This is a genomic window from Cardinium endosymbiont of Sogatella furcifera (assembly GCF_003351905.1).
Classification (GTDB): Bacteria; Bacteroidota; Bacteroidia; order Cytophagales; family Amoebophilaceae; genus Cardinium.
Window position 1 is genome coordinate 865,073 of sequence record NZ_CP022339.1, and the last position, 115,343, is coordinate 980,415.

Sequence of the window (115,343 nt, forward strand, 5' to 3'; positions counted from 1 at the left end):
CCTCCTGTATGGTTTTGAAGTCTGGATATTGTAATTACATGGTTTGAATACTTATCATTTAAAGGATAGGCTGAATCTTCAATATGTTTAAGATGATATTCCATATCTTGATCTTTATATTGATCTATATACTTTTGAAGTAGTTTCTCTTTATCTTCATCTTCAGCATCTTCATACTCCTTTTTTATAGCTGTATATTTCTGATATTCTTCATATTCTTTATGTGCCTTCTTTATAAAGCGCCCCAGCGGATAGCAGCACCTGGCCATATACTGTTGGCTTAAGCCAACGACTATAGTTACAGGAACTAACCGCATAAGCAATTTTACGAATAAATAATTTTTTTTCCTACCTAACCGTCGTTTAGGTAGTGCTTGCCCTTACCATAACTTTTTACCCATTGGGGTGTCTATTTCGTAGATGCTGACAAGCCAATCCTGTGATATCTTTTTATATTTGTATGATTTAGTAGCTTTAGCCTGAATAGGCTTCAATTCATAATAGATTTATTTAAATGCGTACAAAAGGCCGTGTATTGGTAGCCATGAGTGGGGGTATAGATAGCTCTGTAGCCGCTGTGATGTTGCATGAGCAAGGGTATGAAGTAGTAGGCATTACCATGAAAACATGGAGTTATGCCGGGAGTGGTGGTAAGAAAAAAGAGACAGGTTGTTGCAGCTTAGATGCCATCAATGATGCAAGAAACATAGCCGTTGAGTTGGGTTTCCCCCATATTGTCGTGGATATAAGAGCGGCATTTGGGGGGCATGTCATTGACCATTTTAAAGCTGAATACCTAGCTGGTAGAACACCTAATCCATGTGTATTGTGCAATACCCATATTAAATGGGATGCCCTTTTGGAACGTGCGCATAAATTAGATTGTGACTATCTTGCAACCGGTCATTATGCAAAAGTACGCGCAGAGGGCGGGCGTTATATTATTTCTAAGGGCTTAGATCCTAAAAAAGACCAATCCTATGCCCTATGGGGCGTCTCTCAAGCGAGCCTGAGTAAGACCCTATTGCCGCTCGGTGGATTTACCAAATCGTTTATTCGTGCCTTTGCTGCTGAACGTGGATTTACAGATTTGGTGAATAAATCTGAATCCTACGAAATATGTTTTATTCCCGATAATGACTACCGTGGCTTTTTAAAAAGACAACTCCCTGGATTGGAAGAAGCCGTTAAAGGAGGGGAATTGGTATTAGAAGATGGTACCGTAGTGGGGCATCATGAAGGCTATCCTTTTTATACCGTTGGTCAACGGAAAGGCGTCCCCATTGCTTTAGGCTATCCAGTATATGTAACCGCTATAGAAAAAGAAACCAATCGAGTGGTATTGGGCACTTTTGATCAATTGCGCCGAGAAGGTATGGTGGTACACCAACTTAACTTATCCAAATATGTAGATCTCCAGGGGAAAAAGATAGATACCGTTACTAAGGTCAGGTATAATGACCCAGGTACCCCTGCTGTGATTGAGCAGGTAGGAGATCAAATGCATGTCTTTTTTGGCACGGGTGTCCATGCCATTACACCTGGCCAAGCAGCTGTGTTTTATGAAGGAGAAGATGTGATAGGAGGTGGGTGGATTGCCTCTGCTTTTCAAAAAAAAAGTAAATAATATAATATAGAATTATATACCATTACTTTAACCATATAAATCGTATCTATTCAAGTCACTGGTTTTTTGCGTCAAAAAAAACGCCCCTGTAAAAAGGCGCGGTGTAGAAAGTGGCATCCTACAGATGATTAGGAAAAACAGTTTCCTTTAAAGCCCCCTTTGGGGGCGGTTTCTGTTTTTTCATCTGTAAGATGACACTTTCAGCGGCTTTTTACCAAGGGCTTGATTTTTTGTTACTTTTTTATCAAGAAAAAAGTAAAAATGCCTTGTAGCGTGGTATTTACTTCGTTTCTTTAGCTTCCAGCATTTGTAACTGCTTATCGACCTTACCAGTGGCGCGGTACCAAGCAATAGTCATTATCACTAAAAAGATTAATAATACCCCTGAAAGCGGTTGAATGCTATTGGTGTGCAGCAATTCCAGTAAGGCAATTTGTACCCAAGAGGAGCCTGCCTTTCCCAAACGGGAACCCAATAGATCTACAGCCGCTTTCCCTTTAATTTTGCTTTCTAGGTCCAGTGGAATATAAGCGATTTGGGTAGTTTTATCAAAAAAAGCATACTTGATAGACTTAGCTGCTATATTGTGGATGCCGCCAAAGAGCACGATGTAGAGGAGCAGTTTCGTACCCACCCAATGCGTTAAACAAGGTGCATTATTTTTAGTATAACTCATTAAAAAGAAGAGGCTACCCATAATGCCAATGATTGTTGGTGCAATGCGTGCAGTAGCTTTCCACCCAAATTTTCTAAGCATACCGCCACTAAAGAAAAGAGAGATTACCAAGGCAATAACCCCTGTCCAAAAGTTAAGTTCTGATACAAAGCTTTGGTAATCTACTGCTTTAGGAAAGGCTTCTTTTACATAAGATTTCCAAGTCCCTTCTACAATATTTATAGAGAGCCCGCAGGCAACCACCATAATGGCGATATGTCTTAAATAGCGAGAAGTAGCCACATGTTTTAGGCTATCCCATAGCGAGAGCCGTAACGTTGGAGGGGGCGCATCACGGTGCACACGCACCCCATCGGGTTTGATGATATGATTGGTCAACCAGTAAGTAAAGAGAATAGCTAGACAGCAGCATGCCACATACCCTATTAAGGCTTGCACGGTATATACAAAATCGCTATGGCTATATTTTTTAGTATAGGCTAAGACCAGTGGTCCCGCAATAATCAGTGCTACATCCCCTGCAGCAATTAGAATAGCATAGAACCGCTTGGCCTCCTGAACCTTACAAACATTATTGACGAAACTCCAATAGAGCAACATCAGTGCCACCTGGCCCCAAAGCTCTGCCACTACAAAAAATAGTACATGAATCCAATGGCGGAATGCTGTAATCCAATGGATCCCTTTCCCCCCTGTATAGCTGCTTAACCAATCTGCCAGCGCATAAGGGCTTACTTGCTTGGCATTAGGATACAATACAAAACCATATAGCAGGATCAGCACTAAAAAAAAGAGGATGGCACTATAAAATAGTGTAGACTGCTTGAAACAATTGTGTAGCTTTGTATACAATAAGACCACCCCTATCGAAATAGGAAAGATAATAGACCCTTTTATAATCGGGATAACCTCAGCAGCAGAGTGGTTTGCAGTTACCAAAACCGTATCCTTGAGTGCGGCTAAAATGCAGTAAACAAAAGAAATCAGGAATTTTAAACAAAGGAGAAGAAAGATTTTTTGCTTTTCCCCTTTTTGGACGGGAAAAATAACTTGTAACCATTTTTTAAACCACGATAAAGATATATATTCGGACATAGTGGCTTTTATAGATCTGCATTTCATATGCAATTTAGTACAAAATTATAGATATTCCATATGTTTGTATGGTTAAATCAATAGCTCCATATGATTCGGTTTTTTACATAACTTTATTTGCATCAGTAGTTTATGCTACAAGTTATAGTTTAATATAAATTTAATTTTTCATGCGTATCACTACATCGTTGGCATTTACACTTTGTTTATCGGGGTCCCTAACCGCTAGGGCTTCCTCTTCCATGGCTACACAATTAGCTAATCACTATTTAAAATCATTTCCTGCTGAAGCAGCAAAACCTTCCTCAAAAGCTGATCAGGCTAAAAAAGAAAAAGCATCAGATACAGATATTACAGCTATCTACCTTGCTCCAAGAACAGAACGGAATGTCGTATTCAATGAGATTTTTGCCAAAAGTAGTTACTATGAGCATCAGTATAAACAAGGCAGCAATCTATTAAACCCATATGTTTGGAATGACTTGCATCTCTTTTGTGGCACAACTACTACACCCGCTTATCATCTTTTATCTCGTATGAACAAGGCCATTACCGTTTTAGGAGAGGGTGCGCTTGCTTCACTTATTGCTGCACCTACTGCTAATCTGGAAACCCTGATGAAGCGTCAGCGATTTATAGATTTTTTGTGTCAAAAAACCCAGCTTTATCTTGACTTAAAAAGTCAGCTGCAAAATTACAAAACATCTGAAAAGGCTATGCTCTCTTTTTGGACAGGAACAGAGCCGCTCTATGTCAAAGAGTATGATAAGTATTTGACAGGACTATTTTATACCAGTTCTGCTGCTTCAAATAAATTAGCTAGTGTGCTCCAACTTAAAAAAGTATGGCTACGAGATATTTGGAATATTTATTCTAATTTTGCTTGGTATCCCGCAATAATTGGACCTATCAGTATATGTATGTCTTATATGGGTGTGAAGGGTCCAGATGTCTCATTGAAAACCTTTTGGGGCCAATTTTATCCTATGTTCTTGCCTGGATGGAATATCTATCATGTTAGCCAGTTAAAAAATGTAGGCGGTCAGGGAGATGGTGGTACTACATTTTTGTACGGTATATCTGGTTTCATTACGCTCCATTCCTTTTACCAAGGCTATAGCGGCTACCGCAACTACAAGGAGTATGCAGGCGTATTGAAAAACCTTGCATTGCGTATGGCTGATATCCAGACTTTTTTGATTACGGTTAAAAAAGTCAATGCATTAATTGAACAATATCCTGATGTAGCAGCCCTCTATGCTGCCCAACTTGAACCCATACGGACCTTATTAGCCCGTTCGAACGAATCATCCGAGGTAGGTAGCTTATTGTCTTCTTTAGAAGAACTACCCCTTCGTTCTTGGTCTTATCTGTGGAATAATGCGGGTAAACTACTCGCTACTTATAAACTTTTTGTGGAACATAAAGCTGTTTTCCATGATGCCATGTATGCCTTAGGGGAGTTAGATGCCTTTCTATCTATAGCCACCCTGATGAAAGAAACCGCTGCAATCAATGGGCCACATGCTTATACCTTTACGAAATTCTTATCTCCTCAATCACATACAAAACCTCGCTTGACGCTTGTTGGGATGTGGAACGCTATGTTACCCCCTATGCAAGCAGTGGGGAATGATGTAGCCATGGGTCAAGAGACACAAAGTATTATTTTAACCGGGCCCAATGCAGGAGGTAAATCAACCTTCCTAACCGGTGTGGCTACCACCGTTTTATTAAGTCAAACCTTTGGTATCGCACCCGCTAAGTCCTGTGAAATGACGCCATTTGCTAAAATAAATACCTACATCGATATTACCGATGATATTGCAGCCGGGAAGTCACTTTTTATGGCAGAAGTGGATCGATTTCAGTCCCATTTAAGATTATTAGAGCATTTAAAACAAGGAAAATTCAGTTTCACTATTTTTGATGAACCCTTTAGCGGAACCAATCCAATAGAAGGTGCAGCAGCAGAATATTCCGTATTAAATTATATTGCAAAATATAGCAACGCGCTAAACATTGTGGCTACGCACTATCCAATTGTTATGCTTTTAGAACAACGTGAGCCTCAAAAAGCGTTTAAAAACTATAAAGTTTTTATTAAGCCTATGGGCAAAGATGGGAAAATTCAGTACACCTATAAGGTGGTGCCTGGCGCTTCGAATCAAACCATTGCTATAGATATATTGGCTGAACAGGGGTATGCAACTGAAATGTTGCAACAAGCTAGAGATATTATTGGCCATCCAGAAAAGTATAAGAAAAGCTTTGCAAAATAGCACCCCCTACTTTTACTCCAATATCTTGTTGCAGTTTATGCCATTTTGACATAAACTGCAGCAAGGTAATCCATTTGGCATAGACTTTGTAGTACCTCCAACTAAAGTTAAATAGGTATTTGTACGAATAAAAGGAGTGATCCAATACAAACAAAATAGAAATTAGATATGGGAAAAATAATTGGAATCGATTTAGGAACCACTAATTCCTGTGTTGCCGTTATGGAAGGCAATGAACCAGTAGTGATTCCTAACAATGAAGGTAAAAGAACGACACCATCTGTAGTTGCTTTTTTAAATGGTGGGAAAGGGGAACGCAAGGTAGGTGATCCTGCTAAGCGTCAGGCCATTATAAATCCTCATAATACCATAAGCTCTATTAAGCGTTTTATGGGTAAAGGGTATGACAGTGTGGCCAATGAGATCAATGAAGTGGCCTATAAGGTAGAAAATGGCGCGAACAATACCGTTCGTGTCCGGATTGGTGATCGGCTCTATACACCTCAAGAGATTTCCGCTATTATCTTGCAAAAGATGAAAAGTGCGGCGGAAGACTACTTAGGTACTACGGTTACAGATGCAGTGATTACCGTTCCTGCCTATTTTAATGATGCAGAGCGACAAGCGACTAAAGAGGCAGGAGAAATAGCTGGGCTAGCCGTAAAACGTATTATCAATGAACCAACTGCTGCTGCTTTAGCCTATGGTTTAGATAAAAAAAATAAAGACATCACCATCGCTGTATTTGACCTTGGAGGAGGTACCTTTGATATTTCTATTCTAGACTTAGGTGATGGCGTTTTTGAGGTAAAGTCTACCAATGGAGACATTCATTTAGGTGGAGATGATTTTGATCAAAAAATAACAGATTGGCTGGCCGATAACTTTCAAAAGGAGGAGGGTGTTGATTTAAGAAAAGATCCAACTGCCCTGCAGCGCCTAAGAGAGGCAGCTGAAAAAGCCAAAATTGAGCTTTCTAGTGCCTCTACTTCAGAGATTAATCTTCCCTACATTACCGCTATTGATGGCGTCCCTAAACATTTGGTTAAGCAGCTCTCTAGGGCTCAGTTTGAAAAATTGGTTGATGACTTGGTAAAGCGTACCCTAGCCCCCTGTAGGCAAGCTTTAACAGATGCCTTTGGCGATATATCTGATCCACAGAACAACATTCATGAGGTGATTTTAGTAGGTGGCTCTACCCGCATACCAAAGATTCAAGAAGAAGTAGAGCGTTTTTTTGGTAAAAAGCCTTCCAAGGGTGTTAATCCTGATGAAGTAGTAGCTGTAGGCGCTGCGATTCAAGGCGGTGTGTTAACTGGAGAAGTAAAAGATGTTTTATTGCTTGATGTTATTCCACTATCCTTAGGTATTGAAACATTAGGTGGTGTTTTTACCAAGTTAATTGAAGCCAATACTACGATTCCAACCAGAAAATCAGAAGTTTTTTCTACCGCTTCAGACAATCAATCTTCTGTTATGGTGCATGTATTGCAAGGCAATAGGCCGATGGCCAAGCACAACCGAACCATTGGCCAGTTTCACTTATCCGATATACCATCCGCTCCCAAGGGTGTTCCACAAATAGAGGTAGCTTTTGATGTAGATGCCAATGGTATATTGCATGTTTCTGCAAAAGATAGAGGTACAGGCAAGGAACAAAAAATTCGTATTGAGGCTTCGTCTGGTTTGACAGAAGATGAAATCAAGCGTATGAGAGAGGAGGCAGAAGTCAATGCAGCAGCAGATAAGGCAGAAAGGGAGCAAATGGATAAGGTTAATCAAGCGGATTCATTTATATTTGAAGTAGAAAAACAACTCAAAGAGTTGGGAGATAAAATTGACGCAGAAGATAGGAAAAAGATAGAGCCCGCTTTAGCAGATTTGAAGAAAGCACATGCAGAAAAAGAGGTGGTTGTTATTGATCAGGCATTAGAAACGCTAAACAAGATTTGGAGTGAGGTCATGGCTAAGGTCTACCAAAAATCGCAAGCTGCGGGCGCAACATCCGCTGCTAGTGGGGAACAGGAAAATGCTAAAGAAGGTGGCAGTAACGTGACAGATGCTGAATTTGAAGAAGTAAAATAATAGGCTTTGTTGCTGCTATGGAGAGCGACTTTCTAATTGGTTTTTAGAAAGTCGCTTTTTTATATTACGTCTGTAAGATAATAAACCATTTGTGTAACATGCTTATGCTGAAAACATAACACGAAAAACCGCTTAAAGCCAAATAATAGTTGATTATTCTCTTCAATTTTACTAAATTAAGTTAGCTTGGGTGTACATATTCCATAATTATATATTTTTATGCTGAGAACCAAATATTATTATAACCCTGCTACTTGTAGCTATGAGCGTGTACAGCGATCTATATCCACCTTTATTATACGTAGTTCTCTTTATATATTTTTTTCGGTCGTCTTAGCGGTAGCAATGGTTAGGTATTATCGAGGTCGTTTTGTTTCTTCTAGAGAGCTTGAGTTGCTACAAGATAATGAGCGGCTTAAGGCCTATTATCATATGGTGCAGAAAAAGATAGAAGGTAGCGTGGCCCTTTTGACTCGGTTGCAACAACAGGATGATGAACTATATAGGCTATTGTTGAATACGACTCCCCTTTCTCCTGCAGAGCGCAATGCGGGCATGGGAGGTGTAAATACATATGCCCATTTGGGGAAAGACACATTAATTGCCCAAACATTGTCTAAAGCAGAGCAACTCTATAGTAAATTAAAGGTTCAGCAGCAATCTTACAAGCAATTACGCGAGCTTGCCAAGCATAAGATGGCTAAGCTTGCTTCCACACCTACCTTTCCACCCGTTTCTAAAAAACATTTAAAAAGAATATCGGCCCCTTTTGGTATGCGTACCCATCCAATCCATCATATACGTAAGATGCATGAGGGGGTTGATTTTTCCGCTCCTATTCATACGCCGATTTATGCTGCTGCGGATGGGCATGTTAAGTGGGTTAAAAATGATAAAAAAGGATATGGGAACCATCTCCTTATTGAGCATGGCAATGGTTTTCAAACCCATTATGCCCATATGCATACTATAATCGTTCAAAAATCGAACCACATCATCAGAGGACAACAGATTGGTACAGTGGGCAACTCAGGGGATTCAACTGCTCCCCATCTCCACTATGAAGTCTACAGCAATAGACATCGTGTTGATCCGATTCAATATTTTGTAGGAGAGCTTACTGCTGCTGAATATGAAGCAGTTCGTAAGCAATCCACCCATCGTACACAAGCCCTTTGCTCCAATTTTTAGCAGGTTTTACACAGGGTATTTGTACTTATTTTGGAGTGGTATTAAAAAATAAGCTATCTTATAAGTTGATTTGCGTTTGTTTCATTTACGATATGGTGCACCTGACTGGTTTATCTAGCGCGCATATCCAGGATGTATACCTTTCCTCTGGGGGAGTCAGATAGATCTTTTTGCTATGGCTTACTGGAATCTTTATCTCTGTGTCTATCCGCCTCAAATGCATCTAGTATACTGGCTCTTGTTTGGTTCTTAAGCGTTACCAATAGCGGTTGAAAGAGGTCTTATGCAAAAGAAATATTTTACCATTCAGGAGGTAGCGCGCCATTTTGATGTGGCGCCTTCTTTGATACGTTTTTGGGAAAAAACCTTTAGTGGCATCCTACAGCCTCATAAGAATAGCAAGGGAGCCAGAAGGTATCAAACAAAAGATATCACTCAGTTGCGTTATATCTATACACTGGTGAAGGAAAAAGGCTATAGTTTAGCCGGTGCACGCAAAGTAATCCAGAAACATCGTCGTCCGTTTGCCATTACACCCGCAGATGTTGTGCAACGGCTACAGGCGTTACGTGCTTTCTTAGGTGCGTTAAAAAAAGAGATACATTAGCTACACATTTGCACTGTTTGGGCAATGGCATCAGCTTAAGGAAAAGTGTATGGTAGCACAGAGGTGCAAAAGCGGTTTATAGATGGTGAATATGCCATCCCATTTATAGCTGTTGATAAAGATTAAAGTTTTACTTCAAGTGCTAAAGTATCTGTTCAAGTCGCTGGTGTTTTCCATTACAAGAAGACCGCCCCTGTAAAAAGTCGCGGTGTAGCAAGTGTCATCTTACAGATGATTAGGAAAAACAGTTTCCTTTCAAGCCCCCAAAGGGGGCGCTTACTGTTTTTCCATCTGTCAGATGACACTTTCAGTGACTTTTTACCGAGGGCTTGATTTTTTGTCCACTTTTTTATTAAGAACAAAGTGGGATAAAGTTCATTGTTAACCAAATGGTGTGAATAGATACGCAATAAAATATATTCCTTAAGTTGACACCATTGTGTCGTACGTTTGTATTATAAGCTTATTTTACTTAAAGAGCTGGAATAAGGTCGCTTAAGTGCTGGTATTAGATGCCGTTTTACACGTTCCGCCCCCCGCTCTTTTCATCTTAAAAACTGAATAGTTCGTTGGCCCTTAGAGCCCGTGGTTGCGACGATAGTTTATAAGATGATTCAATTTAGTATAAACTTTCTAATAATATGAAATATATAGGCATTGATATATCAAAAAGCAGCTTTGTAGCTGCTTTTCCTAAAGGTGAAGGATTTACTACGTCTAAATATTCAAATGATGTAAATGGGCTTAACCTATTTTTGGCTCAACTTGATAGATCCTTGCATCACTGTGTTTTAGAAGCCACTGGCAATTATGGCGCTTTATTAGTAGAGATGCTTATAGCAGCTGAGCTAGCTGTTTCAGTTGTTAATCCAAGGCAAATCAAACACTTTGCTAAGGCAATGCATCATATAACTAAAACCGATAAGGTAGATGGCGTGCCACGAAGGCCTCCTTTCTAGTGGGTGCAAGTCCCACCCTGGCAATAGGCCTGTTGGCCAGGTAGCGAGGAGTGCATCTATAAAGAGTAATTTTTGTAGATGAAGCCACTCGACGACGGCTCTGTACAAGGAGCTACGCAAACTGCGGGCCGTACGCAAGGAACCTATATGTAGCGCCGTGAAGGTCTTACCAGAGAAATCTGGGAATTGGAGATGCTGAGCCTCTCGTCTGGTGGGCGAAAGCTGTAAAGTGACGGAAAGATAACAGGTCAATAACCGTCACTTATCTCCCGGCGTAGCAGGGGCGGCACGTAGGAAAGAAAGGAGGAGAAACGTGGGAGATCCTGCACGGTCTTTAAGTTCCAAGAGTAAGGAAGGATATAAGGCGCAAGTCGAAGTTCGTTCCGATGCTGTGCAGGAAGTCGGGAAGATAGTAGTAGTGAAGATGGCAAGGACAACAAAACCTTACCGGAGCGAAGGATCTTCAGTTTCGTCATGTTTTCAAAACAGGGAAAGATACCATGATTCCGCAAGGTAACCACATGGCACAAAGCGTCCGAGAACTGCAGCGAGAACTTTATCGATCTGCTAAGTCTAATCCTAAACGCAGCTTCTACACCCTTCATGACAAAATATATAGATTGGACGTACTGGTCTGTTCATGGAAACAGGTTTGTGCAAATCACGGGGCACCAGGCATAGATGGAATAACAATAGAACAAATCAAAGAACAAGGGGAAGAAGCGTTTCTTGGACAAGTTCAAAAAGAACTGGAATCAGGAAGCTACCGAAGCAATAAGACAAAGCGCGTGGAAATACCCAAACCGAAAGGAGGAATAAGAATCTTGGGAGTGCCCACGATTAAGGACCGCTTAGTACAAACTGCAACCCGTCTTGTTATAGAGCCAATTTTTGAAGCAGACTTCCAAGAATGCTCATTTGGGTTTCGACCTAAACGATCCGCAGTCCATGCAAGTCTATCAATATATAAATGGCTTAATTACGGGCTCACCCAAGTTTTAGATATTGATTTGAAGCGATACTTTGACTCAATCCCACACGATAAGCTTATGAAAGTCATTCAAAAGCGAATCAGTGATAGGTATGTTCTAAAGTTAATACAAGCCTGGCTTCGCTCAGGAGTCCTTAAAGGCGAAGAAGTTGCTACTCGACAAGGATCCCCTCAAGGGTCCCCCATTTCGCCCTTACTTTCTAATATATACCTGAATCTGCTAGACACAGTATGGGTCAAGCGGATGACCGAAAGGAATGGGTGGAATGCACAGATTGTCCGCTATGCGGACGATCTCGTGATAGTGTCGAATAAACCGGTAGAGAAGATTTTGGGTATTTTATGTGGGTATCTGCAACGCTTGGGCCTTTCGATCAATGAAGAAAAGAGTCGAATGACCACGGCCGAAGAAGGTTTCAATTTCTTAGGGTATGCCTTTAAAAGGGGATACTCGCCAAGATATCAGAAACCCGTTACCCATATGTATCCTACACCTGATGCAATCAAGCGGATTATTAAGAAAGTCACGCAATTGACCTATCGGAACCGGTTGCACGAAAGTGTTGAAACTATTGTTAAAGACTTAAACGCATCCTTACTGGGGTGGACGGAGTATTACCGTCACACGGCCAGTTCTAGGAGATTTAGGAAAGTACAAGGGCATGCAAACAGGCGTCTGAGAAGATTTATCATGAAAAAGAAAGGGAGTAGGAAGAACGGGTATAAGGAACTCCCCGACGAGAAGCTCCACAAAGTGTACAAATTAGTCAATGTAGGAGCTTATCGGGTGCGATACAGATGGACGTAATGCAGACGAAGAAGACGATCCGTGCGCCGTATGAGGGAAAACCTCACGTACGGTGCGACGGGGGGGTGCTGGAAACGGGAAAGAGAGATTGGGTTATTTAGGCACGAAATCGGAAACGATGGACACGGATAAACCTGGTCCTATACTTCACCGCGCCAGTGCTCTACTCTACCTTTTAAACTAGCTCGCTATGGACAGGAAAGGGGATTGAAAGCTAATTACAGCTATTATATTACAACAGATCGGCTTAAAAGGCAACAACAAAGAAGAGAAGAGCTGGTAGCTACATTAAGCAATGAAAAGAAACGGTTACACCATAGCCAGACTAATATAGATAAAGAAAGCATAGAAAGGCATATCGATTTTTTAGAAAAAGAAATAAAAATTATTGATAAAGCGTTAAATAAAACCATAACTACTGATAAGGATCTAGACGAAAAGGCTAATATACTAGAAACCATTCCAGGAATCGGGAAATGTTTAGCCACTAAATTAGTCAGTTTTTTACCTGAATTAGGTGATAGAAGCTACAGTAGTAATCAACTATCAGCTTTAGTAGGTATAGCACCATATGCGGCTGATAGTGGGAAAAAACAGGGAAAAAGATTTATTAGGGGAGGAAGGAAAATACCACGAGATGCACTGTATATGGCTGTATTAGCAGGGAAAAAGTGGTTCCTATATTTAAAAGAATGCTATGATAGATTAGTAGGTAAATATAAGCCTAAAAAAGTGGCTATCGTAGCATGTATGAGGAAGCTCCTAGAGCTGGCGCATAAGCTTATACAACAAAAAAGAAGCTTCGTCAAAAGTATCAAAAACGAGTACAAAATGACTAAAAAACTTGCATAGTAAGATAATAGCTTTTTTCTTGATAAAAAAGTGGACAAAAAATCAAGCCCTCGGTAAAAAGTCGCTGAAAGTGCCATCTTCCAGATGGAAAAACAGAAAGTACCCCTTTTGGGGGCTTCAAAGGAAACTGTTTTTCCTAATCATCTGTAAAATGCCATTTTCTAAACCGCGACTTTTTTCAGGGGCGTTGTTCTTTTAACGCAAAAACCACTGCGCTGAACACATACCGCTGAAAGTACCATCTTACAGGGGCGGGTTTTTTTGACGCAAAAAACCATGGCGCTGAACACATACTTTAGGCCATTATATATACAGATATTTAATATAATCGGTAAAAGAAGATTGCCTTTTTGCTTTTAAAAGCAGTATACTGCCTGCTTTTAACGGATACTAGGTCCCAGGGTAAAGTGATACTCAAAAGAACTTTTAGCGCTTCGGATATCTTTTACAGGATCTAATCTGTAGCCACAATCCAGGCCAAGCATAGGTATCATAGGTATGGGCAAGATAAGACGAACTCCACCCCCTATAGACTTTTTTAGATTAGATAGGTTGAAATGGCCATAACGTAACCAGCTATCTCCTATCTCTCCAAATCCTAATAGATAGCAGCAAATAGGTGCAAGCATAAGCGGATAACGCAACTCTAACGCAAACTTATTGAATAAACCCCCCCCTTTGTATTGGCTTATATAATCTTCTGGCGTAAGGCTATCGTCTGGATAACCACGTAGTGAAACAAAATTGGCGCCTAATAATCTAGTGGGTATACTAGATGTACCACCCAAATAAAACCGTTCAAAAGGCCCTATTTCATTTTTAGAGAGGCTGTGTAAAAATCCAGCATGCCCGCGTATATGTAAGACAAAGTTGCCTAGTAAACGTTTGAAATAATATAGATCCGTTATCAATTTACCAAATTCCTTCAAACGTGGGATAGCTGTTGGTGTAGAGGGCGCATACCCAAGCAAAGTGTAAGGAGGGGTAAGGGTTAAAAGGTTGGACCACATACAGCCACTAGTAGGATAAATTGGATGATTAACAGTAGAATACATGCATGAAAGATCTAACGTAAAATCATGTATGACTCCCGATTTTTTGTGATCTTGTAATAATACACAGTGTTGATACGCATGGTGATGGTAATCTATGCCTAAATGGGCTTCCCAATGTCTGGCCAATTTTTTGCCTAGGCGTATTTGGCCACCAGTGGAGTGAATTTTACTTTTTGTACTTTGTTTACCAATTGGAAATATATTTGAGTGCATCCAATGGTCTAGTATATGATTTCTGCTATTGGTTTCTGTTTGATGACCACTATTAAAGCTTATAGACAATATGTAACGATTTTCTTTTAACCAAAACCAAGGTTCTTGAAAAGAAAAACTGAAATTTTTGTAATTTTTACCATCCAGGTTAGCGGTTAAATGCAAATGCTGACCGCCCCCTATAGGCTTTTTTCCTGTAAAAAGATTTTTTAAAGAAACATTATTAGAGCCAATTTCAAGTCCGGCGCTAATACCATTTGTATAGGTCCCATTGAGCTTAAAATCGAACCGGGGTTGTTCTTCTACTGCATAGATTAGATCTACGGTACCCTTCGCTTCATCTCGCTGTATCTCTGGGATTGATTTTTCAGGTTTAAAGCATTCTAACATGGCCAAGTTGCGTAACGATTCTAGTACAAGGCCTCGGTTGAACTTTTCTCCAGGTAAGGTCAGCAATTCACGTCGAATAACGTAATCATGGGTTAATGTATTGCCTACAATATCTATTTGGCGGATCGTGACCTGTTTGCCCTCTTGCATTCTAATTTCTAGATCTACCTGATCGCCTTCTACACACGTTTCAACCACTTCTGCATGAAAAAAAAGATAGCCATTATTGGTATATAGGTCATAAATGGTTAAGCTTTCCGACCCAGGTGCGAATCGGCTTTTCATATAGATCGGATCATATATGCTTCCTTCCTTCAGGTTTAACAAACTATTTAGGGTTTGATCGCTGTATACATAATTGCCTACCCATTTGACACGACGAATGCTATATTGGTTGCCCTCATTGATTTTTAAATGAATATTCAGGTTGCCAGCAGTGGTAGGTTGCAGCCTTTCTGCTGTAATAGATACATCCCGAAACCCTTGTGATTGATAAAAAAGAATAAGATTTTCTTTGGCTTGTAAATATTTTTCTTCCGTAAAAATAGATGGAAACAAAGCAACATGCGTGAAAAAGTAACGCTTTACATCATCTATTTTTTTAGGTAGTTGTAGCAGTATACCTCCTTTACGAATGGGAGACAGGGTGATGCATTTTTTAAAAATATCTTGGAAAAGTGTACAATGTGGCGCTTCTTGTAGCGTCTTCATATGGTATATCAATAGCTGGGCATCTAAATGGTTATTCCCTTCAAAAAGGATCTGTTGCACTTTGCTTTTTTCCCCTTTATTTACCTTAATCTTTAAGGCAGCTTTGTGCGCTATGGCTTGATTTGGAATCAATGTTGTCGAAACCTTTACCGCTTTGAAACCCTGCTCTAAAAATATTTTTTTAATCTTAGCAGTTGTTTTTTGAAGAAAAAGCGGCGATAGCGCAACATGCTCTGCTATAGTAACTTTTTCAAGTAGTTCTTTTTCCTCTTTTTTAGTTAAACCTTCTAGCATACAGCTCGTTAACTGGGGATGTTCTTCTACATGAATCACACAGGTGGCTAAACCGTTTGTCTGATCAACCTCAGATAAGTGGATCGCAACCGATTTGATGCCATCCTGTTTGGCAATTTTTCGAATTGCATTACGTACTTGTTCATTGGTTGGTGCCACCCTGGTGCCTTCTTGTAAGCCAGAGCGTTCAATCAATAGGTCAGACGCTATCGAAATATTGCCCACTACTTGAATCTTGCGTATAACGTAACCGGTTGTGCCAAAGATGGGCTGCGTCGACCCTATACATAGGCAAAATAGGTATAACAAACGCTTAACTTTTTTGATATTTGTATCTATCATTATCATAATAAATAGCATAAATGTATAAATAGCTTAGCCTCTCCGTCTTGAAAACGTACAGTAATAAAGCCATATAGACCACGGTAGCTTTTCCCGAATATAGGAAAATATGAGCGGTATGGCATATGTTAGGCGCTATATAATCAACATAGAGTCACCATATAAGAAAAAACGATACCCTTCCTTTATTGCCTCGGCATAAGCATCTAACACCAACTCCTCTCCTCCAAAAGCAGCTACGCTTACCAAAGAGATAGAAGAGGGCAGGTGAAAGGTAGTCAACAATGCATTGCAAACCTTAAAGGTACAAGAAGGTAAAATAAATTTATTCGTCCAATCACTAGCTTCTTTTAGCTGGCAAGAAACCGAGACAGAAGATTCTATAGCCCTTAATACCGAAGTACCCACCGCACAAACCTTTTTTTGATGACTCAGGCTTTGGTTGACCACTTTTGTTGTTTCTTGCGTAATTATAAAACGCTCAGAGGAAGCCCTTACTTTTGTAAGATCTTCCATATCAATCGTACTGAGTTCACCTAAGCCAATATGCAATGTAACCGGTACAACAGCAATGTTCTGCAAGGCTAAATACTTTAACAAATAAGGAGTAAAATGCAAACCAGCAGCTGGTAATACGATACTACCTATATTTGCTCCAAATATGGTCTGGTAGTATTCCCTATCTTCTGGCTTAGAAGGACGTCCTATTTGATGGGGTAAAGGCATATGACCAATCTGGTTGATCAGCGCATAGAATTCTTCTTCTGGTCTGTCAAACAATAATTTAAGCGTTCGGCCTCGTGAAGTAGTATTATCTATAATTTCGGCCACCAATTCGCCATTGCCAAAATAAATTTTATTACCTATACGGATTTTACGTGCTGGCTCTACAATGGTATCCCATAACCCATGTTCGTCATTCAATTTGCGCAATAAGAGTACTTCTACTTGCGCATTTGTTTTTTCTTTGCAACCATAAAGTTTACAAGGTAAAACTTTAGAATCATTGACTACTAAAGTATCCCCTTCATTAAAATAAGTAGGCAGCTCTTTAAAGGTGGTATGCTCTATTTTTCCACTAGCTTTATGTACAACCATTAAACGTGCATTTTCCTTTGCCTCAATGGGATATTGTGCAATGCTATGCTCTGGCAGTGTAAACTTAAAATTTGATAATTTCATAGTAAAATATATTTCTTAAGAAAACGTTAGCTTTTTTGCAGGTTGTTTTGGTAACCTACAACCGATTTCCTTTATGGTTCGCTTTAAGCCATTTTATTTAGGTATATAAACGGCACGCATCCTATTAAAACAAACAACAGATATCAAGGCAAATAAAATTGTTGTGACAATAACAATCTATTGGACCGTTGTTTGGATCTTTTTTATACATTACACCAGGTAAGTCCCAACAATAGCTTATCCCTAAGGTCAGGCTATTGGTTGGACTAAAGTCATATTTTACGCCACCACCTAAAAGGATAAAACAGCCTAATGGCCGTTTGGTTAAAAAAGCTGGTCCATCTGAATGAGATGTAGCTCTAGCAGCTAGATGGATAGAGGGTATGACACCTAACTTACAATAGATACTGGTATCAATCATCACCTCGCTGGTATAAAATCTGCATAGAAAAGGTATCCAAATATACTTTAAAGAATAGGTCGCATGTATAGCAGGCGTTGATCCATCAGTGTCACGTGCCAGTGCAATATGGCCTAAAGCATAGGAGAGCCCTATACTCAGGCTACAGTGTTCCTGTAGTGCAAGATGATAGGCACCGCCAAAGTGCATCCTTATAGCCCCTCTTATAGCATAAGGGGGCGGTTGCATTTGGCTATACACCCTATTCGTAGCGTAGGCAGGCGCACATTCAGCACTAAACCGGCCAGGCCATGCCATGGCATGGCTATACCCGATGGAAAAATACAAAGCCAACCATAGAACCCTTTTCATAGGGGACTAAATTACAGCTATTTCATGGTAAAAATAAATTTATATTTATTTAATATGCTAAACGGTTATTGAATTTTTTACAAATTTTAAACTTGTCATAGCTATCAGTAAGCAGGGAATAAAATAGCTTACCCTGCTGAAGTGGTCTTAAAAAGGCTACTATCTTTATATATGGCTAGGTTTGTTTAGGCTTGAAAAATATTTCTTCCCACTGAGTCAGGGTTAGTTGGTTGAATGCATAGGTATCATCTGATAGAAAGTAATGGAAGTGTATATATCGATCGCAAGATCCTGGACAGGTTGATATATATTCAATCCCTTTCCTCCACGTAGCAATCATTTTTTCCGCAAGGCAGTCGGTGTGAACGCAATCACCGCAGGGCAATAGACCTACAGATCCTGCTGAGTGACATATAGCACATGATGCACCCTCTTCTTGCTTATTTTGCATATTTGGGAGCTTATCTCTATTTTCACGCGCAAATTGCATCAATGCTTCTACCCGACGTCTAATCTGCTGCCTTTTAGACTCTATAGAATAGCCATTGTATGACTCAACAATATCGCCTCTTTCTCGATTTTTTTTCTTTTGTTCAATTGGATCTGATAGGTTAACGTATCGGCTATTCAGCGCATTGGCCTCTTGACACATCTCCTTTACACCCTCAAATTCACTGATTAACCGTTGTTTTTCATGAGAATCTGCCACTTTTTTTAAAGTTTGGTTGAATATGTCTATACGCTGGTTTCTGGCTTTTACAAACTCGGCAATCATCTTATCCCTTTCATTCAGATCTTGTACTGGGTTTAATGCTTGACTAAATGTTTTGCGGCATGATTTTTCATGCTGTATCATCTTATCCAAATGATGTGTGATGGATGCTTGATCTGTTTTCTTTGAACTGGCGTTATGCATAGGCCACTGTGCTGATGAAGCGGGTGGCGCAGTATTCGAACGCTTATTTTGACCCTGTTTTAATGAAACGGGTGGCGTAGTATTCGAGCGCTTATTTTGAGCCACCTCTGGTGAAGGCGAAGTGGGTGGCGTAACATTTGGAGGATCTTGACCCTGCTTGGACAGAGATAAATTGTACGGTTTCGTCTTTTTTTTGCACGCTGTAGCCAAACTAAGCAAAATAACTAAATAGAAACTGTAGGGAAGATGGGTCTGTTTGATAGGTACAATTTGCATCGATTGATTAACTTTTATATAATTTTTCTTTTAAACGCAATTTTCTTACAATGGCCAATTATACGAAATAATTGGTATTGCATCAATTACGCAATGAGCTCGTGCAACTAAATAGGCTTTCATTGCATTATTTTTTATGTTCAGATCAGTTATTTGTCTATAATTATACCCCTTTTTGGCCCATGTCAACAAAACACATTGCGCAAGATTTTGGTCAATACGCAGAAAGGGTGGCAGCAGATTACTTAATAGAAAAAGGTTTTCGGGTAATGGCGCAAAACTTTCGTTACAAGCGCTTTGAAATAGATCTTATTGTGCAAAAAGGCAAGCTAATTGTCTTTGTTGAGGTAAAAGCACGTAAAAATAACTTGTTTGGCAACCCAGAAGATTTTGTTACCCAAAAGAAGATGCGTGCCCTGCGCTTAGCTGCTGCACACTACCTACGTATCCAAAATAGCCAGCAAGCCATACGTTTCGATATTATCGCCGTGCTAGGCAGTAAAGAAAAAATTACGCAGATTCTACACTTGGAAGATGGATTCTATTGAACTAGTTTCATGAAATTGAGTAGGCACAAACATGGTTTATTGATATTCCCAATCTACACCATTGGGATGGTCCTTTATTGCAATCCCCATTTTATGGAGTGCGGTACGTATTGCGTCAATTTGATGGTACCGTTTCTCTGCCTTAGCCTCTTGGTAAATGGGGAGTAATATTTCTAACGATTGGTCAGTAGTAGATGGATGTTCCTCTTTTAAACCCAATAGGTCGGTCACAAAGGTAGTATAGGTATGACGCAATTGGTTCCATGCAGTTGTTGAGATGGAGCCATCATCCAATGTGCCATGGTACCATCCATTTATTTTTTTCAGTAGGCTAAACAAACAAGCTAACACCTTTGCCGTATTGAAATCATCATTGATGGCGCTATAGCAAGCGGCGCAATCTGCATCAATCGCTCCATCCAACAGGCCATTTGTGGGGGTGGGTCTTACACCTTCATGGGGGCGCTTAGTCAGCAGATGCAAGCCATTCATTAATTTACGATAGCCCTGGTGGGCTGCCTTTAAGCCCTCTATAGTCATAGCAAGTGTGCTTCTGTAATGCGCTTGTAACATAAAAAATCGCAATGCCATAGGGCTGTAGGGCTGGTCTATAGCCGGGTGGTTGCCTGTAAAAAGCGCATCTAGCGTGATAAAGTTACCCAGTGATTTGCCCATTTTCACGCCATCAATCGTAACCAAGTTATTGTGGATCCAATAAGTAGCCAAATCGGTTTGTAATGCTGCTTGTGCTTGTGCGATTTCACATTCATGGTGTGGAAAAAGCAAATCCATCCCCCCCCCGTGAATGTCAAACTGGTTGCCTAAATATTTGGTAGACATAGCAGAGCATTCAATGTGCCATCCAGGGAAACCCTCTCCCCAAGGAGAGGGCCAACGCATCATATGCATAGGCGTTGCTTTTTTCCATAAAGCAAAATCTACCCGTTGTTTTTTATCAGTTTGTTTGACCAATGCACGCGTGCCTGAGCGGGTTGCCTCTATACCTCTTCCCGAAAGTTTTCCATATTGGTGCAGCTGGTTGTATTGCATTACATCAAAATAGACCGATCCATCTATTACGTAAGCTAAGCCCTGTGCAATAATCTTTTCAATCATAGCAATTTGTTCCAGGATATGTCCGCTTGCGCAGGGCTCAATGCTAGGAGGCAATACATTCAGTGCTTCCATATTTTTGCGGTAGGTATGGGTGTATCGTTGGGCTACCTCCATAGGACTTATCGCTTCTAATTGGGCTTGTTGTTGTATTTTGTCCTTTCCTTCATCCAAATCTCTTTCTAGATGGCCTACATCTGTGATGTTGCGTACATAACGTACCTTATAATTCAAATGTTGTAGGTAACGGAAGATGACATCAAAGGTAATCGCCGCACGTGCATGACCTAGATGTGCCTTGCCATAAACCGTGGGGCCACATAGATACATGCCCACAAAAGGCGGTTTGAGTGGCTGAAAGACCTCTTTTTGTCTGGTTAAGCTGTTGTAGATCCGTAATATTTGATGCATCCTTGTATAGGTGAAAAATATTTTAGATTTTTGCTAACGTACTTGTGCTTGTCTGTCTATTAAACAGCCAATAGCAGACGCACAACTTCCCTTTTAGGACGTAAAGAAAAAATGATTGTTAAAAATACAAAAATAAAATCGCTATGTACGAACAATTTGGTAAACAGAGTGTAGTTAAAAAGGTGTGTGGTGTGGTTGTTGTCGTTGCATGTGGCTTATCCTTATGGTTGGCCAGCCCTTATGCAGGAGAAAAAAGTTTAGTTCCTGTTACCTGTGTGCAGCCGGTTGCTGCCGTAGAACAGCATAAACCATTCGAACAAAGCCTGCCAGCGCCAGAAGTTAAGCCTTTGGTCACATCCCTGCCCGATTTCACTTATCCAGCTAAAGTGGCTACGCAAGCGGTAGTGCATATAAAGGCATCTCAAAATCCTAAGATGCTGAAACGAGAATCTTCCCATCCTTTAGAGCAGTTTTTTAAAGAATTTTTTGGACAAGGATTTTTGGTGCCTAAAGAGTATGAGCGGCCAGCCCAAGAAGCGTCTGGCTCTGGGGTGATCTACACCAGTAATGGCTATATTATTACCAATAACCATGTGGTTGAAGGAGCGGATCAAATAGAAGTTACCTTAAATGATAATCGCTCTTATAAAGCAAAATTGGTTGGTGCTGATCCTCTTACTGACTTGGCGCTGTTAAAAATTGATGCAACTAGTCTGCCTGTTTTGGTGCTCGGCAGTTCGGATAAGTTAGAGGTAGGAGAGTGGGTTTTAGCGGTTGGTAATCCTTTTAACTTGAATTCTACGGTTACCAAGGGTATTGTAAGTGCTAAATCTAGATCTTTAAGCACCGCTAGTAGTGGGAAATTAGGTATTCAATCTTTTATTCAAACTGATGCAGCCATCAATCCAGGTAATAGTGGTGGTGCGTTGGTTAATTTGCGTGGGGAGTTGGTAGGTATTAATACAGCTATTTATGCCTCACAATCGCCACAATCGCCTTCATTTATAGGATATGGTTTTGCTATACCCTCTTCTTTGGTAAAAAAGGTAGCGAATGATTTCATTCAGTATGGTGCGGTGCAGCGGGTATTATTGGGTGTAATCATTCGAGAGGTCAATGCTGAATTGGCTAAAAAGTTGGCTTTAAAAGTAGTCAGCGGCGTCTATATTGATGAGGTGCAAGCGCATAGTCCTTGTGCAAAGTTATTGCAAAAAGAAGATGTGATTACGCAGATCAATGGTCGTCCAATTAATAAAGGCTCAGAGTTACAGGAAATAATAGCTTGTGCTAAACCGGGTGATAAGGTTGTCCTAACATTATACCGTAAAGGTAAATTAAAAACGGTAGAGGTAGTATTGAAAAAACAGCCTGATGCAGTACAAGTCGTACAAAAAGGAGATACATTGGAAGTAGAAGGGGCGACATTCCAAGATCTAGATAAGCAAATAAAAGCCAAGTTGAAGCTTACGGGTGGTGTTTTGGTGCAGGAGGTTGCCAAAGGAAAGTTTCAAGCTGCTGGCCTTAAAAAAGGTTATATTTTACTTGCTTTTGATAAACAACCTGTTGCAAGTATATCGGACTTAGCTGAAATGGTTCGTCGTGTCACAGAACCTGTTCTGATACAAGTCATAGAACCTAATAAAGGTACCATTAGTTATTTGGCAGTTGAGTTGGGTGCGGCGCCCCATGCGTCGAAATAAGACTTGCTACATCTTATGCATCATTGATAGATAATGATTCCTGGATACAATGGTCAAAAAGAACAGTTTTTTTAAGTTTAGGTATAGCTATAGTAGCCTTATGGTCCTATGGTATGGGCTGTCAATAGGGTGTTTTGTACCAGCATATGCAGCGTTGGAAAAATCGGTTGCTATATTAGAAACTACTCAATTTCAGCTATTAGGTACAGAGCATGGCAGGTTAGCGTTAACCATTAAGGCAGATGAGATGTGCCAATATGAAAATGGCAATATAACCTTATCAGGCGGTATAGAAATTGTATTATTCAATCATAAAATGGATGGAGAGGAGGGGCCTATACATATTCAAGCGGGTACGCTTTCTTATAACAAAGAAAAGGAGTTATGTATGGTAGAAGGCCATGTGTTGGTGAGCAAGCCACAGCAACAATTTAGCATCACTACCGCACAGCTCTGGTATGATATGAAGGAAGAGATCCTGTTTACAGAATTACCCATTGTAATAGCAGATAAAGAAAATGTGTTAAAAGGTAGTGGATTACGTGCTACAAGGGATTTAACCAAATATACGATTACTGCTCCTAATGGAACAGTAGATATAAAGCAAGAAGTGGTTCTAGGGGGTTAATCCATTATAATATTTATGCGTGTTTTGATAGGTTGTGGTGGTACTGGGGGGCATATTTATCCTGCTATAGCTATTGCTGATGGCATTAAACAACAATTTCCTGATGCGGTCTTTTTGTTTGTAGGTACACAAGGGGGTAAAGAAATTGGGTTAGTAGTGGCTGCTGGTTATCCCATTATGCGGGTCAGTATCAAAGGGTTTCAAAGGCGTAAGGTCATTAAAAATATATTGTTGCCCTTTTTACTTTTAAAGAGTCTATACCAAGCAATGTCTATTATTAAATCGTTTAAGCCTGATATAGTGATTGGTACAGGGGGATATGCCTCTTTCCCCACACTGTTTGTAGCTGCTCTTCAAAAGCTTCCCACCCTTATTCAAGAACAAAATAGCATTGCTGGGCTAACCAATAGGTTGCTTTCTAGGCTGGTAGATAAGATTTGTACAGGCTATTCAGATGTTTTTTTCCCTTGTGAAAAGGAAAAAATAGTGTTTACAGGAAATCCTGTACGTTCATCACTCTGTACCTTTCAAGAGGACCGGATGGATGCACTTGAATATTTTAGTTTTTCTGCTTTTCAGAATAAAAAATGTCTGCTTGTAATGGGTGGGAGTGGTGGTGCCCATCTATTAAATACTACCATTCTAGAGTGGAGAGAACAATTGAGTTCCTTAGATCTACAAGTAATATGGGTCACTGGAGAGCGGTATTTTGCGGCCATGCAAAAAGCCATGAAAGATTATCGATATATAAAATGTTATGCATTTATAAGTAATATGGAAATGGCGTATGCAGCAGCGGATATTGTGATCTCTAGAGCCGGCGCCTTATCTATCGCAGAGCTCTGTGTCAGAAGAAAACCGACTATTTTGGTGCCTTCATCTAATGTAGTAGGAGACCACCAAACGAAGAATAGCCTACCATTGGCCTATCAAGGCGCCATGATACATATTACAGATCAGTCATCTCCCTTTTTACTCATCCCTAAGGTAATAGAGTTATTGAATGATGAGACGCAACAGTTAGAGCTCATCAAGCGCATGGAACCTTTTACAGTATTACATGCCAATGCACAAAATAAAATAGTTGAAGTAGTCGTTGATTTGGTTAAGCAGCGTGCTAATGGTGGTGCATCCGGGACTTAAAGAGGTTCTTCCCATTTGAGTGTGTAAATTATTTAAGGAAAGTGTAGAAAAAAAGCCGAAGGTTTATAGGCGTAAACCTTCGGCTTTTTCTTCAGTTTAAGAAGCCCTTTTTTCTACTGCTTAAGCAGATTGATGTTGGGGTTGATGTATGGAAAGTATAATAGATTTATGCTGCCCGTGCTACTTCCTTGCCTCTGTTACTATTTGGATCAATTTATCAGCATATTGTTTACCTATGTCACCTTTGAACCAGCCCACCCAGCTTGTACGCTCGTGACTCTTAATATCCTGTAAAATAAGATTCCAATCTTCTGGTTTTAGATCATTCTTTACAGCCTCTATGACATACTTGAATATTTTAATATTCTTATTAAACCATATAGGTTGTGTACCTTTGTTCTGGATGAATTCGGATAAATAGATCGAAGCCCATACAGTTTTCCCGTCTTTTGTTGTTGAAGAAAGTTGCTTGATCACTTCATCTACCCCTAATAGCTTAATCAATTTAGGCAGTAATTTTTTAAATAGCTCTAGATCATTTACACAAGCAAGGGTATGGAGGAACGTCTGACCATTGTTATTTTTATTAAATAATTCTTTCGGGTCAAGTTTATAAATCAATTCTTTTGCTATTTCTGTCCATTTATTTGCAACAATGAAATGCAATATATTCTTACCTGACTTTGGATCTGTGCACGTGAGATTTGTTTCAGGCTGCTCGATTAAGCTACTAGTTATGTATTTATTCGATGCACCTGGCTTGTGACATGCGATCAAAATCGGATTTATACCATCCTTGCCGGCTCTATTGAGATCAACGTATGGCTTATATTCTATAAAAATGTCATATATTTTTCTATAGCCTTCTTTTATAGCTTTCGTAAAAGGCGTGTCCCCAGATTTTGGGTCAGGCGCATTTATAAAGTCTTTATTTCTGTGCACAAATCCTAATTTTATATCTTCAACAAGGCGGTCTAAAACTATTTTTAGTTTTTCTTCTTCATTGTGGCTTGCCGCAGCGTATAAGGGGGTGCGACCCTTTTCATCTGGTAAACTAATATCTTTTTTGTTGCCTATGTCTTCACGATATTGATCAATACTCATCTTAGTTGCCATACATCCTGCTGTTCCACTTGTACTCCATGTCGGACACTTTTCAGCCTGCAACACAACCAACAGCAATAATACCTTTGTCCCTTTAGCCAATAAACCAGACTGTTTATGCATTCCCTTTATGCCTTTCATGTTTTTATTTTTTTTAATTAAATTCCAACAAATCATGCGCTTCTATTCACACGCAGAGCTTCGCTTTTCTTGTAAAATACGTAATCCATGTTAAAAAACCTAAGTTATAGCTATAGATGTTGCCATGCTAAGGTAGCCGATGGTGGTTAATTGGGTTGTAGGTTGCTTTTATTTCGGCCAAATGCGTTACTTTAAGGCTTTAACTAGTATCTTATATGACCATGTCCAAACCCGTTGAGCCAACACCGTTAATGCGGCAGTATTTCGCTATTAAAGAAAAATATCCTGGGGCCTTGCTGCTTTTCCGCGTGGGTGATTTTTATGAAACCTTTTTGGAAGATGCGGTTACAGCAAGTAAAGTGCTGGATATTGCGCTTACCAAACGGGCCAATGGATCGGCGGCTAGTGTGGAATTGGCTGGGTTTCCCCACCATTCTTTAGATCTATATCTGCCTAAATTGGTCAAAGCGGGCTACCGCGTAGCGATTTGTGATCAATTGGAAGATCCTAAACAGGCCAAGGGTATTGTACAAAGAGGGGTTACAGAACTGGTTACGCCTGGTCTTTCTTTTAATGAAGCGGTGTTGGATCAAAGCGCGAATAACTACCTAGCCTCTATTGTTTTTGATAAAAAACTGCTGGGTATGGCTTGCTTAGACCTTTCTACAGGGGAATTTTTTGTGACGCAAGGTGCTGCTGATTATATCCAAAAAATGTTGCATCATTTGGCGCCATCGGAAATTGTTTTGAACAAAAAACAGCAAGCCTTATGGGATGCGTTTGCGCAAGATGCTTTTCCTATCTATCCACTCGATGAGTGGGTATTTCAGTTTGACTATGCCTATGGTCTGCTGAATAACCATTTTGGCACCCACTCCTTAAAAGGATTTGGTATTGCAGATTGCCCTATGGGTATTACAGCAGCTGGTGTAGTTTTACATTACTTATCAGAAACAGAACATAAAAAAATCAAACATATTCGTTCTATTGCCCGCCTAGAGGCGCATCACTATGCTTGGCTTGACCCATTTACTGTTAAAGCCTTGGAGTTGATGGTTCCACAACAGGCAGGCGGAACGGCATTGATCGATCTATTAGATAGAACAGTGACCCCTATGGGAGCACGGCTGCTTAAAAAATGGCTGCTGTTTCCGCTTAAAGCGGTGCAACCTATTCAAGAACGGTTGGCTATAGTGGAATACCTGGTAGCAGATGGTACATTGACTGCATTATTGGTCAGCTATTTGAAGCAAATAGGTGATCTAGAACGACTGATCTCTAAAGTAGCGGCCAACAGGGTCCAGCCACGGGAGATGGTAGCGCTAAAAAGGGCATTGGAGCAGGTGCAAGCCATACAAACGGCTTTGCAAGGGGTTAGATGCCTAGAAAAACTACATGCACAACTCCATGGATGCCACGCTTTGGTGCATAGCATCCATCGTACCCTTCAGGAGGATCCGCCGCTATCCATCCATCAAGGCGGGCTGATTCGACCGCAGGTCCATGAGCGGTTGGATGCGTTGAATAAAATCATGTACGAGGGTAAAGATTATTTGATTCAACTGCAACAAACGGAAAGCAAGCGTACCCATATTCCTTCTTTAAAGGTCTCTTATAACCGTGTATTTGGCTATTACCTTGAAGTACCTAATGCCCATAAACATAAAGTACCCACCGATTGGATACGCAAACAGACCCTAGCGGGTGCAGAACGGTATGTTACCGAGGCGTTAAAACAGTATGAAGAACAGATCCTACACGCAGGTGAAGAAGCACAGCTGCTAGAACAACAACTCTATCAAGCGTTGGTAGAGGAAGCGGCAGCATTTATTCCACCTATTCAAGACAATGCTAAACAGGTTGCACAATTGGATTGCTATCTTTCTTTTGCCAAACAAGCCGTTGAGCACCATTATAGCAAGCCTGTGATGGATGATGGCCACCTGTTGCATCTGACAGGAAGCCGCCATCCAGTTATTGAGCAGCGCTTACCCATAGATAAAGCCTATACCCCTAATGATATCTCTTTAGACCCATCTGAACAACAAATCTTAGTCATTACAGGGCCTAATATGGCGGGTAAGTCCGCCCTATTGCGTCAGGTGGCACTAACCGTATTAATGGCGCAAATGGGTTCATTTGTACCGGCGGATTCGGCCCGAATTGGTGTGGTGGATAAAATCTTTACAAGGGTAGGGGCATCCGATAACTTGGCCCAAGGGGAGTCCACTTTTATGATGGAGATGACCGAAACAGCCAGTATTATGCATAACCTTAGTGACCGTAGTTTGGTATTGATGGATGAGATAGGACGTGGTACCAGTACCTATGATGGCATTTCTATTGCTTGGGCACTGGTGGAATATTTACACAATAACGCGGATTATAAGCCTAAAACGCTTTTTGCTACCCATTACCATGAGTTGAATGAGTTGGCCAAAACGCTCCCTAGAGTTAAAAACTTTCATGTAGCGGTGCAAGAGATAGATCGTAAGATTTTATTCCTACATAAACTGGTGGCTGGAGGTAGCCAGCATAGCTTTGGCATTCATGTAGCCCAAATGGCTGGTATGCCTGCTACGATTTTGGAAAGGGCTCGAGAGGTGTTGGCGCACCTATCCCAAGTAGGCAGGTATGTCCAGGTAGATAAATTGCCTCAGGTACAATATCAACTGAAACTTTTTGAGCCAGATAACGGCCTCAGTGCGCTTAAAGCCTACTTAGAAAGCATTGACATCAATACCCTTTCTCCGGTAGAAGCCTTAGTAAAACTCAATGACCTCAAAAATAGAGTTGAAAGATTTAAAAATTAGTTATAAAAGTGGATAACGATTTTGAAAAAATAGAATCTTTAAGTAAATTCGGTCTATTGTGTAGCGTATAAGCGAGAATAGCTCAGTTGGTAGAGCACGACCTTGCCAAGGTCGGGGTCGCGGGTTCGAGTCCCGTTTCTCGCTCGTCTGATCTGTGTATGTGTTTAGAGCCACTGGTTTTCTGCGTCCAAAGAACAACGCCCCTGTAAAAAGTCGTGGTGTAGAAAGTGGCATTTTACAGATGATTAGGAAAAATAGTTTCCTTTCAAGCCCCTATAGGGGGGCGGTTTCTGTTTTTCCATCTGTAAGATGACACTTTCAGCGACTTTTTACCGAGGGCTTGATTTTTTGTCCACTTTTTTATCAAGAAAAAAGTGGGATAAAGTTCATCATTAACGAGTAATGTGAACAGATACTCCCACGGGTATTCGGCTTTGCCAGGATGGTGGAATTGGTATACACGCAAGACTTAAAATCTTGTGGCCTTTGGCCATGCGGGTTCGACCCCCGCTCCTGGTACGCATTAAAGCATTGTTTCTGGTTGTATCGATGGGTTCTATTTCCTTTTTAGATGTAGTGGCATGTATTGGTTCATCTACAGCTGTGCTCTCCCTACTTCCGCAGATTATACAGTCCTATAGAACAAAATCTGTTCATGACGTTTCCATGTTGATGCTCTTGAACCTGACGGTTTCTTCCATTAGCTGGACCCTTTATGGCGCAATGACCGCTGATAAGCCATTATGCTTAACCAATGTATTGCTTACCATTGGTTCTTTGATTATGGTAGCGCTCAAACGCAAATACCGTGCAACGGAACGACCAAAACCCATACAGCCAGCTGACCACCGTAAAAAACGGAAAAAACGCCTATTGTAAAACATTGCGATGCATACCTTATCCTTCGCATCCCTTCAGTTGTATGGCCAGGCTACTCTAAAGTAGTATCTGTTCAACTCACTGGGGGGGGGGGATTAAAAGCAAACCGCCCCTGTAAAAAGTCGTGGTGCAGCAAGTGGCATTTTACAGATGATTAGGAAAAACAGTTTCCTTTAAAGCCCACGTAGTGGGCGCTTTCTGTTGTTCCATCTGCCAGATGGCACTTGCAACGACTTTTTACCGAGGGCTTGATTTTTTGCTTACTTTTTTATCAAGAAAAAAGTAAAAATAAAATTGCCTTTTATCTAGCTAGTTACCTGCACCTTATTGGCATCTGCAAGCTCTGCCTCATGTTTTTGTTCAGCTGCAGTTTTTAGCTTACCTAGCGTGCGAACAGCTATTAACCAAAATATAATCACAGCTATGATGATCAGTACGATGGGCGTACGAATACTAGCGATATCACCACCACCAAGCAACGTGGACATACCTGTAATCAATACAGAGGCTAAACTCTTTCCCAAACGAGAGCCTACACCATCTACAGCGGCTTTCCCACGTACCTTAGTTTCTTCATCTAGTGGAATATAGACCGCTTCTTTCGTTGGGTCAAACAGGACATATTTCACCGACTTAATCAAAACCACATTATAAAGGCCTACTTGAACAGAGAGATGCAAAGCAGTGAGATTAAAACCCTTTAAAAAATCATCCAAAGCATCACCAAATCGTAGAAAAGTGAAAAACAACACCGTCATCACTAATGCCGTAACCGGTGTAGCAGATGCGGCAAATCCCCATCCTCTTTTTCGTATAGGTGTGGCAAGGAAAAGGGTCACTAAAATAGAGATGATGCCTACTGCAATTTGTTGCTGTGAATAGATCCCTGCATAAATGGTATTGTCTCCAGTAATTTTTACATATTGCTGAATTTGTGCTTTTTGTACGGCTTCAAAAAGCGCAATCACTAATCCATAACCGATTACCAATATGGAAAGCAACATCAGATACCTAGAGCGTGCTAGGAACTTCATAGAATCCATAAAGGACATTTTTACCTTTACTTTTTTAGGCTTTTGTTCAATTTGATAGTAGGCTGGATTGGCTTTTATATCTGCTGTAAAGTAGTTGTATATGACCAGAATCAGCACAATAGCGGTAATCACAAACTTTAAACCTTGATCAAAATTGGTAGCTACACTCTCCAGCTTAAGAATAAATCCAGCTAGAATACTGCCTACGGCTGCAAACATACTTAAAAAGCTATAAAACCTTTTTGCTTGGTTTACAGCAGTAATCTCATTTACAAAGGTCCAAAATACCACACTTAATGCAAACGTGCCCCAAGCTTCAGCATGGATATAAAAGAGAGAAATAGGCCAATGGCAAATAGCTCCCCACAATCCTACAAGGCTTGGAAATTTTGCTTCCAGTAGTTTAGAGAGGCTAGTGAGTTGCAATAGCTCTTTTTGAGGCAGTAAAAAAACCAGTGACAGGGTAAAAAACGAAAGAAAGTAAATCATAACGGCATTGAATCTTCCATCCCTTCCTGTAGAACGACTCACTTTTCCATAAAGGATGGTAAAGAAAATCATGCTAGGTGTAATCGCTACTGCTTTTAACCAGTAAATAGCTGTAGTATTTATCTCCTTAAGGATATTCATATCTTTAAGAGAGCGTGTAAGCGCGTAACAGAAAGATATGAGAATAAATATAAAGGCCATTGGCAAAAATTTACGTAGCTCACTTTTATGAATGGGAAATAGCATCCCACGCAGATTACCAAACTCTTTTTTCGTGCTCATTGTATATTTTAATTTAGTTTAGAGTATAAAACATAAAATATTGATGGCTGCATCAGCTATTTTATGGTATGGTCAAATATTTTTATAGAATGTTCGTTATGTTTTTTTCATAGTTCTCTGTTTAGGGTTAGATAGTTGGATAGGCCCTCGGGGGTAGCTTGCATCGCCCTACTTCCTTTTGCCCAATTCGCCGGACAAACTTCTCCAAATTGAGTCACATGTTGCCACATATCAATTATACGCAGTATCTCACTGATATTTCTACCTAGTGGCAAGTCATTAATGGCCATATAGCGTACGATACCTTCCTTGTCAATGAAGAAAGTGCCACGATAAGCTACAGGAATTCCTGTGAAAATCAATTGGTTATGCTCATTATAGCTCCAGGTGCCTCCTAAAACACCATAGTTGGAAGCAATGGTCTTACTGGTATCAGCAACCAATGGATAGGTTACGCCAGCGATACCCCCTTTTGTTGTGGGTGTGTGTAGCCAAGCCATATGGGTTTCTTCTGTGTCAGTAGAGCAACCCACTAGTGCTACATTGCGTTCTATAAATTGAGGCAAATATTGTTGGAAGGATAATAATTCAGTAGGACAGACAAAAGTGAAATCTTTTGGGTAAAAGAAAAAGAGTACTTCTTTGTTTCCTAAAAATTGTTCGAGTGAAAAGTCAGTTGTGACCTTTTCACCATCTATGACAGCAGGCGCCTTAAAAACAGGGGCCTTTGTTCCTAGTAAATGCACGGTATATACTATCTAATTAAAATGGATAACAAGCCGTCTGCTGCTGCTAACCTATCTGGTAAGGCTAGATGCGCGGATGCTTACACTGCAAATTTATACTTTTTTTTAATAAATCATATAAAACATGTATAGGCTATTTTTTGCTTGATAAAAAAATAGTCAACCAATAAAGCCCTGTGCAAAAAGTTGTTGCAAAGCGCCTGGACCATACAGTATGGGCCTGCTGTTGAGACTTGAAGCAGGCGGTCTGTCTAGTCATCTGTAGGGCAACACTTGCGCACCACAACTTTTTACAAGGGGCCTTGTTTTTAGTGTTTCTAAAAGGCTTTTCAAGCAAAAAATAAGCCATATACCCGTTTAAAATGGCAAGTCATCTTCTATGTTAGATGGATTAGCTGCAGGCGATTCGTTTAATTTATTGCCTTTTTCTAGACGCCATGCTTGCAAAGCATTAAAGTATTTCACGACTCCTTCTGGATTGGTCCACTTTCTTCCCCGTAGATTGAAATGAACTGTTATTTCTTCTTTTTCCATGAACCCATCTAGTAGATCACATTTATCTTGAATCAACTCAAAGGAGATGTATTCGGGATATTGTGGATTTTCTACATATTCTACCACAAAATTTCTTTTTTTGAATGATTCAGACACTTGTTGTGGTGGACTAATTTCGAATAATCTTCCAGTTATATGCATAGTAAATATTGGTTTGATAAAATAAAAATGATACTAGACCGCTTTCAAAACGCAATGACTAATGGCCATTTTGAGGCTTATTTATGCGCTGCAAATCCTGCTGTGTAAGGCTGTCTACTCTGCTGCTTCTAAAAAAATTAGCCATCATGAATGGGTTTTGAAAAAAGTCTACACTCCTCAGGACTGGATGATCCAGATCACTTCTTTAGCCCTACTAGCTATAATCTTAATTATTTTTGGCGAACACAAAAGCAACTAAGCATAATAGCCCTGCTATGGTAACCATTGTAGCGGCCATAGAACTATTCAACCAGAAGCTGATATAGTATCCACTAATAGAGGTTATGATAGCAAAGAGCAAGTTATAAGCTAACAAACGTTTCAGACATTTTGTAACCAAATAGCTGCTTACGGCTGGCACAGTTAAAAGGGCCACTACTAAAATCGCGCCTGAGACTTCAAAGGCAGCAACAGTTGTCAATGAGGTAATACCCATTAAACCATAGTGCCAACGGGTGGTATGTACGCCAATGCTTTGGGCAAATTGTGGGTCAAAGGTGCTTACAAACAGTTGTTTATAGCCCATGACCAGAAAGCTTAGATTAATGACTAAAACCGTTAGTAAGATGTAAAATGCTTTAGGTCCTAGGTTGATGCCACTAGCTGTGCGCCATACATCTAATGGAACCGTTGCCAATTCACCATATAGACTACATTCTGGGTCTAAGTCTATTTTTCTACTAAAAAAAGAGATGAGAATAACCCCTAAAGCGAAGAGAAAGGTGAAATTGATCCCTATAGCTGCATCTGCCTGTATATTTATTTTTTTTTCTAAAAATGCAATTAAAAAGGTGACCAATACACCGGTTATGCCTGCTCCAGCGATGAGTATAGGCGAATTTTTGGATCCAGTGATCAGGAGCGCCAATACAATACCTGGTAGCGTAGAATGGGCAATGGCATCCCCCATCATGGCTATTTTCCTCAATACCAGGTAGGTGCCTACTAAAGCGCAGTTTATACTGGCCAATGCAGCGATAATAATGGTCCAAAGTGTATCCATGGCTAACATTTTGTGGCTAAGGCTGTTTTTAACAGGCCAAAGAGTTCGGCTGCACGATACCTATTTTGCACCCCTGTTTGCATATTCTTTAGCGTGTAGTGGTCCATAGCATATTCTGTTTCCCCTAGTATAACTACAAAAGGGATATTTTTTTTATGGGCATAGCTTAATTGTTTGTTGATTTTTACCCGTTGAGGATATATTTCTGCTTGAATGCCTGCTGTACGCAACTGATTCAATAGGTGAAGCAGTTGCATTTCTGCTTTTGCTTCAAGGTTGGTTAATAAGACTTCTGTGGTGTAGGTGGCAATAGATTGAAAGAGATTTTGCTCCTCCATAAGGTCGTAGAGTCTATCTATCCCAAAAGAAAATCCTACGCCAGACAAACCCGTTGCCCCAAATAGTGTGCCAAGGTTTGCATACCTGCCTCCTCCTCCCAGGCTACCTATTGGTGTAGCCGCTGCTGTTAGTTCCACAACTAGACCGGTGTAATAGGCCAACCCTCTTGCTAGGGTTGGGTCTATACAGTAGATGCCATCTGGTAGACCAAGGCCATGTGCTTGCGTCAGTATGCTGCTCAATGCCTCTATTGCTTTGGCGCCTTCTGCTACATCGCCGATAGCTGCTTGTAATTGGCCCAGCCGTTCAGTATGGTTCCCGTTACAATTTTGCAATTGCACCAATGATGCAATCGTTTGGCTACTAAAACCTGCTGCCTGTAAGGCAGCAATCACTTTTTCTAGACCAATTTTTTCTAGTTTATCTACAATCGTACAAAATACTTTTTCTTTTTCTGGATCAGCAATAGCCGATAGTATGCCTCTGTGGTTGATTTTGATACAAAAGTCTCGTATGCCTAGTTGGGTACATACGTCGTAGATTAGTTTTAAGATTTCTGCTTCACACAGTAAAGAGGTGCTGCCGATAATATCTGCGTCACACTGTAAAAACTCCCTATAACGACCTCTTTGGGGTCTGTCTGCTCGCCATACGGGTTGCATTTGGTAGCGCCTAAATGGGAAGCATATTTGATGTTGATGTGCTGCAATATGGCGCATTAAGGGAACCGTTAAATCATAGCGGAGTCCTTTGTCGCTGATCAGCGGTTTTAATTTTTTGTAGTCTGTAGCATTTTCCTCTATGCCTGCTAGGAAATTACCAGATTTTAGTACGTTAAACATCAGCTGCTCTCCTTCAGCGCCATATTTTCCTGTAAGGGTAGAACGGTGTTCCAACGCAGGGGTTTCCAGTGGTTCAAAGCCATAGCGTGTATAGATAGCCTGAATCGTGGCAAGCATATAATTGCGCCGGTAGACCTGGAGGCTGCTGTAGTCGCGCATGCCTTTTACAAGACTGGGTAATAGGGTCATCTACTTTTTCGAATGGGTGAAAGATAGATTATTATATCATAGGATTATAAACCAATGTAACTATGACAGCTGCTAATTTACAGGATCGTAAGATGATTCACAATAGTTGAGCAATGGTTAATGGTTGACCCATTCAAATGCCATGGGCCCTAGTATACTTTTTTTTTGAGCGATTCACCCATGTCAGTTGCTTGTTGCTCAACCGCTTAAGGCATACTATTGATGTATGAAGCGACAAGTTTAAAATCTATTTGTTAATATTAAAATCTATTTGTATATAGAGAAAACTATTCCCAATTTATAGTGCTTGAAGCAGCAAGTGGCCTTGCTAGCTGTGTAAGGTTCTCTTTCTTTATCCAAGGCAATAGGCAAGGCGTGCCAAAACGAACTAAAATATAAAGCAATGCACTATAGGCAACACAATACGTATTCAAGGCACCTAGTTTCTATTGTAATGTGCACTACCCTTATCATTTTGGGTAGTGCATCTTGTTTGCGAACCATACAAGCAGCCTGGCCTAGTAGTCATGCATCCTATAGAGGGTCTACAAATCCATTATATAGTAGTTCTATAGGGAAAGATAATAGCGTGCCTGAAGAGAAAGATAATAGCGTCTCTGAAGATGAGGCTGTCTGTCTTTATAAAGATGCATTGTTGTTTGCCTTGGATCATAGCGTAACGTTTGCCAAACAGTTAAAAGAACGTGTAGAGCAATGTATTATGCAGCTTACCCGTGATGTGGTAGTCGCATTGCAAGGTGCGCGCATTGGCCATACAGAATTTTAGAGGGCATATCTGCACAATTAATGATCGATGAAAGCAAGGGTAGTGGTTTAGAGGCCAGAGAGGATGCCCAAAATGGACCAAACGAGTGCGCTATCTGTTTGTCTGATCTGCAACGTAATTTTATCATTCTGCCCTGTCATGCTACGCATACCTTTCATAATGATTGCATCAAACAATGGGTGAATAGGCAAGGTCCTAACCTGAGTCGATGCTTGAGAAGATGTTATTACCGATGTAGAAAGCTGTGCTGCCCTATCTGTAGGACAAACTTTAGCCCAAATGATTTTGGCCTAATCAGTGATTACGGCTGGGTGCCTACCTTGGGATGAAATTTAAGATTTTACCTTGTTTAGAGAAACTTTATGTTCTGGGGGGGTAGGATATATGGGTATTGTTAGTTTTTTTAAGCCATTTTATTTGTTATTGTATTTATATTTTTTAATATGAATTTAATTTTAATTAGGCAAGTAGTTAAGGGAGCTAGGGTCCATTATACTACATTAGGGTTTTTGCCTTGTTAAAGTTAAGCAGATAGTGAAATAGGAATAGATGATTAGATATTTCGTGATCATGCTGCTTGGTAGTTAGCTAGTATACACTTAAACATGAATATTATGAATATATATACACATTATGGAATAGGCTTATTGATGTGGCTATTGAGCTTAAATATTTTGTCTTCTTGTGTCAACACAAAACAAACGTTAGGGGCGTATGTGATGGCATCCGATTTGAATAATAATGTAGCACATTCAGGGTATCAGCGTAGTGCTATGGATAATGAGTCCCATAATCTACCTCTGCGTTTTGGTCGGAGCGCTATGCTAGATGATCTACTAGATAATCTAAATAGTTACTATAGTGATTTTAAGACTGCGTTAACAAAGGGCGCAAAAGAATCGTGGGGAGGGCTAGTGTTGGCTAAACGAGAGGTACTTCCTATTGCTCGACGTTTCTCCTTTGGTCTTGGTAGATAAACGCATCAAGCATACAACATGGTTAATGCGATAGAAAAGGATTAAGTATCTGTTCCACCCGCTGGTTTTTTGTCCACTTTTTTCTTGATAAAAAAGTGGACAAAATTCATTATTAACCAGTAACGTAAATAGACACCTATTTTTATCGAATTTTTAAAGTCACTAGCGTAGCAATAGCCAATAAAATGCTCAGGATTAAAAACCGCGTTACAATCTTGGATTCATGCCATCCTAGTTTCTGGTAGTGGTGGTGGAGGGGAGCCATCTTGAAGATCCTTCTACCGGATCCATAGTGCCTTTTGGTAAATTTAAAATAACTGGTTTGTAGGATCACCGATAGATTTTCCATAAGGAATATGCCGCATAATATTGGAATCAGCAGTTCTTTTCGAATACAAATCGCTACTACCGCAATGATGGCGCCGATCGTTAAGCTGCCGGTGTCACCCATAAAGATTTGCGCAGGATAGGCATTATACCAAAGAAACCCCATACATGATCCCACAAATGCACAACAAAATATAGTAAGTTCTCCCAGGTTTGGGATATACATGATATTTAAATATTTAGCAAATATAATATGGCCAGATAAGTAAGCAAGCACAGCTAAAGTAGTACCAACAATTACAGAAGTACTGGCTGTTAATCCATCCAGCCCATCTGTTAAATTAGAGCCATTGGACACAGCAGCAATAATAAAAGCGACAACCGCCATATAAAGGATCCATGTATAATGTGTGTTCCCTAATAGGCTGGCTGTTATTTGCGCATAATCCAGTTCATTCCCTTTGAAAAAAGGGATGGTTGTTTTGGTAGATTTTATGTCATTATAGTCAGAGGCTATGGGATCCCCTAGCGGAGTAGGTATTGCCTGCGTGGGGAGCGATGCCTCACGGATGACTACGTCTTGATGTAGATATAGTGTAGTACTTACGATACAGCCTAAAGTCATTTGGCCTAATAGTTTAATCCATCCGTTTAACCCACTTTTTTGTTTTTTAAATACCTTGATATAGTCGTCCAAAAAGCCTACGAGCCCCATCCAAATGGTAGTAGTTAACAATAGGATGATATATATGTTGTGCAGTTTTGAGAAGAGCCAAGTGGGTACCACCGTTGCCAGGATAATGAGTATTCCCCCCATAGTAGGGGTGTTTAGCTTCTTATTGGTTTCGTTAAACCCTAGTGTGCGATTGGGCTCGGTAATTTGTCTTTTGCGCAACCCGTCTATAAAGCGCTGACCCAGTAGAAAAATAATCGTAAAAGAGCTAAGGGTAGCCATAGCTGCTCGAAAAGAAATATACTTAAATAAGCCTGTCCCAGGCCACTGCAAGGTAGTGTGTAGGTATTTGAATAAATAGTATAGCATAGAAAATCCTCTACCCTTTTAATAATCTCCTGAGCACTTTACCTATAGGTGATTTGGGTAAGCTATTACAAAATTCTACATATTTAGGTACCTTATAGAGGGTCATTTTTGCTTTGCAATAGGCTATAATTTCCTCAGCAGTAAGCGTTGCATCCTTTTTTACAATAAAAACCTTAATCGCTTCCTTTAGGGTGACATCTGTGATGCCAATTGCACCTACTTCTAATACTTTGGGGTGACCTATTAGCGTTTGCTCTATTTCATTCGGGTATACATTAAAACCAGAAATATTAATCATATCTTTTTTGCGGTCCACAATAGATACAAACCCATTAGCATCCATAGTGGCTATATCGCCTGTTTTAAACCATCCATTTATAAAGGCGCCTGCTGTTTCTGCCGGTTTTTGCCAATAGGCTTGGGTTAATTGAGGACCTTTGATCAGTAATTCACCAGGGGTTCCATAAGGCACCTCTTTACCTGTTTCGTCTGCTACGATGACAAATGTGCCAGGCAGTGGCATATGATGGATGCCGTTGATCATGTCAGTGGAAATTCCGGGTGAACATTCCGTTAGCCCATACCCTTCCATAAGCTTACTGCCAGTTAGGTTTTCCCATTGATTTTTAACATTTTCTTGCGTTTTCATGCCACCTGCTATCGTCAATTTTAAAGCGGTAAGCTTGAGTTTTTTAAAATTTTTATGCGCCAACAGCTTTTCAAATAAAGTATTAATGCCTATTAAACAAGTAGGCTTACGTTTTTTTAGTTCTTTTATAAACCTTGGAATGTCTCTAGGATTGGTAATTAATGAACATTTTGCACCCAGCTTGGCCATTGCAAATAGGCTTCCTAACCCTAAAATATGATAAAGCGGCAGAGGGATCATGGTCCGTTCTTCTTTTTCCTTTAAGAAAAGGCGCATCACAGGTTCTAATTGTTGGAAATTAGCTGTCAGGTTCCCATGGGATAGAATAGCGCCTTTGGATACACCTGTTGTTCCGCCTGTATATTGTAAAAAGGCCGTGTCAGAAGATTGTAAGCCAACAGGACGAAAGATAGCCTTTTTACCTTTTGCTAAAACCTCCTTAAAAGAGATGGTGTGTGGCAAGCTGTATGCAGGTACCAGTTTTTTGATATGTTTAATAGCAAAGTTCAGCACCTTTCCTTTTATGGAGCCAAGCATGTCACCCACTCTGGTAACAATAATGGTTTGAATAGATGTATCTGGTAAGATTTCAGCCAGTTTGTGGGCAAAGTTTTCTAAGATCACGATCGCACGCACGCCAGCATCTTTAAGCTGATAAGCCATTTCAGAAGGGGTGTATTGTGGATTCATGTTCACTACTACTAGCCCAGCACGTAGCATACCCAATACGGCAATGGGATATTGCAATAGATTCGGTAATTGAATTGCTACATGTGACCCTACCGGTAAATTGGTATATTGCTGAATATAAGCTGCAAAAGATTTAGACAACTTATCCATTGCATGAAAGGTCAGTACTTTCCCCATGTTTTCACACATCGGTAAATTTTGATATTGCGCAAAAATTTCTTCCATGAAATGGACCAATGAACGATACCTAGAAGTATCGATGGTGTCCGGTATAGAAGCGGGATAATGTTGCACCCAAGGTCTTTGTGTCATAGTATATAAACCTATTTTAATGTTTTTCAAACGCCACTGCAATATAGTATTATTTTATAGAATGTGATGCAACGCATCTACAATTTACTGATCTAGCTAGTGTTGCCATAAGCAATTGGCCCATAACTCGATACATCTAATTTGAACGACAGCTAAGAATAATGCTCTATTTTGGGCATATCTAGCGGTGATACCTTTCCATAGCTTGGGCTTAAGAAACATATTAGATGACGAAATCTATATAGCTCTTTGTTAGGTTCATGATTTGCTTTAAATACTACTGAATTAATACATAAGCTTTTTATTTAAAAAAATCTGCTTTTAATAATTAGCAATTTCGTTTTTAAAGGACTTAACTGCAAGGGCCTGAATATAAGAATACTTGTATATATTAAAAATAAAGTTTAAATTTTAGATTTTATTCTATATAATATAATCTAGATTGTTAGGAATCTATACACCTACAAGGTCTAATTGGATTGAACCTATATTTTTAATCATACTTTTGTTTTACATTATGACGTTTACTTCTATTTCTATAATTATTTTCTCTTTTCCTAGAAGGGTACTATAATTATTTCTATATGCAGGCTAAGTTAGTCCTATTTAGCTTGGTTTTGTCTTACATTACTTCCTGTAGTACTATAAATAAATATAGTATAGGGTTTAAGGACACTACATCTAACGAGACTAGCAAAAAAAGATCTGCTGATTCTTTTGATGATACCGAACCTTCCTGTAAGCTTTCCCGTAGTTATGCAGAAGAATTTGATGATCCAGATAAAGTTTATATTTTTCGTGAATTATATGATTGTATATACGAATGTCAATCAAAACGGTTGAAAAACTTACTATTAGAAAATTGCAAGGGTAATGCAAAAAGCGATAAGTGGCTTAATAAAATAAGCCGTCATAAAATAAACGGTCAAAATCAAACAAGCATTAAAAATGAATTCCCCTTGCTTCATACGGCAATAATTTTCCTGGGGTTTACGCAGGAGAGGTCTAACCTTTTAGAAATCATTAAGGTTTTAGTAAAACACCTATCTATTGACGTAAACAACACCCATAATGGTGAGGTAGATGCACCACTTTTCTACGCACTGGATTCTGGTGACCCAAAAGTGATTCAGGTACTATTGGCGCAAGAGGATATTAACATTCATATAACAGACAAGTGCGGTCACAGCCTTTTTGGGCTAGCAAGATATTCTTGTAATTGTTCTGATGAAGCAAGAATAACAATACTTCAAGCTTTATTAAAAAAACATGGAGTTACATGCAAGGACCATGATATTGATGGGGAATTGTTGAAGTTGGCATGTAAAAGTCGTGATGAACATTTAGCTAAGTACTTAATGGATAACCGCTCAATCAAGATCAGTAGTGACTATCTTCATACAATCATCCATACAGCAATTAATTCTGGTAGGAAAGCAATAGTTAACGCATTATTGAATAGTGAGAGTAATGTAATTCCCGTAAATGAAGTAGATCAATACGGAAATACTCCTCTTTATCTCGCAGTTGAAAAGTATCTTGAAGCTAAAAATGATCTTGAAGCTTAAGAATTATTTTGATGAAAAGGCTTGTCAGGATAAAGCGTCTATGTCAATCCTTAATCGCCTACTAGCTGAGTCAAGGGTAAATGTTAATCAGGAAATTACTTTAAAAGGCTACGGTCTAACTAGGCTAACTGCCCTTCATAAAGCAATGATTAGGTATGGTAGTAATAATCCTAGGATGGCAAACGTTATTAAAGCGTTCATAGCAAATGAAAGGTTTGATGTAAATCAAAAAGGAGAATTTGGCAGACGCTGTGAGCTTATTCATACATTAGTTCAAAAGGAAGGTGCTCAAGCTCTACGAATCCTTAAAGACATAGTCAATCTACCAGGTATTGATCCAAATGTACCAGATCAATATGGAAATACCCCCCTGCATTACATCATTTTAAAATGCCTGCTTCAATCATACGGTAGTCTTAGCGTATTACTCAATAATTCTAAGGTTCAACTAAATCAAAAAAATGAACATGGCCATATTCCTTTCGATTATTTGTTTTTTTTAGCAACTCGAGATTTATCTGGTATGGATTCCTCTTCTTCTTTGGAAGAAAAACGAATCGCAATTGAAGCCATTAAAGCATTCCTCCGACAAGGGCGGTTTATTGTAAATAATAAGCAAGCAATGCTTAATACCCTAAACTCTTCTGACATAAGTCTTGAGTGTAGAATTGATCGTATTAAAGCGTTGTACTCGATTCCTAATCCTCGGCGTATTCCTGATGGGATCAATCGGTTTTGTTCCCATTACTAAAACTTGATCAAAGGTATGTGTGATTTGTAGAGATTGTTACAATAAAAATGTAAGATTAAGTTTCGGCTTGTATTGAACTTAAGTAATTTAAATATTTAATTCAATTTTTGAAATTTTTTATAAGGTCAACAATCATATGTATTTTTACAACTTGCTCCGCGCTGGTTTCATTGTCTTTAGTTTTTATATTGATTGAGATGTGTATTTATGGATAATCTGATCAAGTTATCCATAAATACACATCATCACATATTAAATTATTAGTTTAATAATGATAATTAAATAATCCACAGGTAGAAATCCTGCTAGCGTTAAACTTAATCTAACAACTCAGGTGTAACAACCTCTACGAATCACACAGTAGTTGACTAAGCTGTACGTCTTCTTTTACAATTTTATTTTTTACATTTGGAAAAGTTATACAGACTATTTTCTTTTTAAGCCTATGTCAGGTAAGACCCCCCCATTGCAGGTTTGCATTAAGAATAGGCAAGCCCATTTTGCCTATAGCTTTTTAGATAGGTATACCGCTGGCCTGATTTTGCAAGGCACAGAAATAAAGTCTATTCGAATGGGTAAAGCATCGCTGCAGGAGGCCTATTGTTATTTTAACCAAGGCGCCCTTTGGATCAAAGGTATGCATATTGCTGCCTATAGCCATGGCAACATCTATAACCATGAAGAGAAACGGGATCGTCAGTTGTTATTGCAAAAAAAAGAATTGCAAAAATTGCTGAAAACCCATTCAAAAGGGTTGACTATTATTCCTGTAGAATTATTTATCAGTCAGCGTGGGTTTGCCAAGTTAGCCATTGCTTTGGCCCGTGGTAAAAAACTATACGATAAGCGTCAGGCTATTAAAGCGCGTGATTTGGAACGCTCTGGACAGAAGGATCTGATCTGATCCTTTTTATAAGGGGTATGCTTTTTGTATGGGTGTTGTAGTAGCGTTTCGAAAGAAGTCTAATGGACCTTTGGTTGGGCTAATAAAAAGTATTACATTTAAGTGTCTATAGATAGGTTGTATCAATAGGCGTATAAACAGATTGGGGTTGACTGGAATTGACGGGAAGGTTAAATCCAATGTAAGCATGCGAGGTGTTGTAAGTATTACCTCTAATATAAAACTTGCATAATATATAAATGGCAACTTAGCTGTTATCACTCCTCGCCGTTGTAGGTTTGTTGCGCTTCGAAGAAAAGAAGAAGACGACGACGAACTCCGCATGGCTGCTTAATCGATAGATTAAGGGGGATTTGTCCCGCTGGTTTTTGTTCTATGGGATCAGCATAGGGGCATCGGTGCATGGAACTAGTGCCGCCAGGTGCGTGATGGAGGCATAAACCATAACTGCGCATAAGTGCAACATCAGGTGTGTTACTGACCTTGGTTGCGCCGACAATAAACAGGGACTAAGCATGTAGAAAGCGTTGCGGTTTTCTTGTTCGGACGAGGGTTCGATTCCCTCCAGCTCCACACCATGTAAAAAGGTATGTGTTCAGCACGATGGTTTTTTGCGTTAAAAGAATAACGCCCCTGTAAAAAGTCGCGGTATAGAAAGTGGCATTTTACAGATGATTAGGAAAAACAGTTTCCTTTAAAGCCCGCGCAGTGGGCGCTTTCTGTTTTTCCATCTCTAAGATGGAACTTTCAGCGGCTTTTTACCGAGGGCTTGATTTTTTGCCCACGTTTTTATCAAAAAAAAGTGGGATAAAATTCATTATTAACCAGTAACGTAAATAGATAATAACATTTTATTTGATAGTCAATAATATATATTCTCCAAGCTCCTGCTATTGCTCTGAATAGCTACAGATCAAATTTTAATGGCTCTGTTTCTTCTGGTTCGAGTAGTGTGATGGCGCAGTGCGTAGTAAGCTGCTTAATCTTCTTATTGATTTGATCAAAGTTAGTAAGATTACCTGCAATAAAATCAGCAAGAGATAGCTTGATGTCCAGTATTTCAATATCTTTTGCTCCTAAGATAGCGATTAGATCAGTGATGCCAAAACCATAGGCAATATGATAGAACGTAGTCAGACTGCCAATGACTTGCGCTCTAAGGGTATCGCTATTATATGTAATCTTACGCATCAATATGCTTAGCTTGGCATACATTTTTTTAATAGGTTTTAACTTATATATTTCTATTTTTTTTATGAGTTCTAAAGGGCTATATTGCCTATTCTGTTCCATTTCAGTATCAGAAAAGCTTATATCATCCTTCATGTTTTCTGGACTGTACACATCCTGAAGCGCTTCATAAGCGTTTTGATAGGTTCTATTCGCTTCTTGCAGTCCCATGGTGCCTTGTGTCACACTAGTCTGAAGTGCATGGCATAGGAACCCTTCCACTAATTTACCCCAGCAAGGTATAAATTTATTTGTTAAATAAGTTGAAGATTTAGATGAAAACCGCTGAATGAAGTACTTATGTGGACGCATTGTTTCTGATTGAATCGATTGATTATAACACAACAGCCTGCTTAAGTCTTTAACTTGCTTTTTTTGGGAGGCTATGATTGTATCTAGAGCAATGCTAGGGTCATGTATACACCTTTCTGGATTACATACCATCAAGTCATGTTGCGGTTGATCGCCTCTATGCTGACGCAATGCGTTATCCATTTTAGTGATGTTATCAACCGTATAGTTTGATTGATATGCATCAATCTTCCGGCAACATTCCTTCAGCGTGTCCAAAAGGCTATATACCCCTTCTAGGAAGGTATCAAATTCCCGGGCATCATTAAATTTACATAAATGTGGATTCGAGGAGCATGCCAATCGTTCTTCTTGCGTTGAACATGGACTGCTTATGGTATGGTTTTTTGAATGATAGCTGCATCCAGCTAATGTGGCCATTATATAGGCCCACATAATAGGAAGATGATAGATAGTTGTTTTTTTCATGTTACTAAAACAGAAATGACTTCGTCATAAATTTACTTGCTAAATTGAAATTAATTTTTAATATAAAAATTTTTATTATAAATCAAATATTGAAACAATATAGATGGGCAAGCGTGGCAAGGTTATCGGGCGTTATATTTTTACAGTTGGTGCATGGTTACAACATTATGGTCATCGCATCTTCATACTGTACCCACAAAAGTTGTTAAAGCGCGAATAATTGGCTAGGTTTAGCCATTGTATAGCGATAATCTCCTTTTAGACGCAAAATGCTTCAGGGTGGATCTCTCTTTTGATCTGTAGGCATATGCTTCTTTTTTGCCCAAGGGTTGATGGTTTTATTTGCTTTTTAAGCAAGCAAAAAATGTGGTGGAAATTACTTGTAGTTATGTCTTTATATCCCATAGAACTTTTTTACGCATCCATTCAAGATGAACAATATTTCCAGATTGGTTCGTTTAAAAAGCCCATTGGAATCGATGGTGGCCTAATTGCTTCATTTTTATATCCGTTGTCCCATGCCGAACTGGTCAGACTCCCGGCGCTTTTTGTAGAGATAGACCATGTAAAAGTACCTTATTGCATTAAATATATTACTGTTACAGGGGCTAAAACAATTATACAATTGGATCTTATTCAATCCAAAACAGAAGCTTATGCCCTCCGCAATCTACCCCTATTTTTGCCTATAGTTCTTAAGCCTAAATGGATAAAAGCTACGCTCCCTTATAGCTTGGTAGATGGTCTAGTGGAGGAGGTGGTATTGGGCCAGCTTGGCACTATACAAGCGGTATACTGCCTCCGAGACCAATATATGATGGCGGTTAACCATCATGAAAAGGAATTATTGATTCCTTATTGCAAACCATTCCTGGTCGACGTGAATGCAGTACAAAAAAAGGTTATCGTACAGCTTCCAGAAGGTTATTTAGAGGCTATGCTATAGGCAGTCCAAGCTAATGTTTAACAGAATGTTCAAATTTGCAATACCGATTAGTAAGTCTGCCCTGCAGGCTGAAAAATCAGCTTGTAGGGTAGGCTTATATCAACTTTTTGCATCAGAGGTTGCTGTTTTTCCTACAGCTTGCTTCATTAAAAAGTGAAATGGGTATCCTTAATGGAGTGGGTATTTTTCTTTATCCGTTAATTTTCATATCTTTGGATCACGCGCATCCTAGATGTAGTGGGGTTTTAAGGCGGGTCACTTGATCCGACTTAGATTTTTATTTAAATTTGCCCTCTCGCTGTATAATCCTTCCTGGTTGTTTTGGCTAGTTTTGGAGCGATGGAATGGGTATGGTTAATGATAAGTCATGATTGGAATCATAGGAAAAAAGATTGGGATGACCAGTCTTTATGATAGTAAAGGTCAAAAGAAGGCATGCACTGTTATTCAAGGCGGTCCTTGTGTGGTGACGCAGATTAGGACAAGGTCTATAGATGGCTATCAGGCTATTCAGTTGTCCTATGGCGATAAAAAAGAAAAAAATACCATCAAACCCCTTATGGGTCACTTTGCTAAGGCTTCTACTACGCCCAAGCATAAACTGGTTGAATTTAGGTGTGAGGATGAGGAGCGTTTGAAGCAGGTTGCATTGGGCCAGGTGATTCGTATAGAAGATATGTTTGTCGAGGGTGAATTTATAGATGTGGTGGGTAAGTCCAAAGGAAAGGGTTTCCAAGGTGTGGTCAAGCGGCATGGTTTTAGTGGCGTTGGTGGTCGTTCCCATGGTCAACACAATAGAGAAAGAGCGCCTGGTTCTGTTGGTGCAGCTTCTTTTCCATCCCGTGTATTCAAGGGAATGCGTATGGCTGGAAGAACAGGTGGCAATAGGGTTAAGGTGGCAAACCTCCAGGTGGTCAAGGTGTTGCCAGAGAAAGATCTGATCGTGCTCCATGGGGCAGTCCCTGGTGCCAATAATGGTTATGTAATTTTGGAGAAATAAAATGAACCTATCAGTATTAAAATATACAGGGGAGGAAGCAGGCCGTTCTGTTGTATTGCCAGAGGAGGTTTTTGGTATTGAGCCGAACGATCATGCCATTTATTTAGATGTCAAATCCATCTTAGCAGGTGGGCGTCAGGGGACGCATCAGTCAAAAGAACGGGGTGCAGTAAATGGCTCTAGAAGAAAAATTAAAAGACAAAAAGGTACGGGTACCGCTAGAGCTGGTGACGTTAAGTCGCCTTTATTCAGAGGAGGCGGGCGTGTTTTTGGTCCAAAACCAAGGGATTATAGCTTTAAATTAAATCGTAAAGTAAAAAGGCTGGCTAGAAAGTCTGCATTTACCTATAAAGCTCAGGGGAGTCGTATTGCCGTTTTAGAGTCCTTTTCTTTTGATACGCCAAAAACAAAAAACTATTTAGGTATGTTACAAAACCTGTCTGTTTGTGATAAAAAGACCTTATTGATCTTGCCTAACGTAGACAAAAATATTGTACTATCTAGTAGGAATATCAAACAAGCAAAAGTGCTTTGTGTGGATCACGTTAATACCTATGACCTGATGCAGGCAAAACAATTGTTGATTATGGAGAGTGCTATAGTGCCTATAGTAGAAAAATTGAGACCATAACAGATGAATATCCTAAAGAAACCTTTGGTAACCGAAAAAGTATCCGCGCTTAATAAGCATGGTGTATATGGTCTAATCGTAGATGACCGTGCGAATAAGCACCAGATACGAAAAGAAATTGAGCGTTTTTATGGCGTTACAGTGGACAAAATTAATACCATGCGTTATGCTGGTAAATCCATCACACGGCATACCAAATCCTTTGTAATGAAAGGAAAAAAGCCTTCCTATAAGAAAGTACTTGTAACGCTTAAGGCAGGAGATGTTATAGATTTTTATAGTAATTTCTAGCCTTTTGTATTGAATTTTATAGCTGTTAGTTGATCTAGTTATGCCATTAAAGAAACTTAATCCAACCACGCCCGGTCAGCGTTTTAGAATAGCGCCAGATTTCTCTACCGTTATTACTACACGTAAACCGGAAAAGTCACTCTTAGTGAAAACCAAGCGCACGGGTGGTCGGAATAACCGCGGTAGAATTACCGTTCCACATAGGGGAGGTGGACATAAGCGGCGTGCGCGCCTTATTGATTTTAAAAGAAGGAAGCTAGAAATCCCTGCCTTTGTACATTCCATTGAGTATGATCCCATGCGTACTGCATACATTGCCCTATTGCATTATGTAGATGGTGAAAAAAGTTATATTATAGCCCCGGAAGGACTTAAAGTGGGGGCTAAGGTTGTAGCGGGTTCAAATGCCTCAATAGAGGCAGGCCATGCTATGGAAATGAAGGATATCCCACTGGGAACAATTATTCATAATATTGAACTAGCACCTGGACGGGGGGCGGCATTAGCTAGAAGTGCGGGGTCTTATGCACAGCTACTTTCTAAAAGTGGTAAATATGTAACCATTAAGTTGCCTTCTGGTGAAAGGCGTTTGGTATTGGCAAATTGTATGGCTACGATTGGATCCGTTTCCAATAGCGACCATGGTAATGTGACCATTGCGAAAGCAGGTAGAAGTCGTTGGTTGGGTAAAAGGCCACGTGTCCGGGCTGTTGTAATGAACCCTGTTGATCATCCAATGGGTGGTGGAGAAGGCAAGGCCTCTGGAGGGCATCCTAGGTCTGCTAAAGGGTTGTATACAAAGGGTAAAAAGACCCGCAATCGCAATAAATATTCTACTAGACTGATCATTAGTAAAAAGAAAAAATAATGGGTAGATCTATAAAAAAGGGACCCTATGTGGCGTATCATCTACAACGTAAGATAGATATGCTCAATGAATCCGGTAAGAAAACGGTAGTAAAAACCTGGTCTAGGCGGTCCACTATTACGCCAGATTTTGTGGGCCATACCCTTGCGGTCCACAATGGACATAAGTTTATTCCCGTTTTTATTACAGAGTCAATGGTAAGCCATAAGGTCGGTGAGTTTGCCTTATCAAAAAATTTTAAAGGCCATACGTCTAAAAAGAGATAATTTGAACCATGGAGGCAACCGCAAAGTTAAAAAAACTACCTATATCTGCGCGTAAGATTGGACTTTTAGCAGCGCTTATTAGAGGTAAAAGCGTAGCTACGTCATTGGCTATTTTACAGAATAAGCCACAGCAGGCTGCTGTGCAGCTTAGAAAACTTTTGCTTTCTGCTATTTCAAATTGGCAAAATAGCCATACCACCTCTTTAGAAGAGGAGCCACTTTTTGTAAAGCGAATAACGGTTGATCGGGCAGGTATGCTCAAAAGAATTATGCCTGCACCAAGGGGTGTAGCGCATAGGATTAGAAAAAGATCTAGTCATGTTGTTATTGTGGTAGATAGCGCAGCAAGTGTTGCTGATCTGCCGCATGAGGTGGCGTCCAATACAACAACGTAACCATACTATAGACGAAATAATACTACAATGGGTCAAAAAGTTAATCCCGTGGGCTTTAGAGTTGGGTTCATTCGAAAACCAGATTCTAGTTGGTTTGCATCAAAAACCTCTTATGCAGAAAAGTTAATGGAGGATGAAAAGATTCGCACTTATCTAGATGTTCGAATGGCCAAAGCAAGTGTCGCTAGAATCCTTATAGAGCGTGCGGGTAAAAAAATTACCGTTACCATTCGAACGGCTCGCCCAGGCATTGTGATTGGCAAGTCGGGTACAGAAGTCGATAAGGTAAAAGAGGAGTTGAAGAAGCTCACTAAAAAAGAAGTTGAGTTGAATATTGTTGAGGTAAAAAAACCAGATTTAGAGGCTAAGTTGGTCGCCTTGCAAATTGCACAACAGATTAGAGGCCGTATGCCTTATAAGCGTGTGGTCAAGCAAGCCATCGCTGCGGTGGTCCGTGCAGGTGCGCAAGGCGTTAAGATTAAGGTTTCTGGTAGGCTAGATGGTGCTGAAATGGCTAGGTCAGATGAATTTAAGGAAGGCTCTGTGCCACTCCATACGCTTCGCAATGACATAGATTATGCTGCGCTCGAAGCCCATACCATTTATGGTAGAATAGGTATTAAAGTTTGGATTTCTAGGGGTGATGTTGCGGTGCATCATCCACAGCGTTCAGCAGGCAAAGTAAGTAGGATAGGAGAGAAGGCGATTCCGCCTTCCAGAGAACGGAAATAGCTAGACTTCATTACGTAGCCTTCTTTTGAAACACACTTTGTAGCTGAGGAATTTATAGAAGGCACCGAGTGCAAAGCCACAGCGTGCCAGGCGTACGTCTAGGTTTGTGAACCCGATCAACGTGCAAATGACCAGCAGCAGTAGCGTTTTGGGAAGAGGCTAGTGGTATCAACTTTTGTATTGAACAATTAAAATGTTACAACCAAAAAGAGTACGTTATAGAAAAACGCAGAAGGGGCGAATAAAAGGCTTATCCATGAAGGGAAGTTCGTTAGAATTTGGTACCTTTGGGCTGAAGGCATTAGAGCCTTCTTATATTACAGCTCGGCAGATCGAGGCCATGCGTATTGCCATTACAAGAGAAATGAAGCGGCAAGGGCAGGTTTGGAATAGGATCTTTCCAGATAAGTCGCTTACCAAAAAGCCGGCTGAAGTAAGAATGGGAAAGGGCAAGGGCGCTCCAGATTGTTTTGTAGCGGTTGTTAAGCCTGGTAGAATTCTATTTGAGTTAGATGGTGTCTCTCGGGAAGTAGCTGAGCGTGCCATGCGTCTTGCCATCCATAAGTTACCTATTAAGGCAAATTTCGTAGTTCGAAGAGACTACCATCCAGCTGCATAGGGATTGGGGGTCGTATGGGATGTTAAGGTTGTAAGGTATTATTATTTTAGTTGAATATTCAAAGAAGTCTAATAAGGTTTTAAAATGAAGTATAAAGATATTCAGTTACTTTCTTCTGAAGAATGCAACGATAAGCTAAAGGAAGAGTTGGATTATTTAGTAAAGCTAAGATTTGCTCATTCGGTTTCCCCTATTGAGAACCCTATGAAAATTAGGCAAACGAGAAAATCTATTGCAAGACTAAAAACAGCTCAGAATAGTTGCCTCGGGCAACCATCAGAATTGTAATCACCATGCTGAGAAATAGAAGAAAAGAAAAGATCGGAAGGGTTACCAGTAATAAGTCCCATAAGACCATAACCGTTGTAATCGATACCAAATCCATACACCCTGTATATGGTAAGTTTGTCAAAACAGCCACTAAGTTTATGGCCCATGACGAGGAAAATAGTTGTAGTATTGGTGATCTGGTAAAGATTATGGAAACCCGTCCTTTAAGTAAAAAGAAGCGATGGAGGTTGGTTGAAATCATAGAAAGAGCTAAATAAAGATGATACAACAGGAATCAATACTAAAAGTAGCCGATAATAGTGGTGCAAAGACTGCCCTTTGTATTCGTGTTTTAGGTGGAACACGTAGGCGATATGCTCATGTGGGTGATAAAATTGTAGTAACCGTAAAAACGGCTAACCCTTCTAGTACCCTTAAAAAGGGCACCATCTCTAAAGCTGTAGTGGTACGTACCCGAAAGGAAGTAAGGCGTAAAGATGGTTCTTATATTCGCTTTGAAGACAATGCCATTGTTTTAATTGAAAATAATAATGAGCCAAAGGGAACGGGTGTTTTTGGGCCAGTTGCTAGGGAGGTTAGAGACAAGAAGTTTATGAAAATAGCTTCTTTAGCTGATGAAGTACTATAAGGTATGAAAACAACAATAAAAAAGCACCTCAAGGTGCACATTCGAAGAGGAGACCGTGTGAAAATTTTGGCAGGTAAACATAGAAATGAACAGGGCACTGTTTTAAAGGTATTCCCCAAAGTATATCGTGCCATTGTCGAAGGTATGAATATAGTAGCCAGACATGTAAAGCCTTCTGCTTCAAATCCTAAAGGGACCATCCAGAGGCAGCCATCTCCTATCCATATTAGTAATCTCATGTTAATTGACCCGGCCAGTGGGGAAGCTACTCGTGTGGGAAGAAAACATAATGAAGTTGGTAAGCTCCAGCGGTATGCTAAAAAAACAGGAAATTTTATAAAAAATGTGTAAGCCTAGATTACAAGAAAAGTATTTTGTAGAAGTTATTCCCGCGCTTAAAGCGCTATTTGGGTATCATTCTCCTATGCAGGTCCCTAGATTGCATAAGATATGTATCAACCAAGGGTTGGGTGATGGCGTATCCAATAAAAAATTGATTCAGCTTGGATTAGAGGAGTTAACCGCTATTGCTGGACAGTGTGCTGTGCCTACGCGTGCAAAAAGGTCCGTATCTAATTTTAAGCTTAGAGTCGGTATGCCTATTGGTGTAAAAGTAACTTTGCGTGGGCGAATGATGTATGAGTTTTTGGATCGTTTTATCTCTATTGCATTGCCCAGGATTAGAAATTTTTGGGGGTTGCGTACCACTGGATTTGATGGCAAGGGAAACTATAATGTGGGCATTCAAGAGCAAATCATATTCCCAGAAATTAGCATTGATAAGGTGCTTAAGATCAATGGTATGAATGTAACTTTTGTGACAACTGCCCCAAACAACGAAGCTGCACTTCAGCTCTTGAAAGCTTTAGGGATGCCCTTTAATGTGGAGCAAGATTAATTGAAAAGGTTATGGCAAAAGAATCAGTTAAAGCAAGGGATAGGAAAAGAAGAGGTTTGGTAGCAAAATATGCTGCCAAGAGGGCTACTTTAAAGGCACAAGGTGACTATATGGCGCTCGATAAGCTGCCTAAGAATGCTTCTCCCGTACGGTTGCGCAACAGGTGCAATATAACTGGAAGAGGTCGTGGGTATATCAGAAAATTTGGCGTTTCCAGACTGGTATTTAGGCAATGGGCTTTAGAAGGGAAATTGCCAGGTATTCGTAAAGCAAGTTGGTAATCCTCTAGCTGTAATGGACCTTTTTCGAAGGCGGTTTGTGGTGCGCAATTTTTAGGAGCAGTGCAATAGAGCTCCGAACTATATTGTATTTGAGGCATGTGAGTAGGTTTAAAATGGTCATTAGCAATCGAATTTCAAAAAGGTTTAATGTATACCTGTTTTTATTATTATGTTAATCTATAACTACTATGACTACAGATCCAATAGCTGATTATCTTACTAGGATCAGAAATGCTATTCATGCCAAACATAGCATTGTAGAAATTCCTGCTTCAAAAACAAAGACGAAGCTTACAGAGGTCTTACAAGAAAAAGGATATATTCGGGGCTATAAAGTAGTGTCTAGGCCCAATAGTGTCCAGCCTATTATTAAAATTGCCCTCAAGTATGATGTTTTTACCAAGCAATCTGCTATTGTAAAGTTGCAGCGTGTAAGCAAACCAGGCTTGCGTAAGTACGCCACTGTAGCTGCTATGCCCAGTGTCATTAATGGGTTGGGTATCGCCATATTGTCCACTTCTAAAGGGATTATGACGGATAAAGAGGCCCGAAAAACCCATGTGGGTGGTGAGGTGCTTTGTTATGTTTACTAAAGTTAGGAAAAATGTCAAGAATAGGAAAGCAGCCCATTCATGTGCCATCAGGTGTGGTTGTATCCACAATAGATGGAGGGATTGTGGAAGTTAAAGGTGCGAAAGGCATCTTGCGTCAGCAACTTCATCCAGCCATTACGGTTGAAATTGCTGAAACACTCGTTAAAATTATACCCGTTGATCTTAAAAAATCTAAGGCACTTTATGGCCTTTATAGAGCTTTGATTCAAAATATGGTTGTAGGGGTCAGTGTTGGGTTTAAGTCTACCTTAGAGTTGGTAGGGGTTGGCTACAAAGCCAGTGTCCAAGGTAAATTGCTCGAGCTAAGCTTAGGTTATTCTCATGATATTGTTCTGGTTTTACCAGAAGAAGTAACGGCTACTGCTGAACTCCCTAAAGGGAAAAGTCCATTGGTACACTTAGCATGCATGGATAAGCAACTACTTGGTCAAGTAGCTGCTAAAATTCGTTCTCTAAGGAAGGTGGAGCCTTATAAAGGGAAGGGCGTTAGATTCTTAGGTGAGCAGGTGCGACGTAAGGTTGGTAAGTCTACTAAAAAGTAGCGCATATTTGAACGATTTAGTATCCAGTAGAAAAGATGAAAATAAAGGATAAAAAGGTAGAAAGGAGACTTAAAGTTAGAAAAAGAATTAGAAAGCGTGTGCATGGAACACGTACGCAGCCGCGTCTCTCTCTTTTTAAGAGCAATACCTCTATGTATGCACAGCTGATTAATGATGATACAGGGGAAACGCTGCTCTCTTCTTCTTTATACAAGTTAAAGATTAGTAAAAATAATGTTGCTGGAGCCTTGGAGCTAGGCAAAGCAATTGCTGAGCAAGCAATCGCCAAGGGCATTACAGCCATTGTATTTGATCGTTCGGGGTATATTTACCATGGCAAGGTCAAAGCTTTGGCAGAAGGTGCACGCGCACAAGGTCTTAAATTTTAGTCAATATGATATTAGGTGGTAAAAAACTCAGGGCCAGTGACTATAATCTTGAAGAAAGGGTAGTTGCCATTAACCGTGTTACCAAGGTGGTGGAAGGAGGGCGGAGATTTAGTTCTTCTGCAGTGGTAGTAGTGGGAAATGGCGATGGTGTAGTAGGTTATGGGTTGGGTAAAGCAAAAGAGTTAACCGATGCGATTGCAAAGGGAGTAGAGGAAGCCAAGCGCAATCTTATTAAAGTCCCTATTTTACGCGATACCATTCCGCATGGTGCAGTTGGTAAATATGGTGGTGGCCATGTGTTGCTTAAGCCAGCAGCCTCTGGTACCGGTGTAATTGCCGGTGGCGGTGTGCGCATCGTTTTGGAAAGTGTGGGTATTAAGAATGTTTTGTCTAAGTCTCAAGGTTCTTCTAATCCGCATAATGTGGTCAAGGCGACTTTTAAGGCCCTATTGCAGTTGCGTGATCCTTTGACCATTGCCAAGCAGCGTGGCATCTCTTTAGATCAAGTCTTTAATGGATAAGGTTGTTATGGAAAAAATTAAAATTACTCAGGTACGTAGTTTAATCAAACGGCCTAAATCCCAAAAGGCTACCATCAAGGCACTTGGATTGGGTCGCATCAATAAACGTGTTGTGGTTGAAGCTACGCCTCAAATTTGGGGTATGGTAAGCAAAGTCAACCATTTAGTAGTTACAGAAAAGATATAATGGCTTATGGAATTACATACACTTAAACCAGCCATCGGTGCTTTACATCGTAAAAAACGCATCGGTAGAGGGCAAGGTTCTGGTAAAGGAGGCACCGCTACCCGTGGGCATAATGGTGCGCAATCTAGATCTGGTTATAAGAGAAAAGTTGGTTTTGAAGGCGGTCAGCAACCCTTGCAAAGGCGTATTCCTATGTATGGGTTTAAATGTCCTAGTCGCATTGAGTTTACCCCTTTGAATCTTTCTACTTTGCAAGCATTGGCCGATAAGTACCAGGTTACTTGTATAGATCCTATTTTCTTGCGCAAGCATAACATAATCGGAAAACGTGAAAGGTATAAAATATTAGGAGATGGGCAGTTGACCCTTAAGCTTGCGGTTGCTGCGCATCGTTGTTCAGCTGCTGCTTTACAAGCTATTCAAAACCTTGGCGGAGCAGTTACTATATTACCTATATATGAATAAGTTATTTAAGGTTATTAAGGATATATTTTTGATCAAAGAACTTAGCCTTCGTATAAGGAATACCTTGTTCTTTTTGATCCTTTTCCGTATAGGTAGTATCATTGCTTTACCAGGTATAGATGTAGCGCAAATTTCTGGTAGTGCCAAGCGGGTATTTGGTTTGCTCGATAGTTTTTTAGGCGGTTCATTGAGTCAGGTTTCTGTTTTTTCAGTGGGCGTTACGCCTTATATTTCCGCTTCTATTATCATGCAGCTTTTGTCCATTGCTTGGCCAAAAATTCAAAAGATACAACGTGAAGGCGAAATGGGTAAGCGTAAAATTGCGCAAATTTCTCGCATACTTACCGTTGTTATTGCTATCTTTCAGTCTTTTCAATATTTATTCATGGCCACAGGAAGTGGCAATGTCTCTATAGGGCGTACGCTGTTTATTTTTATTTCTATTATTATTTTGACTGCAGGCGCCCTATTTTGTATGTGGTTAGGAGAAAAAATTACAGATAAGGGCATTGGCAATGGGGTTACCATGTTAATGATGGTAGGTATTGTTTCTTCTTTACCCTCTGCTTTATACCAGGAAGCCGTCCACCGTGGTAGTAGGTCTATGTTTTTATTTGTATTTGAATTGCTCGTATTGTTTTTAATTGTGCTTACGTTAGTTGCTTTTACGCAAGCTACACGCAGGGTCCCTATTCAGTATGCAAAGCAATTGAGTACCAGTACAATATATGGGGGGCAGCGTCAATATATACCCTTTAAACTCAATAGTGCGGGTGTCATGCCCATTATATTTGCCAACCTTTTAATTTTTGCCTTTTCATTTTTGTTAGGCTTTTGGAAGGATAAATGCGTTTGGCTGGCCCAAATCAGTGGCATGTTGCAAGATTTTACCAGTTGGCTATTTAACCTTTTGTTTGCCTTTTTTATTATTGTTTTTACTTTTTTTTATACCGCTATTACCGTTAATCCTGTTCAAATAGCAGAAGATATGAAGCGGGCGGGTAGTTTTATTCCTGGTGTGACCTCTGGCAATGCCACTGCCCGTTTTTTAGATGGTGTGTTGGATAGAATTACCTTGCCAGGTGCTATTTTCTTGGCCGTTATTGCTATTTTACCTGCTTTTGCCTCTATGGCTGGTTTAAGTTTACCTTTTTCTAGATTCTACGGGGGAACTTCTTTGTTAATTATGGTTAGTTCCATGTTAGAAACCTTTCAACAAATTGAAAGCTACTTGTTGATGCGTCGATATGAAGTCATTATTAACAAAGGGGCAAGGCTGAATTGATTTTTTAATAGTCTTTTGAAAATGGGCTACTGGTATTCGTAATAAATTTAGTATATTAGCCCCGGGTGACCTTTTGTGTATGATAGGGAGGATTTGGTCAGCGTAAGGGGGGATGAGAGAACCAAGATAAGATAAAGTAGGATTAAAACAATATGGCTAAGATACCTCCTATTGAACAAGGTGGAATAGTACAAGAGGCATTACCAAATGCGGTATTCAAAGTTGCGCTTAAAAATGGCCATATCGTTAGGGCTCATATTTCTGGGAAGATGCGTAAAAACTATATTAGGATTCTTCCTGGCGATTCCGTTAGGATGGAGCTAACGCCTTATGATTTAACGCAAGCTAGGATAGTGCACAGATACAAAACAACCGAATAGTTGCCTTAATTATGAAAGTTAAAACATCTGTTAGAAAAAGAAGCGCTGATTGCAAGATTGTACGTCGCAAGGGTCTATTATATGTGATCAATAAAAAGCAGCCTAAATTTAAACAAAGACAAGGATAGAATATGGCTAGGGTATTAGGTGTAGACATTCCAGATAATAAGCGAGGAGAGATTGCGCTAACATATATATATGGGATTGGCAGAAGTTCTGCAAATAAAATTCTTGAAGCCGTTCAAATGGATAAAGATCGGCGTGTAGCTACTTGGACGGATGATGAATTAAAAACCATCAGGACTGCCATTCGTGGTGTCTATAAAATAGAAGGAGACTTAAAATCAGAAATTCGATTGAATATTAAGCGATTGGTTGAGATTAAGTGTTATAGAGGCAATAGGCATCAGATGGGGTTACCGGTTCGTGGTCAGCGGACCAAAACCAATGCTAGAACGCGTAAAGGAAAGCCTAAGACTATTGCAAATAAAAAGAAGGCTACCAAATAAAGATTGCCTCTTATTGGTGTATGCTTTTCCTTGTTTGGTAAAGAGCGTCTATAGAAAATTACTATGAAAAATACGGGAAAAAATAAAGTTAAAAAAAGGGTTGTAAAGGTTGGTAAGGAGGGGCAGGCCCATATTCAAGCTACTTTTAATAACCTTATTATTTCGATTACCAATGAGGCTGGTCAGGTCATTGCTTGGTCTTCTTCTGGTAAGATGGGCTTTAAGGGGTCTAAGAAAAACACACCATATGCTGCTCAAATGGCATCAGCCGACTGTGCAAAAGCTGCTTATGAACTGGGTTTACGACGGGTGAATGTATTTGTACAGGGTCCAGGCATTGGGCGCGAGTCAGCCATTCGCACCCTTCAAGAGCATTCTGTAGAGGTAATGTCTATTAGAGATGTTACGCCTCTTCCGCACAATGGTTGTCGGCCACCTAAGCGTAGGCGCCCATAATATAGACACAACTTACTAATTTATATTAGAAAAAAATATAGCGTATGGCAAGATATCGTGGTCCAAAAGCCAAAGTTGCAAGAAGATACAATAGTCCGATATTTGGTTCCTCTGTAAGTAAGGTATTACAAAGAAAAAATTATCCGCCGGGGCAGCATGGTAAAAGGCGTAAAAGGCGTTCTCAGTTTGGGCTTCAATTGGTAGAGCAGCAAAAAGCGAAATATACCTATGGCCTATTGCAGCGTCAGTTTAAGAACCTTTGTGAAAAAGCTACTAAAAGTAAAGGCATTACAGGTGAAGTAATCCTGCAGCGTTTAGAGGCTCGTTTAGACAATACCGTTTATAGGCTGGGTATTGCTGCTACGCGCAGGGAGGCTAGGCAGATGGTATCCCATGGGCACATTACTGTGAATGGCTCCCTAGTGGATATTCCTTCCTATACCTTAAAGCCTGGAGAAATTATAGGTATTGCTAAGAAGGCGGAAAAAATGGCTTTGATTGTGCATAATGTAGCAGCGCATCCATCTAGTAAATATAGTTGGTTGGAATGGGATGCATCATTGATGGTAGGCAAGTTTCTTGCTTTTCCGCAGCGTTCTGAAATACCAGAAGAAATTAATGAGCGAAGCATTGTCGAGCTCCATTCTAAATAGTGCTTCTATTGTTGCTTTTTTAAATCAAATAAAGATTCTATATGTCGTCATTAGCATTTCAAATGCCCGATAGGATATTTGTGGAGAAAGTGGATCCCTTGTATGGCATTTTTAGTTTTCGTCCCCTTGAAAAAGGATATGGTACTACTATTGGTAATACACTGAGGCGAGTATTGTTATCTTCTCTAGAAGGGTATGCTATTGTTTCCATTAAAATTCCTGGTGTCCATCATGAGTTTTCTACTATTGAAGGCGTACAAGAAGATCTGGTAGAGATTATTTTAAATCTCAAGCAGGTGCGTTTAAAGAAAATTGCAGAAGGCGGTGATTCGATCATTTCGGTTCGGGTGAATAAATCTGAATTTCGTGCAGGTGATATTGCCAAAGCTACTCCTTTTTTCGAAGTTTTAAATCCAGATCTACTGATTTGCAGGCTTGATGCATCTGCCAGTTTTGATATAGAGCTGCGTATAGTCAAGCATAGGGGCTATCTTTCAGCTGAGGAGAATAAATCCAAAGAGCCAGTCTTAGATCTTATTCCTATTGACGCCATCTTTTCTCCTATTGTAAGTGTACAATATCGTGTGGAGAATATGCGTGTCGGGCAGCGTACAGATTATGAACAATTGACCTTTGAAATAAGAACAGATGGTTCCATTAGTCCGGAGGAGAGTATTCGGCAAGCGGCTAAGTTAATGATTCAGCATCTTAATTTGTTATCTGGTAAGGAAATTGTTGTGCAATCTCCGGAAGATGAAACGGTTCAGATGTTAGATGAGGAAACAGTAGCCATGCAAAGGAATCTCAAAACCCATATTAGTGAGTTGAAGTGTTCTTCTCGTGTGTTAAATTGTCTTAAATCAGCAGGCATTGAGACTTTAGAAGATCTTGTAACGGTAAAAGATTTTGATACCATGAAGTTTAGAAATTTTGGTCGTAAGTCACGTGATGAGATCGATCAACTTTTGGCAGAAAAGAATCTGAAAATTGGTATGGATCTCTCTAGGTATAAGTTGGAAGGGTAGTAGACTTTCTGCGGGATACGCCTTCTGCTGGTAATTTGCTCGTTGATCCGGTGCTTAAGTCCTCACGTACATCTAGTACGATCCGGTTTTGCGTGCTGTGTCCCCTACAAATTTCTCAGCATAAGCGCGTTTTACAGAAAGTCTAATTTTTATTTAAAACTGGGTCGTACAGTAGCTATTAGACTTCTTATTATAAACCAATGAGACATAGAAATAAAATTAATCGGTTGGGTAGGCCTGCAGGCCATAGGAAAGCATTGCTTATGAATTTAGCTAAGTCGCTCATTATGCATAAGCGTATCGTTACCACTGCAGCAAAAGGAAAGGTATTGCGTTCATTTATTGAACCCATTCTTACCAGAGCCAAGCAGGATACTATGCATTCTAGAAGAATAGTTTTTTCTCACTTTCAAGATAAAGAGCCTGTAAAAGAGCTCTTTAATCATATTGCTGAAAAAATTCAGCAACGTTTCGGTGGTTATACCCGTATCATTAAGTTGGCCAATCGTGCGGGAGACAATGCGGCTATGTGCATGATTGAATTAGTGGACTACAATGCTATCTATATAAAAGAAGCTAAAGTGGTTAAAACCGTGCGACGAAGGAGAAGAAAGGGCAGTACGGCTATGGTGCAAGAAAGTGCGGCTGTCGTACAAGAAGTAGTGACTGAGGCCGCTAAAGAATAGTCCTTTATCTATCTTGCTTTTTTGTGCGCTGCGTCTTAAGCATCCGTGCGTTTTACGAGCAGCTTCATTTTTAACCTATCTATTGTGTAGTAGGTTTTTTTAGGCGACCTGCTTTTTGGAAATATTTGCAGGGGCGCATAGAATCGGAATCTGCTCAATCTATTTGAGGCCTTGTGTTCCGGATCGAGATCCCTTCTCAGATCAAGATCCTTCAAGTCAGTGTCCAAATGACCGATAGTGTTTCCAAAGTAGTTTAGTAGATCAGTAAAAAATCTGTTGTAAAGCCTGGACAGCAGACTAGGCGTATCTTTTTCCCGCTATGATCTATCCATGCATCGTTATGGCTATGCTGTCAAAGCACCCCCTTGTAGAAAATTGTGATCAAAAATCGTAGCGCGGCAGATCAAAGAAAAAACAGTTGCATAGTAAAAAAATAGGTTGCATTTTCTACCCTTCTGAGTGATTTGCTGCCCGCTACCTCTATGCGTACCATTTTATGGCTATTATAAAGGCGCGATTGTATTTGTGTAGTTCTTTTGCTAAAGTTGCAATATTTATGCTATCAATCAAACATGATCTATTATGCTTGCCTACATTAGAATGACCAGTATCTTCCTATTGTGTTGTATACTTCAAAGCGGTTGTCCGACTAAGTGTTCTGAGCATCAATCTAGTGTAGGGATAGGTCAGTTAAGTGATGCTGCATCCTATGCACAAACGTTGGATCCAAGCGTCAAAGCGCAAATTTTTGCTTTCTTAAAGAACGATTTGTTTTACAAACGTTACTTAGGAAGAATAGGTGCTCCCCGCGACCTCTTGCCTGAGCAGCTTTCTTTAGCTCAAAAAGAGGAGTGGGAGCAAGTCTATTTGCTATTTGTTGACTTATATCGTATCATTTGTAAAGTCGTTGAACATTTTGAGCTACAAGAGGCGCCTGGGTCGTTAGATGATCCGAGGGTAGCCATTATGGAAGCTCTATTTATGAAAGACGTTAACCCTCTAGAAGGTCCTGAAACGAAAGCGTTGGTTTTAAGTTTCAAGCGGCTATGGGCTACCATTCAACAGCATTATATGGCCCCATTTGATCGTTATATAAATGGAGGTGATCATGAGACGTTAAAAAAATCCATTCATAATGGACGAAAAGCAACCTATCTAGCGCTTGTAGATTTTTGTAAAGCTGTGGTCAACAGTGAGCCGGAAGATGCAGCAGAAAAGGGGGATGGCGCATAATCAACACGCTATCTATCATAAAAGTAAAATGCGCCTTTTTAAAAAAGTGTGGTTAGATCCCTATTGTATTGTAACCATTTTGTTCGTTGTATGGATGTGTTTTTTGGATGATCAGAATCTGTTTGTACAGTATAGGCTGTACCAGCGTTGGCAAAAATTGCAAACAGATGTGATCGATTATAATCTACAGATTAAACAGATTAAGAAAGAAAAAGTAGAGCTTATGCATAATATGGATTGCTTAGAAAAGTTTGCTCGTGAAAAATATTATATGAAACGCGAGCAAGAAGATGTATATGTTATTATAAGAGAATAGTATCTGTTCAACGCTATGTCTATAGTAGGTAGATCCCCCTGTAAAAAGTTTCGATCCAAAATCGGGTATCTGTTCACGATACTGGTTCATAGTGCATTTTATTCCACTTTTTTCTTGATAAAAAAGTGGACAAAAAATCAAGCCCTCGGTAAAAAGTCGCTGAAAGTGTCATCTTACAGATGGAAAAACAGCAAGCGCCCCCTACGGGGGCTTAAAAGGAAACTGTTTTTCCTAATCATCTGTAAAATGCCACTTTCTAAAACGCGACTTTTTTCAGGGGCGTTGTTCTTTTAACGCAAAAAACCACTGCGCTGAACACATACCAAAATCGGAGCTTAACAATAATTCTATTGCTTGATTTTTTGCTTGTGCTTTTAACAAGAACAAGATCAATATGCCTTATGGCTTAAACTTTACTATAAGGCCACCTTTAGACCCGTCTCATGCTGAGTATTTTTACCAAATTGGACCCATATAACCTATCCATAGACTTTGCAATTGATGCTGCATTGCTGCCATATATATCTTTTATAAATGGATTTGCCTTATATTGTATTAAAAGGTTAATCATATCCTCAGTCATATGCGCACCATCTAGTACTAATAATGCATTCATTAAAGGTGTAAATTCATAAATATCTTGTATATCCACATTGGCCCCCTTAGCTAATAGATAGCGAACAAGGTCTTTCTTATCATACTGAACGCCGTATATTAATAGGCTCCAACCTGTTGGTGTATGCTTTGCATCTATATTTAGGCCTTGATCCAGCCAATACTTTGTTCTTTTTATCGAAAATCCGCTACTTCGAATATCCTCTAGGATCTTTTCCTCTAAGATCTTGTTATCTAAGATACTATTTTCTAATGCTACGCTATTCGAGGGGGCCTCATTAGTGACCCAGTTGGAGAGTTGCCTATGCCTATTAGGTATCAAGCCTGCTGGTGATTTTGCTATCGCGTTAATAATGAATGCTTCTTGTGGAGTAATTATGTTGGATGATGGTGTAGTACCAGTGGCCGGCATCGTACTGGTATAGCGATCAGTTCGTATCAGTGATACACCAATGTCTAAACTATTATTATTGCTATCTATATTAGATAGACCTAAATGATTGCTCATGCTTCTTGTGCTTACACAGGCAGATAAGATAGGTAAACTGCATAGCCCAATGAATAAACCTACTCTACGATAGTGTGTATATATATGCATAATATGAACTGTTTAAGGTTTATGTTACAATTAGTCAATCAGCATTATTTCAATGCGTATAGCATACCTATGCGCCATCTGCTTAACCCTAAATAAGCAAAGATCCTTAATACAGGCGTAATGGAATCGATAGGACCTATTGATTAGGTATAAACGATGTATTTAATTAATAATAAAAAATAAATATAATTCCAAGTAAATATGTGTCAAGTATACATAATTTACTAATCGGTCGAACAATGGTGTCAACTTAATTTGTTAATTTTATTGATAGTCAAATAAAATATCATTTTAATTACCATTTGTTTCCATGGCGTTAACTTTTTATCGGCGGCCATGAGCGCTGGAATATACCCACGATCCATTTACTCCCCTGTGCTAGAATAGGTTTCCCCTTAAGTGGCTTATTGTTATATTTTTATCGATTGGATAAGCGGTAAATGCTCCATTTTGTATGCCCCATATTTTAAAAATATTAGCTGCATTCAAATTATTAAGGTAAGTTTGGGGATTATTGTGATGTGGTATTAAGGTTTTTAATAACAGCTATATGTCGATTGCCATACATAGCAGAAAAGTTTGTCCAGCTAGTCTAGCATTTTTAGAGCAGCTCCTTTCTTTAGCAGAAGCATACCAAAAACGTGTGATGGTGTCTACTGTTTTAGCTGCATTACTTCCTACATCTATTGGTACGTTATACCCATTATCCCTTTTTGAGTTAGAACAGTTACCCTTGCAATTGGATCTAGAATTGATGATCAGTATAGGCGGAGATGGGACTTTTTTGGAGACCATTCATTACCTTAAAGATCATACGATTCCTATATTGGGGATGCATACAGGTAATTTGGGCTTTTTAACTAGGGCTACCCCTAGAGAAGCTGTTGCTGGACTGATAGGATTTTTTGAGGGCAGTTATGCCCTAGAGGCGCGCACTCTATTGGCCTTATATCAGGCAACTGTACCTGTTGCTTTTGCACTGAATGAAGTAGCCTTGCTGAAGCGAGAGCGGGCTAATTTACTCACTATTGAGGCCTATATAGATGGGCAATTCATTACTACCTATCGAGCGGATGGGTTGATTGTTGCTACACCTACCGGTTCTACTGCTTATTCGCTGAGTTGCGCAGGCCCTATTGTGTTGACCAGTTCCAATAGTTTCGTGATTACGCCTATAAGTCCGCATAACCTCGCCCTACGCCCTTTGGTGGTGCCCGACACCGCTTTATTAAGTTTTTTAGTTAAAAGTCAAGAAGTGCTCGTTTCTGCAGATGGAAGAGCGGTGCCTATAACTACTCAACAACCATTTGTGGTTAAAAAAGCGCCCTATTCATTGAAGCTGGTCCAGTTTAGCCAGGCCACTATTTTTGATGTGTTGCGTGAAAAATTTTACTGGGGATTGGATGCCAGAAAGTAGTAAGATGTAGTAGTTAATATTTAATTATGGCAGGAAGTAAAAGTTAGGCCTTACAGTTGTCAGTTAAGTTTATGTTAGGTATGCTCCTAACATACGCGATTTGATTATTTTTTTCAAATACTAATTTTTGTGTTTGTTCACGAAACGGGTTCGTAAGGCCATTTTATTTTTACTTTTTTTGTATGTATTCAGCGCAGTGGTTTTTTGCGTCAAAAGAACCGCCCCTGTAAAAAGTCGTGGTGTAGAAAGTGGCATTTTACAGATGATGTGGAAAAACAGTTGCCTTTAAAGCCCCCAAAGTGGGCGCTTTCTGTTTTTCCATCTGTAAGATGACACTTTCAGCGACTTTTTGCCGAGGGCTTGATTTTTTGTCCACTTTTTTATCAAGCAAAAAGTGGGATAAAATTCATTATGAACCAGTATCGTGAAAAGATACCTTTTTTCTTGATAAAAAATCAAGCGCATTGTTGTTAGGCAGTTAGGGGTGTTGTGGCTGCGGATAAAGGAATATTGCATTTGACTTTCAAATAGTCTATTGGATAGTAGTGCGTTGAAGCTTTGATTTTTGTATAAATTATATTATACTGCATTAATCTGTATTTGAGTATGATTCTTTATAATACAGAAGGTTCTGGTATGTCTACTTAAGTCAGTTTGCTGTTCAAAAGAATAAGGTGTTCATACCTTATGTTCAACAATCATACGATTGCTAAGCCCGGCTAATGGTTATTGGTCTGCTTGCACGTTGTGTTAATGGAGAGTCGCTAATAAGCAGGGCGCTGTTGGCTGTTAAGTAGCCATACTATCCTATCATTTTTATTAAAAACAAAAAACAAAACAATGGATAAAGATTTAAAACAAACAGATCACCTCAAATCGTCCAGCCATGCGTCAAAAAAGATTGTGGCTTTGTCATTTGTAGCTGCTGTGCAAACTGTGTCTTGTATAAGTGGTAGACGTCAAGGAGCAGCTCCTGTTCGTGAATCTACTCCTCTGTTATCTCTGAGTTTATCTGAATTTAAGAAGATACAGAAGGAGACAGCTAATACTGTTTCAGAAATATTTGCTAAACCCGATGAGGCATTGGCTAAATCACATGCGCAAGCCGCTTTTTTCAAGGCTATAGAAAAAGATGATTTAAAAGAAGTTCAGTGTTTGTTTCAGAATCAACAGATTCGCCCTAATACAGCAGAGAATCTTTTGAATTTACTTGTTCGGGCACTTCAGTGTAAGCGTGAAAAAATATTTAACTTTTTATTCGACGAATTCTTGAAAATATTTGACACTTCTGATTTAGAGTGTTTATATGCAAAAAATGAGGAGGGGCAAACGCTGCTGCATGTAGTCATTAGGCATAGGTTAAAGCCTACAATAGAGTCGCTAGTGGATAAGTTGCCTTTACAAGGTTTATGTGTGGGAGATAATCAGGGAAGGACACCATTAGACTTAGCTATTGCATCTAATCAGATCCATACTGTCGAGTTATTGGTAAAGAAGAAACTTCCTGCTCAAGAATTGGTTAAGGGCGTAATCTTAGCACTGAAGTATCAAGATACACTATCATTTAGGTATAAGCGTGAAAAAATAGTGCATTGTTTATTGAAAGCATTGTTGGAACAATGTGCCGTTTCTTCTCTAGGGCATTTATCTGCGAAAGATGAAAAAGGGAGGACCTTGCTACATCTATTGATTAGACGTGGTGACATCAATGGTGTGCGGCTTTTAGCCAATGAACTTCCTTTAGAGGCTTTATGTGCGCAAGATAACAAGAGAAGGAGACCAATCGTTTTGGCGGCTCGTTCCAAGAGTCCCAAAATGTTTCAAATATTATTTGATAAGCTAATAGATAGCTTAGGTGAAGATGAGGCGGTTAAGACATTATTTAATGAAACAGGTTCTTCTGTATTTGCATCTGCGTATTTGTCTAAACATCGGGACTTGGCAGGTTTATTGAATAATAGCCACCTCCAAATGCCCACTTTCCTTGTTAGAGGCTATAACATGTTTAAGTATATTATAAAAACGCTATCTGGTTCCCTGACATTTGACCAGTTGATGACTATTGGGCACGAGATTGATGACATAGAATTTGCCGGTATGCTTTACAGTCGATATGCTCGTTCTCTACGTTCTTTAATAGCGCCTTATATTGAGCAGAAAGCTGCTGAATCTGGAATAAAGATTAGCCGGCTCAAGTTCCACGAAGCACAGAAGAGAAAAAAACGTGACTGTATCAAAGGAAAGCAATATGATAGGGCAGCAAACGTAGACGAAGGGTATGTATCAGGATAAAAAAACGCAATTGAGGCGCACAAAAAGAACGTGAAGGCCTTGTAAGGCGTTTGGTTTTCCAGTCCTAAGTTGTACGCTAAGGCTAAGGGTTACCTTAGCCTTTACCCATTAACGCCTCTATTTCCTCCGCTTCTATAGGCATGTTTTCTGTTAAGTTTTGCACACCATCTGCCCTGATGACCACATTATTTTCTAGGCGTATACCAATCTTTTCTTTTTTAATATAAATGCCCGGTTCTATGGTCAGTACCATATTGGGCAAAATGATACCATGGGTATCGCCTAAGTCATGGGTACTTAGTCCCAGATGGTGTGAAATGCCATGCATGAAATATTTTCTATAGGCTGGTGCGGATTTGGGTTGGTTTTTAATATCTGTAGCGTCTATCAGTTTGAGTGCGATCAGTTCTGCTTCTACCCATTCCCCTACTGCTTTATGATAAGCTGTAAAAGAAAGCCCTGGACGCAATAGCGCCTGAGCAGCCTTTAAGATGCGTAATACGGCATTGTATACTTGCCGTTGTCTGGTTGTAAATTTTCCATCAATAGGTATAACGCGCGTAAGATCAGCGGAATAATGCGCATATTCTGCCCCTACATCTATCAGTAACAATCCACCTGCTGGGCAGGGCTGATCGTTGTTAATATAGTGTAGAATACAACTATTCGCACCACTGGCCACAATAGGGGCATAAGCAAACCCTCTTGAGCCCCTTCGAAGAAAGGCATAGGCAAGCAATGCTTCTATTTCATATTCCATGATGCCAGGACGAACCATGGGTAATACAGATCGAAACCCAGCTTCTGTAATCGTGCACGCCTCTTGGATAAGGGTAATTTCTGCCTCTTCTTTTAGGCCACGTAGTTGTTGCATAATGGGTGCAAGGCGTCTATATTGATGTAAAGGATAGTGCTCCTTGCACCAATTGATAAACCGTCTATCCCTAGTGGCTATAGACACATTTGCTCTTGGGTGTTCATTTGTGTTGAGGTATATTGCGCTCGCTAGCCCCATTAGGGTATGAAAGATTTGTTTAAATCCATTGGCCCAGTGTACGGTGGTAATCCCACTGATGGTGGTGGCCGCTTCTTTGGAATACTTTGGCCCCTCCCAAATGGCAAGTTGTGCGTCTGTTTCTTTTATAAATAAAATTTCTTTCCATTCCTCTTTGGGGGCATCTGGATAGAGTAGTAAAATCGTTTCTTCCTGATCGATACCAGATCACTGTTTTGTACAAATGGCATCGTCCCATCTGTGTTTGTCGGCATTATATCATTGGCATGCAATACCACCAAGCTATTGGCATGCAGTTGCATGACCAGTTTGTTTCTGTTCTGTATAAATAGATTTGGGTCAATCGTTCTATAACGCATAAGATTGGGGTTAAAAGAATTCGGTTAAACGCTTAGGCAGGCCCTATTCATTAACCGTTGATTGGGCTGCTTGCGCTAGAATAGGTTTTATGTCAACAAAGTGGCCAAGCTATCTTTTGATAACATGATGCATATTTTTCTGCCATCTGGTGTGTACATCGTATTGCTAGATGAAAATAGTTGCGCCAACAAGGCATCTATCTCAACGCCATTTAGCTTGGTACCATGTGGTATACTCGCTTTTTTGGCCAATGCCCTGATGCAACATTCTGCAGGTTCTAGTTTATGTTTGCTGTTGTTCCATTTGAGTTGTTCTATAAGTCCTTCCAATAATTGCTTGGGTGTATGGTGGCTGAGTTCAGCTGGACAGCCATGGATAATAATAGTAGAGGTGCCAAATGGATCAATGATAAAACCTAATGAGCGTAAAATGGCTTCATTTTCTAGTAAAACCATATAATCAACAGGGTTTACGACTAGATGCTCCGGCATAAGTAACTGTTGTGATGCTCCATTTTTATTTTGAAAATGAGTTATAAATTTGTCATACAATACCCGCTCATGTGCTGCTTGTTGGTCAATTAACAGTGCACCGGATTGTACTTGCACGATAATGTAGCTGGCATATAGTTGTACAGCTGTTCCTGCGCCATGTTGATGGGGCAATGCCCCAACCGTTTGCGCTGATATAGGTGTTGCGCTGTTGTCTTTGGGATCCTCAAATAAACTTTTCCCATCTTTAGGTGGTACAAAGGATGGAAGAGAAGGCGCTGCTTTAAATTGTGTGTACGTACGCTCTTTTGCGGCTTGGGGGCTGTTTATTTGGATAGGATGGGTAAAGCGCAGCAGTGAAAAATTGGTATCCTGCTCAAAATCTAAAGAATCAACTACGTGATGGGTCGCTAAACTTTTTTTAATGGTTGCTTGCAAAATCGCATAAAGCGCTTTTTCATCTTGAAACTTAATCTCAGTTTTAGTAGGGTGTACGTTTATGTCAATCCATTGAGGATCAATGGTTAAATATATGGTGTAAAAAGGGAAACCATCTGCTGGTAAAAGTCTATCGTATGCATTTTTAATCGCGTGGTTTAAAAATGGACTCTTTATAAATCGCTGGTTTACAAATAAAAATTGTTCTCCTCTTGTTTTTTTGGTATATTCTGGTTTGCCTATATAGCCTTCTATAGTCACTATATTGGTTGTTTCTTTACAAGGGATCAGTTGTTTTTTATAACTTTCTCCAAATAAGTGTACAATTCGATGGCTTAATTTTTCTGGTGCAAGTTTATATATTTCCACATCATTGTGATAAAGTTTCCATCCGATGGCTGTTCTAGCGAGTGCGGCATGGTGGACCTCTTCTAGGATGTGCTTGAATTCTACAGGGTTAGATTTTAAGAAGTTTCTACGAGCTGGTATATTATAAAATAGATTTTTAACACTGATCTTAGTGCCTGGTGCGGTAGCGATGGTCTCTTCTTTTTTGATCTTAGATCCTTCTATGGAAATATAGATACCAGTAGCTGCTTCATGTAGACGGGTTTCCATTTCTACCTGTGCGACTGCTGCAATAGAGGCCATAGCCTCTCCTCTAAAGCCCATGGTTTGGATTTTAAATAAATCATCTGTGTGGGCAATCTTAGAAGTGGCATGTTTTTCAAAACAGATGCGTGCATCTACTGCACCCATGCCTATCCCATCGTCAATCACTTGGATAAGTTGCTTGCCTGCATCTTTTATAACAATTTTGATGTTTTTGCTTTCGGCATCTATTGCGTTATCTAGTAGCTCTTTAACGACAGAGGCAGGGCGTTGCACTACTTCACCAGCTGCTATTTGATTAATCAGTAGATCAGAGAGAAGACGAATTTTATTCATTATATTTGATGCAATGGGATAATAAGCATGTTTGCACAACTATCTTTAATCATAGGTATCCATGTTATCTACCTATTGTGGCGTAGGTTGTGCCTTTGCCAATATAATAGATAGATAAAGTGTTGTGAAATTTTTTTTCCTGTCATACACAAGCTTATGAAAAGTTGGCCAATTGTTTATTAGAAACGGCTTGTATCCATTTATAACTGTTTGATTTTTTTGGTATGGTGCATAGCTAGTCTCTAGCTGTCTATGCACGAAATGGGTTAGTAAGGTAATTTTATTTTTACTTTTTTCTTGATAAAAAAGTGGGCAAAAGACCCTGCACCTATATCAGTAGTCAAGTAAGTAGCAACTAATGGAATACCCCCATACATTTTATAAGCAATCGTATATTCTTCCATAGTTTTAGCGCCTTTCCCTGTAAAAACTCCTACTAAAAAGGTAATTAATAAAAAAATATATACGATGCTCTGATCTAGATCTATCCAGTTCATATTCTTAATTTTTTGTTTTTATGATTAATGTTTACTACCATATTCAAATAAAATCATGATTAAAAATTTGGCAAGACATGATTAACAAGCCTTTAAATCAACTGTAATTGCAATATTTTTAATGCTGATTGTAAGTTATATAGTGTATGTTTTTGCTTGAATCAAATGAAGTATTATTATGATATCAGTACATTAGTTTAGTTAAAATAAAGCAACAAGATAATCGTCATGGCTTTTTTATATACTATTAATGGCATATCAGGTACTCCTAGAAAAGAAATCTCCTGTTTCATAGCGGAATATTTTCAAAAAAAAGGAAAAACACAAACTCTCATAGCTGATCCGAAGGGCTTTAGCTATGGAAGGCTAGCTAACCGTATAGTCATGAATCATCATATTGCACTATCTAGTTTTACAGAAGCTTTGCTTTATCTTACTTGTAGCAAAGAAATATTTGATCAGGTTGATTGGGATAACAATTCTATCGTGGTTTCTAGAGGGTCTTTTTTAGAAACCTTTGGTTACCAAAATCAATTGGCTGATTGGGACCTAGAAGATGCTAGAAAGATTTTTCTTCTATTTGTTAAGCATATAAAGAATATTTATCCTCTTCTTTCTATAGTTCTTACAGAAGATTACGTAACAGCTGAAAAACGTGCTGGTAGTAAGTTTGAATATAAAGATGAGCAAGAAAAATATTTAAATGATTCGAATCGCTTTTTGCAGATTAAGCATCACCCTCTTATTCAAGAGATCGGAATCAAAGTAGTCAATGTGGAAGTAAAAAGCAGAAACCTAAGAAAAGTGTTTCAAGAAGAGATAGAACCTATTTTATAGATAAATTGTGTGTAATACTTATTTTTCATCGTATAACAAGCTGTATAGACTTAGAAGCGGATAGGGAACTCAGTTTAACAAAAGCACTAGTTGAATTCAAAAAAAGGAGTGGAGAACTATTTGTGAGGCTAGATAAAGCGTTAAATGGTTTATTGACTTTCTTTAAAAAGCCAGTATTAGACTGGTCAAGATTGTGCCTGAAAGACAAGTATAGAAAAATAAGAATTTCAACCTTAAATAGGCTCAAAGAAATACCCCTTAATCCTTAACTTGACGCCTATGGTTAAGCGAACACTTCCGCGAACTTTTTAGGACTATATATTTATGGTATTGATCTACTGTATAACAACTAACTAATCAGTATATATTGTTTATATCAGAGATACTTTACTTTTTATATAAAGATAATAAATTCAAACAGGTTTATAGTATCATGAAAAAATTACCGATTGGTGTTAGTAACTTTCGAGAGTTAGTAAAAGGAGATTATCTCTTTTGTGATAAAACAGCTATGATTGCTGATTTCCTAAGAAAAGGGGAGAAGGTTACACTAATCGCCCGTCCTCGCCGTTGGGGTAAGACGTTAAATATGTCTATGTTGCAGCATTTTTTTTCAGCAGAAGTGAATGGAGTGAGTACAGAAGGCTTATTTGATGAGTTAGGAATTGGCAAGTTAGATGATGGTAACCACATTGATCAACATCAAGGTAAGTACCCTGTCATTATGCTAAGTTTTAAGGATATCAATTCAGATAGTTTTCAAGGGGCCTACAATGCGGTGTATGAGTTGATATTAGAGGTATATAGTACATATGCCTACTTATTGCATAGCCATGCAATTAATGAAATACAGTTAGGGCAATTACATACTATCCTTAATAAGCAAGCTAATCAGCAAGCATTAGAAGCATCTTTAAAGCTTCTTAGCCAATGCCTTTACCAACACCATGGTCAAAAAGTCTATATTCTAATAGATGAATACGACACCCCACTAAACAAAGCTTATGGCAATAAGGAATACTTAGATACTATGGTCGCATTTATGCGTAACCTATTTAGTGCTGGTTTAAAAGATAATAATTACTTAGCAAGGGGCGTTTTAACGGGTATATTACGTGTTTCAAAGGATAGTATGCTATCTGGATTGAATAATCTAGAGACCTATACCTTGCTAGATGAAGAATATAGCGCGCACTTTGGATTTAGTGAAACGGAAGTTTCCTGTTTATTTGAAGAACATGGTCTTAGTACTGCTATGGAAGAAGTGAAAAGTTGGTACAATGGTTATAGGGTAGGTAATTTAGTCATGTACAACCCTTGGTCTATTATTTCTTGTATCAATAAATCAGGTCGTTTTGATGTCTATTGGGTTAATACGGGTAATAATAACTTAATCGAACACAAGGTGCTTACTGCTCATTCTGAAATCAAAGAACAATTCGAGCAGTTGATGCGTGGAGAATCTTTAGATATATCTATCAACAAACATCTTGCTTTTAATATTTTAGATAAAGATGATACATCTTTTTGGAGCCTTTTGTTATTTGCTGGTTATTTGACTTTTGAAACAAGTAATTTAAGTGCTTATACTACAGTATATGATTGTAAAGTAAGGGTCCCCAACTATGAAATATGGCGACTCTATAGTACATTTTTTCAAGAATGGTTCGTCTCTCAGTTTGAGAGAAAGCGGCAATATGATTCTTTCTTGAAACATTTGGTAGCTGGTGAAGTTCCTTTTTTTGTAGAACAGCTTAGCGACTTTTTACGTCGCAGTGTGAGCTATTTTGATACAAAAGCAAGTAGCACATCAGAAGGCTTTTACCATGGCTTTGTCTTAGGGATGTTAGCAAGTTTGGGTATTACCCATTATATACGCTCCAATCGAGAAAGTGGTTTAGGTCGTTATGATCTGCTGTTAATCCCTAAAAAAGAAGGTTTAAAAGCGCTTCTATTAGAATTTAAGCAGGTTCGCAAAGAAGAAGAGCTAGAAAGTGGAGCTAAACTTGCTTTAAATCAAATACAAACACAAGCCTATCATACCGAAATACTACAATATTCGCATGTAAAAGAAGTAGTGGAATGCGGTATTTCTTTTTCAGGAAAATCGGTATTAGCGGCTTATGCTATTTATGATTTAGTTTGTAAAAAGTATGGCGATCTTATTTTAACGAGTAGATATGGACAGGGAGAGGTGTAAGCATAGCCTATTTTCCCTCTTGTTTGTGCAGTGTTCCATTTCGGGCAAGATACCTATATAAGGTAGATCTAGGACCATGGGGCGTAAATTGACAGAAAGTTACGGTTTCATCCGAAAATTCCCATAGGTTGATTTTTCAAACCGTAACGCTCTGGTTACATTTTGAGGCCGTTGCAATAGAAAATCAAGTTTGTATAAAACAAACGAAATCTCCGCCTAATAGTTACTCTTAAGTATTAATAAGTACATAAATAATAATATTTTTAGTGCAATGGTATTACAAATACGTCCGAATTATTATCTAAAACCCTTTAAAATTTTCTATTGCAACACCTTCATTTCGATAAATCTCACAGATAGCTATGTTCTTCAATAAAATATGTACCATTTGGTAGTACATGTTTGTATGAAAGTAATGATATATGGGAGAGCGCATCTGGACTGATTTTTTCTCCTTCTAAGAATCTGTTACCTTTTTGTGATTGGGTAAAGTAAGAGTTTTTACGGTATACCCACGTAGTGTCTGATTTGTCTTTCAGCTAGGTTATTGGTTAGTGAGATATTTTCCATGTTTTAAGATCTGTGTAGCTTCTATTTCTTTGTAGGTAAAGTTATGATTTTCTGGAAGTTTTCCAGATACAGAGAGGGCAAGTCGTTTCCGATTTGCCCTGGATAGAAATTGGTTGGCATATTCTACAAATTGATCGTAAGTGAGTTTTTTTGCCGCTTGCATCCTCTTTTCTAGCCAATTAAAGTCTCCATTACGTTCAAAGGCAAAGGTATCTAACCAAGCCGATTTATCTTGTAGGTTAGGAAATAGATTTTCTAGGGTCAGCAGATAGTTTGCTCTAATTTTTTCAAATCGTTCAGCAGAAATATCATGGGGCATCTCTTGAAGAAAATCTTCTAAAAAGAGCTCAAATCGATAGAGCAGATCTTGGCATTGATGCGAATTGGATTGTACACCAAAACATTGAAATAGTCTCTTTTCTATCTCTTGATGCAAACTTTGGACAATATATCCTGTTTTTTGCTTGGTCCGTAGGGTTGTAAAAAATGCTTCTTGTAAAGCTATGGAAAGAATGCCTTGTGCTGCTTGTTTTTCAAAGGAAAAAGGTCCTTGGTCAATCGTTAAGATGATGCCATTCCCTTGTGCTGTAGTCTTTTCCTCTACTACAAAAGGGCCCTGATCAGCAAGGCAAAGCACCTCTTCTTTTGGATGAAGATGCTTTGGAAAAGCAGCATAACCTAGAATATGTTGCATATCCAACCAGCATCTTTTTGCCTCTTGCCTAGTCAAGTTCCCTGAGAAAAAGCCTTCAATATAACTCTTTTCAAAAAGTTTGGAATGGAATGATAGAAAATCTTCATAAGTAAGCCTATGAAGTGCTGTTAATTTTTCCTTTGAGGTACTGTTTGTTTTTTGAAGCAAACTACACAGTTTTTCGATAGCCTGTTGTATTGGCAATTGCTTTGCTGCATTTTCGTAAATCTTAGAAAGTTTAGAAATATAGAGATCAAAGTCTCTTTTTTGGGGAGTATGATGCTTTAATTCTTTTAAAATTTCTTTAAGCAGAACGGCGGCTTTATCGCTAAATCCCGAAATAGTGATTTTAAAACTGTTCCGAGCATGGCCAAAATTGGCTTCTAAACCTGCTGCTGCTGCACAAGAAAGGATAGGAGAGAGTTTATCTTTACTAAACTGAAGATAAAGATCCATTAAGCTGGCACTCTGTGCGGTCCCATCAATAAGCGGACTCTTGATATGCATCAAGTGCACTACTTCCGGCGTATCATAGAGATTGTCTTTGAAATAAAAAACTTTACCTTTTTTATTATCAACTATTTTTACTGGCGCTAGCTCTTTATGTTTTGGAAGCAGTGCTAACTTGGAAGGCATAAAGGGGTTCGGTTGGGGTAGCGCAATATGTGGATTAGGCGCAATCGTTTTCCACGATAATAGGAGTGCTTCAGGTACTTTGCGAACTGCATAGGCACCTCCCATCCATTTTTCTTTTTGATCGGTTGCCACTTTTGTTTTTTTAGAATCGGCTACAATATAGTATTGGCCATTTTCAGGTTGTAAAACCTGTAAAAGAGATTGGAATTTTTCAGATCTATAGGAACTGGGTAGTACAGTTTTTGCTGGATAAGTGGCAAGGGATTCATATAGAAGATCCCTAGCGTGGTCCATAACAAATGCAAAAGGATCTTTCCGGGTTTGATATTGATAAGAGCGTTTAGATACCTTACGCATTTCTTCAAAAAGGTAAGTAGGAAGCTGCATATTTCTTAGACCAGCTAATGTTTCAAAACAACGTTGCATCACAAGTGGCATTTGTGCTACGCCTTGGTCTGTTAAGGTTATATCTATTTCGAACAAAGCATTATGATGCCCTATTTTACCTGTCGAAGCTTGAAGATTTTCAGCTAGTCCTTCTTTTTTTAGGATTTCTAAAAGACTATTTTTTTGTCCTTGATTGATGGTATAAGCAAGGAGCTCTGCTGTCTTTGTTTCATCCACTGCAAATGAAGCAGGAAGCTCCCAGTCTAGATATAGATGCTGAATATTCTTGACAGGCTGAATATAGATAAAGTGGCCCAGCTGTTGGTCAGAAGATAAAGGTTTGTTTATTGTAAAAGGTTCAACTTTTCTATTTGGAATCTCAGAAAAAGTATCGGTAATGAGTTTTTTTAATGTATCTATAGGTTTAGGGGAATAGACCACGAGCTTCATTAGGTTAGCGCTGTAGTTTTCTTGGTACCATTTACGGAGTTCGTCTTGAGGAATCTTAGAAAGTGTTTGCGCATTGCCTATCGAAAACCATCGGTTGGGATGATCAGGATTGCCTAATTCTTTACAAATCATATATCTGCGCCATGCATCATTTTCAATATTTTTCGCATATTCTTGCTCGACTGCCTGCAATTCTCTTGCCACAGATGATGGGTTAAAAAGAGGGTCTATAAAAAAATGGGAAAAATAATCGATCGCTTGATCGAAAGATGGATGGTGAATGGAAAATGAATAGACCGTATGATCTGAAGCAGTATACGCATTACATTCTCCTCCATTATCTTTTATAAAACGATCGAAAGCATCCTCATCTGGATATTTTTTAGTTCCCATAAACAACATATGTTCGAGAAAATGGGCCGTTCCAGGATATGCTTCTGGATCTTGCCAAGAACCAGTTTTTATGCTTAAAGCTGCTGCTGATTGATCGGCCAGTTCATCGGAAATTAAATAGACCTCCAGGCCATTATTTAAGCAAAGCTTTGCTGTTTTTCGCTTTTGTAAGGAAGGATTAAGCAAAGGAAGGTTAGATTTATCTTGGATAATTTGGTAAGGTTCATTGGCCAAGGCAGAAGTATACATAAAAAGAGATAAAAGGATTTTTTTCATTATAGGTCAATGGTTAAATAGAAATTAGTTGAAGCTAAGACAGGTTCGTAAGCTTAAATAAAGATACAAAATTTCTAGATAAGCAGTATTCTTGATGTTATAGATTGATTGTATCAAAATATCAGATTTACAAGAGGTTTTCTTCGCTATATCTACCCGTTAGCACTATTTCAACAGCTTTTTACCAACCAGATCATAACTAACATAAGCCGCCAATACCGATTTTTCAGAAAAAGCAATACCGCATTCCACTACTTCTTTTACATGAAGGTATTGTAACAACCTCTACAAATCACACACACTAGATGATCTATCTACTCGCCTTTAAATCCCTTAAAAAATTTCAATAACTTAAGGTTTACAATTAACTTTATAGACATTATTTTGGTATCTAGGCTATCATTTAGTATTTAGATGGTGACTTGATGGTATATCTTCCTGAATAGCGTGCAGGATCGTATAAAAATAGTATAATGGCATTGCGTATGGTTGAGATGCTTCCTTTTTGCTTATACTTGTTAATAAATATGTTGTATGAATGATTATGCTAATTGCTAAGCGCTCGCATTTGCTAGGGATATTGTTTAGGTCGTTGGTATGGTTGGTGGTGCCCATTGCCCATCTCTTTGCAGAAAAAGTAGAAAAACCCACAAAAGTAGCAAAAACAAAAAAAAACCAAAAAGTAGACGAAGTAAAACAAGCAGCAAAAGAAGAAAAAGTAGAAAAGGCACTTGAAATTCTAGAGCGAACCTCTGCCTATTACCAAGAACTAGAGAACTTTAGTGCGACTTATCGTGTAACCATTAAATATCCAGAAGAAGATATGGTGCGGTATGATAAAATGCACATCACGGCTAGAGGACAACAATATAGGCTATCCTATGACCAAAAAGAGACGATAACCGATGGAGAAACCGTTTGGGTATATCATCAAGCACTTAAAGAAGTGACCATTAGCGAATATGATAAAACAGGTTCCGATTTGAATTTTGCTGAACTATATAATCTCTATCAACAAGGGTATCGATCGGTTTATATAGGAGAACGTATCGTGCATAAAGCCAAAAATATAATACGCGATATTGTTGAGTTAACGCCTGATCATGAGGATAGCAGTTTTAAAAGCATTACCCTGGAAGTGGACCGTGCTACCGCACAAATTCATAGCTGGGAAGTAGTACAAAACGAAGAAACAAGGTATATTTGTACAGTTTGTAAATTTGCTGTTAACATTCCCCTGTCGGATGCCTATTTTACATTTGATGTAGAGGCGCATGGCGACTTAGAGGTTATAGATCTACGGGAAAGTGAAGAAGAGATGGAAGATGAAGGGTAGGTGATCCCTTTGTTGCGTCCATCCAGGTTAAGGGCTGGTGGTAGGTTGATGAGATTAAACAATAGCTTTCTTTCGAAATAATTTACCATTTATGGAAACCATTCAACACCATTTAGATGAAGCTGAGCGCAGCATGGATAAGGCGTATAGCCATGCACAAGAGGCTTTTGCAAAAATTAATGCGGGACGCGCACTCCCTACCATGTTACACCATTTGATGGTGACCTATTATGGGAATCCTACGCCACTCCATCAAGTAGCTGCTATTACTACCGCTGATGCACGTACTTTGGCCGTGCAACCATGGGAACAAAATACCATTCCCCATATCGAAAAAGCGATTGCGGAAAGTCAGCTGGGGTTTTCGACTAGAAATGATGGGCGTACGGTTGTGGTTACCCTGCCGCCTCCCTCTGAAGAAAGACGCAAGAATTTAGTAAAACTCATTAAAGGTGAAGCAGAAAAAGCCAGAGTGGTGATTCGAAACCTTCGCCGTGACTACAAAGAAATGGTCAAGGCAACGCAAAAAGAGGGTATCCCAGAAGAGGCGATCAAGCGGGCAGAAAAGAAATTACAAGAGCTGACAGATGGCTATATTGATAAAATCAACCATCTTTTAACCTTAAAGGAGGCAGATGTGATGGCTGTATAGTCCGTATCGGGAATTATGGGGGTAGTTTTCAAGTAACCCAGTGCAACCGCCATCCGATTTATTTTACACTAACCAGACAATAGATAATGCTCACGATAGCTGATTTACATGTAAGCGTAGGTGATAAAAATGTGCTGAAGGGTATTAACCTTCAAGTAAATGCAGGTCAAGTACATGCCATTATGGGGCCCAATGGGGCAGGAAAAAGCAGCTTAGCGGCTGTTTTAGCTGGTAAAGCTGGCTATGAAGTGACCAAAGGGTGTATCATGTTCCATGGTCAGGATCTATTGCAGCTAGCGCCAGAGGCTAGGGCTGCACTTGGTCTGTTTTTAGCCTTTCAATATCCAGTTGAAATCCCAGGCGTATCGACCACTAATTTTTTGAAAACAGCGCTCAACCAGATCAGAAAACAGAGGGACTTGTCTCCTTTAGATGCCGTTTCGTTTTTGGAACGTCTAAAAGAAAAACGCGAGCTGTTGCGCATGGATCATGCCTTGGTACAGCGTTCGCTCAATGAAGGCTTTTCAGGCGGCGAAAAAAAAAGAAATGAAATGTTGCAAATGGCTGTCTTAGATCCTTCTTTGTCCATTTTGGATGAGACGGATTCTGGTCTGGATATTGATGCTTTAACGATTGTATCACAAGCCATTAATCAGTTGCGTCGGGCAACCAATGCGATGGTATTGATTACCCATTACCAAAGGCTATTGGATCATGTGGTGCCAGATGTGGTGCATATTCTCTATGATGGGAAAATTATACAATCCGGCGATGCGACACTGGCTAAGCGGTTGGAAAAAGAAGGGTATGCGTGGATTACACAACTGCATTGATGATGGCATTTACAAATTGGTTGGCAGAGGCCTTTAAAACCTTTTCTGTTACAGATTCTTTCTATACAGAACGCCTATGGGCATTTAATAAATTGAACCAGCCTGCTTTTATAGCGGGCCAAAAAGAAGACTATAGCAACCTGCGTGCCCTCCTTGCCTTATTGACGCGTGAGGCCTACCATTTTACACGGCCCATGCAGTACGCGCTACCGGTAGAAGGGCGTGGATATACTACCCAGGCCATTACCTTTACTTTTATCAATGGCATATGGTTGCCATCTGATAATGGCCATCAGGGTATTCGGTTGCGTAAGTTAGCAGATTTATCCCTGCTGGAACAAAAAGAGGTGTTGGCCACCTATATAGCTGATACCGAAGCCAGTGATGATCTTTTTGTGCTATTGAATAGGTTCTTGGCGCAAGAAAGCTATCTACTGGAAGTTACAGAAGGCAGCCATCAAGTGATTGCCTTACAACATATGATTACTGATCTGGGGGGGCATATCGTGCCTCAGCTGCTGGTTAAGGTAGGCAAGGCTAGTCAAGTAACCATAATAGAACAGTGGCATAGTGGACCAGTGCAACCTTTTGTTAACCATTTTACCCATGTGCTTCTAGAAGAAGCGGCACATTTGTCTTACTACACCTTGTATATGGATGCATCATCGTGTAGCCAAGTCAATACCCTTTATTGCAACCAAATGGATCATAGTACCTTTACCCACCATACTTTTATCTTTGGAGGAGCTATGTTGCGTATGCATATTAGGTCTCACATCAATGGCAGCCACGCCCATGCTGGCCTATATGGGCTCTCTACCCTTGCTGCAACAGAACAAGTAACGCAGCAGATCCAAGTGGTCCATAGTGCACCCCATAGCCTCAGCAAACAACATTACAAATCCATCTTAGGCGGTCAGTCAACCGACCGCTTTAGCGGTAAAATTTACCTCACACCTGCCGCACAAAAAACCAATGCCTATCAAACCAATAATGCGTTGCTTCTATCTGATGCGGCCCACCATTATGTCAAACCACAGTTGGAAATTTATGCGGATGATGTGAAATGTTCCCATGGTGCAACAACAGGCCAGTTGGATGAAGCACAACTATTCTACTTGCAAACACGTGGCATAGCCGCTCCCTTAGCCAAAAGATTACTACTAGAAGCTTTTGGTAGCGAAATAATTGACGCTGTGGGGACAGCCACCCTGCAAGCCTATTTATACGATCAGCTCGTAGCAAAGCTTGTAAAATTGTAGTATCTTCGGCCTATTAACCTAGTCAATCGCTACTGATGTTTGCTACGCGTCCTTTAGATGTAGGCCAGATTAGGGCTTTGTTCCCTATTCTAAATCAACAAGTTTATAATAAGCCCTTGGTCTATTTGGACAATGCCGCTACCGTCCATAAGCCGCTTGCTGTTATAGATCGTGCTACCCATTTTTACCAGCAGGATAATGCCAATATTCATCGTGGGGTACATGCCTTATCGGCTCGTTCTACGACCGCTTTAGAGCAGACCCGTTTGGCGGTACAAAAATTTATAGGTGCCCCTGAGGTAGAAAATATTGTTTTTACTTCAGGTACTACAGCAGGCATTAACTTAATTGCAGCCACATATGGAGCGATGGTAGTAGAGGAAGGGGATGAAGTAGTCATTTCTGCAATGGAGCACCATGCCAACCTTATTCCTTGGCAACGGCTTTGTAAGGAGCGCAAAGCCATTTTAAGTGTGATACCTATAGATGATACAGGGCAATTGGATCTCTCCCACTTTTCCTTTACGAGCCGTACTAAGCTTGTTGCCTTAAGTTATGTCTCTAATACGTTGGGTACCATTAATCCTATTCAAACCATTATAGACCAAGCCCATGAAAAAGGTGCCATAGTGGTCATCGATGGGGCACAAGCAGTAGCCCATATGCCGATTAACGTCACCGATTTAGACTGTGACTTTTTTGTCTTTTCAGCCCATAAAATGTATGGACTTACTGGGTTGGGTATTTTATATGGTAAAAAAAAATGGTTAGAAGCCATGCCGCCCTATCAAACCGGGGGGGGTATGGTTAAGCAGGTTACTTTAACCGATACCATCTATCATGATCCGCCCTATAAATTTGAAGCAGGCACCCCACCATTGGCTGCTATTGTCTCTTTTTTAGAAGCGCTCAATTTTATCGGTAAGGTGGGCTATGCCCACCTAGCTGCCCATGAAGCAAGCTTGTTGGCCTATGCCTTAGCTGGCTTGGCCCGTATGCCAGCGGTACAGTTGGTGGGTACCGCTACCCATAAGGTAGCTATTATTGCTTTTAATGTTACCAATATGCATCACTTAGATGTAGGTCTATGGTTAGACGCCAAAGGGATTGCTGTGCGTACAGGTCATTGTTGTACCCAGCCCCTTATGGATAGATTGGGCATAGAGGGTGTGGTGCGTGTTTCTTTTGCGGTTTACAATACCATGGAAGAAGTAGATCTGTTTTTAGAGGCATTACAAGAGATTATTCATAAAGGAAATCGTTGATATGGTAGAAATAGCATGTAAAACGGTTGATCAACACCAAGACGAAATCATAGATGCCTTTGCCACCTTAACGGGTGATAGAGTCGCTATGTTGGATTATCTTATTGATTTAGGCTATACCTTAGCCCCTATGGATCCTGTCTATAAGATAGATGATTACTTGGTGCAAGGCTGTCTTTCTAAAGTATGGGTAGTGGATCAACTGGTACGGGACCAACTGTTTTTCCAAGCGGATAGCAATACAGCTATTACAAAAGGGCTGATTAGTTTGTTGTTGAAGGTACTTTCTGGCCAATCTGTGCAGGCTATTGTAGCAGCGGAGCTCTACTTTATAGAAGCGATTGGTATCCGTTCGTTGATCGGGTTTCAGCGTGCCAGTGGTTTGGCGCATATGATTAAAACCCTGAAACTAAGAAGTTTATCTAAATTTAGTATATAAGTAGCGTGCGTAACGTATGGTATCGCTTTGCCCATGATCCGTATCGTTGCCGAAGTCTAATCTGTGATGCCTGATCTTAGGCCAGTTTAAGTAGTATGAAAACCTATATGAACAATTCGGAACCAGCTCATCTACCGGATGCGCTTGCAGCAAATGCAAAGTATCCCCCACATGCCTTAGATCTAGAAGAGAGTGTTTTGGGTGCATTGATGCTAGAGAAAGAAGCCTTAGTAAGTGTCATTGACCTCTTACAGCCTGAAAGCTTTTATAAAGAGTCCCATCAGGAAATCTATCGCGCCATTGTACGACTGTTTAATGATTCCGAGCCCATAGATATGCTTACGGTAGTCAATCAATTGCGTAAAGATGGTAAATTGGCTACGGTAGGCGGAAGCTATTATGTTAGCTATCTAACGACGCGTATTAGCTCTTCGGCTAATATTGAGTTTCACGCCAGGGCTATTTTGGAATATGCCATGCGCAGGAAGTTAATAGAAATTTCCTCTATGGTTCAGAAGCATGCTTATGATCCTACCATCGATATTTTCAATACGTTAGATCGTACCGAGCAAGCACTATTTGAAGTTTCTGATGGCAATGTGCGCAAGCGTTATTTAGAGATGCGTTCTTTATTGGTAGAAGCCTTTGATAATTTATCCAATCGTCGTACCCGCACCAATGGCCTCACCGGTATTCCCAGTGGATTTACTGCTTTAGACCGTATTACTTCTGGTTGGCAAAAGTTTGATTTGATTATTATTGCCGCTAGACCTGGTATGGGTAAAACCGCTTTTGTACTCTCTGCTTTGCGCAATGCAGCGATAGATTATAAAACCCCTGTAGCTATTTTTTCCTTAGAGATGGGGGCATTGCAGTTGGTCAATCGATTGATATCAGCTGAAGCGGAGTTAGCGGGTGAGAAAATAAAGCAAGGTAAGCTTATGGACCATGAGTGGGAACAATTGCTGCATAAGACGGCTGAACTCTCCAATGCACCGATTTATGTAGATGATACACCTGCACTCTCTGTTTTTGAGTTGCGCACCAAGTGTAGAAGGCTCAAGGCCAAGCATGATGTTCAACTGGTGGTTATTGACTACTTACAACTGATGTCAGGCGATCAAAATAGGGGAGGCGGCAATCGTGAACAAGAGATTGCTTCAATTTCACGTGCGCTTAAAAGCATCGCTAAAGAGTTGGACATTGCAGTAGTAGCCCTTTCGCAGTTAAGCAGGGCAGTAGAAACACGTGGCGGGAGCAAGCGTCCCCAATTATCTGATTTACGTGAGTCGGGTTCTATTGAACAGGATGCAGATCTGGTTTTATTTTTATATAGACCAGAATATTATGGCCTAACAGAAGATGAGTCGGGTAATCCTACACAGGGGCTAGCAGAGGTTATTGTTGCCAAGCACCGGAATGGTGCATTAGATCAGGTTCATTTGCAATTTATGGGCCGCTATATGAAATTTATGGATGTCGATATGCCTCCTGCTACGGTGCAACCGGAGCAGTTTGTCATTCATTCGAGCAAAGCCAATACATTAAATGATTCATTTGAAGTGTTTTGAGTATCCTGCATCATTTATGACTCTGCTGCATAGATACTTTTAATCTACCAATCGTATTACCGGTACGTTTTTCCCATTGTCTGGATAGATGCATACATGTAGTGTATTTTATCTCATGTATAAATCTGCTGTATTGATCATAGGAGTTTTTATATTGATTCGCAGCTTGATGGGCGCTCCAAATCATCTCACTAAGTTTATCCAACGCCTCCTCTATATCTAACTTAATAAGGTGTATATCATTAATATAAGGCCTTAGGTAAGTGGTATGGTTACCTGCTATACGTTGTGCTGTATGCAGAAATGCATCGCAACTATTTAGCATGGTTTGAACAGCTGGTATGAATTGGTCGAAATATTCAGCAAAATAGCGATAAGCCTCTTCAGCGGTTTGAGCTGCATCCCTGGCCTCTATTGTATCATTAAATGCCTGTTGAAGTTCTGGAAGGAAACAACCATCTGTCAGAATAGGTGCCCATACATTTTGAAACTTATGATGTATTCTATTTGCCTTATTAAACGCATCATACGCGTTATTGCGAAATTGTTCAAACGGATCTGCATTAAAAAATACGTCATTAATCTCATGGTATTGGCTATCGATTGTATCAATAGTAGCATGCCCATAGATTAGTATGGATTGGAGTGTATCCATCATATGGTCACTAGGCATCTGATAGGCAGGCGTATCATCCTCATGGTTGAGCACAAAGCTAGCAATATGCCGACTATAATTTTTACTTATAGTAGGCGTAACTTGCTGCAATCTGGTGTGCACATGCTGCGCTAGATCGTTTCTATCCAGAATAACCGTAGCATCGTGGATAATAGCTTGAGCTATATATACAACATTTCCCTTAGCGACAAGACTAGGATGCTCTAAAGCAAGCTTCATAACAAGTGCATATTCACATAACTTATAAGCATATTCTCTGAGCTTAGGCATAATACCTTGTACTGCTACTTTGCCAACAGCGGTTGACTTGTGACAATGTGCATAGATGCTTGCTCTTTTTTTTTGAATAGGATTGTACTGATCGTAATAAAAGGACAGCTTATCTATTTTTGAGTAGAAACGAGTGTCTATCCCTGTAATATTATGATTCGCAGCGCGTGCCATGTCGTATGCTTTTTCAGCGGCAGGCCAACTTTGCTTATTTTGGCTGGTATGTGCTTTATTAGTATTGTACTGCACCCTACTTATAGGCATACTATTGCTGCATGCATACAGACATAAGTGGATCAGCGAATAAAGAGATGCACCTAAAAGGGACATAGGCTTGTTTGTATAATCCTAATGGTCTAAATTCTATATATGCATCATGATGCTTCTCTTGATGCAATAGGGTGCATTAAACCTATTTGTTCATAAAAGACCCAACCTTAATTATACTATATATTTTTCAATATAACAATAGCTATTTCTATTTTTTTCTTTTTTATCAAACAAAAAGTAAGATTAAAGATGCCTTATGGCTTAAAATTTACAATGAGGGCATCCTGAAGCGGGTATCATTGAGGGCTTACTTGCTGATTGTATCATTGGTATACTGGCCTGTGTATAACTTACTATTCATTTCATGTACCACGTTGTTGTATTGACGATAAGAGAGCTTATAGTATTGATATGCTTGTTTGGATTCCTGAATAGCCTTATGAAGGCTTTGCTCAGCATACTGTAGCTTTTGATAAGCTATCCAAATATCCCTATGCAACCTATCTAAAGCATCCTGTATGGCTTTAAGGTCCACCCCTAAGTCAACCGTGTCGTCATCTATAGTTGGTTGTATGATAGGCAGATATTCATCACAGTGATTCAGTATTTTTTGAATAGATGGTCTAAACAGTGCACGACAGCTATGCAGCATTTTGTTGATGGTTGGTGTGAATTGGTTAAAGTATTCAGCAAAATAGCGATAAGCTTCTTGAGCGGTTTTAGCTGCATTTTTGGCCTTTTTAGTTGACTCATGTGCTTCCTTGAGGGACTCAATAGGCGTATCATGTGAAAGACCTTTAATCAGCTTCTGTGCATTGTCGAACCCTTCGTACGTTTGATTAGCGACTACGGAAGCAGCATAAGGTTGATGATGTATTAATGTAAACTTATCTCTATCAAAGAATGCATCATCCAATTCAAAATAGTCAATATCAATTTTCTCTATAGCCGCATGCGTACTTTTGAGTATGCAATGAAGGATTTCAATTATATTATCGCCCCTAGCATCATATGCAGTATCCATACGGTCTATGCTTTTCGGTAGCCATTCCACAATATCAGTGACACCCTGTTTATGGATGGTATACCCATGTCTGACCAGTTGATTTTCAACAAAATTAATGCGATCGGACCTATTGAAATGATCCCTAGCGTACTCCAGTATAGATTGCACACACGGATCAATATGACCGATAGAAAAATGACTCGGTTGTGTTAAAATCACTACCATAGCAAGTGCATGTGCGCTTATGCTAGAAGCATAGCTACGTATATTAACCATCAGACTTTCTTCTTCTTCTCTAATACTAGGCATGCGTTCTTGTTCTATAGCGCTAGTAGCATAGTAACCTTTTTTCTTCTCTTGAATAGCAGTTAGGTTGTTTATCACGCTGGTGATATCTTTGTACGGATCACATTTTTTTACGCAAAGTGTATGACGTATGCGTTCAGGAGTAAGTTTTTGCATCAATGGATTAGCTGTATCCGCTTGTTCATTGGCTTTATGTGCAGCACTGGCAGCTGAATGAAAATGTAGAAACCCACTTTCACCGTCCTTCACCCTACTTATATGCATACTGCTACATGCATGAAGCCATATGTAGATCAATGAGTAAAAAGAGACACTGCACAGGAACATAGCTTTATTGTCATAGTAGCTTAATGGAGCCAGTGCATCCATCAGGATGCCTATATGTGTATGCGCTCGCTTGCATCAACAAACTTAATATGTTATAATTTAATAATTTTATACTATATATTTTTCGTATCTGTTCACGATACTGGTTCATAATGCATTTTATCCCACTTTTTTTCTTGATAAAAAAGTGGACAAAAAATCAATCCCTCGGTAAAAAGTCGCTGAAAGTGCCATCTTACAGATGGAAAAACAGAAAGCGCCCCCTTTGGGGGCTTCAAAGGAAACTGTTTTTCCTAATCATCTGTAAAATGCCACTTTCTAAACCGCGACTTTTTTCAGGGGCATTGTTCTTTTAACGTAAAAAACCACTGCGCTGAACACATACTATTTTTCAATATAACAAGCTGTCTGTCTTAGATTTATGGTGATTATCAAGTAAAAATATAATTAAGTATAGTAAATACGTTTTACCCTTTGACTGATTTGGGTGAGTAATTCGTAGGAAATAGTACCTAGTCGTTCTGCTAGTAGATCTATGGAGTGTGTGGCATTAAAAATAATCACTTCATCCCCACGTGTTACCGTTATACCTGTTACATCTACCATAGCCATATCCATGCATACATTGCCTATAATAGGACGTTTATGGCCTTGAATGACTACTTTCCCTTTTCCGCAGCCAAATGATCTACTTAAACCATCTGCATAGCCTATTGGTATAGTAGCAATGGCCATGTCTTGCGTGGCTATTGCTTGGCGATCATAGCCGATGCTATCCCCTTTTTGAATAGCCTTGACCTGTGAGATGGTGGTTTTAAGTGTACTAGCTGGTAGTAGATGGGGCTGTATGGTTTTGTCAACTCCTACACCGTGTAACCCAATACCTAACCGTACCATATCAAATTGAAATTGTGGGAAACGTAAAATGCCATTGGTATTTAATATATGTTTTAAAGGCTTTATACCCAGCTGTTTTTCTATATATTGCGTCATCTTTGTAAACCGGTCTACTTGTATAAGCGTATAGGGATCGTGCACATCTGCTTGTGCAGCAGCTAAATGGCTAAAAATACTCACGATATGTAGACTGGGGATTTGTCTGCACTGTGCTATGAGTTGGTCGAGCTCTGTTGCTGCTATACCCAAACGGTGCATGCCTGTTTCTAGTTTCAGGTGAATGGGTAGGTGTTGGATCGATCTTTCTGCTATAAAGCAAGTTAATTCATCCAGTAATGCTAAGCTGTATATTTCTGGTTCTAAATGGTGGTGTAGGAGGGCATCAAAGTGGTCATTGGTTGGGTTCATTACCATAATGGGTAAGGTGATGCCTTTTTGGCGCAAACACATGCCTTCATCCATATAGGCCACCCCGAGATAGTCCACTCCATGGCGCTGTAGTAGGGAAGCCAGTTCAAAACTGTTGCTATCACTACCATAGGTGCAAGCTTTGACCATAGCCATAATTTTGGTAGTTGCATGCAACTGCCTTTTAAAATAGGAGAGATTATGTCTAATCGCATGCATGTCTATTTCTAAAATGGTGCCATGGGTATTTTTTTCTATGGCTTGGACAACCCGTTCTAACCGAAAGGTACGTGCTCCCTTTACTAAGATGGTTTCATCTTTAAAGGATGGCTTTTGCGCTATAAAATCTGCTACGCTAGGCAAAAAAAGCGTTTCTGGTATCGAAAAAAGCGCGCTGTAGTGGCTTATCATAGGTCCAATGCCTATCAATCGATCCACCCTATGTTGCGTTAATAAGGTAGCTAGTGCCTGATAGAGCTCGTGATCTGGTGTAGCAGATTGGAGCATATCCGATAGAATCACCGTTCGTTTGGCAGGGTGTTGTTGTTGCATAAAGTCTAACGCAAGCCTTAGGCTGACGATATCGTTGGTGTAGGTGTCATCTATAAGCTGGCATCGATTGATACCTGCTTTAAGGGTCATGCGCATCGGTATAGCTTTCAGTTGCAACAGTGAACGTTGCAGTTGTAGGGGGTCAAAGCCATTGTCTAGCAGGTAAACCAGGCAATGGGTAATATTCTCTATCGAAGCATGGTCCCGAAAGGGAATGACAAAGGTATGGTTTTGGGCGGCTGTAGCAATGTCTAATCTGGTTTGGTCAGCTAGCTGGTTAGCGGTGACCAGGTAATCTGCTTTTGGGTTATGGAAAGACCAGTGAACCCCTATTCCCCCATATCCTTGCATAATGGTTTGGTGAACCAGTGGATGGTCTTGGCAGTAGTAAATGGTGCTGCAGCCCGAAAATAATTTGAGTTTTTCTTCCAGCTTTTGCGTGATGTTTTGAAAACCTTGGCTGTGTGCGGGGCCGATATTGGTCAGTAGTCCATGCGTGGGTTGGATCAGTGGTGCTAATTTTTCCATTTCACCGGTTTGTGAAATACCTGCTTCAAAAACACCATATTCGTGATTAGGCGCTAATAAGCTGATGGCCAGGGGTACCCCCACTTGAGAATTATAACTCTGAGGGCTACTAATGGTTTTGTATTTTCTGGACAACAATTCATGCATCCACTCTTTGACAATTGTTTTGCCGTTACTGCCTGTAATACCCAGTAGCGGTAAGCGATATTTTGATCGGTAAAAAGTAATAAATTGGTGTAATGCTGCTAATGTATGGGATACGGCTAGTATATTTACATCGTTGTACTTTTCGATCATTGAGCAATTATAAGTGTGGTTGACTACAAACTGGCGTATGCCTTTCTGATAGGCTGCTGGTATGTAGTTATGACCGTTGTGGTTAATGCCTACAATGGCAAAAAAAATCGGAAAGGGGGTCAGGGGTTTGCTTCTGCTGTCTATAATTAATTCTGTTATGGGCAAATTAGCCGCTTCAGCTGTTATTTGGCCAGCTGTAACCCTTACTAAGTCATTAAAGTAAGCAAGGGTGTGGTGATGGCGGTGCATGACTAATTGAAGGTTATTAGAAGAAATAAACACAGGCCTATTTTAGGCCGGTATACTAGCTTTTTTATAAATTCCACTTTTTTCTTGATAAAAAAGTGGACAAAAAATCAAGCCCTCGGTAAGATGACACTTTCAGCAACTTTTTACAGGGGCGTTTTTTTTGACGCAAAAACCAGTGACTTGAACAGATACCTAATAACAAGCACTGCGCTGAACACATACCTTGGTCCAAATATAAGGAAAATAGATAGCATAGGAGGGAAGCATAAGCCAGTATAGCTACAAGCCCTATAGAGATTAGCAACCATATTAGCAATGTGATCCCGCTGGGACTCGAACCCAGGACCCTCTCCTTAAAAGGGAGATGCTCTACCAGCTGAGCTACGAGATCAACATTAATTGGATATTGGTAAATTTATTCAATTTTTAGTGAAAATAAAAATTATTACTACCTAATGCTACAGGCTCCCTTCTGTTCCTGCTTGTAATTTCTCTGCATGGTCTGCCACGCGTAGTGCTTTGATCATATCTAGTATAGCCCCATCTAATATAGCTGCTAAATTATGTTCGGTGTAGCCAATGCGATGATCGGTTGCACGGGCCTGGGGAAAGTTATAGGTTCTGATTTTGTCTCCTCTGTCACCTCGCTTGACCATAGATCTGCGTTCTATACCAATTGCTTCTTGTTGTTTTTTCACTTCCATATCATAGAGGCGGGAACGCAATACCTTTAAGGCTTTTTCATAATTTTTAATTTGCGACTTGCCATCTTGGCAGGATACCACCAGTCCAGTGGGGATATGGGTCAGCCGTACAGCTGAATAGGTCGTGTTGACCGATTGGCCACCTGGACCAGAAGAACAAAAAGTATCCTTGCGGATATCATTTAAATCCAAGTTGATTTCTACTTCCCCTGCTTCTGGTAGCACCACTACACTGGCTGCGGAAGTATGTATACGGCCTTGTGTTTCCGTAGTAGGGACCCGTTGTACACGATGTACCCCAGACTCATATTTCATAAGGCCATATACATCTTCACCAGCTATGGTGCAGACCATTTCCTTCCATCCACCAGCCGTACCTTCTATGGTGTATACAATGGAAAAATCCCATTTCATTTTTTCTGCAAAACGTTTGTACATGCGAAAAAGATCCCCGGTAAAAAGGGCGGCTTCGTCCCCGCCAGTACCAGCCCGAATCTCTAATACAATGTTTCTACTGTCATTGGGGTCACTGGGGGTAAGTGCATCGCGTAATTGTGTTTCTAGATGGGCCTTTTTATCTAAAGCAGAGGATAACTCTTGTTTGGCAATCTCACGGAAGGCTTCTTCTTTTTCCGTATGTAATACTGCTTTAGCTTCTTTTATATTTTCTAATACCAGTTCGTAGTCTTGGTATAAATGGACAATTTTGGATAGCTTTCTGTACTCCTTATTGAGTGCCGCATAAGCCTTCATGTCATTTAAGGCATCGGGTTGATAGATGGCTGCTTCTACCTCATGAAACCGCTCTTTGATGGACTTGAGTTTTTCAATCATATGTTTTTGATCTATCTGCTTAACCGTATGTCCATATATTGCTGCCGTTGTCGTACATTCAGCCTTCCGGTAATATTGCCTAAAAAGGCATACAACACTAGCCTAAAGGATACTAGGCAGTAGGTTGCTGCTGAAGTGCTAGCCAAATAACTTCCTTTTACGCTACTTTTTGTACAATAGCCTTAAATGCGCTTGGGTGGTTCATAGCTAGATCGGCTAGTGCTTTTCTATCTATCTCCATATTGCTTTGCTTAAGCTTGCCCATGAACTGTGCGTAAGCCATGCCATGGAGGCGAGCTGCTGCATTGATGCGTTGTATCCACAATGACCTTATCGTTCTTTTTTTTGTTTTTCGGTCTCTATAAGCATATAAAAGTCCTTTTTCAACTGCATTTTTAGCTACGGTCCAAACATTTTTTCTTTTGCCCCAGTAACCTTTTGCTAATTTTAATACCCGCTTTTTACGTGCTTTTGAAGCGACCGCATGAACTGACCTTGGCATGTTTTCTTCAAATTTATAATTTTATGGTATAATACTTATGCTGTAATGTTGTGCGCCTTGCTTCCTACAAATGCCGCATATAAGCGCATTGTGCAAAACAATCTCATGGCGCAAGAAAGATAGAGCTAGATAGCGAGCAGTTTACGAATAGTGGGTACATTGGTTGTATGCACCAGTGTACTGTGTGTAAGGTGTCTTTTTTGCTTTGTGCTTTTAATGTGCTTTGCCAGGCAATGGTTTTTAAAAGCATGCTTTCGCTTAATCTTGCCTCTACCTGTCACCTGAAATCTTTTTTTTGAACCAGAATGTGTTTTAACTTTTGGCATACGTTATAACGGGTTTAATGGTTGAATGCACGCAAATGCTTCATAAGTAGCGCTAGTTCAAGTATAACGCTACAAGAACCTTAAATGTAGTAAAAAATCTTCAAATAACAGCAATCTCCATTTAAAAACACCCCTATTTTTTACCTGCTAAGGGCGCTATGGTGAGGCTCATTTTTCTGCCTTCTAGTTTAGGCAATTGCTCTACCCTTCCATAGGCCTCTAATCCTTGTGAAAATCTAAGTAAGATGAGTTCGCCTCTTTCTTTAAACATAATCTCCCTGCCTACAAATTTAACACAGACCTTAACTTTAGCTCCTCCTTGTAAAAAGTTAATGGCATGTTTTAACTTAAAATCAAAGTCATGATCACTTGTATTGGGGCCAAAGCGGATTTCCTTTATGACGACTTTTTGCGCATTACTTTTGATCTCCTTATGTTTTCGTTTTTGCAAGTATTTGAATTTAGCATAATCCATTACCTTACAAACAGGGAAATCACTGCCTTGCGCAATTTCTACTAAGTCCAGCTCTTGCGTTGCGGCAATGGCCAAGGCTTCACGAATGCTATACACACCGGCAACGACATTATCACCAACCAAACGTACCTCTGATGCAGCGATACGCTCGTTTACATTATGGGTTTCTTTTATTATGTTTTTCAAATGGCCAAATATTGATTATGGTCTGCTATAGGCATCAACTTAACCAGTATGTTGCTGGCTAGAAGGTTAATATACAAATATGTAAATAAATTTTCAATCCATCCAGGCAAAAACCTAGAAGGCCTTTATGGACTATCTATTTTAGATGATCTTTTGGCGCTATTTTAGCGGCTGGTCGGAATACTAAAAATAGGCCTACTATAATCCAAGGAACGCTGAGCCACTGCCCCATGTTTAACCACATGCTATCTTCAAATGCTACTTGATTTTCTTTGTAGAACTCATAAAAAAAACGGAGGCAGAAAATGGTTACTATCAAGGTGCCAAAGATGCGACCGGGTGCTAATCTTTGGCCTTGCTGGCGCAACCATAGAAACAGTATGATAAAAATCAAAATACAAGAGAAGGACTCATACAATTGTGCGGGATGTCTTGGAATGCCCCAAGTATAGACATGTGCTTGATAGCCCCCATTTTGCTTTTGTAAGGTGTAGGATAGTGGGGTACCGTAGGTTTCGTAGATTTTTGGTGATGTGTTAAAGTAGGATTCTTGTATTAAATGATTTTTTAAAGATTGCTCTAGGAATCTTTTAACCATTTTTTCATCGGTCATCGTCTCTTTAAACGCAATAGCCAATTCAATGGGCTGATAAGGAGCTTTTATCGCTGGGATGTGCGATATAGATGCTTTACGTATGGTTAGACTTTGAATCGTTGAAGCATGCTGTTTGCATAGGTGCTCATGTAACTCCCTAGCGAATACTACGCCATAGTTAGAGCCAGTTGGTTTGCCAATGATTTCAGAATTCATAAAATTGCCAATGCGAATAAATGCACCACCCAAAGCAATGAGCATAGCCAGACGATCCCAGATCCATAGAAATTCCCCAGGGGAGCGACGGTTTTCAAAATGGATACGGAGAGGGGAAATAGAAAACTTAATCCGTTTTACATATAGCAATACAGCAAGCACCATTCCAATGGCAGCCCCATGGCTGGCTAAGCCGCTGAAGCCCGTTATTTTAAAGGAAGGGGAGAAGGTAACAGGTAGAAATATTTCTAAGAGATGGTCTTTATAATAGCTCCATTCATAAAAAATAACATGTCCTAAACGAGCGCCAACCATTATGCTAATTACAATATAATTTCTTAGTTGCTCAATGGCTTTGTGGTCTTTACCTGCTTTGGCAAACATATAATAGCCAATGGAACAACTTCCCAATACACCAGTAGCAAAGAGCAGGTTATACCAGCGCAGATTTAAGAACCCTTTGGTGAATATCTCTGGAGATACATCCCATATAATGGTGTTTAGCATAAATGTTAGGATAGATAAATTGAAGATAGGATATAAGATTTATTAAGGCTACCAAAGCTTTTCTAACGTCAAATAAGGCTATGCCTACGATACCATTAGGCATTGGATGGCGTTTAATCAAAGACCATCCAATGTGATTGGGCAGCCATTTATGCATGCACGCAAGGTATACGGATAGGACCTTAACGGATAAACACTCAACTATTGAGGAGCCAATCTACTAGCAAGCGTACACCGAAACCTGTGGCACCCGCATTATGGTAGGTACAAGGTTGTTCTTTCCATACGGTACCAGCGATATCTAAATGTGCCCAAGCTGTTTTTTCAATAAATTGCTTTAAAAATAGTGCAGCGGTAATCGATCCTCCACCTTTTTTATTGCCTGTGTTGCGCATATCGGCAATAATCGAATCCATACTTTTAAGGTAAGATTCTTCTAATGGCATTTGCCAAATTTTTTCACCTGTTCTTGGAGAAGCAGCCATCAGGCTGTTGATCAGCGCTGAATCGGTGCCAAATATCCCGGCTATACGTGTGCCGAGTGCAACGACCATAGCACCTGTTAGGGTAGCTAAATCCACAATTGCATCTACACCGAGTTTTTCTGCATAGACCAGTGCGTCCGCTAGGGTTAGCCTACCTTCGGCATCTGTATTGTCTATCTCAATGGTCTTACCATTAGAAGCCGTTACTACATCGCCAGGCTTGGTGGCGCTGCCATTAATCATGTTTTCTGTCGCAGCGATAATAAAATGCACCTCTTTATTGGGTTGAATCGCACCAATCGCTTCTGCTGTGCCAAGCACTGCTGCTGCACCAGCCATATCAAATTTCATTAACTCAATCTGTGCATTCCCTGTTTTTAGGTTCAGTCCACCACAATCAAAGGTGACCCCTTTGCCTATTAGGGCAATCTTAGAGGATGGCTGAGTCATTGATTTTGGTTTATAACAGAGGTGAATGAATTTGGGCGGCTCGCTAGAACCTTGTGTAACCGAAAGATAGGCACCCATACCTAAGCGTGCACAATCCTCTTTTTCTAAAATCTTTAACGCCAAGTGATACTTTTGGGCTAATTCAGTGGCGGTTTGAGCCAACATAGAGGGGGTTACATGGTTGGCTGGTGCATTTACTAAGTCTCTTGCGAGATGAACACCTGTTGTAATCTTTTGTGCCAATTGAATGGTAGGGTGGTCCTCTACCACATTGAGTAGATCTACCTTTTTTAGGTAAGTGGTTGTGGTATCTTTTTTGGACTTAAAACGTTCGTCTACATAAGCAGATAAGAAGATGCCTTCGGCAAAAGCTTTTAAGTAAGTTTTGTCATTTAATAGTGCCATAAAATGAATGACTACTGATGGACTATGCAATTGGGCACATGTCCTATAGACCAAGCTTGCAGCTTGTCGAATGGCTTCTTCATCAATGGCTTCTTTTTTGCCTAGACCCACTAATATCACTTTACCTATTGTAGGCAAGCAGTTGGCTATAGCAGTTGTCCCTTGCTTGCCAGTAAACTGCGACTCTTGTATCAAAGGCAGCACGATATCGTTGTAAAAAGGCAGACCAGTCAGATGCGTAGTCTCAGGTGTAGTATCGTTCTGTTCAAAGATACCAAATGCATAACAACCCTGTGCTACTTGTGATGCTTGGTTGCTCAGAAATTGAAAATTAGGATACTGCATAGTAAATAGTCATTTTAAAATTTTAAGTAAATAGCTTTTGCTTTTCTACTAAGTGCTGCAACACAGCTGGGTATAAGTAAGATAGGTTTAAATATAAACAATAATAAAGAATAGATAGCCACTTAAAAGCTTAAAAATGGCTCTCCCTGTTATTGATCCGCTCTATTGAAGGGGTGATTTGCATAGACTATACTTTTATACAGTTGTGTTATAGGGGTAGTTCGTTTATATCATCGTTTTCGTGGGACCTATTTTTAGATGCATAGTTGATTACGTGTACGCTATCATATTTCGTTTTATTGCCACCTAATAATACCAAATGTTGGCCAACAATTTGTATAACATGCTTTTGTTGTCCATCTTTGTCCGTATAGCACCTATGGTTTACTTTTCCTTCTATGTATACTTGTTTGCCTTTGCTTAAATATTGCGCAGCAATTTCTGCATGGGGTGTCCAAAGTATTACTTCGTGCCAGTCGGTATGGTTTATTTTTTCTCCTTCTTTTGTTTTATAGGTGTCATGGGTAGCCAATGTAAGTTGTACCCGCATGCGCCCATTTTCTAAGTGGCGTATTTCTGGATCTTTGCCTAGATTGCCTAAAAGAATCACTTTATTAACGCTTGCCATATATCGATCGTGAACATAAAAATAATTTGCATCTCTGCCCAATCTAAGACATTCATACTTGCTTTGCAAGTAGGTTGTACGGTTATGGAAGGCAGTTAGCGAGAGACATTAATTGGGGAAGGAGAGCATAGACTAGCTTCTAGCCTTTTGAGCAGGGAACCAGCAATAAGATGCCCCTTATCCCTTCTTACTTCAAGTGAGCGTTTAATAATAAAGGTAAGCAGTTGCGTAGGGTGAAGGCCAATTTCTGCTGCTTGGTGGAATAAGAAAGAAGCAGGATGCATACCGGCTGTAGTATTGGGGTCATTTAGTATGATTTCGTTTTTAGGCGTGATGAATCCATCTATACGCGCATATACCTGACAATCCAGTAGTTGGAAGAGGGCAATAACCTGTTTACGGATTGCATCGAGTAGGGGGGGGGATAGCACCATAGGGGTTTGTTTTCGTACAATACCAGGTAGATATTTTGCTCTGTAGTCAAAATGCAGCTTCCCTTTGTGCATCTCGGTTGGGAGGAGTGCAATGGGGTGGTCTTGTTCTGCTTCTAGTACAATACAAGAAAATTCCCGTCCTTCTATAAAAGCTTCTATAATAATGACTGCTTCTGCTTGTGTGCTGGTTAATAGAATCGGCTCCTGGTGCTTTTGAAAATAAAGCGTTAGGTAGTCTAGTAATGCATGGGGGGTATAGAAAACTTGGTCTGCTACCAGCAGAGGAAATCCGATCCCCTCGCGCGGATCTATCAGCCTATTGAACCAAGCTTTTTGATCTGCTGGTGTATGGCTTTTCCAGCTATCATAGCTAATGGTTTCCATAAAGAATGCTTTATGCACAGCTGCTGTAAAGGCATGGGGGTCATGTTGGTGTACAATAGTCACGCCTATCGAGGAACCTTGTCTGCTGCTTTTCACAACGAAAGGGAGGCCAACCGCAGCGATGACTTGGTCTAATAGTTTATTGGTATCAGCTCTGTTGCGCCACTCTTTTTGCGTTAAAAGCATAGAAGGTGGCACTAAAAAACCTGCCTGTTGCAAAAGCTTTTGTTGAAATATTTTATCGATTCCTAGTGCAGCTGGTAATATACCAGACCCTGTATAAGGGATTTGATACCACTCTAATAGCCCTTGAAGGGCTCCATCTTCTCCATAAGGGCCATGCAAGCAGAGAAAAGCGACATCGAAATATTTAGAAAAATCAGCAGGCTCTATTTTTTTTCCTATCTTTTTTATGAATAGGGTATGACTTTCAGTAGCAGGCAATGATTCTATATATAGAGGGATTCCCTCAAAATTAGCTACAGCAGCAGATGGATAAAACTCCCGAATCGTACCCTGGTAGAGGTATTGTGGGTGGAGTAGGATAAAGTTCCCCAGACTATCTACAAATATAGGCACTGGGGCAAATATTTTGCGATCTAAGTGGTCATAAACCGTGCGTCCACCTGCAAAAGAAACCTCACGTTCTCTAGATTGCCCGCCAAAAAATATTCCTACGTTAATAGGCATTGGTAAACAATTAGGCCATTTTTTTTAATCCTCCATCCTGGCTGTTTGTATCTGTTGGTCTGAGTAGCTCTAAGCGTGTTCTACTAAGCTGCTCTAGGGCATACTTTTTATCGATAACTAATTTTTGTTGATCTTTTAAGGATGGTGCGGTGTACATTACTTCTCCCATAATGCTTTCACAGATAGCACGCAACCCTCTAGCCCCTAGTTTAAGTGCTATGGCCTGTTCTGCAATCAAATCAAGGGTTTCTTCTGTAAAGGTTAGTGCAATGCCATCTATGGCAAATAGTTTAATATATTGTTTAATTAATGCATTTTTAGGTTCTGTAAGAATGTGACGCAAGTCAGATTTTGTAAGTGGTTCAAGTCCTTTTATAACCGGAAGTCGCCCTACTAATTCGGGAATGAGCCCATACCCTTTTATATCTGATGCAGCAACATATTTTAGCATATCTTTATCCGCTACTTTGGCGCTACGTTTGGCGCAAAATTCAAATCCTATCGTATTAAAATTGATTCGATTGCTAATGGTTCTGGCGATACCATCAAAAGCGCCTCCACAAATAAACAAGATCTTTTCTGTATTGACTGCTGTGAGCTTCTGGTCTGGGTGTTTTCTGCCACCATGTGGTGGTGCATTCACAATAGAGCCTTCTAATAATTTCAGCAAGGATTGTTGGACCCCTTCTCCACTTACATCGCGGGTAATGGATGGATTGTCCCCCTTGCGTGCAATTTTATCTATTTCATCTATATACACAATCCCCCGCTCAGCTGCCGTAACCTCATAGTTGGCCGCATGTAACAAGCGACTAATGATGCTTTCCACATCCTCTCCAACGTAACCTGCCTCTGTTAAAACCGTTGCATCTATAATACAAAAAGGTACTTCTAGCATTTGTGCGAGCGTACGGACTAAATAGGTCTTACCTGTACCCGTTTCTCCAACCAACAATATATTCGACTTTTCAATGACTACATCATCTTCTATACTTGCTGAGTGGGCCAGACGCTTATAGTGGTTGTAAACAGCAATAGATAATGCTTTTTTAGCTTCTTCTTGCCCAATCACATATTCATCTAAATGGGCCTTAATTTCCTGTGGTCGCAGTAGATTAACCGGTTTGATATCGTTGATAACGTTATCTTCTTTTTGAAGTTGAATAATCTGTGCAGCTTGTGTCACACATTGGTCACAAATACGTCCTTCTGGACCAGTTACCATCATACTGACTATCTCACTCGCTTTTTTACAAAAAGAACAATGGGTTTTCATAATGGTAATAATTGTATGATTAATTTTTTTTCTCTTTTTCTAGCACAAAATCAATAATTCCATACTCTTTTGCCTCATTTGCACGCATCCAGTAGTCCCTGTCTGAATGGCGCTCTACAGAAGCATAATCTTGACCAGTATGTTTGGATAGAATATTATAAATATCCTTTTTAATTTCAATGATTTGCTGTATGGTAATTTCCATATCTGCAGCGGTTCCTTTGGCACCGCCTAGGGGTTGATGGATCATAATCCTGGCGTGTGGTAGGGAAGACCGTTTGTTGTGCGCCCCTCCAGCCAATAGTACAGCAGCCATGGAAGCAGCAAGGCCTGTGCAGATCGTAGCGATATCAGGCGAAATATATTGCATGGTATCATAAATACCTAATCCTGGGTATACAGATCCTCCTGGACTGTTGATATAAAGTAAAATATCTTTCTTGGCATCCACAGACTGTAAAAAGAGCAGTTGTGCAATAATAATGTTGGCGATGTTATCATCTACTTGTGTGCCTAAAAAAATGATTCTGTCCATGATCAGCCTGGAGAAGACATCCACCTCTCTAAAATGTGCGGGTCGTTGTTCAATGACGGATCGTGTCATATTTTCAATATCTGATACATAGTCGTGAACCTGCAAGCCAGTTGCATAACCATTTTTAACTGCAAATTTTTTAAATTCTTTTTGATCTAACATAAAGTAATGGAGGGTAAATTTTGTCTTGGCGCCTATATAGGCATTTTCTTGAAAGGTAGTACAAAATAATGTATTCACCAAATGTGTATTTTATATTTTACTCAATTCCTGTCATTCGGTTTTGGTGTTGCCATGGAAGGAACAAATGGTTGTGTAGTGCCTATAATAGAACGAATATGGGTTTGTATGTTAGGTAGGTCATCAGGTGCAAACCAGATTGTATTTTTATCTTTTTTAAACCAAGTCATTTGTTTTTTTGCATATTGCTTTGTGTTGGTTTTGATATGGTGTATCGCTTCTGTTAAGCTGCATTGGCCATCCATGTAGTCGAATAATTCTTTATAGCCCAATGTTTGCAAAGCGTTGGTTGTTTTGTAGGGATATAGTTTTTCAACTTCTTGGAGCAATCCTTGTTCCATCATAGCATCCACACGCAGGCTGATCCGTTTGTGCAGCAATGGTTTATCCTGAGTTAGTCCTATGGTTATCCTATTAAAGGGCCTGGCTGTTTGGGTTTGTTGGTTGCGTAGGGTGGAATAGGGGATGCCTGTACCCAGGCATACTTCTAATGCCCGGATGATCCTTTTAGGGTTATTAAGATCTACGGTCTGGTAGTAGATGGGGTCCTTTTCTGCCAGCAGTTGGGTGAGGTAGGGTAGGCCTTTTTGTGTTAAAGCAGCATTAAGGGTAGTACGTAGGTTGGGTGGTAGGGTAGGTATTTCCGCTAGCCCTTCACAAAGTGCTTTGAGGTAGAGTCCAGAGCCACCGGTTGCAATGACTACATCTTGATAAGTAAAGAGCGTATGGAGCCTTTCTAAGGCTTCTTGAGCAAATCTACCAGCTGTATAATTTTCTTGAATCGGTAGGAAAGCTAAAAAATGGTGGGGGATGCCCTTCATTTCTGCTGGTGTAGGTTGTGCCGTACCAATTACTAGGTCACGATAAAATTGCCTGGAATCAGCTGATAGAATCTCTGTTTGAAGGACTTCCGCTAGTTGGATGGAGCATGCAGTTTTGCCTATAGCCGTTGGACCCACTATAACGATGAGGTGTTTACGTTTGGCTGTGAGGGTGTCGCTGGGACGCATGGCTTATATTGATTACTTTAGTTATTTTCTAGTTATTTTCACATCTTCTGGTTGTTGTTGTCACTGGTATGGCTACTATTTTACGGATGCTAGCTGGTTCCATCTGTCTCCTTCTCTTCATCCTCTTCATCCTTCTCCTCCTCATCATCATTATTATCATTTTTTTCTTTTGTAGGTACTGGTTCTGTTGAATTTTGATTCGGTTGTTCGGTAGGCATAGATATATGGATGCTATTACCAGATCCAATTGATACGATTCCCTTGGGGTGTGTTGCTTTGATGGTTATAGGTCTGCCGTCAAGGGGTAGGTTATTTTGGTGCCTTGTCATGCTGTTATTTACATCTCTTGTGCTTTTTTCGGCCTGGATTGCTGGATCCTTTGTACCTATAGTTATTGTATTGTTTGATCCAATGCATACCGCTGCATAGGATTCAGTTGATGAAATTTCTATAGGTTTATCGCTAGGTTCTGTCTGATTCGTTGAAGATGGTATGGGTACTCTTTGAGGATTTGTTTCGCATTTACATGCTATTAAAATAGCAAAGTAAAAATATCTGCTTAATATAAATGTAATGGTACGCATGTGAGTGTTATGGGTTATGCTCCTTATTTCTTGTTTACTTCTTCTTCTTCTTCTTTTGATTGCTTTTGTTGTCCGGTTCTTGTTTGTCTCTTTTCGCTTTGCTATCAAGTATTACTTGTTTTATCTGTTGTATCAACTCGTATATTTTATTCTTTCTTTTTTCGTTTTTTCCTGATGTATTATTTTCTTGTGGTTGTAGTTCTTTGGTTAGTATATCAACATTTCGATCTACGACTGCTTTTAACTCGTTCAAACGATTTTTGTCTATATCTGTGCTCTTTAGTTCGTTTTCAATCTTTTTTAAAATTTCCTTTATATCTCTTAAATCTTCTATTGCTTTTCTTACCATTTCCCCTGTTTCCTTCATTTTGTTGATCGTTTGGAGTGGCGGTTTTTTTCTGTCTGTTAGTTTTTGTATTGTTTTGTCTAGATCTTTTAGTTGTGTTTCACAATCTGAGAGATGGAACACATTTAGTTTTCTATATCCTTCTTCTATGCGCGATGTTATTTGTTGACGCAGTAACCTTCTTTCTTCTTCTTCTTTTTGTCTTCTTCTTTCTTCTTCTTCTTTTTGTCTTCTTCTTTCTTCTTCTTCTTTTTGTCTTCTTCTTTCTTCTTCTTCTTTTTGTCTTCTTCTTTCTTCTTCTTCTTTTTGTCTTCTTCTTTCTTCTTCTTCTTTTTGTCTTCTTCTTTCTTCTTCTTCTTTTTGTCTTCTTCTTTCTTCTTCTTCTTTTAGTTTTTCTTCTGCTTTCTCTGCTGCTGCTTTTATTGCTTCTATTTCTTTTTCTATTTCTTTTATGTCTTTTTTTAGTTTATCTAGTATTTTTCTTTTGTCTTTTAGTTCCTCTTTTGCTTTGTCTCTTTCCTCTTTTGCTTTGTCTCTTTCCTCTTTTGCTTTGTCTCTTTCCTCTTTTGCTTTGTCTCTTTCCTCTTTTGCTTTGTCTCTTTCCTCTTTTGCTTTGTCTCTTTCCTCTTTTGCTTTGTCTCTTTCCTCTTTTGCTTTGTCTATTTCTTTTTCTACTGCTTTTATGTCTTTTTTTAGTTGATCTAGTATTTCTTTTTTGTTTTTCAGTTTCTCTTCTGCTTCGTCTATTTCCTCTTCTGCTTTTTTATTGTTACTATCATCCTTTGTTTTCTCTTTCCTCTTTTTCTTTTTCTCTTTTTTCAAATTTACATTCTGTTGACTAACTATTTGGCTACTATAGATCGTATTATTAGCTCCAACTATTACTATTCCGCCAGATTCTGTTGAGGTGATGGTAATAGATGGGCCATCTGGGGTGACGTTATTTGGGTGATCTGATGCTAAAGTATTTATGCCCTTTTTTCTCTGATCTACTAGAGTAGTGGTATCTATAACGACTCTATTATTTGATCCAATGCATACTACTGCACCAGCGTCTGTGGATGAAATGGCTACAGGGCCATAGCTATTTTTCTGATTGGTTGAAAGGTGTACGGGTAAGCGGATTTTGGTTGTATTGCACTTACATGCCACTATAAAAATAAAACAAACAAAAAGCTTTAGTATATATTTCATGGCATGCATTTGGCTAGTTTTAATTAAAACTTTGATCAGTAAATTTCTGTTTGTTGATGCTTAAGATAACTTGAGTTGAAGCTCAATGTATGTCTCTTGAAACGCATAACACAATCATTACTGGCCAAGTAATTAGCCTTTGGTAAGTCTTCCCTTTGGATTGAATATGCGTGGGACTTTATTTTCAAAAACCGACCCCCAACAGTTGCAGTTAAACCAGCCAAAAAGAGTGCTCTTATTTTTTTATTGTATGGATATTAAATATTTACAATTCTATGCAAATATAGAATAACTATATTGATTTTGCTAGTCAATCGACTTGGGTCTTGTTTTGGTTTTTTGACTTTGGTATCCTACTTGCTTTTGTGGTGGCTTTTTAGGTTTTGTGCGTTACGGTTTCTATTGAAGCTAATGAAGGGTATAGTGGCTGCTGATAAAGGTATGGGATGACTATGTTTGTATCTTTTCAGTGGTGTGGTTTTTAGGCAAAAATATTTTGTATCTATTCAAATCACTGGTCTTTTGTATCTGTTCAGCCAATGGCGTCAACTTAAGGATTATTTTTGCTGATTTTCAAATGTATATATATACATACATATATATATTCGCTATTGGTTAATAATGGGTTTTACCCCACTTTTTTCTTAATAAAAAAGTGGACAAAAAATCAAGCCCTCGGCAAAAAGTCGCTGAAAGTGCCATTTTACAGATGGAAAAACAGCTCGGTTCATTACTTTTACTGTGTGCCAACTTTTTATTGGCGAACATAAGCAGCGGCGTATACGCATTAGCCATTTCTGTCTCTGTGTTAGAATAGATATTCCTTAAGTTGACGCTATTGTCTGAACAGATACGCTTCAGATTGGGTATAACCGTTTGGTTGTATAGTTATGAACCAGCTTATAGCACCTTTTGTACCTTACAAATCAGTGCAAAGTATCCCATTTTTATAATATGTGGTTGTAGACCTACCGTTATTGTTTGTTTGTTTTGTATGGTTTTGTTCTATTGCTTGGTCGTTTTCTTTTATTTCCTCATATATAGGTTCTTCTTCTTCTTCTTTTTCTTCTTCGTTTGGTACCTTTCCATCAATAGGCTGCGTATCTTTGTTGGCTATCTCTTCATATATATTTTCTTCAGGCACTTCGTCATAAATAGACGCTTGTGTTGTATTGACTATTTGCGTAGGTCCTTCGTGTGTAGGTTCCGTTTGGGTAGACTTATGGTTGAGTTTGTCCCATGGCTCGTTGTATAGCTGCGGATATCTGTTGTCCTGTAATGGTAGGGGATATGTGCGCGATGCGTTCTTTTGAGATCTATTGAATGATGAAGACGATATTGCGTCATAGCTATCTTCGCTTTGATACCCGCTATCGTTTGCTTGATCATCCATCGATGGCATAGGGCTTGTTGCATCATTATCTAGACTATCTGTGGTTTGGTTAGCATCTTTTATGAGCTGATTGCAGAGATGGATTACGTCACGAGAGTAATCTTTTAGCTGTTGCACTTTTTGTATAAAGCCTTCTTGCATGTTTGGTTGATACCTCATTGGGCTGTACAGGGTAGTTGGTTTTTGACTGGTTTGATTAGATTGTAGTGGTATATTACCGGTGCATAAGTTATGTCCATTGAGTATCAGCACGCTGCTGGTTAGTAGGTATTTCGTTGTATGGGTGGTTTTGTTTTTTATGAATTGCATCTGTTTGTTTTTTATTTGTGAATATGCTGCTATAGCGCACTTAATCTGTAGCTTGCTACTTAAGTATCGCTCCATTTCTATATGGTAAGTAAATGCTGAAACTTATCCAAGTGCCCTGGATGCATCTTCTTTTATTTCCACCTTCTATGTGACCAAAGCCATAAGGCTGGATTTTGTAGGATGTTTGCTTCTAGCTTTCTGATATAGCGTTCGGCAATCTCTTGAGCTGGTAATTCGGCAGGCCTTGCTGTTAGTAGTATGGGTTTTGCTTGGTAATGCCCTCTTTTGATTTGGTCTATTTGGATGTAAAAAAGGGGCTGGTTATACTTTTTGGCTAGCTTGGCAGCGGTTAAGGAAACGGTAGTCGGTTGGGTTAAGAAAGTCGTAGGGTAGCCATTGTGCTTGTCAAAAGGGGCTTGGTCTATTAAGAGTGTGGTAGCCTGAGGCGGTCCCTTGTAGGTAGCCATATACCTGAATAAGGCAGCCATAGGCATAGCTTTTCGTTGGAAACGACTTCTTAGATGCAATACCACTCGGTCTGTGCTTGCATGGTGTAAGGGTTGGTAGCCTGCAGTTAGGATATAGGATGTTTGCCATGCAAGGGCATGGGCAATCCATTCCCAATTACCAAAATGGCCAGAAACCAGTATAATCGATTTCCCTTGCTTGTAGCACCTTTCTATCGTTGCTAAATCGTTCATGGTAACGTGTTGCAAAAGGAATGATGGTGTAATGGTTAAAGCTTTTATGTGTTCTAATAACAAATCACATAGGTGATGGTAAAAATTTTTTTCTATGGCATTGCATTGCTGGTCTGTTTTATTGGCAAATGCATGGGTTAGGTTTTGCCTTACTACCTTTTTCCTATAACCTATTAGGTAGTATATCACTATATAGCATAGATCTGAAATAGCATATAATAGCCGAAGCGGTAAAAGAGACAATAGATAACATAAAGCGTATATAATGGACATTTCAACGCATAATTTTTAACTTATCCAGTGCTTTTTTATACTTACGGGCATTTTTTAAATGTTCTGTATAATGACGCGCAAAGTAATGCGACCCTGAAAAGTTCTCTTTGGCGGAAAAAAACAGGTAGTCATGGGGTATATAATTGAGTACTGCATCAATCATTGCCACACTAGGTAAACCAATAGGTCCCGGTGGCAACCCCCTTCTACGATAAGAATTGTACGGGGAATCGATATAGGTATCCTGTTGCAACACCCTTCTAATACCGGATTGATTTTTGTTCAGTGCATAGATCAACATTGGACAAGATTGAAGCCGCATGTTGCGTTTGAGTCTATTGAGGTAGACGCCTGCAATCATAGCGGCTTCTTGCAGGTCGTTGGTTTCTGCTTGCACGATAGATGCCAAAATGGAGACCTCAATGGGGCGTAAGCCTATTTTTTTTGCTTTATCTAGCCGTTTGGGGTGCCAAAAATGTTGATAAGCCAGATGCATTTTGGATAATAATTGTGTGGCAGTAATGGTCCAGTATACTTCATAGGTATTTGGAATAAACATAGTTAATACATTCTCTGGTGTAAAGCCATAGGGCGCTAATTGTTGGGCATCATCCAGCAAAGCCCATAGTGTTGCCTTGTTTAGGCCTATGGGACGCACCAGTTGGTCTATTAAAGAAGCTTTATTGGCCGCAGTGGCAAAGGTAAGTTGAATAGGGTGTTGTCTACCACTTCGTAGTGTTCTAACCATTTGCCAGTTACTCATCTTACTAGTCAGGCGATATTGGCCCGGTCTATGGCTAGGATGGTACTTCAATAAATAGGTTGCCCATAAAAAAGTAGTTCCATTTTTTATATAGCTTTTATCATTTAGTTGTGTTTTGAGTTGGCAACGGGTGCACCCTCTTGGAATAATTACTAAACGATTGGTGGCGGGACTATTGGGCATAAAGAGGACTACATATAAGGCAATGCCCACCAAGATGCTTACCCCAACCATCCATTGTATTCTTTTTTTTGACCAAAAAGTAGTATAAAGAGGCGCTAACTCTACCATAGATTATGATGAATGGTACAATAAATTTTTATACTTGTGTTTGATGTGTTGATTATAGGGTATACTTATACCGCCAATGTGATGCCTCACCATGTTCTGCTATATAGTCCATGCGCTCTGTACGTATCTGCACCTCTAATTGTCCATATTTATAGGTTTCAAAGGTAAGATGGAGCGATTCATAGCTGCTGTCTCTTGGTGTACTGATCCAATCTCGCATAATGTTACACATTGGCTTGTAAAGGTTACTAATGATACTTAGCATTCTCCAACAAGCTACCTTTTCCTCTTGTAGCGTTTTTCCATCCATATGGGTCAGGATGATTCGGATGGCTGTAAGGTCATGTATTTGATCGAAGTTAACCTTTAGTTTTTGAATTTTATGCCAAATAGAATACACCGATTTGATCCGTTTTTTTATAATAAAATGAATGCCACGTGCTTGCAGAGCCGTTTGCACTTCTTCAGCAATAAGATTTAATTTTTGTTGCCGTTTTATTTTTGTCATCCCAAGTTTAGCAGTAATGGCATAGTAACTGAGTGTATCTGTATGTTTTAACCAAAAGTCTGCTAATTTGGTTTGGATATCATACATCCGCATGCGATGCGACAGTGGGATATAGAAATATTTTAACGCAAGTAGTAGGTGTGCACTAGAATGGATCAATGCTGAATCCAGGTTTTCTAATGTTATGCCACTACAATGTACGCGAATGATGTCACAGATTTGTAGCAAAATAGCTAAAATATGATCACAATTTATATCGGGATGATTTGGATAGTTACGAATGGTGTCACTGCGCAATCTATAGCTCTTTAAGGCTTTTAGCTCCTTTAATATGGAGGCTGTTTTTAAGCCAAAACGCTTTTCAATGGCTGCTGCTTCTATCAAACCTGCTAAGAAAGGAGGTGTTAAAAGCGCAGCTATAGCTGTAGGCAAATCCAAAGACATCTCTGTAGCAGCAATAATCGCTACTTGTAACGAATCTTTTACGCAACGTTTGAGTATGGTTTGATCCACGTATGCTTCAAAGCGTTCTGTCCATGCATAGGCTTCCTGGATAGCAGACCAGGCATGTTGTGTGTCATTTGCGTTGCGGCTTACCGCTCTGGCAAGCTGATGCAGATTCCAAGTATTTACATCAGGAACTTCATGTCTTTTCATTACTCTATATAATAAAAAAAATCTCACATTAACCGCTCTTAATTAAGCTTATAACGCCAACTTAGTGCTGATCCTTAAAGTGAATTTTCTTCTTTTAAAGTTACAAACTAATCTTGCGAATCGCAAAAATAGCGACTCCCTAGTAATAATCACCCAACTAAACCCAATGCATGTATGGTTAATAAAAGTAAAATTTATTATTAATAAAAAATAATTAAATTCACAATAAATCTATTGATTTTAGTTTTTTTTATGGTATAAAAATGGCATATATCAGATAACATGATCAAAACCTCTTTCTGATGCAGGGGGATCTACTTGTTTATGCCAATTAGTTATCGCTTGCTTCCATTGTGTCAATTTAAAGCGTGCATGCCCGCCGATAAAAAACTTGGCGCTTCAGTAAATTTGTAGTCTTTAGGCGAACGGTTGTTCAGTGGATTAGAAAAACAGTTCCTTAGAAGCCCGCGCAGCGGGCGCGTTCTGGTTTGCCTGTTGATGCCCTTGAGTTATACGCTAATGGTTTTATTGGTATTTTCACATGGGCGCATTATCTTTACAACCAATTTAAAATTTACCATTTTAATTCATGGTTACAACTATTTCAGAGGACTACCATATACCCGTGATGGTGGATGAGGTGATGAAAGGGTTGGCTATTGTACCAACAGGCAACTATGCAGACCTTACTTTTGGTGGAGGCGGTCATGCGAAAAGAATGATTGAATCGCTTGCCGGTGGCCATTTATTTGCTTTTGATAAAGACCCAGAGGCTGCGCAAAGGGCCCAATTGTTTACAGGTCAACCTTTAACCTTTATCAGAGCATCTTTTCAGTTTGTAAAGGAATTTATACACTTTTATGGTATCACACAATTGGATGGTTTGCTGGCAGATTTAGGCACCTCTTCTCACCAAATAGATACCCCGGAGCGTGGTTTTTCTATTCGATTTGATGGTGTATTGGATATGAGGATGGATCCTAATGTTCCCCATTCGGCGCAGCGGGTGGTGCATACCTATACCGTGGATCAGCTGGCCCATCTGTTGCATACCTATGGGGAGGTAACTGGTGCAACCGCTATCGCCAAGGCTATTGTCCAGGCACGCAACCATGCGCCTATTGTAACGACCCATCAGTTGAAGGCTATTGTTGAACCATTTGCGCCTAAGTTAAAAGTAAATCAATACCTTGCAAAGGTGTTTCAGGCATTGCGTATTGAGGTGAACAATGAGTTGGTAGCATTGGAGCGGTTGTTACAACATAGTGTAGAGCTGATTAAACCAGCAGGGCGTTTGGCTATTATTTCTTATCACTCTTTAGAGGATCGGTTGGTTAAAAACTTTTTGAATACAGGGAATGTATGGGGAGAGGTGCAACAAGATGCGTATGGCAATCTATTGCGTCCCTTTGTGCCTCTACAAAAAAAACCTTTTGTCCCCTCTATAGAGGAGGTCCGTAAGAATAGTCGTGCCCGCAGCGCACGGTTGCGGGTAGCTATACGTGTAGCGTAGCGCTATTCAACTAGGAAATAGAAGATCTATGGTTCTTTTAACAATCATGAATGGATAATGATTATAGCGTTTTTTGCACTTTTTATTTCAGCTTTACTGGGTGGCTTAGTGGTGGTTACGCAATGTTCCATAAAGATTTTACCACGTTTATTGACCTTTTCGGGAGGTTATCTATTGGCCAATACCTTATTGCATCTCATGCCTGAGCTTTTTAGTTCTAAGGTTATGCCCATCCATATTGGTGGGTATATCATGATTGGGTTTTTTTTCCAGCGTTTTATTGAAACGTTTAGTGCGGGCGTAGAACATGGCCACTCTATGGCGTCAGATTCAGGTCACTGCTGTGTAAAACACTACAAGCTATTTTCTTTTTTGACTTCTATAGCCCTGCATGCACTCTTAGATGGTACCCTGTTGGCGCATGGCCATGACCATCATGCTACCAATGATGGTCTTTTGTTGGGTATGATGCTCCATAAATTTCTAGAGGCGGTTGCTTTAATGAGTGTATTGGGTGGATTTACATTATCCATAAAACGGATGTCGTTTTATTTAGTACTGTTCTCTTTGGCCTCTCCTATAGGGTTGTGGCTCAGTAGCTATGCCAATCATTATATTTCTGACTATGGTAACATCATAGTATTGTCTATTGTAACCGGTAATTTTTTGTACATTTCGTCTACCATGCTTTTTGAAGCAAATCCCAATCATCACTCAAACCAATTTACGTTGTGGATCAGTTTATTTGGTGCTGGACTGGCGGCGTTTGTTGAATGGATCTTGTAGTGGGCTAGGCAAGGATAGGTTAAGTTTTAATAGGTAGCGACCCATCTATGGAATCATTTGACGTGAAGGAAGAAATCAAACGTTTAGTTGATTTGATTAACTATTACAATGAGTGTTATTTTCAAAAAGGGATCTCTGAGATTTCCGACTATGCATATGACCAATTGTTAGAACGGTTGGTGCAATTGGAGGCGGCTTATCCCCATTTCAAGTACCCTAACTCTCCCACTGAGGTTATTGGAGAACGTCCTTGTTTTTCAGCTGTCTACCACCAAACCCCTATGCTTTCTTTGGCTAAAACCTATTCAGAAAAAGAGATAGACCAATTTAGTACAAGGGTGCAAAAAATGGTTCTAAATGCGGCTGTAGATTTTATATGTGAACCTAAAATAGATGGGGTTGCTTTAAGCATCCTGTATAAAGCAGGTCAGTTGGTACGTGTAGTGACACGTGGCGATGGGCAAAGAGGAGATGATGTAACCCACCATGTGGGTCAATGTTTGCCCTTGCCCCAAGTCATTCAAGATGCCCCATGTGCCGAATTTGAGGTGCGTGGAGAAGCTTTTATGTCCAAGGCTGTTTTTAAGGCATTAAATGCCAGACGTCAAGCACAAGGAGAACCTTTATGGGCTAATCCCCGTAACATTACTGCAGGTACATTAAAAACATTAGATGTAGCTTTGGTTAAAGAGCGTCAATTGGCCTTTCATGGGTATAGTTTTTATGCCTCCTCTTATGACTGTCTGACGCAAGCAGCAGCCTTAATGCTGTTAGATAGATTGGGTTTTTCCACTACGTTTAAGCTGTGTCATAATGTGAAGGAGATAATGGCGTACATCCATTATTGGGCGCAACATAAAAAAGAGTTACCCGTTGATGTAGATGGAATAGTGATCAAGGTCAATAACCTCCATCAGCAACGTCTGATTGGTATGACTGCAAAGTCGCCTCGTTGGGCCATTGCCTATAAATATCAACCAGAGATGGCCCATTCCATTTTAGAAAAAGTAAGCTTTCAGGTAGGAAGGACTGGTGCAGTAACGCCAGTAGCGCATTTTAGTCCTATTCCATTGGCAGGCACTATGGTCCGTCGTGCTTCTTTGCATAATGCAGCTGAGATCGCTAGGCAAGATCTATATTTGGGTGACACGATTTTTATTGAAAAAGGAGGCGACATTATTCCCAAGGTAGTAGGTGTGGATAGGGCGCGTCGCAATAAAACCAGTCAGCCTATTATTTTTATAGATGTCTGTCCTGCTTGTGGCACATCGTTCCATAGAGCTCCAGGAGCAGTTGTCTACTATTGTCCCAATAAGCAGCAATGTTTACCTCAATTAAAAGGTGCCTTATTGCATTTTGCCCATCGAAGGGCTATGGATATAGATACATTAGGGCCTAAGACAGTCGATGCATTATTTGCGGCCAAGTTGGTTCAAACGGCAGCAGACCTCTATACATTGCGCTACGAGACCGTCAACCAGTTAGCAGGATTTCAAGCGCTATCTACACAAAAATTACTAGCCAATATTCAGGCGTCAAAGGTCAAACCTTTTGACAACCTATTGTTTGCCTTAGGCATTAAGCATGTAGGGGAGACGGTAGCCAAGCAACTGGCATGGCACTTTAGGTCTATGGCCCGTTTGCAACGGGCTACTAAAGCAGAACTCTTACAGCTACCAGATATTGGAGAGAAGATTGTGCAAAGCCTATTGGATTATTTTCAGGACCCTTACGAGCAAGCTATGCTTGACCGACTGAAAGTAGCCGGGTTACAGTTTGCCCTACCAGAGGTAGTAGATACCGTTTTGCCATTATCCTCAAAAAGTTTTATTATTTCAGGTACCTTTCAAAGATATACCAGGGAGGCATTGATTCAATTAATTGAACAAGCAGGAGGCAGGGTCTTGTCTGCTGTTTCTACTAAGGCCGATTACTTAGTAGCAGGTACCAAAGCTGGGCCGTCAAAGTTGGCCAAGGCCATGCAATGGGCGATTCCCATTTTAGAAGAAGATGAGCTTATAAAGATGATACAATGATGGGTCTATACTTAAGTTTTAAGTTTTTTGTTTTAGGGATTGTTACCCGTTGTCTCGCAAAACATAAGACACTGGTACGCAGCAATGTAGGGTTGAGCCGGGCCACTACCATAGGGGTACTCTATAGCTATGATAGCCCTGCCAAACATGAAGTCGTGCAACGTTTTATTCGAGATTTAAAAAACTTGGATAAAAATGTTAGTGTGCTTTGTTATACCACAGGGAAAGACCGTGTGCATCCCAGTAGTCATTTACGTTATGCTTTTAGTCATCATGCCATTACTATTTTAGGAAAGGTAAAAGGTGACCGTATCAAAAAGTTTATAGAGACCCCTTTTGACTATTTGTTTCAATTAGATTTGACTACCAATTCGGTATTAGATTGTTTGGTAGCCAAACAGCGCGCCAAGTGCCGTGTGGGACATTTTGATCCTATGCGTAAAAATTTATTTGAAGTGATGGTAAAGGTAAGTCGGACCGTGCCCATCGAAGATACGAAAAGATTAGCCAGTCAGATGTTGCATTATACGGGCTGTATGGAGGGGTAAGGCATGGTTAGGTTATCTGGATAAAAGCATCTTATCACCCTCTTTTGATCCATTAAAAAGCGTGTAACTGTTCTAGCAATAGCGTTAACTTAATGAATATATTTTATTGATTGTCAAATAAAAGAATATATTCTCGCCATTGGTTCATAATGCATTTTATCCCACTTATATCTTGATAAAAAAATGGACAAAAAATCAGTAACTTGAGCAAGAGATACCTGTCATTTTAATTGGCGTTTGCTTCCATTGCGTCCATTTAAGGTGTTCATGTCCACCGATAAAAAAACTTGGCGGACATTTGCAACGGCGTATACGCATTAACCATTTCTATCACTGTGTTAGAATAGATGTCCCTTAAGTTGACGCCATTGACTGTTCTAGGTTACTGATATTGAATACTAGGCTATACGTGTGACCTAAACACCTTATTATGACTATCTATTTAGATAATGCAGCTACTACCCAATTGGATCCAGAAGTATTGGCTGCTATGATGCCTTATATGGCCCATTTATGTGGCAACCCTTCTTCTGTGCATCGTTATGGTTGCCATGCAAAAGCAGCCCTTGAAAAATCTAGAAAAACAATAGCCCGCTTATGCGATGTGGCGCCTGCTGAAATCGTCTTTACTTCTGGTGGTACAGAGGGGAATAATATGCTATTAAGAGGTATGATAGAGGCCATGCAAATTACCCATGTATTGACTTCTCCATTGGAGCATCTTTCCGTTCGGATGCCTCTAGAAGCGTTGGCCAAGCAGGGCAAGATTCAATTATCCTATGTGCGGGTTGATCAAACTGGAGACTTTATGTGGGATGAAATAGAGCAATGGCTCAAGCGCCATCCACGTGCTTTGGTGAGCCTGATGCAGGTCAATCATGAGATTGGTAATATAACAGATATAGCAGCTATGGGGCAGCTTTGCCGAAGCCATGGTGCATTTTTGCATTCAGATACGATTCAGGCGGTCTATTGTGGGCTTCTTTCCTGCTTGTCTTCTCACCTTGCTGTGGGCTCTGCCCATAAAATACATGGGCCCAAAGGTATTGGATTTGTTTATATTGATACAACTGTATCTGTTGCACCCCTTATTACTGGAGGCAGTCAAGAGTTAACCATGCGTGGAGGCACTGAAAATGTAGCCCATATTGTTGGCATGGCTAAAGCATTAGAAATTACTGTTCGTGATAGGCAAAAGGTGGTCGCCCATCTGTTAGCCATCAAGCAACATATGATCGCTTTACTAAAAACGCATCTGCCCGATATTGTTTTTAATGGCCATAGTGAAAGCTTAACCCAAAGCAGCCCCCACTTGTTAAGTATTTCATTGCCAAACTGGAGTGAGTCT

The 115,343-nt window shown here is 39.8% G+C and carries 108 protein-coding genes, 3 tRNA genes, 1 other RNA gene and 2 pseudogenes (2 of these 114 running past the window's edge); 70 read left to right on the forward strand and 44 right to left on the reverse strand.

Annotated features, from left to right (window positions below):
- Positions 1-317, reverse strand: partial view of a hypothetical protein gene (locus CE557_RS03800; RefSeq protein ID WP_162789998.1) — the 5' portion only. 43 nt of this gene lie to the left of the window's left edge; only the first 317 of its 360 coding nucleotides appear in the window; its start codon is at positions 315-317; the stop codon falls past the left edge of the window.
- Positions 318-514: 197 nt separating this feature from the next.
- Here CE557_RS03800 and mnmA point away from each other — a divergent pair, with 197 nt between their 5' ends.
- The gene (mnmA, locus tag CE557_RS03805; RefSeq protein WP_114910263.1) at positions 515-1,627 is read left to right on the forward strand and encodes a tRNA 2-thiouridine(34) synthase MnmA; all 1,113 of its coding nucleotides are present in this window, start codon (positions 515-517) and stop codon (positions 1,625-1,627) included.
- A gap of 280 nt (positions 1,628-1,907) precedes the next feature.
- Here mnmA and CE557_RS03810 read toward each other — a convergent pair whose 3' ends face one another.
- On the reverse strand, positions 1,908-3,398 hold the full coding sequence (locus CE557_RS03810) for an Npt1/Npt2 family nucleotide transporter (protein ID WP_162789999.1): 1,491 nt from the start codon (positions 3,396-3,398) through the stop codon (positions 1,908-1,910).
- Positions 3,399-3,568: 170 nt separating this feature from the next.
- On the opposite strand from CE557_RS03810, the gene CE557_RS03815 reads away from it, so the two are divergent.
- From CE557_RS03815 to CE557_RS03845, 7 genes are all read left to right on the forward strand, one after another.
- A complete protein-coding gene (locus CE557_RS03815) occupies positions 3,569-5,680 on the forward strand; it encodes a MutS-related protein (protein ID WP_114910265.1) in 2,112 nt (703 codons plus the stop codon).
- 168 nt (positions 5,681-5,848) lie between these two features.
- Complete coding sequence (gene dnaK / locus CE557_RS03820; RefSeq protein WP_114910266.1) at positions 5,849-7,765, forward strand: molecular chaperone DnaK; 1,917 nt, start codon at positions 5,849-5,851, stop codon at positions 7,763-7,765.
- A gap of 219 nt (positions 7,766-7,984) precedes the next feature.
- On the forward strand, positions 7,985-8,956 hold the full coding sequence (locus tag CE557_RS03825; protein WP_114910267.1) for a M23 family metallopeptidase: 972 nt from the start codon (positions 7,985-7,987) through the stop codon (positions 8,954-8,956).
- Positions 8,957-9,239: 283 nt separating this feature from the next.
- A complete protein-coding gene (locus tag CE557_RS03830; protein ID WP_114910268.1) occupies positions 9,240-9,563 on the forward strand; it encodes a MerR family transcriptional regulator in 324 nt (107 codons plus the stop codon).
- Positions 9,564-10,204: 641 nt separating this feature from the next.
- Positions 10,205-10,522 (forward strand): IS110 family transposase, encoded by a 318-nt coding sequence (locus CE557_RS03835; protein ID WP_223245890.1) that lies wholly within the window; start codon positions 10,205-10,207, stop codon positions 10,520-10,522.
- A 500-nt stretch (positions 10,523-11,022) separates the two neighbouring features.
- The gene (ltrA, locus tag CE557_RS03840; protein ID WP_114909766.1) at positions 11,023-12,321 is read left to right on the forward strand and encodes a group II intron reverse transcriptase/maturase; all 1,299 of its coding nucleotides are present in this window, start codon (positions 11,023-11,025) and stop codon (positions 12,319-12,321) included.
- 207 nt (positions 12,322-12,528) lie between these two features.
- Positions 12,529-13,173: a transposase gene (locus CE557_RS03845; RefSeq protein ID WP_114909767.1), complete on the forward strand. Its 645-nt coding sequence runs from the start codon at positions 12,529-12,531 to the stop codon at positions 13,171-13,173.
- Positions 13,174-13,553: 380 nt separating this feature from the next.
- Here CE557_RS03845 and CE557_RS03850 read toward each other — a convergent pair whose 3' ends face one another.
- The 4 genes from CE557_RS03850 to CE557_RS03865 form a co-directional block, all read right to left on the reverse strand.
- Positions 13,554-16,184, reverse strand: a complete 2,631-nt coding sequence (locus tag CE557_RS03850) for a BamA/OMP85 family outer membrane protein (protein ID WP_162790000.1) — start codon at positions 16,182-16,184, stop codon at positions 13,554-13,556.
- A gap of 129 nt (positions 16,185-16,313) precedes the next feature.
- Positions 16,314-17,360 carry a tRNA preQ1(34) S-adenosylmethionine ribosyltransferase-isomerase QueA gene (gene queA / locus CE557_RS03855; RefSeq protein WP_114910270.1) on the reverse strand — a complete coding sequence of 349 codons (1,047 nt, stop codon included), beginning with the start codon at positions 17,358-17,360 and terminating at the stop codon, positions 16,314-16,316.
- 124 nt (positions 17,361-17,484) lie between these two features.
- The gene (locus CE557_RS03860) at positions 17,485-18,132 is read right to left on the reverse strand and encodes a hypothetical protein (RefSeq protein WP_114910271.1); all 648 of its coding nucleotides are present in this window, start codon (positions 18,130-18,132) and stop codon (positions 17,485-17,487) included.
- 175 nt (positions 18,133-18,307) lie between these two features.
- The gene (locus tag CE557_RS03865; RefSeq protein ID WP_114910272.1) at positions 18,308-19,324 is read right to left on the reverse strand and encodes a hypothetical protein; all 1,017 of its coding nucleotides are present in this window, start codon (positions 19,322-19,324) and stop codon (positions 18,308-18,310) included.
- Positions 19,325-19,506: 182 nt separating this feature from the next.
- Here CE557_RS03865 and CE557_RS03870 point away from each other — a divergent pair, with 182 nt between their 5' ends.
- A complete protein-coding gene (locus tag CE557_RS03870) occupies positions 19,507-19,872 on the forward strand; it encodes a YraN family protein (protein WP_223245891.1) in 366 nt (121 codons plus the stop codon).
- A gap of 36 nt (positions 19,873-19,908) precedes the next feature.
- Here CE557_RS03870 and cysS read toward each other — a convergent pair whose 3' ends face one another.
- Complete coding sequence (gene cysS / locus CE557_RS03875; protein WP_114910273.1) at positions 19,909-21,396, reverse strand: cysteine--tRNA ligase; 1,488 nt, start codon at positions 21,394-21,396, stop codon at positions 19,909-19,911.
- A gap of 143 nt (positions 21,397-21,539) precedes the next feature.
- Here cysS and CE557_RS03880 point away from each other — a divergent pair, with 143 nt between their 5' ends.
- From CE557_RS03880 to murG, 3 genes are read left to right on the forward strand one after another with little or no spacing between them, the layout of a single operon-like run.
- A complete protein-coding gene (locus CE557_RS03880; protein WP_114910274.1) occupies positions 21,540-23,096 on the forward strand; it encodes a Do family serine endopeptidase in 1,557 nt (518 codons plus the stop codon).
- 49 nt (positions 23,097-23,145) lie between these two features.
- On the forward strand, positions 23,146-23,724 hold the full coding sequence (gene lptC / locus CE557_RS03885; RefSeq protein WP_114910275.1) for an LPS export ABC transporter periplasmic protein LptC: 579 nt from the start codon (positions 23,146-23,148) through the stop codon (positions 23,722-23,724).
- Between the two features lie 15 nt (positions 23,725-23,739).
- Positions 23,740-24,867: an undecaprenyldiphospho-muramoylpentapeptide beta-N-acetylglucosaminyltransferase gene (gene murG / locus CE557_RS03890; RefSeq protein ID WP_114910276.1), complete on the forward strand. Its 1,128-nt coding sequence runs from the start codon at positions 23,740-23,742 to the stop codon at positions 24,865-24,867.
- A 180-nt stretch (positions 24,868-25,047) separates the two neighbouring features.
- On the opposite strand, the gene CE557_RS03895 is transcribed toward murG, so the two are convergent.
- Positions 25,048-26,037 (reverse strand): ankyrin repeat domain-containing protein, encoded by a 990-nt coding sequence (locus CE557_RS03895; protein WP_162790001.1) that lies wholly within the window; start codon positions 26,035-26,037, stop codon positions 25,048-25,050.
- Between the two features lie 326 nt (positions 26,038-26,363).
- Between CE557_RS03895 and mutS the strand changes: the two genes are divergently transcribed.
- From mutS to CE557_RS03915, 4 genes are all read left to right on the forward strand, one after another.
- The gene (gene mutS / locus CE557_RS03900) at positions 26,364-28,925 is read left to right on the forward strand and encodes a DNA mismatch repair protein MutS (RefSeq protein ID WP_255410640.1); all 2,562 of its coding nucleotides are present in this window, start codon (positions 26,364-26,366) and stop codon (positions 28,923-28,925) included.
- A gap of 71 nt (positions 28,926-28,996) precedes the next feature.
- A tRNA-Gly gene (locus CE557_RS03905) sits at positions 28,997-29,069 on the forward strand.
- Between the two features lie 292 nt (positions 29,070-29,361).
- Positions 29,362-29,444, forward strand: a tRNA-Leu gene (locus CE557_RS03910).
- Positions 29,418-29,804 carry a SemiSWEET family sugar transporter gene (locus tag CE557_RS03915; RefSeq protein WP_114910278.1) on the forward strand — a complete coding sequence of 129 codons (387 nt, stop codon included), beginning with the start codon at positions 29,418-29,420 and terminating at the stop codon, positions 29,802-29,804. The genes CE557_RS03910 and CE557_RS03915 overlap by 27 nt, the downstream gene beginning before the upstream one ends.
- 305 nt (positions 29,805-30,109) lie before the next feature.
- Here CE557_RS03915 and CE557_RS03920 read toward each other — a convergent pair whose 3' ends face one another.
- The 5 genes from CE557_RS03920 to hisS all read right to left on the reverse strand — a co-directional run bounded on the left by CE557_RS03920 (position 30,110) and on the right by hisS (position 35,484).
- The gene (locus tag CE557_RS03920; protein WP_114910279.1) at positions 30,110-31,609 is read right to left on the reverse strand and encodes an Npt1/Npt2 family nucleotide transporter; all 1,500 of its coding nucleotides are present in this window, start codon (positions 31,607-31,609) and stop codon (positions 30,110-30,112) included.
- 107 nt (positions 31,610-31,716) lie between these two features.
- Complete coding sequence (locus CE557_RS03925; protein WP_114910280.1) at positions 31,717-32,355, reverse strand: peroxiredoxin; 639 nt, start codon at positions 32,353-32,355, stop codon at positions 31,717-31,719.
- A 357-nt stretch (positions 32,356-32,712) separates the two neighbouring features.
- The gene (locus CE557_RS03935; RefSeq protein WP_114910282.1) at positions 32,713-33,051 is read right to left on the reverse strand and encodes a DUF3127 domain-containing protein; all 339 of its coding nucleotides are present in this window, start codon (positions 33,049-33,051) and stop codon (positions 32,713-32,715) included.
- A 226-nt stretch (positions 33,052-33,277) separates the two neighbouring features.
- The gene (locus CE557_RS03945; RefSeq protein WP_223245892.1) at positions 33,278-34,114 is read right to left on the reverse strand and encodes a metal ABC transporter permease; all 837 of its coding nucleotides are present in this window, start codon (positions 34,112-34,114) and stop codon (positions 33,278-33,280) included.
- Between the two features lie 2 nt (positions 34,115-34,116).
- Positions 34,117-35,484: a histidine--tRNA ligase gene (hisS, locus tag CE557_RS03950; protein ID WP_114910285.1), complete on the reverse strand. Its 1,368-nt coding sequence runs from the start codon at positions 35,482-35,484 to the stop codon at positions 34,117-34,119.
- Between the two features lie 454 nt (positions 35,485-35,938).
- On the opposite strand from hisS, the gene CE557_RS03955 reads away from it, so the two are divergent.
- The 3 genes from CE557_RS03955 (at position 35,939) to CE557_RS03965 (ending at position 37,248) form a co-directional block, all read left to right on the forward strand.
- Complete coding sequence (locus tag CE557_RS03955; protein ID WP_114910286.1) at positions 35,939-36,271, forward strand: hypothetical protein; 333 nt, start codon at positions 35,939-35,941, stop codon at positions 36,269-36,271.
- A gap of 20 nt (positions 36,272-36,291) precedes the next feature.
- Positions 36,292-36,600, forward strand: a complete 309-nt coding sequence (locus tag CE557_RS03960) for an RING finger domain-containing protein (protein ID WP_114910287.1) — start codon at positions 36,292-36,294, stop codon at positions 36,598-36,600.
- A 285-nt stretch (positions 36,601-36,885) separates the two neighbouring features.
- Complete coding sequence (locus tag CE557_RS03965) at positions 36,886-37,248, forward strand: hypothetical protein (RefSeq protein ID WP_162790002.1); 363 nt, start codon at positions 36,886-36,888, stop codon at positions 37,246-37,248.
- A 142-nt stretch (positions 37,249-37,390) separates the two neighbouring features.
- Here CE557_RS03965 and mraY read toward each other — a convergent pair whose 3' ends face one another.
- Both mraY and CE557_RS03975 read right to left on the reverse strand, forming a co-directional pair.
- Positions 37,391-38,617 (reverse strand): phospho-N-acetylmuramoyl-pentapeptide-transferase, encoded by a 1,227-nt coding sequence (gene mraY / locus CE557_RS03970; protein WP_114910289.1) that lies wholly within the window; start codon positions 38,615-38,617, stop codon positions 37,391-37,393.
- Positions 38,618-38,627: 10 nt separating this feature from the next.
- A complete protein-coding gene (locus CE557_RS03975) occupies positions 38,628-40,268 on the reverse strand; it encodes an AMP-binding protein (RefSeq protein ID WP_114910290.1) in 1,641 nt (546 codons plus the stop codon).
- Positions 40,269-40,852: 584 nt separating this feature from the next.
- Between CE557_RS03975 and CE557_RS03980 the strand changes: the two genes are divergently transcribed.
- From CE557_RS03980 to smpB, 3 genes are all read left to right on the forward strand, one after another.
- Complete coding sequence (locus CE557_RS03980; protein ID WP_114910291.1) at positions 40,853-41,836, forward strand: ankyrin repeat domain-containing protein; 984 nt, start codon at positions 40,853-40,855, stop codon at positions 41,834-41,836.
- Positions 41,826-42,587, forward strand: a complete 762-nt coding sequence (locus CE557_RS03985; RefSeq protein ID WP_162790003.1) for a hypothetical protein — start codon at positions 41,826-41,828, stop codon at positions 42,585-42,587. The genes CE557_RS03980 and CE557_RS03985 overlap by 11 nt, the downstream gene beginning before the upstream one ends.
- A gap of 445 nt (positions 42,588-43,032) precedes the next feature.
- A complete protein-coding gene (gene smpB, locus CE557_RS03990; RefSeq protein WP_114910293.1) occupies positions 43,033-43,491 on the forward strand; it encodes an SsrA-binding protein SmpB in 459 nt (152 codons plus the stop codon).
- Between the two features lie 6 nt (positions 43,492-43,497).
- Here smpB and CE557_RS05060 read toward each other — a convergent pair whose 3' ends face one another.
- Complete coding sequence (locus CE557_RS05060) at positions 43,498-43,680, reverse strand: hypothetical protein (RefSeq protein ID WP_162790004.1); 183 nt, start codon at positions 43,678-43,680, stop codon at positions 43,498-43,500.
- Between CE557_RS05060 and ssrA the strand changes: the two genes are divergently transcribed.
- Positions 43,636-44,067, forward strand: a transfer-messenger RNA (tmRNA) gene (ssrA, locus tag CE557_RS03995). The two genes, CE557_RS05060 and ssrA, sit on opposite strands and share 45 nt — an antisense overlap.
- A gap of 330 nt (positions 44,068-44,397) precedes the next feature.
- Here ssrA and CE557_RS04000 read toward each other — a convergent pair.
- Positions 44,398-45,501 carry a hypothetical protein gene (locus CE557_RS04000; RefSeq protein ID WP_114910294.1) on the reverse strand — a complete coding sequence of 368 codons (1,104 nt, stop codon included), beginning with the start codon at positions 45,499-45,501 and terminating at the stop codon, positions 44,398-44,400.
- 388 nt (positions 45,502-45,889) lie between these two features.
- Here CE557_RS04000 and CE557_RS04005 point away from each other — a divergent pair, with 388 nt between their 5' ends.
- The 31 genes from CE557_RS04005 to CE557_RS04155 all read left to right on the forward strand — a co-directional run bounded on the left by CE557_RS04005 (position 45,890) and on the right by CE557_RS04155 (position 62,608).
- Positions 45,890-46,447, forward strand: a complete 558-nt coding sequence (locus tag CE557_RS04005) for a ribosome maturation factor RimM (protein WP_162790005.1) — start codon at positions 45,890-45,892, stop codon at positions 46,445-46,447.
- Positions 46,448-46,814: 367 nt separating this feature from the next.
- Positions 46,815-47,447 carry a 50S ribosomal protein L3 gene (rplC, locus tag CE557_RS04010; protein WP_114910296.1) on the forward strand — a complete coding sequence of 211 codons (633 nt, stop codon included), beginning with the start codon at positions 46,815-46,817 and terminating at the stop codon, positions 47,445-47,447.
- A gap of 1 nt (position 47,448) precedes the next feature.
- The gene (gene rplD / locus CE557_RS04015) at positions 47,449-48,078 is read left to right on the forward strand and encodes a 50S ribosomal protein L4 (RefSeq protein WP_114910297.1); all 630 of its coding nucleotides are present in this window, start codon (positions 47,449-47,451) and stop codon (positions 48,076-48,078) included.
- A 3-nt stretch (positions 48,079-48,081) separates the two neighbouring features.
- The gene (gene rplW / locus CE557_RS04020) at positions 48,082-48,369 is read left to right on the forward strand and encodes a 50S ribosomal protein L23 (protein ID WP_114910298.1); all 288 of its coding nucleotides are present in this window, start codon (positions 48,082-48,084) and stop codon (positions 48,367-48,369) included.
- Between the two features lie 40 nt (positions 48,370-48,409).
- A complete protein-coding gene (rplB, locus tag CE557_RS04025) occupies positions 48,410-49,237 on the forward strand; it encodes a 50S ribosomal protein L2 (RefSeq protein WP_114910299.1) in 828 nt (275 codons plus the stop codon).
- Positions 49,237-49,503, forward strand: coding sequence for a 30S ribosomal protein S19 (gene rpsS, locus CE557_RS04030; protein WP_114910300.1), 267 nt, complete (start codon positions 49,237-49,239; stop codon positions 49,501-49,503). The genes rplB and rpsS overlap by 1 nt, the downstream gene beginning before the upstream one ends.
- 8 nt (positions 49,504-49,511) lie before the next feature.
- A complete protein-coding gene (gene rplV, locus CE557_RS04035) occupies positions 49,512-49,898 on the forward strand; it encodes a 50S ribosomal protein L22 (RefSeq protein ID WP_114910301.1) in 387 nt (128 codons plus the stop codon).
- A gap of 27 nt (positions 49,899-49,925) precedes the next feature.
- Complete coding sequence (gene rpsC / locus CE557_RS04040; protein ID WP_114910302.1) at positions 49,926-50,630, forward strand: 30S ribosomal protein S3; 705 nt, start codon at positions 49,926-49,928, stop codon at positions 50,628-50,630.
- A gap of 193 nt (positions 50,631-50,823) precedes the next feature.
- Complete coding sequence (rplP, locus tag CE557_RS04045) at positions 50,824-51,249, forward strand: 50S ribosomal protein L16 (RefSeq protein ID WP_114910303.1); 426 nt, start codon at positions 50,824-50,826, stop codon at positions 51,247-51,249.
- 84 nt (positions 51,250-51,333) lie between these two features.
- The gene (gene rpmC, locus CE557_RS04050) at positions 51,334-51,537 is read left to right on the forward strand and encodes a 50S ribosomal protein L29 (RefSeq protein ID WP_114910304.1); all 204 of its coding nucleotides are present in this window, start codon (positions 51,334-51,336) and stop codon (positions 51,535-51,537) included.
- Between the two features lie 5 nt (positions 51,538-51,542).
- Positions 51,543-51,797, forward strand: coding sequence for a 30S ribosomal protein S17 (gene rpsQ / locus CE557_RS04055; protein ID WP_114910305.1), 255 nt, complete (start codon positions 51,543-51,545; stop codon positions 51,795-51,797).
- A 2-nt stretch (positions 51,798-51,799) separates the two neighbouring features.
- Positions 51,800-52,168 (forward strand): 50S ribosomal protein L14, encoded by a 369-nt coding sequence (gene rplN / locus CE557_RS04060; RefSeq protein ID WP_114910306.1) that lies wholly within the window; start codon positions 51,800-51,802, stop codon positions 52,166-52,168.
- 3 nt (positions 52,169-52,171) lie between these two features.
- Positions 52,172-52,519, forward strand: a complete 348-nt coding sequence (gene rplX, locus CE557_RS04065) for a 50S ribosomal protein L24 (RefSeq protein ID WP_114910307.1) — start codon at positions 52,172-52,174, stop codon at positions 52,517-52,519.
- A complete protein-coding gene (rplE, locus tag CE557_RS04070) occupies positions 52,512-53,066 on the forward strand; it encodes a 50S ribosomal protein L5 (protein WP_114910308.1) in 555 nt (184 codons plus the stop codon). Before rplX ends, rplE begins: the two co-directional genes overlap by 8 nt.
- Positions 53,067-53,077: 11 nt before the next feature.
- Positions 53,078-53,347, forward strand: coding sequence for a 30S ribosomal protein S14 (rpsN, locus tag CE557_RS04075; RefSeq protein ID WP_114910309.1), 270 nt, complete (start codon positions 53,078-53,080; stop codon positions 53,345-53,347).
- Between the two features lie 188 nt (positions 53,348-53,535).
- A complete protein-coding gene (gene rpsH / locus CE557_RS04080) occupies positions 53,536-53,940 on the forward strand; it encodes a 30S ribosomal protein S8 (RefSeq protein ID WP_114910310.1) in 405 nt (134 codons plus the stop codon).
- A gap of 11 nt (positions 53,941-53,951) precedes the next feature.
- On the forward strand, positions 53,952-54,503 hold the full coding sequence (gene rplF, locus CE557_RS04085; protein WP_114910479.1) for a 50S ribosomal protein L6: 552 nt from the start codon (positions 53,952-53,954) through the stop codon (positions 54,501-54,503).
- Positions 54,504-54,538: 35 nt separating this feature from the next.
- Positions 54,539-54,892 (forward strand): 50S ribosomal protein L18, encoded by a 354-nt coding sequence (gene rplR / locus CE557_RS04090; protein WP_114910311.1) that lies wholly within the window; start codon positions 54,539-54,541, stop codon positions 54,890-54,892.
- Positions 54,893-54,897: 5 nt separating this feature from the next.
- Positions 54,898-55,413: a 30S ribosomal protein S5 gene (gene rpsE, locus CE557_RS04095; protein ID WP_114910312.1), complete on the forward strand. Its 516-nt coding sequence runs from the start codon at positions 54,898-54,900 to the stop codon at positions 55,411-55,413.
- Between the two features lie 7 nt (positions 55,414-55,420).
- Positions 55,421-55,600 carry a 50S ribosomal protein L30 gene (rpmD, locus tag CE557_RS04100; RefSeq protein ID WP_114910480.1) on the forward strand — a complete coding sequence of 60 codons (180 nt, stop codon included), beginning with the start codon at positions 55,421-55,423 and terminating at the stop codon, positions 55,598-55,600.
- Positions 55,601-55,606: 6 nt separating this feature from the next.
- Positions 55,607-56,065 (forward strand): 50S ribosomal protein L15, encoded by a 459-nt coding sequence (gene rplO, locus CE557_RS04105; protein ID WP_114910313.1) that lies wholly within the window; start codon positions 55,607-55,609, stop codon positions 56,063-56,065.
- Positions 56,058-57,350, forward strand: coding sequence for a preprotein translocase subunit SecY (gene secY, locus CE557_RS04110; protein ID WP_114910314.1), 1,293 nt, complete (start codon positions 56,058-56,060; stop codon positions 57,348-57,350). Before rplO ends, secY begins: the two co-directional genes overlap by 8 nt.
- A 152-nt stretch (positions 57,351-57,502) precedes the next feature.
- Complete coding sequence (gene infA / locus CE557_RS04115) at positions 57,503-57,730, forward strand: translation initiation factor IF-1 (protein ID WP_114910315.1); 228 nt, start codon at positions 57,503-57,505, stop codon at positions 57,728-57,730.
- A gap of 11 nt (positions 57,731-57,741) precedes the next feature.
- The gene (gene rpmJ / locus CE557_RS04120; protein ID WP_114910316.1) at positions 57,742-57,858 is read left to right on the forward strand and encodes a 50S ribosomal protein L36; all 117 of its coding nucleotides are present in this window, start codon (positions 57,742-57,744) and stop codon (positions 57,856-57,858) included.
- 3 nt (positions 57,859-57,861) lie between these two features.
- Complete coding sequence (rpsM, locus tag CE557_RS04125; protein ID WP_114910317.1) at positions 57,862-58,239, forward strand: 30S ribosomal protein S13; 378 nt, start codon at positions 57,862-57,864, stop codon at positions 58,237-58,239.
- Between the two features lie 63 nt (positions 58,240-58,302).
- Entirely contained in the window at positions 58,303-58,695 is a 393-nt protein-coding gene (rpsK, locus tag CE557_RS04130; protein WP_114910318.1) for a 30S ribosomal protein S11, read from the forward strand.
- A 44-nt stretch (positions 58,696-58,739) separates the two neighbouring features.
- The gene (gene rpsD, locus CE557_RS04135; RefSeq protein ID WP_114910319.1) at positions 58,740-59,348 is read left to right on the forward strand and encodes a 30S ribosomal protein S4; all 609 of its coding nucleotides are present in this window, start codon (positions 58,740-58,742) and stop codon (positions 59,346-59,348) included.
- A 41-nt stretch (positions 59,349-59,389) separates the two neighbouring features.
- Entirely contained in the window at positions 59,390-60,373 is a 984-nt protein-coding gene (locus tag CE557_RS04140; protein WP_114910320.1) for a DNA-directed RNA polymerase subunit alpha, read from the forward strand.
- 200 nt (positions 60,374-60,573) lie between these two features.
- Positions 60,574-61,059 (forward strand): 50S ribosomal protein L17, encoded by a 486-nt coding sequence (gene rplQ, locus CE557_RS04145; protein ID WP_114910321.1) that lies wholly within the window; start codon positions 60,574-60,576, stop codon positions 61,057-61,059.
- A gap of 582 nt (positions 61,060-61,641) precedes the next feature.
- Complete coding sequence (locus tag CE557_RS04150; protein WP_114910322.1) at positions 61,642-62,292, forward strand: hypothetical protein; 651 nt, start codon at positions 61,642-61,644, stop codon at positions 62,290-62,292.
- A complete protein-coding gene (locus CE557_RS04155) occupies positions 62,264-62,608 on the forward strand; it encodes an FtsB family cell division protein (RefSeq protein ID WP_114910323.1) in 345 nt (114 codons plus the stop codon). The genes CE557_RS04150 and CE557_RS04155 overlap by 29 nt, the downstream gene beginning before the upstream one ends.
- A 430-nt stretch (positions 62,609-63,038) precedes the next feature.
- Here CE557_RS04155 and CE557_RS04160 read toward each other — a convergent pair whose 3' ends face one another.
- Complete coding sequence (locus tag CE557_RS04160; RefSeq protein WP_114910324.1) at positions 63,039-63,821, reverse strand: ankyrin repeat domain-containing protein; 783 nt, start codon at positions 63,819-63,821, stop codon at positions 63,039-63,041.
- A 550-nt stretch (positions 63,822-64,371) separates the two neighbouring features.
- Here CE557_RS04160 and CE557_RS04165 point away from each other — a divergent pair.
- A complete protein-coding gene (locus CE557_RS04165) occupies positions 64,372-65,238 on the forward strand; it encodes an NAD(+)/NADH kinase (protein WP_114910325.1) in 867 nt (288 codons plus the stop codon).
- Between the two features lie 840 nt (positions 65,239-66,078).
- Positions 66,079-67,530, forward strand: coding sequence for an ankyrin repeat domain-containing protein (locus CE557_RS04170; RefSeq protein WP_114910326.1), 1,452 nt, complete (start codon positions 66,079-66,081; stop codon positions 67,528-67,530).
- Between the two features lie 94 nt (positions 67,531-67,624).
- Here the strand turns inward: CE557_RS04170 and CE557_RS04175 are convergent.
- From CE557_RS04175 to CE557_RS04185, 3 genes and pseudogenes are all read right to left on the reverse strand, one after another.
- A pseudogene (locus CE557_RS04175) lies at positions 67,625-68,904 on the reverse strand (aminopeptidase P N-terminal domain-containing protein).
- Between the two features lie 87 nt (positions 68,905-68,991).
- Positions 68,992-70,785 carry a DNA mismatch repair endonuclease MutL gene (gene mutL / locus CE557_RS04180; RefSeq protein WP_114910481.1) on the reverse strand — a complete coding sequence of 598 codons (1,794 nt, stop codon included), beginning with the start codon at positions 70,783-70,785 and terminating at the stop codon, positions 68,992-68,994.
- 263 nt (positions 70,786-71,048) lie between these two features.
- Positions 71,049-71,279, reverse strand: a complete 231-nt coding sequence (locus CE557_RS04185) for a hypothetical protein (RefSeq protein ID WP_114910327.1) — start codon at positions 71,277-71,279, stop codon at positions 71,049-71,051.
- Positions 71,280-71,507: 228 nt separating this feature from the next.
- Between CE557_RS04185 and CE557_RS04190 the strand changes: the two genes are divergently transcribed.
- Positions 71,508-72,116: a hypothetical protein gene (locus CE557_RS04190; protein ID WP_114910328.1), complete on the forward strand. Its 609-nt coding sequence runs from the start codon at positions 71,508-71,510 to the stop codon at positions 72,114-72,116.
- A 433-nt stretch (positions 72,117-72,549) separates the two neighbouring features.
- Positions 72,550-74,316, forward strand: a complete 1,767-nt coding sequence (locus CE557_RS04195) for an AAA family ATPase (protein WP_114910329.1) — start codon at positions 72,550-72,552, stop codon at positions 74,314-74,316.
- Positions 74,317-74,771: 455 nt separating this feature from the next.
- Here the strand turns inward: CE557_RS04195 and CE557_RS05295 are convergent.
- Both CE557_RS05295 and CE557_RS04200 read right to left on the reverse strand, forming a co-directional pair.
- A pseudogene (locus CE557_RS05295) lies at positions 74,772-74,883 on the reverse strand (IS66 family transposase); the annotation flags it as partial.
- On the reverse strand, positions 74,861-77,722 hold the full coding sequence (locus CE557_RS04200; protein WP_114910330.1) for an insulinase family protein: 2,862 nt from the start codon (positions 77,720-77,722) through the stop codon (positions 74,861-74,863). The pseudogene CE557_RS05295 and the gene CE557_RS04200, both read right to left, overlap by 23 nt.
- Before the next feature lie 538 nt (positions 77,723-78,260).
- On the opposite strand from CE557_RS04200, the gene lolA1 reads away from it, so the two are divergent.
- The 7 genes from lolA1 to dnaB all read left to right on the forward strand — a co-directional run bounded on the left by lolA1 (position 78,261) and on the right by dnaB (position 85,080).
- The gene (lolA1, locus tag CE557_RS05065; RefSeq protein ID WP_162790006.1) at positions 78,261-79,058 is read left to right on the forward strand and encodes an outer membrane lipoprotein periplasmic chaperone LolA1; all 798 of its coding nucleotides are present in this window, start codon (positions 78,261-78,263) and stop codon (positions 79,056-79,058) included.
- 91 nt (positions 79,059-79,149) lie between these two features.
- The gene (gene frr, locus CE557_RS04210; protein ID WP_114910332.1) at positions 79,150-79,710 is read left to right on the forward strand and encodes a ribosome recycling factor; all 561 of its coding nucleotides are present in this window, start codon (positions 79,150-79,152) and stop codon (positions 79,708-79,710) included.
- Positions 79,711-79,796: 86 nt separating this feature from the next.
- Positions 79,797-80,543, forward strand: a complete 747-nt coding sequence (sufC, locus tag CE557_RS04215) for a Fe-S cluster assembly ATPase SufC (RefSeq protein ID WP_114910333.1) — start codon at positions 79,797-79,799, stop codon at positions 80,541-80,543.
- A complete protein-coding gene (locus CE557_RS04220; RefSeq protein WP_114910334.1) occupies positions 80,543-81,805 on the forward strand; it encodes a SufB/SufD family protein in 1,263 nt (420 codons plus the stop codon). The genes sufC and CE557_RS04220 overlap by 1 nt, the downstream gene beginning before the upstream one ends.
- Positions 81,806-81,840: 35 nt before the next feature.
- Positions 81,841-83,070: an aminotransferase class V-fold PLP-dependent enzyme gene (locus CE557_RS04225; RefSeq protein ID WP_114910335.1), complete on the forward strand. Its 1,230-nt coding sequence runs from the start codon at positions 81,841-81,843 to the stop codon at positions 83,068-83,070.
- Position 83,071: 1 nt separating this feature from the next.
- On the forward strand, positions 83,072-83,509 hold the full coding sequence (locus tag CE557_RS04230) for a SufE family protein (RefSeq protein WP_114910336.1): 438 nt from the start codon (positions 83,072-83,074) through the stop codon (positions 83,507-83,509).
- Between the two features lie 95 nt (positions 83,510-83,604).
- Entirely contained in the window at positions 83,605-85,080 is a 1,476-nt protein-coding gene (gene dnaB / locus CE557_RS04235; RefSeq protein WP_114910337.1) for a replicative DNA helicase, read from the forward strand.
- Positions 85,081-85,090: 10 nt separating this feature from the next.
- On the opposite strand, the gene CE557_RS04240 is transcribed toward dnaB, so the two are convergent.
- The 21 genes from CE557_RS04240 to CE557_RS04350 form a co-directional block, all read right to left on the reverse strand.
- On the reverse strand, positions 85,091-86,356 hold the full coding sequence (locus CE557_RS04240) for a hypothetical protein (RefSeq protein WP_114910338.1): 1,266 nt from the start codon (positions 86,354-86,356) through the stop codon (positions 85,091-85,093).
- A 247-nt stretch (positions 86,357-86,603) separates the two neighbouring features.
- Positions 86,604-87,872, reverse strand: coding sequence for a hypothetical protein (locus CE557_RS04245; RefSeq protein WP_162790007.1), 1,269 nt, complete (start codon positions 87,870-87,872; stop codon positions 86,604-86,606).
- A 510-nt stretch (positions 87,873-88,382) separates the two neighbouring features.
- Entirely contained in the window at positions 88,383-90,899 is a 2,517-nt protein-coding gene (locus CE557_RS04250) for a bifunctional UDP-N-acetylmuramoyl-tripeptide:D-alanyl-D-alanine ligase/alanine racemase (RefSeq protein WP_114910340.1), read from the reverse strand.
- Positions 90,900-91,184: 285 nt separating this feature from the next.
- Positions 91,185-91,257 (reverse strand) — tRNA-Lys (locus CE557_RS04260).
- A 67-nt stretch (positions 91,258-91,324) separates the two neighbouring features.
- Entirely contained in the window at positions 91,325-92,404 is a 1,080-nt protein-coding gene (prfA, locus tag CE557_RS04265; RefSeq protein WP_114910342.1) for a peptide chain release factor 1, read from the reverse strand.
- A 157-nt stretch (positions 92,405-92,561) separates the two neighbouring features.
- On the reverse strand, positions 92,562-92,906 hold the full coding sequence (rplT, locus tag CE557_RS04270) for a 50S ribosomal protein L20 (RefSeq protein ID WP_114910343.1): 345 nt from the start codon (positions 92,904-92,906) through the stop codon (positions 92,562-92,564).
- A 125-nt stretch (positions 92,907-93,031) separates the two neighbouring features.
- A complete protein-coding gene (gene rpmI, locus CE557_RS04275; protein WP_114910344.1) occupies positions 93,032-93,232 on the reverse strand; it encodes a 50S ribosomal protein L35 in 201 nt (66 codons plus the stop codon).
- Between the two features lie 133 nt (positions 93,233-93,365).
- Positions 93,366-93,893, reverse strand: a complete 528-nt coding sequence (gene infC, locus CE557_RS04280; protein ID WP_114910345.1) for a translation initiation factor IF-3 — start codon at positions 93,891-93,893, stop codon at positions 93,366-93,368.
- A 136-nt stretch (positions 93,894-94,029) separates the two neighbouring features.
- A complete protein-coding gene (locus CE557_RS04285) occupies positions 94,030-95,211 on the reverse strand; it encodes a prolipoprotein diacylglyceryl transferase (protein WP_114910346.1) in 1,182 nt (393 codons plus the stop codon).
- 197 nt (positions 95,212-95,408) lie between these two features.
- A complete protein-coding gene (locus tag CE557_RS04290; protein WP_114910347.1) occupies positions 95,409-96,896 on the reverse strand; it encodes a leucyl aminopeptidase in 1,488 nt (495 codons plus the stop codon).
- A gap of 208 nt (positions 96,897-97,104) precedes the next feature.
- The gene (locus CE557_RS04295; RefSeq protein ID WP_114910348.1) at positions 97,105-97,524 is read right to left on the reverse strand and encodes a single-stranded DNA-binding protein; all 420 of its coding nucleotides are present in this window, start codon (positions 97,522-97,524) and stop codon (positions 97,105-97,107) included.
- Between the two features lie 95 nt (positions 97,525-97,619).
- Positions 97,620-99,032: a D-alanine--D-alanine ligase family protein gene (locus CE557_RS04300; RefSeq protein ID WP_114910349.1), complete on the reverse strand. Its 1,413-nt coding sequence runs from the start codon at positions 99,030-99,032 to the stop codon at positions 97,620-97,622.
- Positions 99,033-99,042: 10 nt separating this feature from the next.
- Positions 99,043-100,308, reverse strand: a complete 1,266-nt coding sequence (clpX, locus tag CE557_RS04305) for an ATP-dependent Clp protease ATP-binding subunit ClpX (RefSeq protein WP_114910350.1) — start codon at positions 100,306-100,308, stop codon at positions 99,043-99,045.
- A 19-nt stretch (positions 100,309-100,327) separates the two neighbouring features.
- The gene (locus tag CE557_RS04310; RefSeq protein ID WP_114910482.1) at positions 100,328-101,005 is read right to left on the reverse strand and encodes a ClpP family protease; all 678 of its coding nucleotides are present in this window, start codon (positions 101,003-101,005) and stop codon (positions 100,328-100,330) included.
- Positions 101,006-101,106: 101 nt separating this feature from the next.
- Positions 101,107-102,093 carry a tRNA (adenosine(37)-N6)-dimethylallyltransferase MiaA gene (miaA, locus tag CE557_RS04315; RefSeq protein ID WP_114910351.1) on the reverse strand — a complete coding sequence of 329 codons (987 nt, stop codon included), beginning with the start codon at positions 102,091-102,093 and terminating at the stop codon, positions 101,107-101,109.
- A gap of 89 nt (positions 102,094-102,182) precedes the next feature.
- On the reverse strand, positions 102,183-102,785 hold the full coding sequence (locus CE557_RS04320; protein ID WP_162790008.1) for a hypothetical protein: 603 nt from the start codon (positions 102,783-102,785) through the stop codon (positions 102,183-102,185).
- On the reverse strand, positions 102,712-104,217 hold the full coding sequence (locus CE557_RS05070) for a coiled-coil domain-containing protein (RefSeq protein WP_162790009.1): 1,506 nt from the start codon (positions 104,215-104,217) through the stop codon (positions 102,712-102,714). Before CE557_RS05070 ends, CE557_RS04320 begins: the two co-directional genes overlap by 74 nt.
- 919 nt (positions 104,218-105,136) lie before the next feature.
- Positions 105,137-105,919, reverse strand: coding sequence for a hypothetical protein (locus CE557_RS04335; protein WP_114910353.1), 783 nt, complete (start codon positions 105,917-105,919; stop codon positions 105,137-105,139).
- A gap of 131 nt (positions 105,920-106,050) precedes the next feature.
- On the reverse strand, positions 106,051-106,893 hold the full coding sequence (locus CE557_RS04340; RefSeq protein ID WP_114910354.1) for a lysophospholipid acyltransferase family protein: 843 nt from the start codon (positions 106,891-106,893) through the stop codon (positions 106,051-106,053).
- Between the two features lies 1 nt (position 106,894).
- The gene (mltG, locus tag CE557_RS04345) at positions 106,895-107,947 is read right to left on the reverse strand and encodes an endolytic transglycosylase MltG (protein WP_114910355.1); all 1,053 of its coding nucleotides are present in this window, start codon (positions 107,945-107,947) and stop codon (positions 106,895-106,897) included.
- A 52-nt stretch (positions 107,948-107,999) separates the two neighbouring features.
- Positions 108,000-109,112 carry an HD domain-containing protein gene (locus CE557_RS04350; RefSeq protein WP_114910356.1) on the reverse strand — a complete coding sequence of 371 codons (1,113 nt, stop codon included), beginning with the start codon at positions 109,110-109,112 and terminating at the stop codon, positions 108,000-108,002.
- Between the two features lie 589 nt (positions 109,113-109,701).
- Here CE557_RS04350 and rsmH point away from each other — a divergent pair.
- From rsmH to CE557_RS04375, 5 genes are all read left to right on the forward strand, one after another.
- Positions 109,702-110,625, forward strand: a complete 924-nt coding sequence (gene rsmH / locus CE557_RS04355) for a 16S rRNA (cytosine(1402)-N(4))-methyltransferase RsmH (RefSeq protein WP_114910357.1) — start codon at positions 109,702-109,704, stop codon at positions 110,623-110,625.
- Between the two features lie 57 nt (positions 110,626-110,682).
- Positions 110,683-111,411, forward strand: coding sequence for a ZIP family metal transporter (locus CE557_RS04360; RefSeq protein ID WP_114910358.1), 729 nt, complete (start codon positions 110,683-110,685; stop codon positions 111,409-111,411).
- Between the two features lie 47 nt (positions 111,412-111,458).
- Positions 111,459-113,447, forward strand: coding sequence for an NAD-dependent DNA ligase LigA (gene ligA / locus CE557_RS04365; protein ID WP_114910359.1), 1,989 nt, complete (start codon positions 111,459-111,461; stop codon positions 113,445-113,447).
- Positions 113,444-113,995, forward strand: coding sequence for a DUF6913 domain-containing protein (locus CE557_RS04370; RefSeq protein WP_114910360.1), 552 nt, complete (start codon positions 113,444-113,446; stop codon positions 113,993-113,995). The genes ligA and CE557_RS04370 overlap by 4 nt, the downstream gene beginning before the upstream one ends.
- Before the next feature lie 430 nt (positions 113,996-114,425).
- Positions 114,426-115,343, forward strand: the 5' portion of a protein-coding gene (locus CE557_RS04375) for a cysteine desulfurase family protein (RefSeq protein WP_114910361.1). It continues 207 nt past the right edge of the window; only the first 918 of its 1,125 coding nucleotides appear in the window; the start codon lies at positions 114,426-114,428; its stop codon lies beyond the right edge, outside the window.

Coding starts and splice junctions, on each gene's coding strand:
- mnmA (WP_114910263.1), top strand. CDS start 515: ATGCGTACAAAAGGCCGTGTATTGGTAGCCATGAGTGGGGGTATAGAT.
- CE557_RS03810 (WP_162789999.1), bottom strand. CDS start 3,398: ATGTCCGAATATATATCTTTATCGTGGTTTAAAAAATGGTTACAAGTT.
- CE557_RS03815 (WP_114910265.1), top strand. CDS start 3,569: ATGCGTATCACTACATCGTTGGCATTTACACTTTGTTTATCGGGGTCC.
- dnaK (WP_114910266.1), top strand. CDS start 5,849: ATGGGAAAAATAATTGGAATCGATTTAGGAACCACTAATTCCTGTGTT.
- CE557_RS03825 (WP_114910267.1), top strand. CDS start 7,985: ATGCTGAGAACCAAATATTATTATAACCCTGCTACTTGTAGCTATGAG.
- CE557_RS03830 (WP_114910268.1), top strand. CDS start 9,240: ATGCAAAAGAAATATTTTACCATTCAGGAGGTAGCGCGCCATTTTGAT.
- CE557_RS03835 (WP_223245890.1), top strand. CDS start 10,205: ATGAAATATATAGGCATTGATATATCAAAAAGCAGCTTTGTAGCTGCT.
- ltrA (WP_114909766.1), top strand. CDS start 11,023: ATGATTCCGCAAGGTAACCACATGGCACAAAGCGTCCGAGAACTGCAG.
- CE557_RS03850 (WP_162790000.1), bottom strand. CDS start 16,184: ATGATAATGATAGATACAAATATCAAAAAAGTTAAGCGTTTGTTATAC.
- queA (WP_114910270.1), bottom strand. CDS start 17,360: ATGAAATTATCAAATTTTAAGTTTACACTGCCAGAGCATAGCATTGCA.
- CE557_RS03860 (WP_114910271.1), bottom strand. CDS start 18,132: ATGAAAAGGGTTCTATGGTTGGCTTTGTATTTTTCCATCGGGTATAGC.
- CE557_RS03865 (WP_114910272.1), bottom strand. CDS start 19,324: ATGCAAATTGTACCTATCAAACAGACCCATCTTCCCTACAGTTTCTAT.
- CE557_RS03870 (WP_223245891.1), top strand. CDS start 19,507: ATGTCAACAAAACACATTGCGCAAGATTTTGGTCAATACGCAGAAAGG.
- cysS (WP_114910273.1), bottom strand. CDS start 21,396: ATGCATCAAATATTACGGATCTACAACAGCTTAACCAGACAAAAAGAG.
- CE557_RS03880 (WP_114910274.1), top strand. CDS start 21,540: ATGTACGAACAATTTGGTAAACAGAGTGTAGTTAAAAAGGTGTGTGGT.
- lptC (WP_114910275.1), top strand. CDS start 23,146: ATGGTCAAAAAGAACAGTTTTTTTAAGTTTAGGTATAGCTATAGTAGC.
- murG (WP_114910276.1), top strand. CDS start 23,740: ATGCGTGTTTTGATAGGTTGTGGTGGTACTGGGGGGCATATTTATCCT.
- mutS (WP_255410640.1), top strand. CDS start 26,364: ATGCGGCAGTATTTCGCTATTAAAGAAAAATATCCTGGGGCCTTGCTG.
- CE557_RS03915 (WP_114910278.1), top strand. CDS start 29,418: ATGCGGGTTCGACCCCCGCTCCTGGTACGCATTAAAGCATTGTTTCTG.
- CE557_RS03920 (WP_114910279.1), bottom strand. CDS start 31,609: ATGAGCACGAAAAAAGAGTTTGGTAATCTGCGTGGGATGCTATTTCCC.
- CE557_RS03935 (WP_114910282.1), bottom strand. CDS start 33,051: ATGCATATAACTGGAAGATTATTCGAAATTAGTCCACCACAACAAGTG.
- CE557_RS03945 (WP_223245892.1), bottom strand. CDS start 34,114: ATGGATACACTTTGGACCATTATTATCGCTGCATTGGCCAGTATAAAC.
- hisS (WP_114910285.1), bottom strand. CDS start 35,484: ATGACCCTATTACCCAGTCTTGTAAAAGGCATGCGCGACTACAGCAGC.
- CE557_RS03955 (WP_114910286.1), top strand. CDS start 35,939: ATGTGCACTACCCTTATCATTTTGGGTAGTGCATCTTGTTTGCGAACC.
- CE557_RS03960 (WP_114910287.1), top strand. CDS start 36,292: ATGATCGATGAAAGCAAGGGTAGTGGTTTAGAGGCCAGAGAGGATGCC.
- CE557_RS03965 (WP_162790002.1), top strand. CDS start 36,886: ATGAATATATATACACATTATGGAATAGGCTTATTGATGTGGCTATTG.
- mraY (WP_114910289.1), bottom strand. CDS start 38,617: ATGCTATACTATTTATTCAAATACCTACACACTACCTTGCAGTGGCCT.
- CE557_RS03975 (WP_114910290.1), bottom strand. CDS start 40,268: ATGACACAAAGACCTTGGGTGCAACATTATCCCGCTTCTATACCGGAC.
- CE557_RS03980 (WP_114910291.1), top strand. CDS start 40,853: ATGCAGGCTAAGTTAGTCCTATTTAGCTTGGTTTTGTCTTACATTACT.
- smpB (WP_114910293.1), top strand. CDS start 43,033: ATGTCAGGTAAGACCCCCCCATTGCAGGTTTGCATTAAGAATAGGCAA.
- CE557_RS05060 (WP_162790004.1), bottom strand. CDS start 43,680: ATGCTTACATTGGATTTAACCTTCCCGTCAATTCCAGTCAACCCCAAT.
- CE557_RS04000 (WP_114910294.1), bottom strand. CDS start 45,501: ATGAAAAAAACAACTATCTATCATCTTCCTATTATGTGGGCCTATATA.
- CE557_RS04005 (WP_162790005.1), top strand. CDS start 45,890: ATGTCTTTATATCCCATAGAACTTTTTTACGCATCCATTCAAGATGAA.
- rplC (WP_114910296.1), top strand. CDS start 46,815: ATGATTGGAATCATAGGAAAAAAGATTGGGATGACCAGTCTTTATGAT.
- rplD (WP_114910297.1), top strand. CDS start 47,449: ATGAACCTATCAGTATTAAAATATACAGGGGAGGAAGCAGGCCGTTCT.
- rplW (WP_114910298.1), top strand. CDS start 48,082: ATGAATATCCTAAAGAAACCTTTGGTAACCGAAAAAGTATCCGCGCTT.
- rplB (WP_114910299.1), top strand. CDS start 48,410: ATGCCATTAAAGAAACTTAATCCAACCACGCCCGGTCAGCGTTTTAGA.
- rpsS (WP_114910300.1), top strand. CDS start 49,237: ATGGGTAGATCTATAAAAAAGGGACCCTATGTGGCGTATCATCTACAA.
- rplV (WP_114910301.1), top strand. CDS start 49,512: ATGGAGGCAACCGCAAAGTTAAAAAAACTACCTATATCTGCGCGTAAG.
- rpsC (WP_114910302.1), top strand. CDS start 49,926: ATGGGTCAAAAAGTTAATCCCGTGGGCTTTAGAGTTGGGTTCATTCGA.
- rplP (WP_114910303.1), top strand. CDS start 50,824: ATGTTACAACCAAAAAGAGTACGTTATAGAAAAACGCAGAAGGGGCGA.
- rpmC (WP_114910304.1), top strand. CDS start 51,334: ATGAAGTATAAAGATATTCAGTTACTTTCTTCTGAAGAATGCAACGAT.
- rpsQ (WP_114910305.1), top strand. CDS start 51,543: ATGCTGAGAAATAGAAGAAAAGAAAAGATCGGAAGGGTTACCAGTAAT.
- rplN (WP_114910306.1), top strand. CDS start 51,800: ATGATACAACAGGAATCAATACTAAAAGTAGCCGATAATAGTGGTGCA.
- rplX (WP_114910307.1), top strand. CDS start 52,172: ATGAAAACAACAATAAAAAAGCACCTCAAGGTGCACATTCGAAGAGGA.
- rplE (WP_114910308.1), top strand. CDS start 52,512: ATGTGTAAGCCTAGATTACAAGAAAAGTATTTTGTAGAAGTTATTCCC.
- rpsN (WP_114910309.1), top strand. CDS start 53,078: ATGGCAAAAGAATCAGTTAAAGCAAGGGATAGGAAAAGAAGAGGTTTG.
- rpsH (WP_114910310.1), top strand. CDS start 53,536: ATGACTACAGATCCAATAGCTGATTATCTTACTAGGATCAGAAATGCT.
- rplF (WP_114910479.1), top strand. CDS start 53,952: ATGTCAAGAATAGGAAAGCAGCCCATTCATGTGCCATCAGGTGTGGTT.
- rplR (WP_114910311.1), top strand. CDS start 54,539: ATGAAAATAAAGGATAAAAAGGTAGAAAGGAGACTTAAAGTTAGAAAA.
- rpsE (WP_114910312.1), top strand. CDS start 54,898: ATGATATTAGGTGGTAAAAAACTCAGGGCCAGTGACTATAATCTTGAA.
- rpmD (WP_114910480.1), top strand. CDS start 55,421: ATGGAAAAAATTAAAATTACTCAGGTACGTAGTTTAATCAAACGGCCT.
- rplO (WP_114910313.1), top strand. CDS start 55,607: ATGGAATTACATACACTTAAACCAGCCATCGGTGCTTTACATCGTAAA.
- secY (WP_114910314.1), top strand. CDS start 56,058: ATGAATAAGTTATTTAAGGTTATTAAGGATATATTTTTGATCAAAGAA.
- infA (WP_114910315.1), top strand. CDS start 57,503: ATGGCTAAGATACCTCCTATTGAACAAGGTGGAATAGTACAAGAGGCA.
- rpmJ (WP_114910316.1), top strand. CDS start 57,742: ATGAAAGTTAAAACATCTGTTAGAAAAAGAAGCGCTGATTGCAAGATT.
- rpsM (WP_114910317.1), top strand. CDS start 57,862: ATGGCTAGGGTATTAGGTGTAGACATTCCAGATAATAAGCGAGGAGAG.
- rpsK (WP_114910318.1), top strand. CDS start 58,303: ATGAAAAATACGGGAAAAAATAAAGTTAAAAAAAGGGTTGTAAAGGTT.
- rpsD (WP_114910319.1), top strand. CDS start 58,740: ATGGCAAGATATCGTGGTCCAAAAGCCAAAGTTGCAAGAAGATACAAT.
- CE557_RS04140 (WP_114910320.1), top strand. CDS start 59,390: ATGTCGTCATTAGCATTTCAAATGCCCGATAGGATATTTGTGGAGAAA.
- rplQ (WP_114910321.1), top strand. CDS start 60,574: ATGAGACATAGAAATAAAATTAATCGGTTGGGTAGGCCTGCAGGCCAT.
- CE557_RS04150 (WP_114910322.1), top strand. CDS start 61,642: ATGCTTGCCTACATTAGAATGACCAGTATCTTCCTATTGTGTTGTATA.
- CE557_RS04155 (WP_114910323.1), top strand. CDS start 62,264: ATGCAGCAGAAAAGGGGGATGGCGCATAATCAACACGCTATCTATCAT.
- CE557_RS04160 (WP_114910324.1), bottom strand. CDS start 63,821: ATGCATATATATACACACTATCGTAGAGTAGGTTTATTCATTGGGCTA.
- CE557_RS04165 (WP_114910325.1), top strand. CDS start 64,372: ATGTCGATTGCCATACATAGCAGAAAAGTTTGTCCAGCTAGTCTAGCA.
- CE557_RS04170 (WP_114910326.1), top strand. CDS start 66,079: ATGGATAAAGATTTAAAACAAACAGATCACCTCAAATCGTCCAGCCAT.
- CE557_RS04185 (WP_114910327.1), bottom strand. CDS start 71,279: ATGAACTGGATAGATCTAGATCAGAGCATCGTATATATTTTTTTATTA.
- CE557_RS04190 (WP_114910328.1), top strand. CDS start 71,508: ATGGCTTTTTTATATACTATTAATGGCATATCAGGTACTCCTAGAAAA.
- CE557_RS04195 (WP_114910329.1), top strand. CDS start 72,550: ATGAAAAAATTACCGATTGGTGTTAGTAACTTTCGAGAGTTAGTAAAA.
- CE557_RS04200 (WP_114910330.1), bottom strand. CDS start 77,722: ATGAAAAAAATCCTTTTATCTCTTTTTATGTATACTTCTGCCTTGGCC.
- lolA1 (WP_162790006.1), top strand. CDS start 78,261: ATGATTATGCTAATTGCTAAGCGCTCGCATTTGCTAGGGATATTGTTT.
- frr (WP_114910332.1), top strand. CDS start 79,150: ATGGAAACCATTCAACACCATTTAGATGAAGCTGAGCGCAGCATGGAT.
- sufC (WP_114910333.1), top strand. CDS start 79,797: ATGCTCACGATAGCTGATTTACATGTAAGCGTAGGTGATAAAAATGTG.
- CE557_RS04220 (WP_114910334.1), top strand. CDS start 80,543: ATGATGGCATTTACAAATTGGTTGGCAGAGGCCTTTAAAACCTTTTCT.
- CE557_RS04225 (WP_114910335.1), top strand. CDS start 81,841: ATGTTTGCTACGCGTCCTTTAGATGTAGGCCAGATTAGGGCTTTGTTC.
- CE557_RS04230 (WP_114910336.1), top strand. CDS start 83,072: ATGGTAGAAATAGCATGTAAAACGGTTGATCAACACCAAGACGAAATC.
- dnaB (WP_114910337.1), top strand. CDS start 83,605: ATGAAAACCTATATGAACAATTCGGAACCAGCTCATCTACCGGATGCG.
- CE557_RS04240 (WP_114910338.1), bottom strand. CDS start 86,356: ATGTCCCTTTTAGGTGCATCTCTTTATTCGCTGATCCACTTATGTCTG.
- CE557_RS04245 (WP_162790007.1), bottom strand. CDS start 87,872: ATGCATATAAGTAGGGTGAAGGACGGTGAAAGTGGGTTTCTACATTTT.
- prfA (WP_114910342.1), bottom strand. CDS start 92,404: ATGATTGAAAAACTCAAGTCCATCAAAGAGCGGTTTCATGAGGTAGAA.
- rplT (WP_114910343.1), bottom strand. CDS start 92,906: ATGCCAAGGTCAGTTCATGCGGTCGCTTCAAAAGCACGTAAAAAGCGG.
- rpmI (WP_114910344.1), bottom strand. CDS start 93,232: ATGCCAAAAGTTAAAACACATTCTGGTTCAAAAAAAAGATTTCAGGTG.
- CE557_RS04285 (WP_114910346.1), bottom strand. CDS start 95,211: ATGCTAAACACCATTATATGGGATGTATCTCCAGAGATATTCACCAAA.
- CE557_RS04290 (WP_114910347.1), bottom strand. CDS start 96,896: ATGCAGTATCCTAATTTTCAATTTCTGAGCAACCAAGCATCACAAGTA.
- CE557_RS04295 (WP_114910348.1), bottom strand. CDS start 97,524: ATGGCAAGCGTTAATAAAGTGATTCTTTTAGGCAATCTAGGCAAAGAT.
- CE557_RS04300 (WP_114910349.1), bottom strand. CDS start 99,032: ATGCCTATTAACGTAGGAATATTTTTTGGCGGGCAATCTAGAGAACGT.
- clpX (WP_114910350.1), bottom strand. CDS start 100,308: ATGAAAACCCATTGTTCTTTTTGTAAAAAAGCGAGTGAGATAGTCAGT.
- CE557_RS04310 (WP_114910482.1), bottom strand. CDS start 101,005: ATGTTAGATCAAAAAGAATTTAAAAAATTTGCAGTTAAAAATGGTTAT.
- miaA (WP_114910351.1), bottom strand. CDS start 102,093: ATGCGTCCCAGCGACACCCTCACAGCCAAACGTAAACACCTCATCGTT.
- CE557_RS05070 (WP_162790009.1), bottom strand. CDS start 104,217: ATGAAATATATACTAAAGCTTTTTGTTTGTTTTATTTTTATAGTGGCA.
- CE557_RS04335 (WP_114910353.1), bottom strand. CDS start 105,919: ATGCAATTCATAAAAAACAAAACCACCCATACAACGAAATACCTACTA.
- CE557_RS04340 (WP_114910354.1), bottom strand. CDS start 106,893: ATGTCCATTATATACGCTTTATGTTATCTATTGTCTCTTTTACCGCTT.
- mltG (WP_114910355.1), bottom strand. CDS start 107,947: ATGGTAGAGTTAGCGCCTCTTTATACTACTTTTTGGTCAAAAAAAAGA.
- CE557_RS04350 (WP_114910356.1), bottom strand. CDS start 109,112: ATGAAAAGACATGAAGTTCCTGATGTAAATACTTGGAATCTGCATCAG.
- rsmH (WP_114910357.1), top strand. CDS start 109,702: ATGGTTACAACTATTTCAGAGGACTACCATATACCCGTGATGGTGGAT.
- CE557_RS04360 (WP_114910358.1), top strand. CDS start 110,683: ATGATTATAGCGTTTTTTGCACTTTTTATTTCAGCTTTACTGGGTGGC.
- ligA (WP_114910359.1), top strand. CDS start 111,459: ATGGAATCATTTGACGTGAAGGAAGAAATCAAACGTTTAGTTGATTTG.
- CE557_RS04370 (WP_114910360.1), top strand. CDS start 113,444: ATGATGGGTCTATACTTAAGTTTTAAGTTTTTTGTTTTAGGGATTGTT.